Consider the following 115,343-nt stretch of genomic DNA (forward strand, 5'->3'; position numbering starts at 1 on the left):
TAAATTTAGCGAAATTGGTTCGCTCTTGGGCGGTGCAATTTACCGTAATCAGTTGCCGCAACGCGTTCAGGATGATCTGGCAGCAGTAGAAGCCGCAGATGCGCTGATTGTTGGCACTCCTGTGTACCGCGCTTCATTTACCGGCCTGTTCAAGCATTTCTTTGACTTTGTCGAGCAAACGGCGCTGGTGGATGTTCCGGTATTACTGGCGGCTTCTGGTGGCAGTGATCGTCATGCGCTGGTGCTCGAACATCAATTACGTCCATTATTCAGCTTCTTCCAGGCTCAGACTTTACCGATTGGCGTGTATGCGACTGATCGTGATTTCACTCCTGAATATACCATTCACAGTGAATTGCTCCGCGATCGTATTACCCTGGCAGTAGCACGTGCCCTGCCTATTCTGGAATGGGCACCGGCCAAAGGACAACGTGCCGAAGTCGTTAAAGCAAAAACCCAACAGGCCAACCAGAACTTGAGCATCAATAAACAAATCGAACAAGAAGAAGTCTTGCCCTCTGCGGCTGTACCAAGTCTGGATGCAGCAGAATCCCGCTTGCACAGTAAAAAATCAGCGCAAACGCAAGTTGCTTGATCAGCGATTTTCACTTCGAGGGTTGAAATATGTCACAACAGCAAATACAGCAAGACATCAAATTTGCGTATTGGGTTCCGAATGTCAGTGGCGGTTTTGTCGTCAGTACCATCGAACAGCGTACCGACTGGAGCTATGAATATAACGTGCGTCTGGCACAAGCAGCAGAAAAAAGCGGTTTTGAATATGGCCTGACCCAGATTCGTTTTGCGTCAAGCTATGGTGCAGAAAACCAGCATGAATCTGTCAGCTTCAGTCATGCCTTGCTCGCACAAACCAGCAAGATCAAGTTAATTGCAGCAATTTTACCCGGGCCGTGGAAACCTGCGCTTGCGGCAAAACAATTGGCCAGCATTAACCAGCTCAGCAATGGCCGGATTGCGATTAACGTGGTCAGTGGCTGGTTCCGGGGCGAATTTGATGCGATTGGCGAAGCATGGCCAGAGCATGACCAGCGTTATGCCCGTTCAGAAGAGTTTATTCGCAGTTTGCGCGGAATCTGGAATACGGATCACTTTAATTTTGATGGCAAGTTCTATCAATTTAAAGACTATACCTTACGCCCACAACCGCTCCCGGATAAACCGGTCGAGATTTTTCAGGGTGGCAGTTCACGTGCGGCGCGTGATATGGCTTCACGTGTTTCAGACTGGTATTTCACCAATGGCAACACGCCTGAAGAGCTGAAAAAACAGATTGATGATATTCGCGAAAAAGCCCAAGCCAATAATCACACTGTGAAAATTGGGGTCAATGCCTTTATCATCGCACGTGATACTGAAGAACAAGCCAAAGCGGTTTTACAGGAAATTATTGATAAGGCCAATATCAAAGCAGTGAAAAATTTTGCTGAAGCGACACGTGAAGCCGGTGCCTCGACAACTGAAGGCGAAGGCAACTGGGCAAAATCAAGTTTTGAAGATTTAGTCCAGTATAACGACGGTTTCAAGACCAATTTAATTGGCACACCGCAACAAATTGCTGAACGTATTGTGCTGTTAAAAAATATTGGAGTCGATCTGGTGCTTTCCGGTTTCTTGCACTGTGTTGAAGAAGTTGAATATTTTGGAGAAAAGGTGTTGCCATTGGTGCGTGAGCTAGAAACACAACAACAGCAGGTTGTGCAGGCTAAATCCGCTTAAATCTAAGTGGTGCTTATGCCCAAATATTATAATAATGACGGCACATTGCAAATTTTCCCCTCAAGGCTCGGCTTGAGGGATTTTTTATCCGGACAGAAACCAAGCAGTCCAGTAAAGCGCTAGCCGGATTTAGCTTTCCTGCCTACAATGGGATGCAATTGCAAGAATAGACGTTTAACTATGTATACCGGTATTGTCCAAGGCCTGGAACAGGTCATCGAGATTCGCAAAGGCGATGGTTTTATTACTCTGTTGGTCAGTGATCAGCACAGCTTTTTTGCAGATGTGTTTATTGGCGCCAGTGTGGCAGTAAATGGTGTCTGTCTTACGGTGACCACGATTGACCGGGCGCAGAAACAGATTCATTTTGATATTTCCAATGTCACCTTGGCGCTTACCACCTTGAAAGCCTTAAAAATTGGTGATGAAGTGAATATTGAACGCTCTGCCAAAGTCGGTGCAGAAAACGGTGGACATAATCTGTATGGCCATATTGAAGGCAGGGCTAAGGTCATCCAGATTGAAGCTCGCGGTGAAACCCTGCATATCGATTTACAGATTCCAGAGGGCAATATCAAGTACTTCTTCCTAAAAGGCTTTATCGGGCTAAATGGCTGCAGCTTGACCGTGAACCGTGTCGATCGTGCCCACAGTGAAATTTCGATTGACCTGATTCCGGAAACCTTGCGCCTGACCACCTGGAAGCACATCCAGGTGGGCGATACAGTGAATTATGAAATTGACCAGATGACCCGTACTTTGGTGGATACTTTGGAAAATATTTATCAAGCCAAAGCTTAATGGTACAAAGAGACTGGTACGTGCAAAAATCAGTCTCCTATCATATTAATATTTTAATACTATTCCATCGGTAGCAGATTGCCTAAAATGCAGGCTAACTCCCTGATTTAAGAAAGTACCATGCATCTGATCTGGTTTCGCCAAGACCTTCGAATTCAAGACCATGCCGCTTTGTGGCATGCCACTCAACAAGGCCCCTGTGTGGCTTTGGTGGTGCTTTCTCCTGAGCAATGGCAGTTACATCAAGATGCGCCGATCAAAATCGATTTTTATCTGCGACGGCTACAGGTTTTCAAACAGCAACTAGAACAACTGAATATTCCTTTAATTGTGCGAGAAGTCGGCTTGTGGCGTAATCTTGCTGATGAGATGTTAGCACTCTGCCAAAACTTGCAGATTGATAGCGTGCATGCACATATTGAAGTTGGGGTCAATGAACTACAGCGTGATTTCAAGGTTCAGCAACGACTAGAACAGCAGCAGATTCGGGTCGAGCTGTATCATGATCGCACCCTCTTTCCATTGGCGAGTATCCGCAATCAGTCCAATCAACCCTATCAAGTCTATAGTGCCTTTAAGAAAAAATGCTATGAGCGGCTGATTCTCGATGTGCCTTCTGCTTATCCTGTGATTGCGTCTCAGGACTTGCTCGAATTGCCTGCAGAGCTGACACATTTTGATCTGGAAAAGTTTGCGGGTCGCTATTCAATAGAAAATTCTGAAAAACTTTGGCCCGTAGATGAAACTCATGCCCTACAGATGCTGGATGATTTTATCGAAGACCGCTTAAGCAGCTATCAAACAGATCGTGATATTCCAGCGCTTAATGGCACCAGTCAACTCTCGCCTTATTTAAATATCGGCATTCTCTCGATCCGCCAGTGCATTCAGGCGCTGTTTAAACAACATCATGGCTATTTCCAGATCGATGATCTCGGTCAACAAACCTGGCTGGATGAACTGCTGTGGCGTGAGTTTTATCAGCATACCCTGTTCGATTTTCCCCGCGTTTCCAGACATCGCCCGTTTAAAGAAAATACCGATAAAATCCAGTGGCGGCATGCACCTGAAGATTTGGCAGCCTGGCAACAGGGCCAAACCGGGATCCCGATTGTAGATGCCGGGATGCGGCAGCTACTGGCCACCGGCTGGATGCATAATCGGGTGCGCATGATTACCGCAATGTTCCTGTGCAAAAACCTGCTGATCGATTGGCGTTTGGGAGAAAGCTGGTTCATGCAGCAGCTGATTGATGGTGATCTGGCAGCCAATAATGGCGGATGGCAATGGTGTGCTTCGACGGGTATGGATGCGGTGCCTTATTTCCGGATTTTCAATCCGGTCAGCCAGTCACAGAAGTTCGACCCGAATGGGGATTATATCCGTCAGTGGGTGCCTGAACTGGCGCATCTGGATGCCAAAAGCATTCATGAACCCTACGCCAAAAACCCTGACCGTGAACTGGACTATCCAAAACCGCTTGTGGATTTAAAATCTTCCCGTGTCCGGGCAATCGAGGCTTTTAAGCAGCTTTAAAAAAGACCCGTCATCTTAAAAATAATAAAACAGCTTCTCATATAGAGGCTGTTTTATTATTAGGATCAGGAATAAAAACTTGGATCAGGCACTTTTCCGGTCAGCACCCATTCCCCCACTTCCTGATATTTATAATCCACCGGATCATGCAAGGTTTGAGTCCGAACATTACGCCAGAACCGGTCCAGATTCAGTTGCGCAGTCGTTGCCCGTGCACCCATGACCTGAAAAATATTCTGGGTGATATATAAAGAGCTATTGGTCGCGGCAATTTTGGCGGTGGCAATCGCAATCGAGACTTCACCACGCTGCTCGGCAGTCAGATCAGGGCCGATATTCCAAGCTTTCTGCAAGGTCTGAATGGCTTGATCTGCCAATAAACGCACGCTTTCCAGCTGCACATAAAACTCGGCAAAATGCTTTTGGGTAAAAGGATCATTCACTGCATGTTCAGCCAAGGATTTTGACCAGGCTTTTTGGGTTTGTACGGTCTGTTTGGCAACTTCAAAAGCCCCTTCGGCGACACCGAGAAACATATGCACAAATATCAGCTGCGCAATCAATGGACGTAAACTGGAATACGGCGTACTCAGTGGCCCCGGATTGAGCAGCAATTCATCCCGGTGAATGTTGACCTGTTCAAAATGACTGGTGCCGCTGTCAGTCTGGCGCTGGCCCATATTGTTCCAGTCGCCTAGAAAGCTCACACCCTGTCGCTGGGTAGGAATCACGCCAATCAGCAATTTTCCTGCTTCGTTATAACCTGAACACAGCAACATATCCGAATCGATCGAACCAGAACAAAAGCTTTTATCACCATGGAAAATATATTCATGTTCTGAGACTTGAGTTGCCGTGGTACGACGATCCAGCGGATTGAGAGTATTGCCCCAGAACAGATTATTTTGGACAGTCTGTGCAAACCATTTGCCATATTGCTCGGGTTGGGAAAATAGCTGTACGGTGGCAATCAATAAATGATGAAATCCATAAATATGCGCCAGAGAGCTATCGACCTGCGCCAGGGTCTGAATGGTTTTAAAAATTGTCCGCCAGTCTGCTCCCTGTCCACCATAGGCAACAGGAATAGACAAGCCGAGCAGACCACTGTTACGGATCAGGTCTCGTTCATGCTTGGGATTACCGCCCTGCTTGTCTCGCACTGCGGCAGTTTGGGCAAATTGTTCTGCCAGTTTCTGGGCAATATCGACAGGAGATTGATCTAAATATGGTGATCGTACATTCATTATTTTAACTCATGTTCAGCATGTGGGCAGCTTAGCAGATCAAGACGTTGCGCTATATTCGAAAGCATGCAGAGCTTATTCCTGATCTAAAAATACCGGCTGCGTGCAGCCGGTATTTTGCTTATGGACTTTAGCTATTTAACGAGGATTGGCTTGTACTTCTGCAATCAGATGATCCACCACTTGTGGTTCAGCCAATGTCGAGGTATCGCCCAGGCTATCCAGCTCATTGGCTGCAATCTTTCTCAAGATCCGGCGCATGATTTTCCCTGAACGGGTTTTGGGCAAAGCGGGTGCCCAGTACAGTGCATCAGGTGTCGCCACTGGCCCCAAAATCTTGCGCACCCAGCTCACCAGTTCAGCACGCAATTCATCTGAACTGGTCACGTCGGCCTGTAAGGTGACAAAGGCACAAATTCCCTGCCCTTTAATGTCATGCGGCATACCCACCACAGCAGCCTCAGCCACTGCTTCATGGGCCACCAACGCACTTTCAACTTCAGCTGTGCCTAAACGGTGTCCGGACACATTCAGCACATCATCGACCCGGCCAGTAATCCAGTAATAACCGTCTTTATCGCGACGCGCGCCATCTCCGGTAAAATAAGTACCCGGATAAGTCGAGAAATAGGCTTCGATAAAACGTTCCGGATCACCCCAGATGGTTCGCATCTGGCCCGGCCAGGAATCTTTAATCACCAGATTGCCTTCAGCTTCGCCTTCCAGCTCCTTGCCATCTGCATCGACAATCGCAGGTTGTACCCCAAAGAAAGGCCGTGTTGCAGAACCCGGTTTCAAATCAGTCGCGCCTGGCAATGGCGTAATCATAAAACCGCCGGTTTCCGTCTGCCACCAGGTATCAATGACGGGACAGCGACTTTCACCGACCACGGTGTAATACCAGTTCCAGGCTTCAGGATTGATCGGCTCACCCACCGAACCTAAAATTCTCAGGCTGCTGCGGTCACTTTCCCGCACAAAGGCATCGCCTTCACGCATCATGGCGCGGATGGCTGTCGGTGCGGTATAGAGAATGGTGACGTTATGCTTATCGACAATGTGTCCGGTACGCGCCCAGCTCGGATACTGCGGAACACCTTCGAACATAAGAGTCGTGGTGCCATTCGACAGGGGGCCATACAGCACATAGGAATGTCCGGTAATCCAGCCGACATCTGCGGTACACCAAAAGATATCATCCTGTTTGATGTCAAACACTTCACGGAAACTGCAATTCACATAAGTCAGATAGCCGCCCGTGGTATGCATCACGCCCTTGGGCTTGCCGGTCGAACCTGAGGTATACAAGATAAAGAGCGGATCTTCGGCATTCATCTGTTCCGGTGGGCAAATGTCATTCACCGACATGATTTCCATGTGATACCACAGGTCGCGCCCCTCTTGCATTTCAATCGGGTTGCCGGTGCGATGTACCACTATTACATTTTGAATGGAGTCTGTACCAGCCAGTTTCAGGGCTTCATCAACATTGGCTTTCAGCGGAATCGGTTTCCCGCCGCGCATACCGGAATCGGCCGTAATCACCATTTTGGCCTGACAGTCTTCAATCCGGCTGGCCAGAGAATCCGGTGAAAACCCACCAAATACTACGCAATGCACCGCCCCGATGCGCGCGCAGGCCAGCATGGCAATCGCGGCTTCAGAGACCATGGGCATGTACAGCATTACCCGGTCGCCTTTAGCAATGCCATTTTTTTTCAGCACATTGGCGAAACGGCAGGTTTCGTCATGCAACTCGGCAAAAGAAATAATCTTGTGCCGTGAAGGATGATCCCCTTCCCAGATAATGGCCGGCTTATAGGGATGTTCTTTCAGATGACGGTCCAGACAGTTGGCGCTGACATTGAGCTGACCATCAGCAAACCATTCAATTTTAAAATTGTCGGGATCGAAACTGGTATTTTTGACTTGGGTAAAAGGCTTGATCCAGTCCAGACGTTGTGCCTGTTCTGTCCAGAATGCTTCTGGCTGCTCGATGGAATGTTGATAACGTTCGAAATACTGGTCTTCAAGCGTGCGTGCTGTTTTTTTAAAATCTTCGGGTACTGGATAGATCTCTTGCATATGTCACTTCCTTGATTTTGTTCTATCTCATCACGAGAGGTTAATGCTGTGTTGTTGATTGTTTTTTATGCATAATGGCAGTATGGCCTGCTTATTTCGAATCCGGCAATCATGCTTTCGTCGTAGATTATTTATTCAAATTCAAACAAAATAAAGCACAACTTACAGTACAGAATATTCTGCATAACTGTGTATGATCTGTAGCAATGCCCTTTAAAAAATAGAATTTAGCTCTCGCTCTTATTTCGTCTTGTTCAGTTCAGGATCATATTTATGAAATCGCCAGAATCTCCCTATTTCACCCCTCCCGCTTTAGTGGCAACGGATCATCCCTTGTCGATAAAAGGCCGTTTCGGGCGTCTGAGTTTTATTGCGTGGTCAGCATTTCTACATTTCATCTTCCTGTTTAGCAGTATTGCGCTGGGCTTAAGTATTGATATTGTGAATATTGCAGTCCATTCAATGGATTCTAACTGGCTGCTTTCACTACAAGGCTTGGCCGGTATCGGCGTGCTGATCATGATTCTGGTCTATGCCTATTTCGCTTTAGTGGTGACCGTTCGCCGTTTGCATGACATGAACCGCAGTGGCTGGTGGGCGCTGCTGCTGTTGCTGCCCTTGGTGAACATTTTTGTATGGCTTTATATCGTTTTTGGTTCGGGAGATCGCGGCATAAATGACTACGGTCCTGCGCGGATGACCCTGCTCTGGGAAAAGATGCTGGCCTGGCTGATGATTGTCCTGATACTACTGAGCCTATCTGGGTCGCTGGCTTTATTGGGTTATATGAGCGGTGGAGAACAGCCACATATCCCGCCTGAGATCATGCAAAAAACCACACAATATTTTTAACAGCCGTCTGCTTATTTTTAGGAAATATCCATTCCTGGCGGATAGCGCTTCTTAATTTTTTGCTCAACATCAGGCAAAATAGGCAAAATTTAAATGATGGAATTTTTGTGGCAGAGCAAAATAATACCTTAAGCCAGGTCACTGAGGGCACCACGGAGTTGTTGCATCAGGCAACTGAAAAAACCACCCAGACCGTGATTGAACATACTGCCAAGTACAACGATGCCTATAGCACCATTGACAAGATCATGGAAGGTTTCTGGGAGCGTGTGCCTTATTTCTGTATTGCGCTGGTGGTCATTGTCATCTTCTGGCTATTGTCAAAACTGTTTAAGTTTTTTGTGCGCAAAACTTTAGAGAACCGCTCTTATACCCGCCAGAATCTGGTATTGGTCCTGAACCGTGTCGGCAGTACCTTTATTATTTTCTTTGGTGTTTTGATTGGACTGGTCATTGCCGTGCCTGGCTTTACCCCGGGTCAGCTCATGAGTGCCCTCGGGATTGGTTCAGTCGCCATTGGTTTTGCCTTCAAGGATATTTTCCAGAACCTGCTTTCTGGTGTGCTGATTTTACTCGGTGAACCATTCAAGATTGGCGATGATATTATCGTCAATGGCATGGAAGGCACAGTCGAAGATATCCAGATTCGTGCGACTTTTTTGCGTTCACCGGATGGCCGCCGTATCGTGATTCCCAATGCCACGGTCTATACCAGTGCCGTGACGGTAAACACGGCCTATACCCGCCGTCGCTGTGAGTTTGTAGTGGGTATTGGCTATGAAGATGATATCCAGAAAGCCAAAGACCTGATTACCGCCATTTTAGATAAAGACCCGACCATCCTCAGTCAGCCGGGCTTTAGTGTCAATGTCACGGCGCTGGCTGATTTTTCCATTACCTTAAAAGCGCTCTGGTGGGTCGATACCACTGAGACAGGCACAGGAACCTCAATCAGTGCGGTGCAGGAACGCGTGATTCAGGCGTTTGCCGAACATCATATTTCAATTCCTTATCCGGTACAGGAAGTCAAAGTCTATCGCGGCGAAGGCAATGAAGATGCCTCAGCTCGTGCTAAACAGACGACCTAGGACATAGGGAATCACGGTTTCAGTGCGGAGAATACGGTTGCCCAGACTCACAGCCTGACAGCCGTTTTTAACCAGTAAATCTACTTCATACGGAATGAATCCGCCTTCCGGGCCGATGATCATCGTACAAGGATGCGGAATCGCAAAAGGCATGGATTGTTCGGCATAAGGATGTGCCACATAAGCGGGTCGGTCAGCCGTAATCAAGCCTGGCAAAATATCTTCAACAAAAGGTTTAAAACGTTTATACAGCTCGATTTTCGGAGCTATTGTATCCCCGGCCTGTTCCAGTCCCAGCTCGATATAATGATTTAACTGCTGTAAAAATGGGGTTTGCCAGTAGCTTTTATCGACGCGATAACTATGCAGTAAAATGATTTTTTCCACGCCCAAGGTGACACTGTCCATGATCAAACGGCGCAGCACTTTCGGCCGTGGCAAGGCCACAATCAGGGTCACCGGTAATTTTTTTGGAATAGCATCCTCTTGAAGCGGTTTTAGTCGCACTGCTTTTTCAGAAATCTCGACAATCTCGGTGAGATAACGCTGACCTTCCAGCACCCCTACTTTTAAGGTATCTCCAACTTGAATCTGCACATGCTGCTGTAAATGTTCCAGTTGACGTTTCGATGAAATCGTCCAGAGATCCGATTGTGTTTGTCGATGGTCAAGCAGGACAATATTCATAGAAGATTTTATACCGAAGAACTGTTGAATGACCTCTATCCGCTAGAGGGTGGCGACATGGATGTCGCGCGTATCCCTGAGGGATAAGGACATCCCTTCAGTGATACAAAAGATTTTTGCTACTTTTCATCTTTGAAAAGTAGGCTAGATAAGCCAGCTTAGAAATATTGAAAAAACTTCAATCCACACAGCCTAACGACGGCATCCCTGCCGTCTTGGTAAATCCAATATCTGTTACTTATCAATATCAATTAAAGATACCGATCAATCACCTGAATATGCTTGGCAAGCGATCCCGTATTTAACTGCATAATTCTCTGCGCTGCTGTATTTAAACGTTGTGCCTTGATTTGATCTTGCAAAAGTTCCAGCAATACCTCTGCCGCCTGCTGCGCATCCTGCACAACTTCTACTGCATCTGCTTGAACGAATTCATCGACAATGGTCTGAAAATTAAAATAGTTTTTGCCTAAAACAGTCGGTACATTCAAGGCAATCGGCTCCAGAATATTATGCCCACCACCCGGCTCATTCAGCGAGCCACCGACATAACAGGCTTGACTCAAAGCATACCAGAGCCACATTTCCCCCATCGAGTCCGCCAGATAAACCTGGGTATCTGCTTCAATGTTCTGGGCCAAACTACGGCGCTGAGTTATTAAATTTAAACTCTGTGCAGCCTGAAACACCTCATCAAAACGTTCCGGATGACGGGGTACGACGATACATAAAAGTTTTGGGTTGCTATCTAAAGCCGATTTTAAAGCGCTTAGAATTTCTTTTTCTTCAGGCGCATGGGTACTGGCCAGTATCATAATTTTGCGACCTGCCAGTTGCCATGCTTGCTTCAAGTTTGCAGCATGTTCTACAAAACTTTGTGGTGCAGTAATATCAAATTTGATATTGCCCAAAACCTGGGTTTTTTCGGCGGTGATTCCCAACTCGATATAACGCTGCTGGGTGGCAGTATCCTGTGCCAAAAGCTGACTTAACTGCTGTAGCATGCTCCGGGTCAGACCTTTAACCCTGGCATAGCCCTTGGCTGACTTTTCCGAAAGACGCGCATTCAATAATATACTGGGCACATCAAACTCTGGTGCCTGATCCAGCAGATTCGGCCAAAGCTCGGTTTCCATCAGCAATAACAGTTTTGGCTGATACTGCTGATAAAAATCACCAATCAGTACTTTCTGATCAGCAGGTAAATAGACCGCTTGAAATAAATCCAGATAAGGTGCTTTTAAAAAAAGTGATTTGGCCCGTGCCTGACCGGTTTTGGTGGTATTGGTGACCAGCACCGGATGACCCGATTTTAAATAATGTTCGATGAGAGGCTGGGCAGCATTGGTCTCACCGACCGAGACCACATGAAACCAGATGGCATGCAGATTTTTGGGCGGCTGAAATGGGCCGAAACGTTCTGTCAGTTCTTGTTGTAATTGTTCAGGATCGGTCGCACGTTTACGAATACGCGATTGATATAAGGGTTTAATCAGAGCTAACGCTGCGTTATACCAAAATGGAGTAGCCAAATGCGCCTCGAAACAGATTCAATCGACAAAATATAACAGAGCCACATCGACATGTTAATCGATGTGGCTCATTTTTAGATTATTCTACAGTAGTTAAAGCGTCTGCTTCAGCCAATGTCGGATAATCAATATAGCCTTCTGCGACATTGGTTCCGATCATATTTTCCAGCTTTAGTTCATTCAGCGGTGCATCTTCGAGCAGGCGCTCGTATAAATCCGGATTGGCAATATAAGCCTTACCAAAAGCTACCGCATCTGCTTTGCCTGAAGCCAGCAATTCAATCGCATCGTCACGACTTAAACGCATATTGGCCATATACGGCACGCCGTTTGAGCGCTGTTTCATATACTCCGAGATACTGTCTTCCGCCAGATATTCACGGGTAAAGAAGAACGCGATCTGGCGCTTGCCCAACTGTTCCATGACATAACCGAAGGTTTCACGTGGATCATTGTCGCCCATATCGTGTTCATCGCCACGCGGTGCCAAATGAATTCCGACACGGTCTGCACCCCAGACATCAATCAGTGCATCCATGACTTCCAGCAGGAAACGGGCACGGTTTTCGACTGAACCACCGTATTCATCTTCACGCTGGTTGGTCTTGGTTTGCAGGAACTGGTCAATCAGATAACCATTGGCGGCATGCAGTTCAACTCCATCAAAACCGGCAGCTTTGGCGCAAATTGCCGCCTGTTTATATTGTTCGGTAATCGCATGAATTTCAGAAATTTCCAGCGCGCGCGGCAACACATAAGGACGTTTTGGACGTAATAAACTGACATGACCGGCCTGTTGTACACTGCTCGCCGATACTGGCGTTTCACCATTTAACAGTTCTGGATCAGACACACGGCCCACATGCCACAGCTGCGCCACAATCAGGCCACCTTGGTCATGTACCGCTTGAGTCACCTGCTGCCAGCCTGCTACCTGCGCATCAGTAAAGAGACCAGGAGTATTGCGGTAACCATTGGCTTCTTCAGAAATCACCGTGGCTTCAGAAATGATTAAACCGGCACTTGCACGTTGTGCATAGTATTCGGCCATCATTGGCGTTGGTACGCGGTCGTCAGTTGCACGACTACGCGTAAGCGGCGCCATGATGACACGGTTTTTAAGTTCTAACGCGCCAAGCGTTAAAGGAGAATTTAATTCAGCCATCGGTACTCCCACCTGTTGGATTAAAGGTGTTGTTGCATATAGTCGATATATTGCTGAATCAAAGCTTCATTACGCGAGAAATAAGACCATTGTCCGTGCTTGGTCGCGGTGATTAAACCGGCCTGCTGCAAGACAGACAAATGATTGGACATGGTGGACTGAGAGACTTGTCCTAACTTTTCAATCTGCCCTGCACAAACCCCGCGTTGAAAGCCGCCACACTCTTCCACAGACAGATATTGTTCTGGCGATTTCAACCATTCCAGAATCTGCCGACGTATCGGATTGGCTAAGGCTTTAAAAATTAGATCAAGATCCATAGGTACATCACAATCTGTGGCGTAACAAAACTTGTTTCAGCATCTAAACCGATTATATCGCATTTTATCGATTTATATATCGATAAATTTAGATATAAGAGTCACAGTCTGTACTAACTTGGTTACGCCAGCTATTTAAACGATTTCTTACAAGCTTAAACGATTTCTTACAAGCCCTGTTTCAAGCTTGCTTCGATAAATTTATCCAGATCGCCATCCAGAACCGCGCCGGTATTGGAACTTTCGACACTGGTACGTAAGTCTTTAATACGTGAATCATCCAGAACGTATGAACGAATCTGGCTTCCCCAGCCGATATCAGACTTGGTATCTTCCAGCGCTTTTGCAGCATCATTACGAATTTGCATTTCACGTTCATAAAGTTTGGCGCGTAACTGCTTCCAGGCATGGTCGCGGTTGGCATGCTGTGAACGCTGGTTCTGACAGGCCACTACAATCCCGGTCGGTGCATGCGTTAAACGAACCGCAGAATCTGTTTTGTTAATATGCTGACCACCGGCACCCGATGCACGATAGGTATCAGTACGCACATCTGCCGGATTAATTTCGATCTCAATATTGTCATCGACTTCAGGCGAAACAAACACAGCCGAGAATGAGGTATGACGACGGTTGCCCGAGTCAAATGGCGATTTACGCACTAAACGATGCACCCCAGATTCTGTACGTAACCAGCCATAGGCATATTCACCGTCTACACGAATCGTCGCTGATTTAAGCCCTGCAACATCACCGTCCGATTCTTCCATGATTTCTGCTTTAAAGCCATGACGTTCAATCCAGCGCAGGTACATCCGCATGAGCATGGATGCCCAGTCCTGCGCTTCAGTACCACCCGAACCGGCCTGAATTTCTAAATAACAAGGATTAGGATCCATCGGATTGTTGAACATACGACGGAATTCAAGTTTAGCCAGTTCTTCTTCAGCTGTAGTCAGTTCAGCCTGTACATCTTCCAGTAAGCCTTCATCATCCGCTTCCACTGCCAGATCAAGCAAGGCCTGCGCATCTTCAAGCTGTGTGGTCAAACCATCCAGCACATTTAATACGTTCTCAAGTTCGCCTTTTTCTTTGGCCATGGCCTGGGCACGACTCTGGTCATTCCAGATGGTGGGATCTTCTAATTCACGCAGGACTTCTTCTAAACGCTCTTTTTTCAGATCGTAGTCAAAGATACCCCCGTAGTGTTTGACCACGTTCGTTTAAGTCTTTTAATTGGTTTAGATACGGATTAATTTCCACGTGAATTACTCTCAATCAAAATTAGGCACAAATTATTTAGCCCGAGATTATAGCACAGTCTATTTCTGCTATTTTAGTGTGATCTATCCGGTGCAAAGCTCGAATGTCATCACAATTTAGAGTTATGTTTTCGTCAGGAAATTTTTGACAATTGAATCGGTTATTAAATGTCGTTTTGATCTGAAGCTTGATCGGATTTCGCATCTCGCATTCATTATCAAAATATAGTTTTTCATTTAATTTTATCGTCTAAAAATATCTACCAAATTGAATAAAAAATCAGCAAATTCAATACATTCCACAATATCTACACAGTTTTAATAAAACACTACATTATAAATTTAATTTTATTATTCAGTTACTTATTTAGAAAAGATTACATAAGATTACGCTATTCACATTGCTGTAACTTTCCTTTGATTGACGATCTTTGAAATTGCTCTAGACTGAAAGTTGTAACAAAAAGTGTAATGTTTTTAACTAAAGATTTGAGGGGTAGTAACCATGAAAAAATTAGCGATTGCTTCGGCACTACTTTCAGCGATGGCTTTGACTGGTACAGCAGCACATGCCTACCAAACGGAAATCGGTGCATCAGCAGGAGTAGTTGATCAAGATGTCGGCGGAACTAACGGTTCTTTCGGTGTTGATGGTACATATTACTTCAATCCAGTTCAAACACGTAATGCCCCATTAGCAGAAGCAGCATTCCTTGATCGTGCCAGCAATGTAAGTGCTCAATATCAGTATGATGAAGTTGGTAATAATGACCGTCATCGTTACGGCGTAGGTGCTGAATACTTTGTACCAAATTCAGATTTCTACCTAAGCGGTAATATTGGTCGTGATGATTATGAAAACTTTGATGAAACCGTTTATGGCGCTGAAATCGGTTACCTTCCAGCACCGGGCCTATTAATTGCTGCCGGTTTAAAAGGTTATGATAATGACTATGATGACGGCGTAGATCCAACATTACGTGCTAAATATGTGACTACACTTAGTAATGGTAAAGATATCAACCTGGAAGCTGGCGCAGGCTTTGGTGATCTAGATGAATACAATCTGGCAGCAGACTACTTTATCGATAAGACACTCAGTGTTGGTGTAGATTACGCAAGTAAAGATCTTGGCCCTACAGATACCAATGAGTTCGGGATCAGTGCTCGTAAATTCATTAACCAGCAAGTGAGCCTGGAAGGTCGAGTTGGTTTTGGTGAAGTAGGCAACAATGATTACAACAAATTTGGTGTAGCAGCGAAATACCGCTTCTAATCTAAAACCACAGATTAGCCATTTATAAAAAAACCCATCCTCGGATGGGTTTTTTTATTGCACTTTTAATCAGCATTTAGGTATTTTTTGCACATTGACTCGGCGAATATAAACTGTACAATTTGTTACAACTGTTAATAATACAGTCATATTTTTATAACAAAGAGAGAAAATCTAAATGTTTAAGAAACTTGCTCTTGCTACAGCACTTCTTGCTGGCCTGGGAACTGCACATGCTTACCAAACTGAACTTAATGTTGGGTATGAAAACACTGACTTTGAAAATAATCTAGGTGGATTTGAACTTGACTCTGATGGGGATTTATTTTTTGTTAACGGTAAATACTACTTAAATACCGTAAATACTAAAAATGCTCCTCTAGCTGAAGCTGCCTTTTTAAATAAAGCTAGTAATATTGGTTTAGGATACGTTAATGCTCAAAATGAATTGAGCGAAGCTGGTATTAATGCAGAAGAAGAGTTTGAGATTATTGGTGTTAATGGTGAATTCTTTATTCCTAACTCTCAATTTTATATTTCTGGTAGTTTAAACCAAGTGGATTATACAGCTAGCGCACGTGCTCCTGGGTTTACTTATGATGAATCTGATGACACTACTGGCTATTCTTTAGAAGCTGGTTACTTACCAGTTAATGGGTTATTGTTGGCTCTAGGAGTTGCTAAAGAAAGTGTAGATCCTATGCTTGCTTCTAAAATTGGATTTGCTAGCACCCTTGGTTACGGTGTAGCTGTAGGTGAAGACACCGCTGTTTCTTTGCGAGCTAAATATGTGACTCAAATTGGTAATCATTTTACTAATTTCGAGGGAGTAACATATTTCGGTGATGAAACTGCTTATCGTTTAGCTGCTGATCTTTATATTGATCCTACACTTAGCGTTGGTGTTTCTTTTGCTGACTCTACTGCTGATGAATCAGATACTATTTTTAGTGTTCGTACTCAAAAATTCTTTACCCCTGCAATTGCAGCTGGCGTTAACTACACAACTACTGACGGTGCTGACTCGTTTGGTATCAATGGTACTTTCCGCTTCTAATCCCTCCGATTAAAAGCAAAAAAACCGCTCACCCGAGCGGTTTTTTTTATGGCCTATTGTTCCAAATGGATAATCCGCATTTGCAAGCTGACATTACCATTAAAGATATTTTTATCCAGCTCATAAACCAAGCGCGTATCTTTCATCGGATCAAAGTCATATTTATCCGCTGCATTGAAGGCGATTGCATCCACGACCTGCCCATTCTCCAATGCCACACGTAATTTAAGATGCACATCTTTGAGCCAACGATAGTCCATGATTTTGAACACACCATCAAAAATCGGTTGGGGGAATTTTTGCCCCCATGGACTTAAATGTTGCAGGATATCGACTGTTTCGATCTGGAAAGCCGAAGCGGATAGCTCCCCATCCGTCCATAAAGTCGCAGTGAATAAATCCGCGTCCATCGTAGCAATCAGTGCTTCAAAGACCTGCTTAAATTCAGCAAAATTTTCTTTTTTCAGGGTTAAACCCGCTGCCGCTGCATGCCCGCCAAAATGACTGACTAAATGGGGATATTGCTCCGCCACCTGTTCAATCGCATCACGGATATGAATCCCGTCAATCGAACGCGCTGAACCCTTGATATGCATTCCATCTTCATCTGCCGCAAAGACAATACTCGGACGATGAAATTGCTCTTTTAAACGCCCCGCCACAATACCAATGACACCTTGATGCCAATGCTGTTCAAACATGATTAATGCAGCCGGCAATTCAGTTTCGTCCAGCTGGATTTTCTCAAGTTCGTTTAAAGCGTCCTGCTTGATTTTAGCTTCGACCTGACGGCGTTCAACATTCAGTTGATTCAACTGTTCGGCCAGTGGATAGGCGTTTGCCAGATCCGGCGCCAATAGACACTCGATCCCGATGTCCATGGTTTCCATCCGTCCGGCTGCATTAATTCGCGGCCCTAAGACAAAACCGAGATCTTGCGCTTTTAGACCTGCCGGATCACGTTTTGCAATATCCAGTAGCGCACTGATCCCTGCGCGGCACTGCCCTTGCTGAATCCGTTTCAGGCCCGCATCGACCAGAATCCGGTTGTTATAGTCCAGACTCGCGACATCAGCATAAGTGCCGAGTGCCACCAGATCAAGATAATTGGTAATTACAGTAGAGGATTTTCCAAGTTTTTTGCGATGGGTCGACAGATTGGCCAGCACATAAAACGCCACCCCGACCCCGGCCAGTGCTTTGCTTGGAAAGTCGCAACCCAGCTGATTAGGATTGACCACCGCTTCAGCTTCAGGTGTCGGCTTGGTCGTCAGATGATGATCGGTAATGATCACCTGCATGCCGTGATCCTGCGCCTGTTTTACTCCGTCATGGCTGGAAATGCCGTTGTCCACGGTAATCAGTAAATCAGGCGTGAAATTGACGAAAGCCAGATCGGCAATGGCAGCAGTCAGACCATAGCCATACTTAAAACGGTCTGGTACCAGATACTCGACCTTGGCGCCCATATCACGTAGAGCCAGCACCATGAGTGCAGTACTGGTTGCACCATCGGCATCGTAATCGCCGACAATCACGATTTTCTGGCCACGATCAATTGCCTGATCGATCAACTGAATCGCATCCGTCAGGCCTTTCATGGTCGGTGCCAGCAGATGCTTGAGTTTAAGCTCAAGTTCCTGCTCGGACTCCACCCCGCGACGGGCCAGAATTTCAGCCACAAACGCTGGAACACCCTGAAAATTTTCAGGACGGGTCAGAAAGGGGCGCTGTTTGATGTCAAGTTTTGGCATGATTTTTGGCATAATCAAGGCATCAAGCGTTGCAATTGCCATGCACCGTCAATTTTCTCATAGCTTAAACGATCATGCAGACGGTTCGGACGGCCCTGCCAGAATTCATAATAATCGGGTTCGAGACGATAACCGCCCCAAAACTCCGGTTTATCCAGCTGTTGCTGATTCGCCACCTGATTATGCAAATCCCAGAAACGCTGTTGCAGCTCTTCACGGCTGGCAATTACCCCACTTTGCGGGGTGCTGATATGCGCAGCAATCTGGCTGTCACGTGGGCGTTTATGATAGTAATCAGTCGACTCCTGTTCAGAAATCTTGATGACTTTACCACTCACCCGAATCTGACGTTCCTGATCCTGCCAATAGAACAATAATTCAGCATACGGATTTTCGGCCAGATCCAAACCTTTTTGGCTGTCATAATTGGTATAGAAGTCATAGCCGGCTTCAGTCGCCCCGCGCAGTAATACGGTACGCACATGCGGACGACCTTGAGCATCCGCCGTTGCCAATGACATGGCATAGGGTTCATGCAGCTTCGCTTCTAGTGCATGGTTAAACCATTGCAAGAACTGCATATGCGGATTCGGGTTGACCTGCTGTTCTTGCAGCTCGCCTTTCTGATAATTCAGGCGTAGCTCACTCAGATCTTTGATCAGATCACTCATTCTTTCTTCCTCTAAGCGGCATTGGCACGTACAGCATCAGCTAATGAATTTGCCAGTGCAGTCACTTCACTTAAATCTTCGCCTTCCACCATGACACGAATCACCGGTTCAGTGCCTGATTTACGAATCAACAAGCGGCCACGCCCTTTAAGCTGCTGTTCGGCTTTTTCAAATTCAGCGGCCAAGGCCGGTACTGAATAAGGATCAAACATGGCATCTAAACGCACATTGACCAGGACATTTGGCAACAGTTGAAAATCAGCCACCAGCTCATGCAGGGCTTTCTTCTGTTCAACCATGACTGTCAGCACTTGCAAGGCGGCAATAATCGCATCGCCGGTGGTGCTCTTGTCCAAGGTCAGAATATGCCCAGAAGGCTCGCCACCAATCGTCCAGCCGTTTTCTTCCAGACCTTGCAACACATAACGGTCGCCGACTTTGGCACGTAATAATGGCACTTGAGCTTTTTCCAGTGCCAGTTCCAGTGCCATATTGCTCATTAAGGTACCGACGATACCTGCCGGCTTTTTCGAGCTTTGCGTGGCAAGAATATACAGAATATGGTCGCCATCAATCAGCTTTCCAGACTGATCCACCAGAACTACACGGTCGGCATCGCCATCAAAAGCAACACCTAAGTCGGCCTGATGCTGGATCACGGCTTGTTGCAAGCTTTCAGGATGAGTCGAACCACAGTCTTTATTGATATTTAACCCGGTCGGTTCATTATGAATGGCAATCACACGTGCGCCCAGCTCACGGAACACAGCAGGCCCGACGTTATAGGCGGCACCATTGGCACAATCCACCACAATGGTGAGTTCATTCAAGTCCAGATGATAGGGGAAAGTCGATTTACAGAATTCAATATAGCGACCATTGGCATCTTTGACCCGGATACTTTTACCCAGGCTCGCGGTATCTTCAATGATGAAATCTTGTTCGAGTTCCTGATTGATTTCTTCTTGCAAGGCATCCGGTAATTTCTTGCCTTCCGCCGAGAAAAACTTAATACCGTTATCGAAATACGGATTATGCGAAGCAGAAATTACAATTCCCAGGCTGGCATGCAAGGCGCGGGTCAAATGGGCAATCGCCGGTGTTGGCAGTGGGCCTAAAAGATGAACATAGACGCCAGCCGCATTTAAACCTGCCTGCAAGGCGGCTTCCAGGATATAGCCAGACAAACGGGTATCTTTACCCAAAACCACCAAGGGCTTGGCTTTTTTACTATGACGCTTTAAAACCTTACCGGCTGCAAACCCCAATTTCAGGGCAAACTCAGGGGTAATCGGCAATTCGCCAAACTTTCCACGAATACCATCCGTACCAAAATAACTCATCTTTATCTCACTTCTTAGCGGATGATTGATCTCACCCATTTTTTCCCTGTGCCACACTTTACACCAAAATAAAAAAGCCGTCATTTGCATGACGGCTTTTAAAAATTTTAAATCACAGGAGATTAACCCACGCGATAGTTGGGTGCTTCTTTGGTAATGGTCACATCATGCACATGTGATTCCGACATACCGGCAGAAGTGATTTTCACAAACTTGGCATTTTGACGCAGGTCTTCAATCACGGCAGAACCGGTATAACCCATCGAAGAACGTAGGCCGCCCATCATCTGATGCACGATATTGCCCATTGGACCTTTGTACGGTACGCGACCTTCAATGCCTTCAGGAACCAGTTTCTCGGCACCGGCTTTAGAGTCCTGGAAGTAACGGTCAGCCGAACCGGTTGCACCCGCCATGGCACCCAACGAACCCATACCGCGGTAGGCTTTGTAGTAACGGCCCTGGAAGAATTCAACCTCGCCCGGTGCTTCTTCAGTACCGGCCATCAATGAACCGACCATAATGGTACTTGCACCCGCACCAATCGCTTTGGCCATATCGCCAGAGAAACGGATACCACCATCCGCGATCAAAGGAATCTGATCTTTCAGCGCATTGGCCACAGAATCGATTGCAGAAATTTGCGGCATACCAATACCGGCCACAATACGTGTGGTACAGATTGAACCCGGACCAATCCCGACTTTAACCGCATCCGCACCTGCATCAAGTAAGGCCAATGCAGCATCACCAGTTGCGATGTTACCGCCAATCACCTGAACTTGTGGATAGTTGGCTTTCACCCAACGTACGCGCTCGATCACACCCGCAGAATGACCATGTGCTGTATCGACAACAATCGCATCGACTCCAGCTTCAACCAGTGCTTCAACACGGCTTGGGGTTTCTGCACCGGTACCGACTGCAGCACCGACACGTAGACGACCTAAATCATCTTTACAGCTGTTTGGATAAAGTTCAGCTTTACGGAAATCTGTCACCGTAATCAAGCCTTTCAGCTCTTGCTGATCATTCACCACCAATACTTTTTCAATACGGTGCTGCTGTAATAAGGCTTGGATATTTTCTTTCGATTCGCCTTCGCGAACTGTTACCAGACGATCCTGACCAGTCATGATGTTGCTGACTGGCTGCTCAAGATTGGTTTCAAAGCGTGTATCGCGACCGGTGACAATACCGACCACTTTGCCATCTTTCACCACTGGTACACCACTGATATTGTTGGCTTGAGTCAAAGCAATCAATTCACGTACTGTGGTTTCAGGAGTAACTGTAATCGGGTCTTTGACCATACCCGCTTCGAATTTTTTCACACGGCGCACTTCTGCAGCCTGAACAGCGATATCCATGTTCTTGTGCAAAATACCGATACCACCGTTTTGCGCCATTGCAATTGCCATACGGGACTCAGTCACCGTATCCATCGCTGCAGACACAAGAGGAATATTCAGGTTAATGCCACGGGTCAGGCGTGTCTTTAGAGAGACATCTTTTGGGAGAACAGTAGAATAGGCAGGGAGTAATAGGACATCATCGAAGGTTAACGCGTCTTGAACGATGGTCAACATAACAGTCTCACTGGTAATTTCCGTGCACTATTATAAACAAATATCGACTTAAATTTCATTGCAATTGCAAAATTATTTTTGCATTAAAATAGTTTTGAGGGCTGGATTTTTTCCAGTGAATCAATTTGAGAAATACGACATCAGAAAAGAACTGACCACAGTAGCCTGATGCTTGAACTCAATCCCGATACTTTAAAAAGCTAAAAAGCAGAGCCTAAACTCTGCTTTGGGTCGATTTAGCTGACGTATTCAAAACTGTCATCATTGTCAGCTTCATCATTTTCAATCTGAATAAAAGGCAACATATTATGTGCCAAACGGGCTTTATTGCATTGATCATCGGCGATCTGTACTTCTTTACAGGATGAACTGCGCAGCTCATACATACCGCAACTGACCTGCTGGCCGATGGTGCCATCCAGTGCAATACAGCGTGGATTTTTTTGATTGGTTCCAGCCATACATGAATAAACTGCTGTTACAGGTTCCGTATAATGCTCAGGCATATGAATCCCTTCAGCCCAGTAAAACGAAACCCTGAAATAGGCGCAGCACGCCCCGCAGCTTAAACATGCATCTGGTGTTGGAACTTGAGATAACATTTCTTATAAGTTCTCATGATCAAAAAAAAGTTTTTTGGAGAAGAAATATAAAAAATGTTGTTTTTCTACACAAGAAAAATTTTATTTTTCTGTGAACTATTCAGGACAGGTAAAAACAGTTTCGTCCATCAGGTCGGTGCCACATTGCAGCGTTTCAATCCAGTCCAGAAACTGGGTGATCTGCTCTTTACCCATAAAAGGCGTGCCATGCTGCGGCACAATCATCTCGATATCCATGCCCCGCACCATGTTCACCCAAAGACGAATCACCTTGTTATTGCACATATAACGCTGATGAAAGCTTTTCATTTTTGGGATATGCGCCGCAAAGTTTTCCAATGGTTTGGCAGCATCATCGACCATCGATGCGCCCATATCTCCCGAAAACAGGATCTTGGCAATCGGATCATAAAACTGGAAATTGCCGACTGAATGCAGAAAATGCGCTGGTACCGCCACAATATTGGCATTACCCAGAGGAATGATCTGACCATGATCCGGGAGCTCGACCAGCCGATCTAGCCAGTTGCCTTTCATCCGGTCACTCATAAAAGCCGAGTTTAAATGTGGCAAGAAACGCGCCCAGAGCTTGGAAGCCACCACTTTGGCATCGGTATATACCAGCCAGCGTGGCATCGAAGTAATGATGTCAGGATCCTGATGCGAAGCCATGACATAATCCAGATTGGTCAACCGGGTGTATTTATTCAGTTCCATGGTTAGCGGAACATAGGTGAGATCACCACCCGGATCGAGTACCGCCGCCCGCTCGTTATCAATGATTAAAAACTGGTTTGCCTGAACGCCTTCACCTTTGACCAGACTGGTAAAACTGATGCATTTATGTGTCCCGTTATCAAACAGGACCTGCGATGTGGTGCGTTCAAAAACCATGTATATATTCCCCGATTTAAATTTAAAAGTGCTGTTTTATACCCATATAACATATAAGTATTTAGTTGAACTTACAATCAATAAAACTGGCCATATCACACTACTTATCAAAGTTTTAAGCTTATTTTAGGCATAAAAAATCCTGAGTTTTTAGCTCAGGATTCATGCAATTATTACTGCATTTTTAAAATAAATAATATTGAAGCAGAGTGGCGACACCAATCACCAGGAAAATGGCCGCGCCAATTTTATGAATCAGGCTGATCGGCAGCCTGTTCGCCAGTTTATCTCCTAGAAATACCGCAGGTGCATTGGCCAGCATCATCCCCAAAGTGGTACCGAGCATCACCCAGAATATACTATCGAAACGTGCTGCCAGCGCGACTGTGGCAATCTGGGTTTTATCGCCAATTTCTGCCAGAAAGAACAAAATGAAGGTCGCAGCAAATACCCCGAATTTTTGCCATTTATTGATACTGGCATTTTCATCTCCGAGTTCATCCGGAATCAGCATCCAGGCCGCCATCGCAATAAAACCAATCGACACAATCCACAGCAACACTTCCGGCCCAATCACCGTGGTGATCCATTGTCCCAATACCGCAGAAAGGCCATGGTTAATCAGCGTCGCCAATAAAATAGCAACTAAAATAGGAACGGGTTTGCGAAAACGTGCGGCAAGCAGCAAAGCCAGCAGTTGGGTTTTGTCACCCATTTCAGCCAGTGCCACAATTGCGGTCGACAGTAAGAATTCATACATGAGGTCTTTCTCTGGCTAGCATCCAATACCAATGACTCACCGCTCCTGCTAGCCAAAATCTGCAGAGTGGTAAATCAAAGGTCTTGCCAACAAAAGAAAGCTTCGAGAAGCTCATTTGGTTTTTTGCTATGATGACCATGTCCGGTTCAGGACAAATATGTTGACCATCACCCTTCTGCTTTGCGCAAAAGGCGGCTACTCCCCAATGAAGTGCGCCAAGTATAGAATCAAATCCATTATTTTTCAATGTGGCAAAAATAAACCCCGCCGAAGCAGGGTCTATGATTGAAATAATCTGATCAGATTAAATCAATAAAGTACGGATATCTTTGAGCAGCTGGGTCAGCTTGTTGGTGAAACGCGCAGCATCTGCACCATTAATCACACGGTGATCGTATGACAAAGACAACGGTAGCATCAAGCGCGGATCAAAGCCTTCACCATTCCAGACGGGTTGCATGGTGGCAGGTGAAATTCCCAGAATTGCCACTTGCGGCCAGTTCACCAGCGGCGTAAATGCAGTACCACCAATTGAGCCCAGGCTGGTAATGGTAAAGTTCGCCCCTTGCAGATCTTTTGGCGACAATTTCTTGTCACGCGCTTTTTGACCCAAGCTTCCCAGCTCAGTGGCAATCTGTTTAATCGACTTCTGATCGGGATGACGCAATACCGGAACCGTTAAACCATCTGGCGTTGCCACCGCGATCCCCATATGGATCTCGTTACGTAGCAGGACTGACTTGCCATCATCGGCCAAGTGACCAGCAAACTCGCGCTCTTCTTTTAACAAGTGCGCAACTGCTTTGATGATGAAGGCCATAATGGTCAGGCTCAGGCCTTCTTTCTTGAAGTTGCCTTTCAGCTCATTACGCCACGCTTCCAGTTCAGTAATATCGGCTGCATCAAACTGGGTCACTTGCGGAATGAAATTATTCAGCGACAACTGTGGAATAGACACTTGTTGCAAACGCGTCAAGGCTTTTTCTTCCACACCACCAAAAGCACTAAAGTCTGGCAATTTTGGTAGACCCGTGGCTTGAGCAGCAGCGGCTACAGGAGCCGCCTGTGGCGTAGTCAGGCGCGCTTTGACATAAGCCTTCAGATCTTCTTTCATCACCCGGGCATTGGAACCTGAAGCCTGAACTTCTGACAATACTACGCCCAGTTCACGTGCCAGTTTACGTACAGCAGGGCCGGCATAGACTTTCGAGTTGGCGACATTCTGCTCTTTCGTCAGCTTGTCGGCATTGTCAGAGGTCGCCACCGCTGGAGTAGAAGATGCCGCAGGTGCTGCTTTGGTGGTCTCTACTGGTGCAACAGCTGCTTTCGGTGCTTCCGCTTTAGCCGCAACAGGTGCAGCCTCTGCTTGCGCTTCAGCTTGAATTGTTATCAGTGCAATGCCTTCAGAGACATTTTGTCCCAGCTCAACATGAATCGCCTTGATCACCCCAGCAGTTGTGCTTGGCACTTCAACCGTGGCTTTGTCTGATTCCACCACAATGATGCTCTGGTCTTTTTCAACCGTATCACCGACAGAAACCAGAATTTCAGCCACAGCTGCTTTGTCTACACCCAGATCAGGCACCATCACTTCAACATCACCCGCAGGTGCTGCTGCAGCTTGAGCCACTGGCTCCGCTTTAGCATCTTGAACTGGCGCAGCTTCAGCTTTTGGCACTTCTGCTGCAACAGTCGGGATCGATCCTGAAGTTTTCACTTTTAGAATCACCACACCTTCTTTAATCGTGTCGCCTTCTTTAATGTCGATGGATTCCACCGTACCTGCAACCGTACTTGGCACTTCAACAGTCGCCTTGTCCGATTCCACCACCACGATGCTTTGATCCACCTCGATTTCATCACCGACAGAGACCAGAATTTCACCGACAGTGGCTTTCTCTACACCAATATCGGGGACTTGAACATCGACCACTTGTGAACTTGCTTGAGCCTCAGGCGCAGCAGAAACTTTTGGCTGATGTGATGCCAGTTCTTGCATGATTTCCTGATCAGGCAAAGACGTCGGCGTATTTTCTGAGGTTTTTTGTGAGGCATCTGCTTGCTGTGGCTCGACCACATCCGTACTGCCATCTTCAGCTTGCAGTTCAATCAGTACAGTGCCTTCAGCCACTTCATCACCCTGGCTGACCAGAATGCTTTTCACTACCCCTGCTGAAGTGCTGGGCACTTCAACAGAGGCTTTATCAGATTCAAGCAGCACGATGCTGTCATCAATCGCAATCGTATCACCGACTTTGACCAGAATTTCGGCCACGGTTGCCTGATCTACACCAATATCGGGAGTCGTAATTTGCATGCTTAGTTCTCCTCTTTGTAGTCAGCAACAGCATGTACAGATGGGGTGTCTTGCGGTGCCCAAGCCACCGGACGATCGGTATCCAGCTCAAACGTCGAGATCGCGTCTTTCACCAGGCGCGGATCAACTTCACCTTCATCTGCCAGTTTTTTCAGAGTTGCTACCACAATATGGGCAGCATCGACACCGAAGTAGCTACGTAAATTACCACGTGTATCTGAACGGCCATAACCATCTGTACCCAGTGCCACAAATGGGCGGCCATCCGGAAGATAGGCACGAATCTGTTCGCTATAGGCACGCATATGATCGGTTGCAGAAACCACAATACCTTCGGTACCGCGTAGCTGTTTCGATATCCATGCTTCTTTCACATCCTCAGCAAGTGGATGCAGGCGGTTGTATTCTTCACATGCCATACCATCACGTGCCAGTTCATTGAAGCTGGTGACACTGTAGACATTTGAGTGAATTTGATATTCCTCACGCAGAATCTTCGCCGCCTTGATCACTTCACGCAGGATCACACCCGAGCCCAGTAACTGAACCGTGGCTTTTTCATCTTCTTCCAGTAAGTACATACCACGCTTGATGCCTTCTTCAACACCTTTTGGCATTTCCGGATGCTCGTAGTTTTCGTTCATCACGGTCAGGTAATAGAACACACGTTCCTGATTCACATACATACGTTGTAAACCGTCATGCACGATCACTGCCAGTTCATAACCAAAACATGGGTCATAAGAGACACAGTTTGGAATGGTATTGGCCAGAATATGGGAATGACCATCCTGATGCTGCAAGCCTTCGCCGTTTAGTGTAGTACGACCCGCAGTCGCACCGAGCAAGAAACCTTGTGCCTGTGCATCGCCTGCTGCCCATGCAATATCACCGATACGCTGGAAACCGAACATCGAGTAGTACATGTACATCGGGATCATTGGCAGGTTATTGGTTGAATAACTGGTGCCTAACGCGGCCCAGGCACTCATGGCGCCGGCTTCGTTAATTCCTTCTTGCAACATGTGTCCGTCTTTGGCTTCACGATAATGCATCAACTGTTCTTGGTCTTCAGGCGTATATTTCTGACCATGCGCAGCATAGATACCGAGCTGGCGGAACATGCCCTCCAAACCAAAAGTACGTGCTTCATCTGGCACAATCGGAACAACACGGTCTTTAATTGCTTTCTCTTTAAGAAGCGCAGAGATTAAACGTACCATCACCATCGTGGTCGACTGTTCTTTACCATTTGAACCCGCCAAGACCGAATCAAATACCGAAAGTTCAGGAATCGCCAGTTGCTCGCTTTCCTTCCGACGTGCAGGCAGATAACCACCCAATGCTTCACGACGTGCTTTCATGTATTTCAGCTCAGGCGAATTTTCGCTTGGACGATAGAATGGTACTTCTTCCAATTGCTCATCGGTAAATGGCAGGTTGAAGCGGTCACGCACGTATTTCAAAGAGTTGATTTGCATCTTCTTGATTTGGTGTGTTTTGTTGACTGCTTCGATTTCTTCTGACAAGCCATAACCTTTGACGGTTTTCGCCAGAATCACGGTCGGTTGACCTTTGGCAGTACAAGCTTCAGCATAGGCAGCAAAAACTTTGTACGGGTCGTGGCCACCGCGGTTCAGATTATCAATATCTTCATCGCTTAAATCCTTGACCAGCTCTTTGGCTTCTGGGTATTTACCGAAGAACTTTTCACGTGCATAGGCCCCACCTTTGACCTGGTAACGCTGGAAATCACCATCAACCGCTTCTTCCATCACCGCTTTGAGTGCGCCAGATTTATCTTTATCCAGTAATGGGTCCCAATGACGGCCCCACACCACTTTAATCACACGCCAGCCTGCGCCGCGGAATAGTGACTCAAGTTCCTGAATGATCTTGCCATTACCACGTACCGGACCATCCAGACGTTGCAAGTTACAGTTCACCACCCAAATCAGGTTGTCGAGTTTTTCACGACCTGCCAGCGAGATTGCACCGAGGCTTTCTGGCTCGTCCATCTCGCCATCGCCCAAATAAGCCCAGACCTTACGATCTTCTTCTTTGATCAGGCCACGGTTCATCAGGTACTTTTGAATATGCGCCTGATAAATCGACATGATTGGGCCCAAACCCATCGATACCGTTGGGAACTGCCAATAATCCGGCATCAAATAAGGATGCGGATAAGATGGCAAACCTTTGCCACCGACTTCACGACGGAAATTATTCAGATGATCTTCAGTCAAACGGCCTTCTAAAAACGAACGCGCGTAAATACCGGGGGCACAGTGACCTTGATAATAGATCATGTCGCCGCCAAAGCTGTCACTGTTGGCACGGAAAAAATGGTTAAAACCGACATCATATAAAGTTGCGGAAGAGGCAAAGCTGGCCAAGTGACCACCGAGGTCATCACCGGTTTTATTTGCGCGCAATACCATTGCCAAGGCATTCCAGCGAACCAGCGCACGAATCCGGCGTTCCATATCCTGGTCGCCCGGCATTGCCGGTTGTTCTTCAACCGAAATCGTATTTAAGTAGGGAGTATTTAAACGCTGAATAGGAACATGCTTTGCAATTGCGCGTTGATAAAGTTTTTCTAATAAAAATGCTGCACGCTTGGTACCCATGTGTTGCAAAACAGAGTCAAATGCATCTTGCCATTCTTGGGTTTCTTGCGCGTCTGTATCGCCATAAAACGCCATAATCTACAGTTCCTAAAAGCCTAATTTAATGTCTTATATGTACCATATTTGAGACCTCAGCAGGTATGGCTCTGGCTGAATGCGATTTGGCAGTACTATTTAGGAACTAAATGATTGGTGACGTTTAATTACACAACATAACAAAAAATAGTCAATATAGGAGATTTATTATACATTCATTATAATAGTTGGTGATAATATCAGACTTAAAAGCGATTATCTGAAGAACCCTTCAATGTGGGTTGAAGAGCCTTAGCTTAATCGCTTTGAAATGCTTATTGGAGAGATGCTTATGTATAAAGAGCCTAATAGAAATTCAGGTCTATACTTAAGGTAACATAGCCAAATAAGTAGATGGGTTTTTACGTTGACCGTCTTTTACAACTTCATAATGCAAGTGTGGACCGGTACAGCGGCCAGTACAGCCAACGTTGGCAATATGATCACCTGCCTGTACCTGTTCTCCCACACGTGCAATAAGACGTGAAGCATGAGCATAACGTGTTAAATAGCCATTGCCATGATTGATTTCAACATATTGACCATAACCCGTACCCCAACCTGATTTGGTTACAATACCTGGGCCTGTGGCATAAATTGGTGTACCACTTGGCGCTGCAAGATCAAGACCTGAGTGATTTTCAGCACGGCCACCCATGGTACGACCACCGTAATTTGAACTTACGCGAGAATTGGGTAAGGGATGAGCGATCAGCCAGGAATAAGCACTATTTGCAGCAGCTCGATTAGATGAGGTATTTGCATACTTCTGTGCCAGCGTGCGATTGTTAAGCTCAACTGGCTTTTCACGTAGCTGGACATTCAATTTGGTTTGCGCTGGAATATCGATATCATCTGGATGAGTATATGCACCCTGTGCCAGAGTACGCGTCAATTGCTCGATACGATCTGTTGAACCATTTTCTTGATTTAGATTGACTAAATCTGCAAACGCTACCGAAGCAGCTGAAACTGATAAAGAAAATGCCAACAAAATACGTCGCATATGCATAAAAAACCTCTCTAAACTGCTTTAATCGAGTTCCTTGAAGATCTCTATCCTTGATATCCACTAAAAGAAGCGCATAAGATTAAGACATAAACATGTAGGAATTATGTATGTCGGAACCTGTCAACGTTTTTCAACAAACCAGAAAACAGATAAAAACAGGAAACTTTTCGTTTCTCTCATCACAAGTTGCTGCCTGGCAGAAACTTACGAAACTCGTACAACCGCTATTGCCCCAACCGGAACGCTGGCAAGTTGTGTGCTATCAAAATGGTGTGTTAACGATTACCGGTGAAAACCAGGCCATGATCAGTCAATTGGCCTATCTTCAAAAGCAATACATTTCACAACTCTCTCAAATAAATGAATTAACAGATCTTACAAAACTTCAAGTTTGTTTGCGGAATCCTTCACAAACGCAACCTGTTGCAGCAACACCTGAAAGAGCCTTAAATGCAGAAACACAGGAATTACTTCGTGGTGCAGCTGACTTTATAAGCGACCCTAAGCTTAGCCAAGCTTTGCTACGTTTGGCAAGCAATAAAAAGTAACATAGCAATCAAATGTAATAAATTAGAAAAGCAGTATTATGCGACAAATGTCACACTATTGACGCAATAACTAAAACATAAAGACACAAACACAATGACTTATGTCACATTCACATACATGATTGGACAATTGGCCTCGTCATCAAATGTTACAATTTCATAGCAGCTTGGATCACTTTTCACATTGCGCAACAGCTGATTATTCAAAGCATGTCCAGATTTATAACCATCAAATTTGGCAATGATCTGATGTCCAAGCAGATACAAATCCCCGACTGCATCCAAAATTTTATGGCGTACAAATTCATCAGAGAACCTTAGACCCTCTTCATTCACCACTCCGGTTTCATCCACACCAATGGCATTCTCCAAACTGGCTCCCAGTGCCAGATTATTGGCTTTGAGATAATCCAGATCTTTCATAAAACCAAAGGTACGTGCTTCACTAACCTCATAAACAAAAGTTTCAGTCGAGAAATCGATACTGGCGGACTGATGTTCTTTTTTAAAAGCAGGATGATCAAAATCAATGGTGAAATTCAGCTGGAAGCCATGGTGCGGACTAAAAATGGCACGCTTATCATCAATCAGTGCTTCAACCGGTTTAATAATCTTGACGAATTTTTTCGCAGCATCCAGTTCTTGCAGACCACCTTGCATGAGCAAATAGATAAACGGGCCTGCACTGCCATCCATAATCGGCACTTCCGAGGCAGAGACTTCGATAATCAGGTTATCAATTCCTAAACCGGCAATCGCACTCATGACATGTTCAATCGTACCGACTTTGGCATTTTCCTGAACCAGATTCGAGCACATGAAAGCTTCCTGAATCAGCATCGCATCGGCAGGAATGTCGACCGGCGGATTCAGGTCAATACGACGAAACACAATTCCCCCATCGGCATGGTGCGGCACAAAGTTAATCATGACTTTTTGCCCACTGTGAAGACCGATTCCGCTCGCTTTCACGATACGTTTCAGGGTACGTTGTTTCAACATGCTTCTTTCATCTGTTCATCAATAAAACCGCTATACGTTAGCATATTTGGCCATTGAGAAAAAACAAAAAGGTGGCTTAAAAGCCACCTTTCCTGTGTAATCATGGTAAACACATGATGTTACATGTTATTTACGCTGTTGATTCTTAAGATAATCCTGAATACTCATTGGCGTTGGACGCGGGCTCGAAACTGATGCTGCAGCATTCGCTGGCGTAGCGGTTTCATGCTGTTGGCGCTGAATCGCTGGTACATCGTCATCTTCTACCACAGCCTGTGAAGCTGCTGCTGGGCGCGTTGCCTGTACATTGGTACGTTTAGTCGGTTCAACTGAATCCGCTGCATGACGGGTTAAACCCGTTGCAATCACGGTCACACTGATTTCATCACGTGCATCCGGATCAAATACCGTACCGTAGAACACCTGACCTTCATCCAAATCGACAATCTGGTTAACAACATCGGTGATTTCTTCAATTTCACCAAAAGTGACATCATCGCCACCCGTTACGTTAATCAGAATACCTTTGGCATTCATGATGGTTACGTTATCGAGTAATGGGCTACGGATAGCCTGTTCAGCAGCCTGACGGGCACGGTTTTCACCACGACCTAAACCAACACCCATCATGGCATAACCACGAGTACTCATCGCTGTTTTCAAATCGGCGAAGTCAAGGTTGATATGACCCGGACGTACCACCAGATCAAAAATACTGCGTACCGCATTCAGTAGCACATCATCCGCTTTTTTATAGGCATCTTTCATTGAAATATCACGGAAGACTTTCAATAAACGCTGATTTGGAATGATGATCAATGAGTCGACATGCTGCTCAAGCGCTTCAATGCCTTTTTCCGCAGATTGTAAACGGCGCTTGCCCTCAAAGTTGAATGGCGTCGTCACCACACCAACCGTCAGGATACCCATTTCTTTGGCAATTTCAGCAACCACTGGCGCAGCACCCGTTCCGGTACCACCGCCCATACCCGCAGTGACAAAGACCATATCGGTCCCTTCAAGCTGCTGGCGGATCAGTTCACGGCTTTCTTCTGCTGCAGTCTGACCCACTTGCGGATTGGCACCTGCACCCAGACCACGGGTACTTTGCTCACCCAGCTGAATTTTAAATTCGGCTTCCATGCGATCGAGTGCCTGCTTGTCCGTATTGGCACAAACAAACTTTACGCCCTGGATATCGGACTGCAACATGTGTTGTACAGCATTACCACCCGCACCGCCTACACCAAACACAGTGAAACGGGCTTGACCATTGCTATCGCTATGATCGTCTTCGAAAAATTCAAATGAGGCCATGACCTATAAAATTCCTAATTCATAATTGGCAGTCACTAAGCCCGTACACTGCCTTAATCTTAATAAAATTGTTTTTAAGAATGCTGCTCATGCGTTAACTTGTCAAGTACAAGCCCGATTAACTACATCTTCTCAACAATATTCACAATAAAAATCGACTTAAAAGATTGATTTCAAGGTGTCATTAAAGCCAGACCAAGCCCGCTTGACGCGCTGAGTTAACGATAATCGCTCTACATCATCCTGTTCTACAATCGTGTCTTGAGTATCACTCTGACTAAACATCAGCAAACCCGCGACCGTACTATATTGCGAACGGCGTAGCGCCGCCTGATGCTGTTCATCGGCATACACCTGCGTTGGTGGATTACCCAAATGAGCTGACACACCCAAGGTACGGCGTACAAAACTCACCATACCTTCAATATGACTGGCATCACCGGTCAGGACCACACCATGATACAAGCCCTGGATCGCGCCATTTTTCACCAGTTCATCACGCACCAATCCAAGAATCTCGTCATAACGCGCCATGATAATTTCGGTCAGCTCAATCCGGCTGATGGTTTGTGGCCCATCAATCCCCTGGAACTGAATCATATGGTCAGGCTTAACCACTTTCAGGTCTACACAGCCATACAGCAGTTTCAGGCGTTCAGCTTCTTCGGTCGTGGTCTGTAACACCGCCGCAATATCACGGGTCACATGCTCGCCACCACGCTGGAAGGTATGGGTTAAGGCCAGACGACCATCCACATACACCGCCACATTGGTGGTGCCGGCACCGATATCGACCAGACAGACGCCATATTCTTTTTCATCTTTGAGCAGACTGGCCTCAGCAGTTGCCAGACTTGAGACCACCATTTTTTCCACACCAATATTGGCGCCCTTGAGGGCACGGTCAATATTTTGCATGGTGCTAATCGGCAGCATCATCAGATGATAATGACCAGTCATGCTATGTGCAGACATCCGAATCGGATTCAGCACCCACTCTGATGAGTCATCTAGCTCGAAGCCCAAAGGCACAGCACTGACCAGATAATGGTCTGAAGTCAAATGACTGGCTTTGGCCAACTCCAGTGCACGAACCACTTCGCTGGTGGTAATCGCATGTTCGCTATTGTCGATCGAGGTTCGACCTGAAGCATAAAAGCTTTTTAATTCGGCACTTGGAATAGAAACCCAAGCAGAATGCACCCGACACTCCGCCATATCTTCTGCTTCTTGGACGGCATTTTTAATTGCGGTAATAACTTTATCGAGACTGACAATTTTCCCTTTACTCATGCCTCGGTTACGAGCGGTAGCCATACCAATCACTTGGATATTGTCTGGCGCGTGTACCTTGCCAATCAAAACTGAAACTTTGTGTGTCCCAATGTCAATCGCCACAACCGAGGGAACAGCTTCACTCATTATTCACTACTACCATTACATGTTTGTTAGATTTATGGCTTGAATGCCTCTATTTTTTAAAGCCGATCATTATGGCTTTACTGTTACATTATTCTCAACGCCCGTGTCATCAATGGTTACAATAAAATGCCCATTTACAATTTTAGGCGGAATTGAATTTTTCCACTGTATCGACAATCCATTGCGATAACGCAGGTCGATGGCCGAAATTTTAGACCAGACCGGCTTTAAGTCGCTTTGAGACAGATGGCTCAAGCGCTGTAATTTGCTCATGGTCTGATCTTTATCAACAATTATTCTTAAACCCGAATCAAACTGCATAAACCAGGTCATTCGCTCGGTGAGATAGAGTTCTTTTAGACGAATGCCTTGTGGCAAAAATAACTGATTAATTTCATTATAACGACGCATCATGGTTTCTGCATGGCTCGCTGGCCCATGTAGTAACGGTAATGCCTCATAATTCTTGGGTGTGACTTCGGTGAAAATGACACCACTGTCACTCAATAAACGTCCTGTGCCCCAACGTGCAATCGCATGATGTGGCATGATCCGTACCCGAATGCCATTTGGCCAGGCTCGGGAAACCACCACCCGATCCACCCAGGACAGCTCCAGGGTACGATCGCGGATCGCTTCCAGATCCGAAGTAAAATAGTTTTCGGTCACAACCGGTGACACATATTGCATGACCTGACGCTGTTCAGCAGCCGAGCGCGTACCTAACACGCCCAGCTCTGCCACTTCGGTATTGGTCATGACTTTATATAAGCCCAATATTCCAAAGGCCAGCACCAGCACCGCAATACACAACAATAACCAGCCACCAAAATTGGACAGCTTTTCTTTGCGTGTCGGCGGCTTGTCGTGAATTGAGGTAATCGCAGCACGTTTACGGCGCATGGAAACAGGAAGTTGAGCCATATTTAGTGTGCCGACCCGGTCAGGGTCTGTTCCAGAATCGCAACACACAGGTCATCAAAACTATAATCGACTGCAGCTGCCGCTTTTGGCACCAAAGAATGACTAGTCATGCCCGGTACGGTATTTACTTCCAGCAGCCAGAAGTTGCCCTGTTCATCCTGCATGGCATCAATCCGGCCCCAACCGCTGGCACCGACTGCCTGAAATGCACGCAGACTCAGGGCTTTTAACTGTTGCTCTTCAGCTTCGGTCAAACCACATGGAATGCCATATTGCACATCATTACGGTTATATTTGGCTTCATAATCATAGAAAGCAACATCTTGAGGTGGTTCAAGACGAATCACAGGCAGCGCCTGACCATTTAAAACCACAATGGTGAATTCACGGCCGGTAATCCATTGTTCTGCCATCACCACGGCATCATGTTCAGTTGCCTTGGCAATTGCTTCTGCAAAGTCTTCAATTTTTTCGACCTTGCTCATGCCGATACTGGAACCTTCATGTACCGGTTTGATAATCAAAGGCAGGCCTAAAGAATTGACGATATCAGCCGCATCGGAATCTTTGGTAACAATACGGTAAGGCGCTGTCGGCAATTCCGAACCCTGCCAGACCTGCTTGGTCTTGACCTTGTCCATGCCGATTGCAGAGCCTTGTACCCCTGTACCGGTATAGGGCACATTTAGCCATTCCAGTACACCCTGAATCTGACCGTCTTCACCACCACGACCATGCAATACAATGAAAGCACGGTCATAATTTACCAGTTCTGTGACACTACGTTGCTGCGGGTCAAAAGCTTCCGCATTGACCCCTGAACGCACTAATGCCTCAAGTACCGCCGTACCACTGTCTAGAGAAACCTCACGCTCTGCAGATTTACCACCAAGCAACACGGCAACTTTTCCGAATTTTGAAGCATTTGACACGTTTATATCCTTAAACTTTTTTCAATCTGGTCAATTCAATTCAGTCATGCAAGATGACTATTTTATATATAAGTGATTTTGCGCAAGTTCGACTGAGATTGCTCCAACATTACCTGCGCCTTGGGTTAATAACAAGTCATTTGCTTGCAATACTTTTCTCATGATCTGATTCAGATTACCGTCCACCGCATCGACCAGAATTGGCTCAACTTCGCCACGTAAGCGAATGCTGCGGGCTAAAGTACGGCTGTCCGCCCCGACAATCGGTTTTTCACCGGCAGGATAAACATCCAATAACAATAACTGGTCTACAGTAGAAAGTACTTCCACAAAATCATCAAAACAGTCACGGGTACGGCTATAACGGTGTGGCTGGAACATCATCACCAGACGACGATCCGGATGACTCTGACGCGCGGCTTTAATGGTGGCTTCGACTTCTTTTGGATGATGACCATAATCATCCACCAGTTTTACATTACCACCATCAATTTCAAATTCGCCCTGAACTTCGAAGCGACGGCCTACCCCACTGAAACCTTCCAGTGCACGGCAAATAGAAGCATCAGACACACCTTCATCGGTCGCGACACCAATCGCAGCCAAGGCATTCAGGACATTATGTAAGCCTGGCTGATTCACGGTCACACGTAATGGCTCACGCTCTTTACGCAATACGGTAAAGTGCGTTTGCATGCCGTCCTGATCGACATCTATCGCGCGAATGTCATTGTCTTCATTAAAACCATAGGTCAGCACCGGACGTGCAATTCGTGGCATGATTTCACGAATATTGGCATCATCACCACAGACCACGGCCAGGCCATAAAATGGCAGTTTTTGCAGGAACTGGATAAAGGTATCTTTCAGCACATCGAAGCTACCGCCATAAGTGTCCATATGGTCGGCATCGATATTGGTCACTACAGCAGCCATAGGTTCCAAGTGCAGGAAAGAGGCATCCGATTCATCGGCTTCTGCCACGATATAACGGCTGGCACCCAGAGCAGCATTCATACCGGTACGGTTCAGCAAACCGCCGATCACATAGGTTGGATCCATGTTTTCTTCTGCCAGCATACAGGTAAGCAGACTGGTGGTCGTGGTTTTGCCATGAGTACCGGCAACCGCAATACCATGACGGTAACGCATCAGCTCACCCAGCATTTCTGCACGGCGAACCACGGGAATACGACTTTCAATCGCGGTTTTAATTTCCGGGTTTTCCTTGTCAATCGCAGTAGACACCACGATCACATTGGCCCCTTTAATATTATTTGCAGTGTGCCCGATATAAACCTTGATCCCATTTTCTTCCAGCTGCGCCGTGGTATTGGATGCCTTGATATCTGAACCGGAAACTTTATAGCCCTGATTTTTCAATACTTCGGCAATACCACACATGCCTGCACCACCAATGCCCACAAAATGAATGTGTTTGATACGGCGCATTTCCGGCACTTTAATTAATTTTTTCGCTTGTTCAGCTGGGGTTACTGGAGACATAGTTTACTCGAATGATAATTCTTGAATTAAACGGACCACATGTTGAGTCGCATCGGGTTGAGCCTGTCGACGTGCTTTTACCGCCATCTCCATTAATAGCTGGCGATTCAGCATCGGCTCTAATAAGGTTTTTAAACTTTCCGGGGTCATGCTGGCCTGTGGGCAGATTTTTGCTGCATTGATCTTGGCCAGAAAGCCGGCATTGGCAGTCTGGTGATCATCCACCGCACTTGGAAGCGGTACAAAAATCGCAGCCACACCTGCCGTCGCAATTTCAGTCACGGTCAATGCGCCAGCACGACAGATCACCACATCGGCATCACTATAGGCTTTGGCCATATCTTCAATAAAAGGCTGGACTTCGACGTGCAGATTTGCCGGAGCATTGGCATAACGTGCACGCGTCGCCTCAGCATGGTTTTGACCACACTGATGATAGACATTTAAAGGCACATTGAACTGTTTTAAGGCTTCAGGCACCCGTTCATTTAAGGCCTGCGCCCCCAAAGATCCGCCCACGATTAAAATGCGTAAGGGTAATCCTGCTTTTTCACGCTCCTGATAACGCCAGGACGGATTTAAAATGTCACTAATTTCTTGGCGCACCGGATTGCCCGTGGTCACGATTTTATCCTGTGCGGGAAAGGTGTCCGGAAACGCCTGACACACCGTCTTGGCAACACGCGACAATTGGCTATTGGTAAAACCGGCCACCGCATTCTGCTCATGAACCAGCACCGGAATGCCTAGGATACGCGCAGCCAGACCACCCGGCCCTGCCACATAACCACCAAAGCCGGCTACGGCATCGACTTTTAGCTGCTTCATGTATTTCATGGCACTAAAAGTCGCTTTCATAATTTTAAAAGGGGCCAAGGCCTTACGTACAAAACCATTACCACGCACACCCTGAATATCAATTTGATAAACAGGAATATTCTGATTTTTTAATAAACGATTTTCCATGCCTGCAGGCGTAGCCAGCCAAGACACTTCAATCCCTTGTTGTTGTAAATTTTTTGCAACGGCTAACGCTGGAAACACATGTCCACCCGTACCTGCGGCCATCATCATGACATGTTTAGGCTGTTTTTGCTGAGCGTCGGTCACGGTCTAATTCTTCAATTTAAAAAATGGAACAGGAAATCTGATTTAAGTGGTCAATTGTAATCACAATTGTAGGGCCTTGAAAGTTTATTTACTTTATTTCAACAAGGCATTAATTGTTTTTTTCATACGATTTTAAAGTTTAAACTAGTTTTGTTATCAGGCAGGCATTTTTCCTTAGACTTAAGTGACATATAAACACAATTTTAACCCTCTTTCATTTAATCTTTCCCTCACTGTATTTGTTAGATCTATTTGTTTTTCGGGATTTTCTCAGCAATTTCTATTCATTCACCAGTTTAATTGCTCTATTAACTTATGCCTAAATCATATAAATCTTAATAAAATTTTATGTTATCCATATCGCTATATACTTTTTTAGCTGTATTAGCGCATTGATTGAATGGATTAAATCATTATAAATGTCAAAAATATCAATTCGTGACCTATGGATTATTTTGGCCGGCTATTTGGCGGCTATTCATGTCGGGAAACTTTCTGCGGTTATTCCCATTTTACAACAGGATTTAGGTCTCAGCTTTACGCAAGCCGGTTTTTCCCTGTCTCTGGTTCAAGGCGCGGGGATGCTGTTTGCCTTGTGTATTGGTGCATTGTCAGAAAAAGTCGGTTTAAAACGCTGCCTGATCTTGGCGTTGATCATTTTAGGCCTCAGCAGTATGGCAGGCCTCTGGATTCAGCATGTCGCGGCGTTGTATTTCTTCCGTTTTACTGAAGGGATCGGATTTTTAACTATCTCCTTATGTGCCCCTGCCATTCTCAAACGTATCAGCCGAGCTGAAACACTCAATTTTAAAATGGGACTCTGGAGTTCCTATATGGGGGTTGGTGTCAGTCTTGCTGTCTTTACCATTCCCATGTTGCTTGAATACCTGAGCTGGCAAAGCATTTGGGCCATTTTAGGGAGTCTCTGTCTGCTCATTGCAGTGATGATTAAACGGTATTTATATCTTGAAGCGGTCACACCGGTACAGCCGAATCACCCGCAAGCCGGCACAGAAAATACCTCCTTCTGGCAAATTATTAAAGTGACCCTGACTCACCCACCGATTTTGTGTTTGGCCATTATTTTTGCCTGTTATACCAGTCAGTGGATAACCGTGACTGGATTCTTGCCTACCCTGTATGTCGAACATGGGATTGACTTAAAAGTCGCAGGGGCTCTGGTCTCGATGGTGGTGCTTGCCAATTTAGGCGGTACCTTTGGCGCAGGTATGTTGCTGCAAGGTGGCTGGAAACCCAAAACCCTGTTAAGCACAGGATTTATCGCCATGCTGTGCAGCAGCTTGCTGGCTTTTGCGGCAAGCTCTTGGCTGTTATTTGAATTACAGCTTGTGAGTGCCGTACTGTTTTCACTCATTGGCGGGATGATTCCGACCACAATTTTTGCGATTACCCTGCGCTATGCACCGCATGCCAATGCCGCAGCCGCCAGTGTCGGTCTGGTTTTACAGGTTTCAGCCTGTGGGCAATTCTTTGTACCTCCTCTGAGTGCGGCACTGGTATCCACGACACAACAATGGGCCCATATCGCGACAGTCACAGCCTGTCTTTCTATCTTAGGAATATTGATGACGCTGCTTTTATTTAAGCGTTATGCTCAATAAAAAAGAGCCTCAGATGAGTAATGCCAGTCAGTTAAGAAATTGACTAGAATTTTCTTTTTTAAATTCATGATCATATTTGACAAGTAGAAAAGTCATCCGCAACTGTTTGAGGCAGGACTAGATTTAAAAATGATTGTTTCTGCGACAAATTTACTAGTCGATGGAGGCTGACGAGTTTTGCGGTGAGGAGTGTTGCTCCGCAAGATGCCTTCCTTGCGAAGCTTCGCTTCTCATTTGGGCGAAACCAAAGTAACAAATAATTTACAAGAATTTGATTTATAACATTAATACTCCGCATTGAATGACTAAAAAGTTAAAGAGTCTACTTCTAAACTCCTTAACTGATCAGCATTACCTCAGATGAGGCTCTTTTTCTGTCTGGTTTAAACCTGCTGCGAACGGCCTGCCTCTAATACAGCAAACAGATCATCGGCAATTGAGGTTCCAAACTGGTCATCAATTTCACGAATACAGGTTGGGCTGGTTACATTAATTTCAGTGACATAATTACCAATCACATCCAGTCCTACAAAAATCAGACCTTTTTCTCTAAGATAAGGGCCTACTTTTGCCGCAATGGCGCGGTCATTTTCAGTCAGTGGACGTGCTTCTCCCAGACCGCCTGCCGCCAGATTGCCGCGCACTTCACCATTTTGTGGAATACGGGCCAAGCAATATGGTACTGGCTCGCCATTAATCATCAGGATACGTTTATCACCTTCGACAATTTCAGGAATATAACGCTGTGCCATAATCGGCTGGGTACCGTTATTGGTCAGCATTTCAATGGTTGAACCAATATTGATGCCATCCTGATACAGGCGGAAAATTCCAGTACCCCCCATGCCATCCAGCGGTTTCACAATCACATCGACCTGTTCTTTGAGAAACTCACGAATCAGGCTTTGCTGCGAAGTCACCAGTGTCGGAACTTGCAGATGCGGGAACTGGGTCGCAAACAGTTTTTCATTACAGTCACGCAGGCTTTGTGGCTTGTTAATAATCCATGCACCTTCGCGTTCTGCCTGCTCCAGAATATAAGTGGTGTAGACAAAATTCATATCAAAAGGTGGATCTTTACGCATCAACACCACATCATAAGCAGCGATGGATTCTTTCTTTTTTTCACCGAGTTCATAATAGTGATCATAGTCTTCAAACACCTGTAGCGGCGCTATCAAACCAAAAGCTTTGCCCTGCTCAATATATAAATCTTGTTGTAATGCATAACCAAGCTCATGCCCACGGCGTGCTGCTGCCCAAAGCATGGCCATGGTCGAGTCTTTCTTCAGGTTTACATTTTCGATGGGATCCATCACAACAAGTACGCGCATGTGTCTCTGCTCTTTTTCAAAAAATGACTTAGCAAGGAGTATAGCTTGTGTGGATTCTTTTGTTTATGGTGATTTTGCATGACTTGTTCTGTATAGATTTTTAGATAAGTACTGAGGCAGATTGAGCTCAAAAGGAGGTTTGCCATGCAACAGGCAATTATCGGTTTTCATTTGGATGAAGAACAGCATTGGGTTGCAGAGCTGGCCTGCGGACATGGCCAGCATGTACGGCATACCCCGCCGTGGCAAAATCGGCCCTGGGTGATGACCGAGCAAGGGCGCAAAGAAAAGCTTGGCATGCTGCTGGACTGTAAAAAATGTGAAAAGTGCGAAACTGAAACCTGAACCTATAAAAGTGTGATGTAGCTGACTAAAAATAATCTCGCACAGGATTTGCTAATTGCAGTCACTGCGTTTATGCTTTTATTGCTCAAACATGCAGCGTTTTTTTCAGGGTGGACTTTGCTCACACGGCTCGTCAAACAGATCTGGTTGGTGATGCTTATGGTTTTTGCCATAGGCTGGAGCAGTGTGTCTGTTGCTTCTGCAACAACCATGCATTTGGTCATGTCGTCTGAACAGATGAGCAGCCATTGTCTGGACATGGTAAAAGCCTCCACCTCTCATGCTATGCATGAATCTGCGCATAACTCAGATCAAGACCTGACACAGGCTGACTGTTTTCCGGATATGCCACAGCACTCACAAGACTGTCTGGATTGTAGTACGATGGCCTGTCAAAGCCAGATGAGCGGCTTGCAAATTTCGGCCCCTGAACTGACAGTATTCGACCATCATTCTCTAGAAAGAACCCTCCTCCCAACTTATCATGCCAAACACCTTGCCGGTTATTGGCAGGAAATCCTGCGCCCACCCAAAACTTAATCCTGAATATTCAATTTTTTATTAATTAAGGATTAAGTGATGTTAATTAAAATTCCCCAATGCCTATGTCTGGGCATTTGCCTGATGTCATCGTCTGCAGTTTTTGCAGCTGTTAAAGAATATCATCTGGTTATTGATGAAAGTCCGCTCAATCTCACCGGAAAGACGGTCAAACGGATTACCGTAAACGGAAAATTCCCTGCCCCCTTGCTGGAATTCGAAGAAGGTGATGATGCGGTGATTCATGTGCAAAATAACCTGAAGAATCAAGATACCTCGCTGCACTGGCATGGCCTGCTCCTGCCCGGCCTAATGGATGGTGTCCCTGGATTTAATGGTTTTCAGGGTATCAAACCGAAGCAGTCTTTTACTTATCGTTTCAAGGTTCGTCAAAACGGTACCTATTGGTATCATGCGCATTCCAAAGGCCAGGAACAGGACGGCTTATATGGTGCCTTGGTGATTTATCCTAAAGCACAAACACCGATGCCTGAGCATGAAAAAACCGAGCGGGATTATGTGGTGATGCTGTCGGATTTTCATGAACAGGACAGCCAGCAGATTCAGAATAATTTAAAAAAATCGGCTGAATATTATCAGAATCAGCGTGAAACCGTGGGCGATGTACTCCAGCAGGTAAAACGTGACGGTCTCAAGGCCACCTGGTCAGATCGCAAAATGTGGAACCAGATGCGCATGTTGAAAACCGACCTGTCTGATGTCAGCGGTTATACCTTTTTAATCAATGGCAAAACCCCGCAACAGAACTGGAGCGGCCAATTTAAACCGAATGAAAAGGTTCGTCTGCGATTCATTAATGCCTCGGCCATGTCGTTTTTCGATGTACGTATTCCCCAGCTTAAAATGACCGTGGTTAGCGCCGATGGACAAGCTGTACAGCCGGTCGCTGTAGATGAATTCCGTATCGGAACTGCTGAAACGTATGATGTGATTGTGGAACCAACTGCACCTCATTACCAGATTGAAGCCGAATCGATCGACCGTTCAGGCTTTGCCATTGGCAGCTTGCACAATGAGGCTGATCCAGCGACACATCCGATTCAATTACCGACGCCACGTCCACGTGCCTTATTGACCATGGAAGATATGGGACATGGCGAACCGCATGACATGTCTCATACCGCACACAGCAGTCAGACCACGAAATCTGCAACAGATACGCCTAAACATGATGAGCATGCCCAGCACGACATGCACGCAGGTCACAGTGCTATACCCAAGACAAATCCGTCTCATCCACCGGTTGAGGGTTGGGTCAATATGTCTACGCCTGCAGGGCATAAAGCATTGCAATATCAAGACCTCAAAGCCCTGACGCCACAAACCGATACCCGAGCCGCAGAACGTGAACTGGTGATTCGTCTGGGTGGAACCATGGAACGTTATATCTGGACCATCAATGGTAAAAAATTCAGTGATGCCGAACCATTGCAGGTGCAATATGGCGAACGGATCCGTTTGAAATTTATCAATGACAGCATGATGGCGCATCCGATGCATTTACATGGCATGTTTATGCAGTTGGAAAATGGTCAATCTGCTGCACAGATGCCAAATAAACACACCGTGATTGTGCCACCTGGAAAAACGCTCACAACCTTATTAACGGCAGATGAACTGGGAGAATGGGCGATTCACTGCCATCTGCTCTATCACATGAGTGCCGGCATGATGAATAAGCTGATTGTGGCACATGTGAATGACGATCAAGCTTCTCATGCTTCGCCGCAACAAATGCCGTCAAAGCCAGCAGTGGATCAAGGAGAAAGCCATGCACATCACTAAGCTCTTTTTAAAATCGGTATTAAGCAGTGCACTGCTCGTGGCGAGTTTCGGTATATTGGCAGCGGATCATCAGGATCATCAGGATCATCAGGATCATCAGGATCATCAGGATCATCAGGATCATCAGGATCATCAGGATCATCAGGATCATCAGGATCATCATCCTAGCAAAACCGCAGTACATCACAGCGCTCCTATTGCAGTGCCGGATCTACGCTCACATACCCAACAAGCTCGATCTTTATCTGATCAAGAATCTGTAGGGCACGAAAAACCTGTTGGCGCTACTGCGGAGCATGACCATCGGAAAGAACATGGTGCACAGATTTATAGCCAAGTCATTCTGGACCAGAAATGGCAAATCAATTCAGCTGGAAATGGCGCTTTTAAATCAGAGAATGAAGCCAGAATTGGTACTGATGAAAACAAGGTTTTTCTCAAGCTGCAGGCAGATAAATCTGAATCGAGTCAGGCTGACTATGCGGCCGAAATCCTGTATAGCCGTAATATTTCCGATTTCTGGGATGTACAAACCGGTTTGCGCTACCGTCAGGAAAATATAAGCCAGCATACAGCTTCCCTACAAAATGAACGTTTCGATGCAGTGCTTGGACTGCATGGCCTGGCCCCTTATTTTTTTGAAACCAATGCCTATCTCTATGTCGGTGAAGATGATTTTGTCGGATTCAAACTGGAAACAGAACGTGACCTGTTGCTGACTCAGAAACTGATTATGCAGCCCTTTATTGAACTGGATATCATTTTCAATGATCAAGCTGCGAGTGCGAAAAAATCTGGTCTGAGTCATGCGACATTAGGATTGGAAACCCGTTATGAGATCAGTAAAAAAGTCATGCCTTATCTGCAGGTTGGCTATGAATATAGCAAAGGAAACAAACAGGCTGTCTGGCAGCAGGCATCCGGCTCTGACCAGGGCTGGATCTATGCTTTAGGACTTAAAATGATGTTTTAAGGACGGATTATCATTTTTAAGATAAAAGGTAAGACCACGACGAAGTATGAAAAATCCATTCATACTTCGTCGGCTGTTATTAAATTGACTCAAGAGAAGGAGGCTGTGTATTGTCCAGAGAAAGCATTGCTACTGCCTGCTCTCTGTTTCTATTCCTCACTCTGTTTATCATTACTTTTGGCAATCAAGGTGCCTAACATAATCATAAAGGTGATTACCCCACCAATCACCAGACTCATCAGCCCAATTTCAAGCATAAAGTCAAGATTCCCGACTTCCCGGTGACCCCAAAGGAAATGCAGACTCTTTCCAAAGATAAAGTTGATGGCATAGATAATCAAAAAACTCATTATGGTCGAAATCAGTAAAGTGACGATCAGGTTTTTCCAGATTTTACAGCCGACCAGCAGGATAATAATCGTTAGGCCTACAACTGCAATAATGGAGATTAATAAAACACAATTCCAGTAATCCATGAGACTCACTCTTATTCTGGTTTTAAATTAAAATTAAGAAATTCTTATAGTTAATTTTTCCATATGTTTTTAATATAGGGGCCTTTGAATAGCTGAACAATGACCAGAACTATCTTAAACAAGCCAGCTACAAATTTACCCAATGTTATAAAATACATTCACTTAGAAAAATATTGCCGCGTACTGGTTCAGTTTGATTAACATAAAGTAACGTAAGTAAAATGTATGTTTGTTGTTTTGCTTGAGTAAATCTTTTATACAGTCAGTCATACTAAAAAAATTGACCAGCACATATTTAAAAAGAAAGATCCACGTATATTTATAAGAAAAATAAATAATAAATATAAAAAACTTGAATATTTGCTGATTTAGGTTATGCTGTACTCAACTAGAAAAAAGTGTTGTTTAGTTAAACTTCTTTAAGTACCGCAGTGTTATTTTATAATCCTCAGTTTTTTCAGATCTTTATTTCAATTCTTGTTGTTTTTCAAAGTTATCCATAGTCATTTCAATGGCTAAAATTATTAAAAATTTGATAGGTTATATTATGTCTACTACAGTTACCGGTACAGTGAAATGGTTTAACGAAACTAAAGGTTTTGGTTTTATTCAACAAGAATCAGGTCCTGACGTTTTTGCTCATTTTAAAGAAATTAGCAGTTCTGGCTTCAAAACATTGTTTGAAGGCCAACGCGTTTCTTTCAGCGTAGTTGAAGGTCAAAAAGGCCCGAACGCGATCAATATCGTTGCGCTATAATTTAGCCCAGCAATAAAAAAAGCACCTTAAGGTGCTTTTTTTGGCTCTAAAGATTAACAATCTTCAAAAGTGATCGGTTGGTGATACTCTCTAAACCTATTCCAGTCATTTAAACCAGTAAATCATCTTATTTATTCTCCCCGCGTCTAAGCCTGTTACATCTGGGCCTGCATGAATCGCTAAAAATGAAAAACCCCCAGCATCCTGCCGGGGGTTTTTCGTGTTGGTTCGCTGGGTATGACTCCTGTCTTACCTTACTTTCCTTGTATTTATCTCTTGTTATTCTTTTATGGAACATCCTGTTCCTGATGAATTCATTATAGGCAATGCAGCAAAGCTGCGTATAGACGCAAACGGCTTGAACTCATGTAAGCAAATGCGTACAGAATCACTGAATATTATTGTCAATTTCCAGTATTTTAAACTGTATTCATCTACATCAAGACTGAAAGTCTTTAATATTAAAAATCTTTGAATTACAGCACTTTGACTTAGTTTTTTAAGTATTCACCCTGTATTTGCATGCTTAATTTCTACATCAATTGAACTTTAAAACAAAAAAGGAAGCTGTAGCTTCCTTTACGATAAGGATCACCGCTTAGATCCCGTATTTAACTCGATAATCTTCCATTTTAGCTAAAGCTTCTTGATCGCCCTTGGTTTCCAGATAGTCCATCAAATCTTTCATGGTAATTAAGGCATGTACAGGAATCTCGAGCTCTTGCTGCACTTCCTGAATGGCTGATAAATCGCCCTGACCTTTTTCCTGACGGTCAAGTGCAACCAAAACACCTGCGATTTGTGCACCGGCATTTTTCAAGATTGTCACGACTTCACGAATCGCTGTTCCTGCCGTGATCACGTCATCAATGATCCAGACTTTTTTACCTGCTACAGAAGCACCGACTAGCACGCCACCCTCGCCATGATCTTTGGCTTCTTTGCGGTTAAAACCCCAAGGCACACTCACCCCATGATTTTGTGATAGCGCCACAGCGGTCGCTGCCACAAAAGGAATACCTTTATATGCAGGACCAAAAACCACTTCCACATGGTCACATGCCGTTAATTTTGCTGCATAGCCAGAAGCCAGCAATGTTAAGGCTTCACCATCATTCAGCAGACCCGCATTAAAAAAATAGGGACTCACACGTCCCGATTTTAAAGTAAACTCACCAAATTTAAGCACACCGCGTGATAATGCGAGTTCGATAAAAGCTTGCGGGTTAAACTGAGCTGGCGTTGGCATGAGGTGCTCCTAAATCCATTAATTAAGGTAAGACTTGCGCATGATACCAAAGAGTAGCTATCCAGGTGATCAAAAAATTCTTCGTGTCGTTTCAATTAATGTCAACGGTTTACGCTCATCGGTGAGCAAAGGCCTATTGGAATGGATGGAACAGTCGGATGCCGATGTGATCTGTATGCAGGAAAGCCGGATCACCCATGTGCAGTGGAACGATAAATTTAAACCGGAAGGCTGGTATACTCATCTATTCCCTGCCGAACGTCCAGGTTATGCCGGTACCGCGATTTATAGCCGCCTGCCCTTCGTCTCTTTAACCGATGGTCTGGGCTTTGAACTGGCAGATTCGCAAGGCCGTTTTATTGCAGCCGAATTTGATTTAGGCTTGGAGCAAACGGCCCATATCTGTTCATTGTATCTACCTTCCGGCTCATCAGGCGATGAAGCACAAGCGCGTAAAGATCACTTTCTGGAAGAATATGCCAAAATCCTGAAACAATGGCGCGATGAAAATAAATCGGTGATTGTCTGCGGTGATTACAACATCGTGCATAAACGGATTGATATTAAAAACTGGTCCGGCAACCAGAAAGCTTCCGGCTGTTTACCACATGAGCGCGCCTGGCTAGATCATATCTATGATGAACTCGGTTATGTCGATACGTTCCGCGAAGTACGCAAAGAAGCTGAACTGTATTCCTGGTGGTCAAACCGCGGACAAGCCCGAGCCAAGAACGTCGGTTGGCGGATTGATTATCAGGCCTGCTCACCAGACTGGAAAGAGCGTACCGTCAATGCCTGGGTGTATAAGGAACAATGGTTTAGCGATCATGCCCCAGTGATCATCGACTACAAACTATAAAAAGATACCTATCAATTGAGTGCACACCTGTTCACTCAATTAAGGCTTATTGCTTACATGACATGACGTATTTTTTGGGTTTATCTCGATGTCATAACAGAGCATTATAGCCTCACGGCACAGGGACATGTCAGGATGACAATATAAGGACAGGACGCCGTAGGAAGAAAATAAAACAAACTAAAACATTTAGCTTGTTTTTCATGGATGTGACAATGGACGTTGAATTGAGACCCGCATGATCAGGATGATTAAATGCGGGTTTTCTATTTCCACTGCCTAAAATTATTATTTTTTTTATTGTTGTTTTTCTGGTTAATCATTTTAAAGCGCATTGATGTCATTTTGATGACGATTCTGCCTCCCTATTTTAAATTGTTTTCTAATCATTCTATTTTGCATGGTCGACTGCTGCGAATTTGGTTAAGCTAGGCCATGATTTAAGATGTGTTAGATGGCGAATATGTTAAAAATTTACGGGATTAAAAACTGCAATTCGATGAAAAAAGCTTTTGACCTACTGACTGAGCTGGGGTTGAGCTATGAATTTCATGACTATAAGAAACAGGGCATCGATGCTGATACCATTAAAGTCTGGCTGAATGCGCTGGGTCAGGATGTGGTATTAAATAAAAAAGGAACCACATGGCGCAAACTGACTGAAGAACAGCAGCAAACGGCGCTGTCCAGTGAAGATGCTTTAATTGCCGCATTAAGCACTCATACCAGTTTAATTAAACGTCCGATCTTGGCCACGCCCACAGGTTTTATTGCCGGTTTTGATGACGCGGCTTATCGCACCTTAAGTAATTAATTATTATTCTAAATAATCCATACAAAAAAGCCTGACAGCAGTCAGGCTTTTATCTTTCTCTCGAACTGGATTAGTTTGCACGAACCCAAGTCTGGTTACGGCCTAATGCTGCCACACCAATAAAGCCACGAAGCTCAAGTTTCTTGCCACCATCTGCCAGTTGGCCTTTTAGTTTGTAAGTTTTACCAGATTGCGGATCCAGAATTGAACCACTGTCATAGCTGGTACCACCTGAATTCTTAAGACCTTTCACAATGGTCAAGCCTTTGAGTGACTTGTTCTTGTACGGACCTTCACACTTGGTACAGGCATTTTCTTCACCTGGTGTTAACACAGATTGAATACTTGCTGACAACGTACCGTTCTTTTGTTCAGTAAATTTAACCATGGCCTTAGGCTGCTTGGTTTTATCATCAATGGTTTTCCAAACCGTGCCATTTAAAGGATCTGCGGCATTTGCCAGTACAGATAAGCCTAGTAGTCCTAACATAAGCGCTATTTTTTTCATTTTTCTTCATTTCCTTAGTCTGAAAATAGACCTCTGTAGTATTAAAAAGTCACAACAATTTTTCAATTTTTAGCTGTGACTATTTAGTGTAACCTTGTAAATATGGTTGGTAAATAATCTACATGATCAATAAAAGCACAAAAAGATGGAAGGAAAATGAAGATAAGCCCGTTAACAAAACAATTAATTACAGAAAGCATCTTAAAGACAGTCATTCGTGCCCCGAGCAGATTCAATCTTCCACCGAGTTCAATGCGCATTGCACTGGAGCAGATGTGCAAACTCTTTCCACAAGACAAAACCGTACAAATTCGTTCGCTACGTCTGGCGGGTCTGCGCGCAGAGGAAATTAAGCCGCAGCAAGAGTCGACCCAGCTGATTTTTCATATTCATGGCGGGGCATTTTATTTAGGCTCTTTAAATACCCATCGTGCCTTTATGACTCAAATTGCGGCTCGAACCCAGATGCAGGTACTGCATGTAGATTATCCGCTGTCACCGGAATCTGCCTATCCAGAGGCCTTGGAAGCCTTGTTTGATGTGTATAACTTATTGCTCGATCAAGGCGTTCAGGCCAAAGATATCATCCTGTCCGGTGATTCTTGTGGGGCCAATCTGGCGCTGGCCTTGGCGCTCAAATTACAAAAAGAAAACCTCCCACAAGTGAGTGGTTTGATTCTGTTGTCTCCTTTGCTGGATTTGACCCTGACCAGTGAATCGTTGCGCTATAACCAGAAACATGATGCCCTGCTGTCTCTGGAAACAGTTGAAACTGGCATTGAATATTATGTCCCGCGTGCCATCGATCGGGGTGATCCGGAAGTTTCGCCCTTTTTCGCCGATTTAAGCGGCTTGCCCCCAACTCATATTCAGGTCGGTTCCAAGGAAATTCTACTGGATGATGCCAGTCGTTTTAAGGAAAAAGCCGAACAGGCGGGTGTCGATGTGGAATTTAAACTGTATACCGGCATGTGGCATAACTTTCAGATGTTCAGTACCTGGTTTGAGGAAGCCCAACAGGCGCTGAGCGATCTGGCAGCCTTCGCGCACCGTCTGGATCGAGATTAATCACTGTTCACCCATATAAAAAAGGCCAGCATAGGCTGACCTTTTGAGTTGTTTTTGGATATTTAGATGGCTTGAACCTGCTGCAATGCCGTCTCTAAGGCTTGTGCCTTGATCGTTTCGCCCATGTTCACGCCTTCCGCACGAATCACTTCAATATCGGTTACGCCGGTAAAGTTAAACACGGTTTTCAAAAAAGCTTCCTGAAAATCGGCAGGACTTTGCTCCCCATAAACTCCGCCACGGCTGCTGGCAATATATACTTTTTTATTGCCAGCCAGACCGACAGGGCCCTGTTCGGTATATTTAAACGTACGTCCCGCCACACAGATCCGGTCAATCCAGGCTTTTAAGGTCGATGGCAAACCGAAGTTATACATGGCCGCGCCAATCACCACGATATCTGCCTGTAAATACTGCTGCAGGATGTCTTCGCCTAATGCAGTCTGTTCTGCATTCTGACCCATTAAAATTTCAGCCGTGAGATGTGGAATCGGCTGTGCAGCAAGATCGAGATATTCAAGCTCGATGGCCTGAGCATGTTTTTGTTGTAACTGACTCACCAACGCCTGAGTCAGCTGACGCGAAATAGAGGCATCGCCTAAAATACTAGAATCAATCTGTAAAACTTTCATGGCTTCGCTCTCATCTATGGGGCTATCTAACTAATGCAGCCATTTTAAGGCTTAGGTTGCATGAAATAATTAGCACAGATAAAACACATCATTCTGAATTTAGAACAAAACCAGCTTTAATATTAGAAATTCCTATTTTGCAGACGCCTTAAATATTGTGGTTTATCAAGCGTTAAAACTTATGTTATCTTATGTAAATAAAGCTATAAATAGTCAATAAATCTTAAAAAGTTGCCATAATAATTTAAGTCAGACCGACAACATGAAGCGAATATCGCCTGTATTACAAAAAATAATCAAACACAGAATCACGAAATATCTGGTCGAAGATGAAGTCGTGATGAACTGGAGTATTCTCAAAAAGTGCATCCTGATGCTAACTTTGGGCTGCGGCGTACATCTGACCTGGCTCGGTTGGGATATCTTTGTTTTATTCAATCCAGAGTATTGGCAATATGTTCAGTTAGAACGGGTTCATACCCAAGTTATCCTGAACAGCAGCTTTTTAGCGATTTTATTAGCACTGATTTATCCCTGTTATAAATTTCAGAGCAATCCTCTGGTGGAACGTTATTTGCCCTATCTGGCAGTTGGTACTTTTGTGATTTCGCTGTGCCGTGATGCCTATGTCGTGGGGGTGATCAGTCCTGTGGCCACCACATCCTATGTCTGTTTAATTATGGTGGGACTGGTGCTGTTTCATCGCAGGCTGGTTTATAGCATGCTGATTCCAGCCTCGCTCTTTTTAGGCGGTTGCGCTTATTTGAGCTTCAGTCAGCAATTGCCTTATTCTCCTTTATTCAACATTCAGGACAAACATTTTTATAATGCTTTCTGGCTGTTTTCAATGCTGTATTTCATTGTCCCAATTTTAGCTGTATGCATGGTGTTATTTGAAATTTTACTCAGCCAATGGCGTCATCGTGAAGAACTCATCAAGCAGCTCAGTCAGATTGATCCGCTCACCAACCTGTTTAACCGGCGCAGTATCAATCAATGTCTGGATCAGCTCAATGCTACGGCTGTACCCCATTACGCCCTGGTTCTCTTAGATCTGGATCACTTTAAGAAAATTAATGATCTGTATGGTCATCATAAGGGCGATGAAACCTTGATTGAAGTCAGTGCTGTATTAAGCCAACAGTTACGCGAAAGTGATGTAGTGGGCCGCTTTGGCGGTGAAGAGTTCATTTTGGTGCTGAAAAATACCAGTCTGGAAAAAGCCAAACAAGTAGCAGAACGCTGCCGCAGCGCGATTCAGCAATTACAGATGATGAGTGATGAAGGTGAGCCGATTCCGGTGACTGCCAGTTTCGGAATTGCTATTTCCAAAGCCGAGTTACGCCCACAACAGCTACTCAGTCAGGCCGATCAGGCGCTTTATCAGGCCAAAGCCGGTGGACGTAATCGGGTCAAAGCCTATGCTGAACCGGTGACTGCACAGATGCAGGTTTCTTAAACGGGTTCAGCTTTTTCGATGATTATGAATATTATGGAGTTGAGCTTTGAGCCAGACGTTGCAGCTGGGCCAGCAATTCTGCTTCGCTAAAAGCACCGGTCAAACGTAAACCGCGAATTTCCTGCTGCTGCTCATTCAGAAATAAATAGGTTGGTGGTCCCAGAATTTCCCATTGATTTAAAAGCATTTGATGCGAGGCATTGTATTGGCTTAAATCCAGCTTGATCAGGAAATAAGATGCCAGAGCCTGCTGTACCTGTGCAGATTTTAAAATACGATGTTCAATCGGCTGACAAGCGACACACCAGTCGGCATAGACATCAATCACGATCTTTTGCCCTTGCGGTGCTGTATTCAAAATCTGCTGAAATTCTGCTGCGCTGCGTGCCACATGCCACTGGGCTTCTGTACTGGACTGCTCAACAAAAAACCGCTGACTATGCTGATATTGGCTATAGCTGATATAAGGCAGCGCTATCACCAGACACAGGATATATAACCACCTCAAGCCGGTACGATGCCAGAAAATCCGGAACAGTACATAGGTCACAAAGGCCATGCCCAAGCCTAAGGATAACCACTGTAAAGTCGCTTCTGAAATCAGTGGGCGAATAAAATACAGTGCCAGCGCCAGCATGATAAAGGCAAAGAGCACTTTGATCTGATTCATCCAGTGCCCGGCTTTAGGTAGTACTCGTGCACCCAAAATACTGGCCAACAGTAAAGGTGTGCCCATGCCAAAACCGAGGGTAAATAGCAGCAAGGCACCCTGCCACTGGCTTTGGGTCTGGGAAATAAACAAGAGTGCACCCGCCAACGGTGCGGTCATGCATGGCCCGACCAGCAGCGCCGAGATCATGCCCATGACTCCAGCACTGACCAAACTACCGCCCTGCTGCATGGCCTGAGCCCGATCCAGACGCTGAACCAGACGTTGTGGCAGTTTGATTTCAAACAGTCCAAACAGATTCAGGGCAAACAGGACAAACAATACACTAAACGCAATCAGGGTACCGGGTTGCTGCAACCAACGCTGGAAATTCAGGCCGGCCGAAGACGCAATTAAACCCAGCACCGCATAGACCGCGGCCATACTGCTGACAAAAGTCAGGGCGATCATCCAGGCTTTGACACCTTTGCTATCCCGTACAATCAGCGAGGTCAGGATCGGCAGCATCGGCAAGGAACATGGGGTAAAAGCCAGCAAGATTCCTAAGCCAAAGAACAGTAACAGTCCATAACCCAAAGAGCGTTCAAGCAATTGAGCTGACCATTTTTGGTCTTGTGCCGCACCGACTGCGGGTTGCCCGCTAGGGGATGCAGAAAATGCATCTGCTGTAGATTCTGAGGAATCCGCTGTATTAAACAGGGTATTGTGTTGCAGTGATGACCCGTTTAGATCAAGTAAGCGCTTGCTTCCTGGGCCGGCAGCTTCAAATTGCACCAGACCTGACAGATCTGTCTTGAACTGAATACTTTGCGGCGGATAACAGATTCGGTCTTTGGCACAGCCCTGCCAGCTCACCTGATAGGACTGGTTGGCCTGCGTCGGAATCTGAAACTTTAACTGCTGATAATACACCTGGGTATGCCCATAGTTGTCATCATACAGATCTTTAGCAGGCGGTAATTCAAGCAATACAGGCTGATTGCCCTGCCGCACTTCAATTTTATGCTGATACAGATAATAGTTATCCGGAATCTGCCAGCTCAGTTCAGCCTGTTGCTGACTGGTAGAAATCACATGAACAGGAAAAGCCTGCTCGGCAGACAAGAGCGCTGTTTCGGCCTGAACCGGACTGCTAAACACGAAGCTTCCCAAGATGACCGGGGCAAGTATTTTGCCCCAGCTCTGAAATTGCGGGTTTCTGATCATCACGAAACTGGAGTGTCCTAGAATAAGAAGGATACGCCTAAACCTGAAAAGTAGCTTCGCTCTGCACCGTCCAGATCAACTCCCACACTGGCATCCAGCTGAACCCGGTCATTAAGTGCATACATTACCCCAGTGCCAAGCGCGTATTCATTATCGATGCTTTCAGCTTTACGGTAAATCAGTTCCGAATAGCCTGACCAGCGATCGGTGATCTGGTAGCCGATCGATGGAATCGCAGCTATGGCCCAATTGCTGTCCTGCCATTCATAACGCATAGTCAATGCGGTACTGACCAAGTCATTATATTGGTACGATACGACAGAACCCAGGCTGTAAATATCTTCTTCATTACTGAAACCGGCATTGCCTGTCGCAATAACTGCTTCGGCCAGCAAGGCCAGACTCAGTTTGTCATCATCCAGATCAATGGCTTTTTTCAGACCAATACTGACATCGCCCAGACCATCATTTTCATTCGTCTGACCGTTGGATTTGACTTGTGACCAGACAGGGCCTTCCCAGCCCAGACGCAACTCCAGACCATCACTAAGTCCGGTACGTAACAACATATCTGCATTCAGTGTCGTTACCGTTTTCTCGCCCGACTTGCTGTAGCGGGCTGTGGGCAAACCTTGCTCCCAGGCAACATTTCCGACCGGGGTAATGCCTGTACTCAGACCTTCACCTAGTCGATCAAATTCAAAATCTGCTGCGAAAAGTGATGCACTGCAACCAGTCAGTGCAATTAAACCCAAAGTTTTTAATATTGTCATCTTGGTGCTCTTTATTAAAATTTAACCCAGTTCTTTGCTCATTTTTGCGCCATGACTACGCAGGAGTTCTAGCGTCTGTTTTTCTTCATCCAAGGCTTCTGACCAGTTAATTTCATCAAAATCACAATCGAAGAACAGGTCACTGATCGAAGATAAAATGGTCATGCCATCTTCATCTTTGCTATTTGGATCAACTTTTTCATCGAGTAAACGCTGCACGGCAGGTGCACATGCGGCACTTGCAGCATCCCATAATGGGCCATAAATTTCTTCTGCATCCCAGAGATGCAAATTCACTTTGGCCTGGATCAATTCTTCCAGAATTTGTAAATGTACAGCCAATCGTGCCTGTTTTTCTTCAGCTGAAAGTGGTGTGCCGGCTTCATATAACTCGCATACCTCTTCCCACCATTTAAATAAACCATCTGACCAGACCGAAATTACCGGGCCTTTGTCATGATCAATAAAATTTGGATTGAGTCCATCTGCCAAAAGCTGCTTTACCTGATCCAGATTTAATTCTTCGAGTGCTTGCACAAAAAGTTGTTGTTGCGCAGTTAACATGATGGAGCTCACTTTCATTCGTTTTCGACTATTATGCCGAATAACGTGCGGCTTTGTTGCGCTTCTCACTATTATATTTTTGTTTCATACAAAAAAAGCCCCGCAGGGCTTTTTAAAATCGGTCAGCATTACTCGTCAATCTCTGCTGCAGTATCTGTATCTGCCAGTGCTAAGGCACCAGGACGAACATTGTCTTTTTTCTCAATCACATGTTCCAGACTGCGTTTTAGCCGGTCAATCGCACCACGAATGGCAGTATCCACATTGTGAGCGCGATGATTGACGACCACGGGTTTTAACCCTGCAGGACGCGCTTCTATCATGCAGCGAATATCATCATCACCGCCTTTGGCGCCATTTTCATCACTGAGATGGACTGAAAAATGAGTAATACGCTCGCTATGGCGCTGGAATTCTTGATTTAATTCTTCACGTACATAATCAATTAAACGCTCACTATTCTGAATGTGTTTATCTGTACGAAGTTCAATATTCATAAATTACCATCCTCAATCTTTGTAACTTTTTGAGTGCAAAAATTTTTATCTTGGCACGTTTGTAGCTTGCTGTTTCGCATCGCATTTCACTTCTTCAAATGATTGGAATTACACCCTCCACTTTGAATGATGAACACATTTTTGAGTCTGCAGAACCGTGTCCTTATATCTCGAATATCAGCCCTATCTTGAAAATATGCAAGTCCTATTTTGGCTTTTTAGCAAAAGAATAATGGATTGTGACAACTGTTTACTCAGCTTAAAATAGGGTTATTGACCTCTCTCAATTACATTATCATTCATATGATTTCATCAAAAATTAATAGCGAAATATTCTTATAAAAAAGTACAAATAACATCCAAACCACTCTATTCATGAGCTGAAATAATGGCAAAATCTGAAGAGTTTATCTGAAAATCTCAGAAGCAATAATCAAGTAGATTTTCTGGGAAATATAAGCGTGACAAGCCTTACAATGATCCTTCCCTCTGCTAGGCTGGTGATTGTTTTCTACTCTTCTTAAAGATTTTCAAAAATTCTTATATCTTCCCCTAAACACAATGTTCTTATGGCTTTTTGTATGCAGGAAATGACCGGTCAGGATGATTTCTCCACAAGCCAAACAGTTTAATAAATAAACAAAAAACTTTGATTAAAGCTTGAATTTATTACACAAAATGAACAGGAATTTAAAGATTCTGGCAGCTATAGTCGCTTAAATACCGGCCAAATAGCTTCATCGAGCCAAACATTTTCATGCTTTTTAGCAAAATATTCGCCCTAAAAATACATCGCTATTGTGCTTTCTCTTTTTGATGAATGATGAGATGGCAATCTTGCAAACTCAAAACACTTAAAAAACAGTGAGATTTAAATTCGATTAAAGAGAGTTTCAGCTTTATTATTTCAATAAAGCTTTCTTGGTTTTTATACTGCCTGATTTAAATTTTTTTTAATAATAATGACTTAAAAACTCATCTCTTATTTTCGGAAATGTCTATCGATGAGATCAAATATTTCCTCATGCTGAAGACTTGGAGATATTTAGGTCAACGATCAATTTTAACTTTATTTTTACGCATTAATCTGTATGCTTACTCTGCTTTCTTGGGGGAGAGATTTAAATGAAATTGACACAACTCGCGGCACTTTGTGCATTGGCTACCACTGCAACATTTACCCAGGCAAAACCAATCTGGCAAGACTTTAGCCTGACCGGCCTTTATGGTGAAAACTATAAAGTACCATTTCCAACTCAAGATGAAAAAATTGAGCAAAGCACAGTTACTGCTGAATATGCCGCTGGTTTTAAATATGGCGATTTCTTTGCCTTTGCGGATCGTACCAACAATGATCCAAATGGTAACGAAACCTATTTTGAAGTTGCACCACGTTTAAGCCTTGGCGCGGTAACTGGCCAGAAACTTGAACTAGGCCCTATCACAGACATATTGATTGCAACGACTTGGGAAGGCAACAGTGCCAAGGGTAGTGATTTTAACAACTACCTATATGGTGTTGGTTTTAATTTAGCGATCCCTTATACCAACTATGCAACCATCAACTTCTATAAAGCCGACAATGATCTGCAAAAAGATGATTATCAAATGACGATCACTTATGCGGTACCATTTAAAATTGGCAGTGAAGAATTCCTGGCAGATGCTTTCCTGGATTGGTCAACTGCTGAAGGCCCCGATCATAAAAGTGAACTCAACTGGACCAGTCAATATAAATGGAATGTGGGTAAACACATTTCTCCCGAGACTAAACTTTATCTAGGTATCGAGCATTCGGTCTGGAATAACAAGTTCGGTACAAATATCGACCAACATGATGTCAGTGCACTGGTGAAGTATCACTTCTAATTGAGGTATGATCAAAGGCAGAACTTCGGTTCTGCTTTTTTCATCCCTTATTCAAGCCAAACTAGAACAAAAATATGCATCATTTTCAAATTCGACATGCCACCGAGCATGATCTTGAAACCATCCTCGAGATTTATAATCAAGAAGTGCTACATGGCACTGCGACCTGGAACAGAACAGCCTTTGATTTGAACTATTTTAAAATCTGGTTTAAGCAGTTGAAGAATCAAAATTTCCCGGTTTTTGTGGTTGAAGATAGACAAGATCAGCGTGTTGCTGGCTATGCCTGCTATGACCAGTTTCGTAGTATTCAAGGCTTTCAACACACGGTAGAACATTCAGTTTTTCTAAATCCGGATTATGCAGGACAAGGTCTAGGTTCTAGCTTATTAAAGCATTTAATTGAAGAGGCTCAAGCACAGCAATTGCATATCATGGTCGCAGCGATTGATTCAGAAAATATCTCGTCGATTCGCCTGCATGAAAAACTGGGCTTTGTGCAAAGTGCTTATATGCCGCAAGTTGGACAAAAGTTTGGTCAATGGCGCGATCTGGTGCTATTACAACTGAATTTGGAGCAGGCCGAAGTAACGGCTCTTTAAATCTCCTGTTATTTAGACCGGCTTCTCTTTTATTAAACTGGTATCGAAACAGACACTCTATTTACTTCCAAAGCTGGCTATGTTTTATTCAGATCAAAGCCGTCCAGAGTAAAACAATGTATAAATCTCTATGTTGTATTGGTATTTTAACTTTAAGTACACTAACTTTTGCCGATTCAGATTTTGAAAAAGAACTTCGTACAAGCTGCAGCAAAGTGAAGAGCTACGCCAATAATGGCAAAAAATTCTATGATCAAAAACACTATCAACAGGCCATAGCACAATTTAAGCAACAAGCTGCCTGGTCATCTTTTTGTGAAATGAACCGGGATGAAGCTAAAACCTCTTTCTCTGAACAAGCCATTACAACAGCATTTAATAATGTGGGTTTAAGCTATAGCAAACTTGGCAAGCCTCAATGGGCACGTGCCTGGTTCTCCGTTTACCCCGATGCTAAAAGTAGTCAATTTAATTTAAAACAGCTTCCTCCACCTAAAAAGGACACTGAACTTGCAGGTACTTATGTACAGCATGCCGGTTTTGGTGCCTGGAGTACGCTGAAAATTGTCAAACAGCAGCAACATTATGCGATCGAATATGAAGGTCTCTATATGGGCTTACGCAGTTTGATTTATGGACCAAATCTAGGTGGATTTAATACCACGATGCCACTGAATAAAACACAGGCACAATATCGCTCTGGAGACTGCAAAATCGATATCTCTTTCGGCTTTGATGCCAAACTCGGAAGTCGTGCAGTGCTTAAGCAAAATAGTGGTGATTCAGGTTGTGGCTTTGGGCATAATGTTTCAGCGGCAGGAGTTTTCTTAAAAGTAGAGAATTAATCGGTTTCAGATATAAAAATGTCAGTGCTCAGATCGAAAAAATAGGACTTAGATTCAAGCCAGCAAAAAGCCCGCAGTTGCGGGCTCTTGATCTAAAAAAGAGTGCTATTACACGATAATATCCGCCAGATTGCCTTTTTGCTCTAACCATTCCTTACGGTCACTGGCACGTTTTTTCGCAAGTAACTTGTCCAGTAAACCTGCGGTAAAATGACTATCATCCAAATCCAGCTGCACCAAACGGCGTGTATTTGGATCTAAGGTCGTTTCACGTAACTGGCTGGCATTCATCTCGCCCAGACCTTTGAATCGGGTAATTTGCGGATTTTTGCTTTTGCATTTTTTCAAAATACCATTGAGCTCGTCATCATCCAGGGCATAGTGCACGTCTTTGTTGTCATCAATCCGATACAAGGGCGGCATGGCAACGAATAAATGCCCTTCTTCCACCAAGGTCGGGAAATGCTTGACGAACAGGGCACAGAGCAAAGTTGCAATATGCAGACCGTCGGAATCGGCATCGGCCAGAATACAGATTTTGCCATAACGTAGTTCTGACAGGTCATCTGAACCCGGATCGACCCCGATCGCAATCGCGATGTTATGCACTTCTTGCGATGCCAAAACTTCATCCGAAGAGACTTCCCAAGTGTTTAGAATTTTACCGCGAATGGGCATAATCGCCTGGAAGTTTTTATCACGCGCCTGTTTGGCAGAACCACCCGCAGAATCGCCTTCCACAATAAACAGTTCCGACTGATCCAGATCATGTCCAACACAGTCGGATAATTTACCCGGCAAGGTTGGACCGGCCACAATTTTTTTACGTTCTACTTTTTTCGCGGCTTTTAAACGGCGACCCGCTTTGGAAATGGCCATTTCAGCCAGTTGCATCGCGATATCAGAATTCTGGTTCAGCCAGAGTGCAAATGCATCTTTGGCAATATTCTGCACCGTACCTGAGGCTTCACGACTCGACAGACGCTCTTTGGTTTGTCCCGAGAACTGCGGCTCCTGGAATTTCAGCGACAGAATATAGTTGACACCATCCCAGACATCTTCCGCAGAGAGTTTCATATTACGCGGCAACAGATTACGCAGCTCACAGAATTCACGCATGGCATCGGTCACGCCTGAACGTAAACCATTGACATGGGTACCGCCCTGCGCGGTCGGAATCAGGTTGACATAGGACTCCTGAATGCTATCGCCGCCTTCTACATTCCAGCAAATCGCAAACTCGGCACTGGCACGCTCAGCGTCACCTGTTGCAACAAAAGCCGGTGCAGGAATGATTTCACGATCCTCAAGCTCATCCATCAAATAGTCGACCAGACCATTTTCAAACTGCCAGCTGATCTTTTCGTCATTGATCTGGTCAACATAATTGATCTGTAAGCCCGCAGCCAAAACCGCTTTGGCTTTGAGATTATGCTTTAAAGCTTTTAAGGCAAATTTGGGTGAATCGAAGTATTTGGTTTCAGGCCAGAAATGTACCGTAGTTCCCGAGGCGCGTTTAGGCGCCTTGCCTGCCAGCACTTCAAGTGGAGCCGTCGGCTCACCATTTTCAAAGGCCATTTTATACAGGTTGCCCTGACGCTGAACTTCGACTTCTACACGGGTCGAAAGCGCATTGACGACTGAAATCCCCACGCCATGCAAACCACCGGAAAACTGGTAGTTATCGGTGCTGAACTTACCACCGGCATGCAGTTTGGTCATGATGATTTCAATACCACTTTGACCATATTCGGGATGAATATCGACTGGCATACCACGACCGTTATCTTCGACAGATAATGAACCATCTTTACAGACCGTGACGGTAATCTTGTTGGCATGTCCGGCCAAAGCCTCATCGACAGCATTATCAATCACTTCCTGCGCCAGATGGTTCGGACGAGAGGTATCGGTATACATGCCCGGACGACGACGTACCGGATCCAGACCAGATAAAACTTCAAGAGATTGAGCCGTATATTGAGACACGTTATTCGGTTTCCTTTTTTATGCAGTCCAACAAAAACTGTAAAAGCAGCGGAATTTTCTCCGCAAAATCATCCATCCCGTGACTGCCATTTGCTTCGGTCATCAGCATTGCAGGGGGACGCGCAGCACTATAATAACGATGTGCTTCACGATAATCCAAAACTTCATCGCCTTGTTGCAGCAGAACCAGCATTTTGTCTGCATCTTGTGCAACTGGCAGGGCCAATTGTTGCAGTTGCAGCAGATCTGCATCATCCAGACACCAGTTCGGATGCACCTGCAAAGGCAGTTGCTCGTCAAACAGTTCACGAAACAGTTGCCATGGTCGTATTGCCGGATTAATCAGTACAGCAGGCACAGCATGCTGTGCGACCAGATATGTCGCATAGAATCCGCCGAGACTGCTGCCCACCAGCGCCACATCTTGCATTGACTGAATCTGCTCGGAAAGCTGCTGAATCGCAGCCAGTGGCGACATATTTAAATCAGGCAAATGCACCTGAACCCCGGGGTATTTTGCACAGTAGTGTTGCAGCAATGTCCCCTTGATCGAGTGGGCATTACTTTTAAAGCCATGCAAATAAATAATATTCATGAACTACCAACAAAAAACCCATTCATTATCAAAATTTAATTTAAAAAATGTGAAGTACACTACAATATCAGACCCGTTAATTACTTAAATTGTCTGACAAAAAAGCCAGAAGTATTCTGTAATTCTCGCTATTTTAGAATGAGGCCCTCAATATCTGGAAACTCGACAAGAAAAAGAATTTATACCGCGAAGTTCTTTAAAAAGAAAGATGACAAATCATGCGGCTCATTGAAAGGACAGCATCAGATGCCAAGTTTGACACCGTTACATGAAACCTATTGTCGCTGGGACCGAACCCCACCGAGTCAGGCCGATGTACTGGAAGGTCTGGCGCAGCTGGTGACGACGCGCTTTAACGACGTTATTCAGGAACTGATCAAGAGTATTCAGCGTGAAATTTTAATGAGTATTTTTGGTTTAAGTGAGAATAATTCACAAAAAATTCAGAATATTCCGTCGATTGCCCGGCTCTATCAAATGTCCTATGACATGCTGTTTCATTATGGCAATACCCTGATTGCACCCGGTCTACGCCAGATTATTGAACGTTTTCCCAAACTGCATAATAAGCCGCTGACGCCTTCCTTGCATTTTCTGGTCAGTGCCTTAAATGGCATTATTGGGGATTATCTGCTGAAATATCAAAACCCTTTGGCCTTGCCCATGGTGATCTATGATCATTATGGCTCATTGCAAAATGGTGAGCTGAGCGGACGGATTACCCTGTTTGTACATGGCTTATGCATGAACCATTTAGACTGGTCAAATCGAAAATATGAAGGGATTGGAGAAAAATTACTGGCCCAGCGCGACCGCAATACCATGCTGTATCTGAATTACAATACTGGTCGGCGAATTTCAGCCAATGGCCGCAGTCTGGCCAATACCTTGCAGGATCTGGTCGCTCGCAATCCGAGAATTACCAGTATTGACCTGATCGGGCATAGCATGGGGGGTCTGGTCTCTCGTAGTGCGCTGTTTTATGGCAAGCAGAATATGTATGGCTGGATCAATATGGTGGAGAATCTGGTCTGTCTCGGTTCACCGCATCATGGTGCTGTTCTGGAACGTTTTGGGTTTAGCTTGCAGGACAAACTTGGACATTTCCCGCTGATCCGGCTGATTGGTCATCTGGTCAATATTCGCAGTAACGGAATTCTGGATTTACGCCATGGCAGTGTCCGTGATGATGACTGGGAGCATAATGCGCTTCGGATCGGCTTTATGGATGACAACCGTAAACCTGCCCCGATCCCGTCGCATATCGACACCTATCTGGTTGCAGGTACGATCGAATTTGAAAACCGCAAAAACAAGACCCTGCACGTGATTGGCGACTATCTGGTCAGTATCAAAAGCGCTTTGGGCGAGCATCCCAATCCGCGTTTCCAGCTCAAAGTTCCGGATGCCCACAAGGCTATTTTCTATGGCTTGAACCATTTCGAGATTCAATATCATCCGCTGGTCGCCGAACAGGTGGCACGCTGGTTCTATCCAAGTGTAGAAGATGAAGCCTTTGATCAAATTCGTGAATATACAATTGATCTGGAAAGTCTGGAAGGTATTGCCCTGACTTAACTTTCAGCGCATTAACAAGCCCTCAATTGAGGGCTTGTTAATGCGAACTTATTAATATTTATCTCTGAGCCGTTTAACCGGTGCAGTTTTATATTTGCGCAGCAGTTGCCATAGACTGACCAGCAATAAAATACTAAAGAAGATCAGAGACCAGACCGGCAAAGATTGCCCCAAGAAAATCCAGTCAATGGTGGCACACTCGCCAGAACCATTGAGTACCTGTTGCAATACCGACTGCATTGGCAAGGTTTCCAGCCAGTATTCCAGGCCAGGACCACAGCTCGGCACCTGATCCGGTGGCAGATTCTGTAACCAGACATGCCGGGCAGCGACGCCCACAGACCATAAAATACTCAGCGAACCTAGCAAGGCATAGAGCCGCTTCATGATATTGGATTTAGGGTTATGCAGACATGCGATGAGTGAGATGATCCCCAGTCCAATTAATCCCACACGCTGAAACACACACAGTGGACAAGGCGCCAGGCCTTGTACATGCTCAAGATATAAGGCAAATGCCATTCCAATGACAGCAGCCAAAAATAACATACCACTCACGAAGCGATAACCCCATTGCATGGTGAATCCTCTTATTTTTTATCGATATTGGGCTAAATAATCAGCAAAACTGACGCTGCTATCTTGCTCGAGTTGCTGTTGTTGCTGCAATGACTTTTGTGACATTTCTTCAAAATAAGCCAGAGTTTCCGAGCTGAGCTGGTGTGCTTCATAAACACTGCTATGTTGCTGAGCCAGATGCTGGCCAAAGTGCCACATACTGCCTTGAGTGCGTGTATCGCCCACCACCAGGGCAGATAAAGTCGCATCAACTTCATCGACCCGGATCTGCATCATTTTCATGGCATTGCTATACAGATCGGTTGCATAGGTCTGATTGAGCAGCTCGGCCAGAGGCTGCATGCGTTGCAGATGTATGGCACACCAGTCTTCAATCGGATAGCATTGACCATCTGCCAGAATTGCAGCATTCGGCGCACGGCCACGATTTACCACTTCGGTCTGATTCTGCTCAATGATCTCCTGCTCCTCACTGAAAAGTGCTGGACTGTCCTGCAATAAACAATACAAGGCCACCACCTCCAGGAAGCCGGCGGTGTCTTCATTGATGCCAATCGGGCTATATGGATTGACATCGACTGCACGCAGCTCGACATAGGCAATCCCGCGATTTTCCAGTGCTTGAGATGGGGTTTCACCCTCTTGTGGCACCTGCTTCGGACGTACCAGACTGTAATATTCATTTTCGATTTGCAGCACATGATCATTGATCTGAGTCGGCTGGCCATCTGCTGCATTCAGTCCAAGACGACTAAAGGGTTTATACGGCGTTTTGACTGCTTTTTGCAGTCCTTCTAGATAGTCTTGCAAGTTATTATAGTGAATGCCGAGCTGTTTCTGGGCTGAGTTCTGGTAGCCAAATCGTCCCATACGCAATGCTGTCGCATAAGGGGTATACAGGGTGCCTTTTACCAAGGGCAATAGATGATGATCACGACCGGTCATAAAGCACTGGCAGACTGCCGGACTGGCACCGACCAGGAACATCACCAGTGGGGTCAGACGAATAAAGTTACGGATCAGCCCCATATAGCGGTGGCTGCGATAATCCTGCAGGCTTAAGTCCTTGAGTGCTTCATCCTGCTCCTGCTGCTGTAAGGCTTCGAACAGATGATCCGGGAAAGACAGGTTATAATGCACCCCTGAAATGGTCTGCATACGGCGACCATAACGCACCCCCAAGCCATGACGATACAAGGTTTTAAATAAGCCGATATTCGAGCTGCCATACTGCGCCAACGGAATACTTTCATCGCGGCTATCCAGCATGCAGGGCATCGACATCGGCCAGAGTTTTTCCTCATTTTCCAGATGACGATGCACAATCGCGTGAATATCAGTGAGATAGTCCAAGGCTTTTTTGATCGTGTCCTGCGGCGGCGTAATAAACTCCATTAAGGCTTCAGAATAGTCTGTGGTGATATGTGGATGAGTCAAGGCTGAACCCAAGGCACGCGGATGCCCTGCCTGTGACAGGAAACCATCACTCTGCATACGTAAGCTTTCACGCTCAATACCACGCAGCATGCCTTTGATGAGTGACGACTCTACCCAGGTCGGTAACACATTTTGGGAAGTCGGTTCAGGTTGACTCATTACAATCTCGCTTAAAGGGGCTAAACTATTAAATTAAAATCATCAGTTTAATCAGTATAACGTGATTTCTGGCCGGCACATGATAGGCTGTCTAGTTTTCAGGCAAACCATTGATTTTTAATTTGGCAATTTTTTAACACAAAGTTCCTCTATAAGACATGTGAAATTTGTGATTTTATGAATAAATAAATGCTAATGAATTGTAAATGTTATGAATTATCAAGATATTTTAGACTTCTGGTTTCATGCTGACAGCCAGCCGTTGTGGTTTAGCCAGAGTCATGAATTCGACCAAAGTATCGCGCGGCAGTTCATGAGCACGCATCAGCAGGCCGCCCAGGCTGAACTCTGGTCCTGGCGTAAAACCGCCGAAGGCCGTCTGGCTGAAGTTATCGTTCTAGACCAATTTTCACGAAATTTATTCCGTGATTCGCCGCAAGCTTTTGCTCAGGACAGTCTGGCACTGGCCTTGGCGCAAGAAGCTATTAGCCTGGATCTGGATCAACAGCTCAGCCCGGAACAACGCGCTTTTTTATATATGCCTTTCATGCACAGTGAGTCTAAACTGATCCATGAATTCGCATTAAAGCTGTTCCAGCGTCTGGGCAATCCGACCAATCTGGAGTTCGAGAAAAAGCACAAGGTGATTATCGACCGCTTTGGGCGCTACCCCCATCGCAACCAGACCCTGGGTCGTGACTCGACCGATGAAGAGTTAACCTTCCTGACCCAGCCCGACAGCAGTTTTTAAAGCCTGTTTTTGTGACTGGATCATTGCATCAGGAGATCGAACATGAAAAATATGCTACTGGGATTGAGTGTGATCGCTGCCATCAACCTGAGTGGTTGTGCCACGACGCCTTCAAAACCATTAACGTTTGATCAGTTGGGCCGCTACAGTACCACGCCACTCAACAACAACACTTATCGGATTGGGTTTCAGGCCCGGCCCAATATGAGCTTTGGCACGGCTGAGGAAATTGCCCTGGTCAAAGCCGCGCAGACCACTGTGCAAAATGGCTTTCAGTTCTTTAGAGTGCTGAATGATCCAAGTAATCGTACCCAGCAACCGCCACGTCAGGCAATCGTCTATCCGGCACCGAGCTATTATCCATATGGTTATTACCGTCGCTATCCGGGGTTCTGGCCAGACCCGTTCTATGACCGTCCTTATACTGTCACCCTGGATCCTGCTCAGGTGGCCTATACCATTGAATGCTTTAAAGCCGGTCAGGCACCTAGCGATGCTTTCGATGCGCGCTTGATTTTACAGTCACTTGGGACTAAATATGGTCTAAGTCCATCCGGCGCAGTGCTGCAACCGCAACCGGCCAATCCCTCTTGACAGGATGATCTATGCAGACAGAGAGTATCTCACCGAACTTACAACGCAGTAAACGTTTTGCGACCATCGCGCTGGTGGTCGCGGTACTGATCTGGTTGGCACTCATGCTTGCTGCCAAGCTGCTGCCCGAATATGTCTGGCTGATTCATATCCTGATGCTCTCTGCAGAAGCCGGTGTGGTCGGTGGTCTGGCTGACTGGTATGCGATTACCGTACTGTTCCGTAATCCTTTTGGCCGCTTGCCGATCCCGAAATTTTTACGTGACCATACCGAAATCATTCCCCGCAACAAGGCCCGTATTGCAGAGTCGATGGGCCGTTTTGTGCAGGAAAATTTTCTCTCTCCGCAAATTGTACAGCGCAGTCTGGCCAGTACCGACCTGAGTCTGGCCGCGGGGCGCTGGCTGGCCAATCCACAGAATAATGCCCAGGTCACCCAGGTGATCCAGCAAACCGTGCCTAAAGTTTTTGAATTTGTCGGGCAGGAACAGATTGCCGGATTTATCCAGAATAATAGCGTGCAATGGGTCAAGAACACCCAGATCAATACCCTGGCCAGCGAGATGCTGCGCGCCGTACTCGAAAATGATTTCCATCAGGATGTACTGCAACGCGGCCTAGACGTGGTACATGCCTGGATGAGCTCACATCCTGAAGAAACCCGGGAACTGACCCGTAACCTGTTCAAGGAAATGGGAGTCTGGAAACTGGCCAAAGGCGCGAGCTGGATCGGGATTGATGTGCAGCAACGCAGCATTGATTCTGTCATTCAGAGGGTTGAAGCGATGCTGGCCGATCCGGATCATCCTTGGCGGCTTAAAATTGAGGAAACTGGACATCACTGGATGTTGCAACTGGCCGACAACCACAGTGAAGCCAGCCAGCGTCTGAATGAAACCAAGGATGCCTTGCTCGATAGCCCGCAGGTGCTGAATTTTATCAGTGGTGCCGTGGTGATTTTATGTGATGCCATTAAAGAGGATTTGCAAAAACCGTATTCCGGTATTGCCGAGAATCTCAGAATTGCGATTCAGCAGGTGGGGGAAAATATTATCTCGAATGCTTTAGTACGTGAGCTGCTGAATAAACGTCTTAGCGGGATCGCGGTGGATCTGAGTGATCAGTACAGTGAAAAAGTGATTCGTTTCATTAGCGAGCGCATTCACGAATGGGATTCGACCGAGATGATCGACAAGATTGAAAATGAAGTCGGTGGCGACCTGCATATGATCCGGGTTAATGGTGTCGTGGTCGGTGCCTGTATCGGTCTGGTGCTCGGGATTATCCGGGCGGCGGTGGAGCATCTGATTTAAAAACCATTTTCTCTTTGATACAGCTTGGCTCTTTAACAGATTCAGGCTGTTTGGGGACAGAATAAAATCAGCCCAACCTTAAAAATAAAACCTGCCTGCCCTATTTTTCACATCGGCATTTTTAAAAGGCTGAAACCCTTACTATTGTCAGAGTTGTTTTAATCAATCACTTCGGTGCTTGAGGGCCGGACATATCCACCAATAGTCCGGTAAATTTGCGGACAAAAGGTAATAAGGTCACCACGACTGGAAAGGCAATTGCCCAGGAAATCATCCAGTTGTGAAACCAAAGTGGCATGAATCCATCAATCCAGCCTAAATTGCGCAGCATATTGATCATGGAAATGATACCACTCATCAGACCAGACAAGATAAACGGCACAATAATCAGTGCCCATTTCGCCGGAAGTTTAGGAATATTGCCAATAATGGTCGGATGTTGTTGCGAATCCACGGACTGCTCTTTTTCTATATTTTAAGATCACTAATATAAGCCAAATTTTATACTTCTGAAGGTGCATTTTTATTAAAATTGATGTTATTTTCACCCGATTGATCACATTCTCCCAAAGACCAGATTGTAAAAAATCTGTGGGGTGATCGTATAAATTTTATTCCCTAGAAATGCTTTTACCTAAACAGCCTGAAATTTGCTATATTTGCTGTTTTTCTGCGATCTCTATTTTCGACTGATTATGAATACGGCAATACAAGCAGCTCTCGATCATGCAGTGCACACTTTACAGGCACAAGGCGTACTCCCATCTGACTGGAAAAACAGCAGTAGTTTGACGCGTACCAAAGACCGAACACACGGTGATTTCGCCTCAAATATCGCGATGATTGCCTCTAAAGCTGCGGGTATGAAGCCGCGTGATTTAGCAGAAAAAATGCTTGCTGTTCTTCCTGAAGTGGCGGATATCAGCAAAGCGGAAATCGCAGGTCCTGGTTTTATTAACTTCTTCCTCAATGCAGACCAGCGCTTTGTGGTACTCGATCAAATTCAAGCACAACAAGATGCTTATGGTCGCACCCAGGTCAATGCGGACAAACGCATTCAGGTTGAATTTGTCTCTGCCAATCCGACCTCTAGCCTGCACGTGGGTCATGGTCGTGGTGCCGCGTATGGCATGACCGTTGCCAATCTTTTAGAGGCAACTGGTGCCAAAGTAGATCGCGAATACTATGTCAATGATGCTGGCCGTCAAATGGACATTCTGGCCACTTCAACTTACCTGCGTTACTTAGAATTAACCGGTCAGGAACTGATGTTCCCGAAAAATGCCTACCAGGGCGACTACGTAAAAGAAATCGCACAAAGCATTATTGATCAGGATGGCGATGCGTATGTACGTCCTGTGGCTGACGTGTATAAAGACGTGCCTGAAGATGTACAGTTTGCAGCTGAATTAGATGCAGATGGCAATAAAGTCGTATTGTCTGGCGATAAAGAAAAACACATCGATGGTTTGATCTTTAATTCACAAGCGTTAATTGGCAAAGGCTACCGCGTATTCTTGCAAGCCGCGCTTAAAGCAATCCTAGATGATATTAAAGATGACCTGGGCGAGTTCGGTGTAACCTTCAATCAATGGTTCAGCGAAGAATCATTGACAGACAAAATTGAAGAAGCCTTACAGACCTTAGATCAGCGTGGTTTCCTGTATGAACTGGATGGCAACATCTGGTTTAAATCGACTGCATTCGGTGATGAAAAAGACCGTGTCGTGAAACGTCGTAATGGTCAGACCACTTACTTCGCGTCTGACATCGCTTACCACCTGAACAAGTTACAACGTGGCTATACCGATATTATTGATATCTGGGGTTCAGATCACCACGGTTATATCGCACGTGTAAAAGCAGCGATTGATGCGCTGGGCTATGACTCGAAAAAATTAACGGTTCTTCTGGTTCAGTTCGTGAGCCTATGGCGTGGCGGCGAGATGGTACAAATGTCATCCCGTTCAGGCCAGTTTGTGACCTTGCGTGATCTGCGTAAAGAAGTCGGTAATGATGCCGCTCGTTTCTACTACGTAATGCGTAAGTCTGAACAGCACATCGACTTTGATCTGGATCTTGCTGTGTCACAAAGCAAGGACAACGCAGTGTATTACATCCAGTATGCACATGCCCGTATCTGTCGTATGTTAGAAAAAGCAGCTTCTACCAACGTTAACTTTGATGCTACAGCGGCACGTAATTTGGCGGCTAAGCTGGAGCTTGATGCTGAAACTGAAATCCTGGCCAAACTAGCGGCCTATCCAGAAATTCTGGTCCGTGCAGCAAACAGCTATGAGCCACATCAAATTGGTAACTACCTGAAAGAGCTGGCAGCATTGTTCCACGGCTGGTACAACGACAATAAAGTACTCGGTGATGATGCTGAATTGACTCAAGCGCGCTTATTGTTATCAGTGAACGTACGTCAGGTACTGCGTAACGGTCTGGAACTGCTTGGTGTATCTGCTCCTGAAAGCATGTAAGCAAAACACTGTTTTGCATGCTCGCAAGGCGAGAGCTAGGCTCGAAGTGAGCATATAAGCAAAACCTTGCCGTTTATCTGCTAAGCAGATATTTTGTAACTTTAGCTACGTGCTTGAAGATACAGGTAAATTAAAATTCTGTGTGATTTGTGATCTAGAGGATGACTTTTATATCCTGATCACATAGGATGAAGTAATAGTAAGGGCATAACTGCTGTTATGCCTTTTCTATATGTCCCGATTAATAAGAGGAAAATCCCAAGTGTTTGGAAAAACGCAGCGCGGTGTATCTGAAAGACCGAATAAGCCTAAAAAGCCACTTATTCCAACCTGGCTTGGCACACTCGTGATCATTTTAATCGTGTTAAGTTTTTTGATGGCACTGATGCTCTGGAAGCCATGGGAACCGGTTAAACCGAAAACTCAAACAAGTGCTGAATCTGTCCAAGAAGAAGATACCAATAAAGATTACCGTTTTTATGATCTGTTGCCGCAGCAACAAGTAACGCCGATTCCTGAACAGGCCGTTCCTGAAAACAAAAATCAGGATACGGTAGTGATTGTAGAAGCACCTCGACCTGAAGTGGCTACACCTGAGGCGACTACAACTGAGCCTGGCTTAGAAGCCAGCGAAGCGCCTGTTGCCGCTCCGGCCAGTTATATTTTGCAAGTGCGCAGCTTTGATGATCCGGATCAAGCCGATGCCCGCCGTGCCGAAATTATTCTCAATGGTTTATCTGCCGATGTAGTACGCAGTGTAGAAAATGGCAAAGTCTGGTATCGCGTGGTTTCAGGGCCTTACGATTCTGCAGAAGCCGCGATTATGGCACAGCAAACCTTACAAAATAGCGGAATCGATTCCATCGTCGTGAAACGATAAATTTCTAGAAATAAAAAAAGCGCCTGATGGCGCTTTTTTATTTGGATCTCTCTCTAACCTTCTCCTGAATAGGAGAGGAAATCCCCCTTTGTCAAAAGGGGGACTGAGGGGGATTTTTATTTATTCTAAACGAGAAAATATTTAATCCCTCCAACCTCCCTTTAATAAAGGGAGGCTAAAATCTTTAAACCGTATGTCCCAGCGCTTCACCCATATTCACCAAAGAGTTGGCCTTGAATGCGGCATCCCACTGCATTTTATTTTCTTCAAATAAAATCACTGCAGTTGAACCGAGGTAGAAACGACCCAGTTCTGCCCCTTTTTCCAGGAACAGATCATGCTGATTAAGTTCGATCCGGCCTGAAGGCTTCACTTTGCCGGTTGCCACGGTTTCAATACCCGCCACAATCATCGCACCGACCAATACCACCGCCATACGGCCGATTTCAGTATCAAACAGACAGACCATACGTTCATTGCGTGCAAACAGGCCCGGAATATTTTCTGCGGTCACCTGGTTTACCGAGAACAGCTCACCTGGAACATACAGCGTTTCAGTCAGGGTGCCGGCAAATGGCATATGCACCCGATGATAATCCCGCGGCGATAAATATACGGTAGCGAACTCACCATTTTTGAATGGCTCGGCTAACTGCGGATCGGCAATCAGGGCTTCAACGGTAAATTTCTGGCCTTTAGCCTGAAACACATCGCCATTTTCAATTTTACCCAGCTGGGAAATCGCACCATCTGCAGGCGAAACAATGCTCGTAGCATCTGGATCAACCGCACGGATACCTTCTTTTAGGGCGCGGGTAAAAAATTCATTAAATGACTTGAATTTAAGGGCATTGGCCTGTTCAGCAATCGACATATCAATGCCATACTGCGCCTTAAAGGCAGTAATTGCAGCAGTTTTGATAATCGGGTTTTCGCTGGCGGCAATTTTACCCACCACCCGAGACAAGCGATGTTGCGGTACTAACCGTTGAGCTTTAATAAAAAATTGTTGTTTTAAACGTGACGTGATGCTCAAGATGGCAGCTCCCCTGTAGCGATTGGACTATCGAGGCGGTTGCCCCATTCACTCCACGCACCATCATAGGCTCGAATTTTCCAGCCCAGTAAACGACCCAGAATATAGGCCAAACCTGAGCGGTGATGGGACTGGCAGTACACCACAACGGGTTGATTCAAATCAAAGCCCTGTTGTTCCAGACGCTGCTGAGTACGTGGTAAAGGCTGTAATTTTAAATGATTTTCACGATTAAGGGCAGTACTCCATTCAAAATGACGTGCTCCCGGAATGTGACCGCCGCGTCGAGCCGCTAGACGTAAACCGGTATATTCATCTTGCGTACGGCAATCCCAAATTTGAACCTGTTGATTTTCAACCTGTTGGCGCAGTTCATCATAGCCAATCTGAAAATTCGCCTGATGCTCGAGATTGACCTGCAATACATCCTTCACTGGTGCAAACTGTTCCTGATTAGAAGAAGTCGGCAAACCGGCACCGAGCCAGGCATGAATCCCGCCATTCAATAGGCTGGTATTTTTAAAACCCAGACAATGCAGATTCCAGAGTAAACGCCCGGCCCATGCCCCGCCCTCATCATCATAGGCCACCACATGATGCTCAGGCGAGATATTCAGATAAGCAATGAGGGCCTGCAAGCCTTCTGTATCCGGCAATAGCCCCATCGTATGCTCTTCCTGACGAACCAGCAGCTTGGGTTGTAAATGCAGGGCATGTGGAATATGCAACTGCTCATACACAGAAGCCCGGCTGAGGTCGACAATACGAAGTTTTTCATGGCCCAAATAGGGAACTAAATCTTCTGCCTCGATCAGCAGACCAAAATTAAAAGCTGAAGCTGTCATCGTTATCATGGCTATGATGGGTCAAATTGTTTTGATCTTAGCACAGCTCATTTTTACACTTATGCGGTTTCTTTTAAGATGATTAGCAGGATTTTAGATAAGTCATGCTAAAAATCCATCTCGTATAAAAAAACCGCCCCTGTAGCGAAGCGGTTTTTAAAATTACTCATGTCTAAAATGTGCTTAAGCAGGTTCAGTGATCTCGAAAACCTGACGCAAATAAGCCAGGAAAGTATCATTATCGGTCATGGTTTTGCCTGGACTGTCCGAAATTTTTGCCACCGACTGACGGTTACATTCCACCAGTTTCAATACGATATTTAAGGGGGTTTGGCCCATGTCGTTGGTCAGGTTGGTGCCAATCCCGAAACTGACCTGAAAACGGTCTTTAAAGTATTGATGCAGTTTCCAGGCTTTTTCCAGATTCAGACCATCACTGAAGGTCAGCATTTTGGTTTTGCTGTCAATTTTCAGTTTTTTATAATGTGCATAGGCCTTGTCGCCCCAAACATAGGGATCGCCACTGTCATGACGCAGGCCATCAAACAGTTTGGCAAAATACAGGTCGAAATCACGCAGGAAAGCATCCATACCGACCACATCGGTCAGGGCAATACCTAAATCACCACGATATTCCTGTACCCAGGTTTCCAGCGCAGATTTCTGGAAATTACGCAGACGCACGTCAAGCGCCTGGAAAGCTTGCAGGAATTCATGCGCCATGGTGCCAATCGGGGTAATTCCCAATTCTTTCGCCAATAACACATTACTGGTACCACGGAAGACATGTGGTGCAGCCTTGTTGAATTCTTCTACCACATGCTTTTGCCATTCGAAACTATAACGGCGACGTGTCCCAAAATCCGACACTAAAAATGGCGGATCATGTGGATGTTGTGATGCATCGTATTCTTTTAATAATTGTATTTTTGCCTGTAAACGGCGCTCACCTTCAGCCAGCACTTCAGGACTACGGATCCGGCTAAAATACAGTTCATTGACAATTGCCAGTACGAAGATTTCAAACATCATCGCCTGAACCATCGGGCCTTCAACTTTAATGTCTAAACGACCTTCGCTATCGATACTGGCCTGAATAAAACGGCGTTTCAGTTGAAACAGTTCCAGATAATCGACGAAATCGCTCTTGATAAAACGCAGACTTCTTAAATATTGCAACTCGTCTTCTTTGAAGTTGAGCTGACACAACAGATCAAGTTGATGATTGAGATCATCCAGAATATCCGTCAGTGGATAGACTGTATCTTCCAGATTACGACAACGGAAATGGTAGACACTATGCGTTTGCGGAAACTTGTGTAATACCACTTGTAACATGGTGAATTTGTACAAGTCAGTATCTAACAGGGAACGGATAATTGGAGCCATAACTAAGGAAATATCGCTGTGCTTATCTCAACATTAAAGCATAAAATTTTATGTAATATTGCAGGATTTACGTACAGCTAGCTGAATTCGCGACAAAAGTATCAGAGTATAATGGGTTTTATTTTGACAACTGGCCTTGGGTTTTCCCCTGTTCCTGAATGATTTTCTGCAGCTGTTTTTCCTGACCAATCACCTTGGCAAATTCGGCTGTGGTCTTTTGCCCGGTCTGCTTGGCTTGGGCATCACAGTCGACCTGACGCAGCTGTTTGGCAATGGCAAATTCCATTTTAAACAGTGCCCCCATCAATGCGGTATTACCTTTATTGTCGCGGGCGCAGCGATCAGCACCATGATTGAGCAAGGTCGTCACAATAGTTTGATGGCCATAATAGGTCGCCATCATCAGGGGGGTAAAACCGGCACTATTGCGTACATCAACCGGAAAACCATACTTTAGAAATTCATGAATCACTTCGTGATTGCCGGTTTTGGCTGCGGCAAAAAACAATGCAACTAATTCCTGTTGTGAGCTCATCTGAACATTTTCCACAGTTTTAGCGGGGGAGGAGATCTCCTTGGCGGTGGCCACGTTTGCGAACATGGAACCTATCGCGAGAATACTGGCTAAAACTGCATGCTGCATAGCTTTCATGATGAACTCCAACAGAAATCAAATAGAGACATGAATCGAAAATGATTCTATTCAGATTAGATAAGATGAGTAAAACGGAGTGCCTGTAGAACTCCCCCTAGGGTGCAGGAAAGGTTTGGAGTTCTACAGGACTTTGCGGAGGTGAATTCTTAAACCCTAGTCACCAATCCTGATCGACCAATCGAAATCAGTCTTTGAGTTGTGCTGCTTTGGCTTTGACCGTTGCGATGTTGCCCTTCACCGCTTTGGTCATACGTGTACCGTAGTCGGCATCTGCCTTGTAGAAATAAGACAACATGATGTGCTTGGTTTCTGAATCTTTTACTGCACCTAAGTCCGCAGCCAGGTTCATAATCAGGTCATCTTTCTCTTTGGCAGTATACGAGCGGTACAGCTCACCTGCCTGCTTGAAGTTCTGCTCTTTCACACCGATTTGCTGTACATGACCCGATAATGGTGTTTGTACCGCACGTGCTTTTGCAGTTGCAGCTTTTGGCTCTTTGCGGCTTGGCTCATAGTTCACATCCGAGTCACGCTCAGATACGTTCATATAACCTTCCTGGTTGTTGTTATTTACAGCAACCACTGGACGGTTCACCGGAAGTTGCTGGTGATTCACACCCAGACGATACATTTGCGTATCTGAGTAAGAGAAGATACGGCCTTGTAGCAGACGGTCTTCCGATGGCTCAATACCCGGAACCAGATTACCTGGTGCAAATGCCGACTGTTCAGTCTCATTGAAGAAATTCTTTGGCATGCGGTTCAGGGTCAATGTCCCCACTTTCACTTCTGGAACTAAGTCAGTTGGCCAGATCTTGGTGGGATCAAGTGGATCAAAATCAAACTTGCCGAGATCTTTTGGATCCAGTACCTGGATATGCAGATCCCATTTCGGGAAGTTGCCGGCATAAATGTTGTTATAAAGATCATTGGTCAAGTGATTGAAGTCTTTGCCCTGTTGCACGGCAGCTTCTTTCACATTCAAACCCTTCACGCCTTGCTGCGAGCGGAAGTTGAATTTCACATATTTGTATTCGCCCTTGTCGTTATATAGCTTGTAAGCATGTACCCCGAAACCGTCCTGTTCGCGGTAGCTGGTGGGCACACCTTGTTTGCCGTACACATAAGTCAGCATGTTGGTAGCCCATGGCTGGCTCGACAGGAAGTCAAACACACGGTTGGCATCTTGTACGTTTGTCACCGGGCTTGGCTTCATTGCATGAATGAAGTCCGGGAATTTGATCGCATCACGGATGAAGAATACCGGTGTCTGGTTACCGACCAGATCCCAATTCCCTTCTTGAGTATAGAACTTGATCGCGAAACCGTGTGGGTCACGCAGGGTTTCCGGTGAACCTTTACCATGAATTACCGTAGACATACGTACAAAAACTGGAGTTTTAGTACCGGTCTTGAATAGAGAAGCAATTGTTAAGTCAGACAGGTCTTTAGTTGCAACGAATTCACCATACGCCCCTGTACCACGCGCATGTACCACACGCTCCGGAATACGCTCACGACCAAAACGTTGTAGTTTTTGTACCAATTGAACGTCTTGAAGCAAGACTGAACCATTTGGGCCTGCTGTGATTGAGTTCTGGTTATCACCGACTGGCGCACCATTGTCTTTAGTTAGAGGAGCAGCTTGTGTGGCTGTGACAGTTGCAAGCATTGCAACCAGTAATGAACGCTTAAACATTTCTAAATCTCTCAATTTATTACCTTTCCTGCAGGTGCTAAGATATATAAAAACTAAAAATTGTTAAAACAGATTATTTTTATTACTTCAATCGTTTTAATGAATTTATGAAAATTAATCAATTGATTTTCAAATATTTAAAACTCATAAAAATCAGTCTCTGATACTGCTTCAGGTTTTATTCTTGTTACAATCACGCCCATCTATCGTTATCAGTCAATATGTAAAATGCGTGCCTTATTACAAAGAGTTTTAGAAGCTAAAGTCATGGTCGAGGGTGAAACCACGGGCGAAATAAATAAAGGAATTCTGGTTTTTCTGGGCCTGGGCAAGGACGACAATCTGGAAAAAGGTAAAAAGCTGATTGATAAGATATTGAAATACCGATTCTTTGATGATGAACAAGGCAAAATGGGCTGGAATGTCGGTCAGGCCGGAGGTGGTTTACTGCTGGTTTCGCAATTTACCCTGATGGCGCAAACCCAAAAAGGTTTACGTCCAGATTTTGGCCCTGCCATGCCACCTGCTGCTGCAAAAGAGCTGTATGAGCAACTGGTTGACTATGCAAAGTCACAATTTGAACATGTACAAACTGGTATTTTTGCAGCGGATATGAAAGTACATTTGGTCAATGATGGGCCGGTGACCTTTAATTTAGAAGTTGAATAGCGACATTATTTTCCACATTAAAAAGCCCTCAGATTCAGTAATCGAGATCAGGCAGGAAACTGTCTGGTTTTTTATTATTGTTATTCATAATGATATGGGGTAGCTGGAAACCTCATCCCCAACGGTCTGGGGCATCAGGTGTATTGTACCGCAAGATTAGAAAATAATTGTTTCTGCAAAAGATTTAAAAAATTAAGGAGCTTAGATCTAAACTCCCTAACTGACTGGCATTACCCAGATTGAAACTGGCTGAATCCTGCCCTCAGCCCTCCTTGAAAAAGGAGAGGAAGTCAGGAGCAGAGTTTTATTTACCCGTTTTTTCTTTAATAAACGCCCGGGCAAATTTAATTTTTTCTTTGACCGGTTTGGGCAATTTGGGTGGAATCATCTTCGCCACCTGGTTAAACCAGACCAGCAGGCCAAAGTCACCTTCCATTTTGATGGTGCCATTTTGCATACCGGTCATGAATGCTGTCGGGTCACCTTTGACCAAGGTCTTTACACCCTGTTCACTATCAGCAAACTGCAATACAAAATCTGCTTTCTCTGCATCACCTGAAACCGTATCAATCTGGCCATTATTGACAATGATCTGACGTGCCATACCTTCATCTGTGCCAATCTGGATCCGGAATTGACGCTCATGTACCAGTTCAATAAATTTTGGGCTGGTACGTGCCAATTGCTTCATACGTAAAGCCAGACCCGCGACCAACAAGTCCAGTGGATCTGTACTCATATCAATAAGAGGAAGTTTTAACACAGGAATGGACGACAGTTTCATGGAGGATGCCTATTCTAATTGTACGAAAATTGACAAATATCCTAGCATAATTCTTGGCTAGGTTGATTAAGCAGTTTGTATCATATTTCTAAGCTAAAAAATGCACCCGTGGGTGCATTTTTTCTTTGCGATTTGTAGACTTAACGGCTCGAAAGCTGCTGCTGATCATCTTCATAGACTGGCGTATGTTCGATACAACGGCGTTTTGCCAAGGCACGCTCTGCACGACGGTCTTCACGCAATAATAAGAAAGTGACCACCATCATGACTGCTGTCAATGCACTCAGATAGCTATAGGTCATTGGCAGATCAAACCAGGCTTGTGTGCCTACACGAATCATCTCAATCAAGCCCCAGACCAACATCCCGGCTGCCATAAAACTTAACCAGCGACGATAAGGCGAGAAGAACACAGCAACTACAGCTGCAGCGACTAAACTGAAGCCCACGATCGTTGCTAAATTCGCTGTTACCATATAAACCCCTCCATCCAAATAGATAGTTTGCCTGTTTGATATTGCAACGGTTCTATCTATTGAATTTCGTTCAATCAATAAAATGGAATCTGTTGATTTGTATCTCTATGCCTGCATTATGCTGAGTTTTTTGCATAAAAAAAGTCCTGTGATCTGGTCTCACGACATACTTTGTCGCGATATTATATTGTCATTACATTTTTTGCTTTTGGCATTTTTGTGGATCAATGACTGCGTCAATGTTGGCGTGTCATTACAAAATTATCAGGGCTGTTATTGACTGAAAAAATTATTTTTTCGTTTAAGATGATCGATGTTTTTATAGTCAACCTTCTCTGCTGGCTTGGTCACCCTGGTTCAAAGACAATCAAAAAACGCGACCCTGAGGTCGCGTTTATTCTATCAAAAAGAGTGTTTATGCCTGATTCAGGTCTTTATCGTGTACCCCGAGCAGATACAGTACCCCGTCCAGTCCCACACTGGAAATCGCCTGAGTGGCATTTTGACGCACCAGTGGCTTGGCACGGAAAGCCACACCGAGTCCTGCAATCGATAACATTGGCAAGTCATTGGCACCATCACCGACTGCAATGGTCTGTTCCAGTGAAATTCCCATCTCTTTGGCAATTTCGCCAAGCAATAAAGCTTTGCGCGCGCCATCGACAATATGACCTTTGACTTCACCCGTGACTACACCATCCTGAACATCAAGCGCATTGGCATGCACTTCATCAATATCCAGTTTGCCTTGCAGATATTCGGCAAAGTACTGAAAACCACCCGACAGAATTGCAGTACGGTAACCCAATGCTTTCAAAGTCGAAATCAGGCGTTCAGCACCCTCGGTAATGGTCAGGCGCTCGGCAATTTTCGGCAGTACCGATGCATCCATGCCTCTCAATAAAGCCACACGGGCACGGAAACTGGCCTGAAAATCAAGTTCACCTTGCATGGCGCGTTCGGTGATTTCAGCAACCTGCGCACCGACTCCTGCTTCAATCGCCAGTTCATCAATCACTTCCTGTTCGATCAGGGTCGAGTCCATATCAAAGCAGACCAGACGGCGGTTACGGCGATAGGCATTGTCTTCCTGAACCGCAACATCGACATTCAGTTCACTGGATAAACGCAAACAGGCAGCACGCATGGCTGCGGCATCCAGCATTTGTCCTTTTAAACCAAATTCGATACAGGCACGTTTCGGACCGGTACTGCTGCCATCCAGGGCCGGACGGCCAGACAGACGGGTTACGGTTTCAATATTAAAACCCTGAGCCGAGACAATCTGGGTCACGGCCTGCAAATGAGAGGCATTTAATTCAGGGGCCAATGCCGTTACGATATAACGTGTGCGCCCACCCTCTTTGACCCACTGATCATATTCAGTCGCAGAGATCGGTTTAAAGCGCACAGTTAACCCGATATCATGTGCTAGAATCAGGATTTCCTTCATGGCTAATGCTGTCGCCGTCTGGTCATCAGACGCTACAACAATACCTAAGGTTAACTGATTATGAATAACCGCTTGCCCCACATCTAAAATCTGTAGGGAATGGGCGGACAAAACCTGCATTAATCGTGTAAATTGATTAGGCTGGTCAGGTCCTAAAAATGATATAAGAATGATTTCTCGCATGAATTGACTCGGGTCTGAGCTACAACTATTGTTAGAATCATAATCGAAATTGAACAGAATTGCCTTGGAAGTTTACGTTGAATGCGCCTAGACAAGGGCTATTTGCTAGCCTATTGATTGTAAGTTTTGCTCTGCATACCTTTTTACTGGTATTGGCAACCACTCACCAACTGAATGAAAACCGCACCAGTCAGGGGCAGCTGATCACCAGTCAACTGGTGACAGACAGCCTGTCCGAGCTGGAACCGGCCAATCGTGTTTCCCTGGCTTTGCTGGCAAATCGTTATGCGACCAACCCGAGTGTGGCTTCGATTCGAATTCTGGATGCGAAAGGTCAGGTTTTAGCCACCGGTGGACTGACCAAAACTCGTGATGGTGAAGTTTTTGTCCGTGATGCACTGCAAAACGAGAAAAAAGTTGGTCTGATTGAAATCACCCTGATTGAGCCAAGTATGGGTGAAATTCTGCGGACGCAATGGCTGGCGATTCTGTTCTCTTTCATTATTCATGCTTTGATTTGGGTGGCATACCGCGCGATCGCGCGTCCTAGCCGAACCGAATATCTGGCACGCATTAACAACGAATCCCGTTTGAAATTCGAGATTCAGACCCTGACCCAAGCTCTGGAACAGGAAAAGCACAATGCTGCACTGGCCATTGCCCAAGCCCAGCAGGCAGTAAAAAATAAAGCCAAAGAAAAAGAACATAAGCCAGCTGTACTAGAAAGCGATAGCCTGAGCTTGAATATCCAGTTCTATGATCCAAAACAGTTACTCGATAGCGTGAATAAAACCGTATCGGTGCCTTATTTCAACCTGTGTCAGATTTTCCTGAATAAAGCCACTGAACTCTGTGTGCAGCGCTACAAACTGAATGGCAGTGATATTAGTACTGTGCATAAATTTGATGAAAAAGGTGCCACTATCAGCATTGCGGCAGACAAGCCAAATGCCTTGGCCTGCCTGACCATGATCAGTGCGGTATTCCAGTTACTCTCGGAAGTACTGTATAAACGCTATCGTGAAGAAAAACGTTTTGTACTACAAACCCGTAGTGCAATTGCGTCTAAAGTCGAGGAGATGCAGCTCAGCTCGGTGCAGGCCTCTGAGCGTCTTAGCCAGCACCTGGTCGCAAAAGAAAGTGCCTTACATGTCCCGAATAGCTTGCTGAAAGATGTGAGCGAACATTTCCAGCTGGTGAGCATGCCGAATCCAACCAATGTCCTGACCCGTCATGCCTTTGTAGTGAATGGCATGGATGCAGAAACGGCTGAACTGGCACAGACTTTTAGAACCGAGATTTTAAAATCCAAACAGTCCAAAGCCTCATAAAGGTTGTACAGTACAAAGCCCGACTTTAAATCGGGCTTTTTTATGCGCAGAATTTTCAAGCTGTTACTGGTCAAGTTTTATTATTCAGCGCCTTGCAGCAATTAAAATCACTGCCGCATTTTAAAACTCTAGCTGTCTGTATCCAGATTTTGCTTTGGCTCTAATGTCGTTGCCCTGCTTTTGGCTGCCCAATAGGTGGCCAGAGCTGGCCCTGAAATATTGTGCCATAAGCTAAAGATCGCACTGGGCAAAGCCGTAAGTGGAGAAGCTGCAAAATGGGTCGCAGCCAAAGCCACACCCAGACCCGAATTCTGCATTCCCACCTCAATCGATACCGCACGACAGTCTATTTCCGCCAGCTTAAAGATACGACTGGCCCAATAACCCAGCAAATAACCGAGACCATTATGCAAGGCCACAACTCCCAAGATCAATAATCCGGATTGCAAAATCTGAGCTTTGCTGCCGGCAATAATCGCTGCCACAATCGCGACAATGGCAATCACAGAAATCAGCGGCATCACCTGAATATAGGCATTTACTTTTTGCTTGAGCAGGCCCCGTACAATCAAGCCCAGAAGAATTGGAAATAGCACCACTTGTAGAATCGACACCAGCATGGATAAGGCATTGATCTCGATCCATTGGCTGGCCAAGAGATAAAAAATCGCAGGGGTCAGAATCGGAGCCAATAAGGTTGAGACGGAAGTACAGGCCACAGACAGAGCAGTATTGCCTTTGGCCATATAGGTAATGACATTGGAGGCAGTGCCACCCGGACAGCAACCGACCAGTATCACCCCGATCGCAATTTCCGGCGGCAACTGGAACAATTGACACAAGAGAAAAGCCAGACCCGGCATCACTACAAACTGGGCCACGACCCCAATCCCGACAGCTTTCGGACTTTGTAGCACACTTTTAAAATCGCCTACGGTCATGGTCATGCCCATACCAAACATGATGATGCCCAGCATCCATGGAATATAAGCGCGTAACCAGACAAAGCCCTCGGGCAGCATTAAGGCAATGCCGGAAAACAGCAGCACCCATAAAGCAAAGGTTTTTTGGACAAATTGGCTAAACTGGAGCAAGGCTGACATGGGGTTCATCCAGGGGTACAAAGGGAGAATAATAACAAGATAAAACAGGCATCTCTCAATACCAGAAATCTGAAGATTTAAATGCGCCGAAGATCAAATAAATATCCGAAGCGCATCATGATAAAATTTTAAACCGGCTGAACGATATCTTTGATATAGATGCGTTTTACCCCATGCGCCAGCATATCTTGCCAAGCATGTTGCAAGGAACCATTGAGATCAATGCCCTTGCTGGCATCGGCAATGACAAAGGTCTTAAAGCCCAGTTTGCAGGCATCGATGGCGGTCCAAGCCACACAGAAATCGGTAGCAATCCCAACCACAAATACCGTATCAATACCACGTTCACGCAGATAGCCGGCCAAACCTGTTGTGGTTTTCTGATCTGCTTCCATAAAGGCGGAATAACTGTCAATCCGGGAATCAAAACCCTTGCGAATAATCAGTTGCGCTTGCGGTAAATTTAAATCCGGATGCAACTCGGCATCTACTGTCCCCTGCACACAATGCTTTGGCCATAAAACCTGAGTGCCATAATCCAGCTGAATGCTGTCATAAGCCGCTTTAGCGGGGTGATTGTCTGCAAAAGAAATATGGTTTTCTGGATGCCAGTCCTGCGTCAGGATAATATTTTGAAAATACTGCCCCAATAAATTGATATTGGGGATAATCTGGTCAGCATTGGCCACTGCCAGATTACCCCCTGGGGTAAATCCTCTTTGTACATCTACGACCAGCAAAGCGATATTATTTTGCATGTATTTTCATCCATTGAAATCTCGATTTATGTCCAAGCATAGCGCAAATTGTTATCGGATTTTTAGAGCGACTGCTAAAAACCCTGTGACTGCATATTCTGATTCTGCCTGTTTTTAACCGCACTGCGGATCTGATTCCTTGAATTTTAAACACAAAAAAGCCTGCAAAAGCAGGCTTTTTCAAATCTTGGCTTATTACACTTTGGTACGGTTCACCAGGAATAGCATACACAGTGCAGAGATGATGATACATGGGATTGCGGCTGTAATTACCCCTGCGGCACCAAAACCTGCCACCAGGAGCTGACCTGCGATGACTGGGCCTAGCATGGCACCAATACGACCGACTGCAGAAGCAACACCGACACCGGTACCGCGCACTTCTGTTGGATACACGATACTACCGAAGGCATAAAGTACACCCTGACAGCCAATTACGAAGGCACCTGCCAATGCTGCTGCCATATACATCTGGTTCAGTGAGCTTGCACCATTTAGTGCCAATAGACCTGCAAGAATACCGCCGTACATCAACAGGATCACATACGCTTTTTTCCAGCGATCGGTCAGCATACCCAGGATAATTGTACCAATCGTCGCCGTAACCATGAAGTAGAACTGTGCGGTTGAACCGTCCTTACGGGTAAAGCCAAGTTCCATAAACAATGAGGGTAACCAGCTCAGCATGATGTAAACCACCATCAGCGTGAAGAAGTAGCTGATCCAGATGCACATGGTACGTAACAGGTTGTCCGAATTAAACAGGTCCTTAAATGAACCTTGTGGTGCAACGGCAAGTTCTGCTGCAGTTTTGTTCTGTGTTTTCAGGTATTCCTTCGATTCAGGCAAAAATAGCATCATCAATGGAATTGCAAAAATCGGTAACAAGCCGCCCAGATAGAAAACATTTTTCCAGTTGGCACCAAATTCAGTCGCAGCAATTAAAGATAAAATCGCAGCACCCACAGGCATACCGCAATACATCAAGCCGACTGCACGACCACGATTTTGCGGCGATACCGCTTCAGAAGCGAGTGTGATGAGAATCGGCATCGCACCGCCCAGACCTGCTCCGGCCAGAAAACGTACTGCCAGCAGACTGTTAAAGCTATTGACCCAAACTGTACATAAAGTGAATATGGCAAATGTTGCTGTCGACCAGATCAACACTTTCTTACGGCCGATACGGTCTGCAAATCGACCGCCGATCAGTGCACCGGGTAATAAACCCAGAATCCCTGCACTAAAAAACACACCCAACTGGGAACTATCGAGACCGAAGTGTTCACGCACACCGGCTGCAGCAATACCAGCAGCCTGAATATCCAAGCCTTCAATCACCGCTATCAGAAAACAGATGGCGACCGTGACGATAGCATGCTTATTGTCTGATTTTTCCATTGGATTATCCTTGTTCAATCAGCGTTACAAAAGAAAGACCATCATCTATGAGCCTGAGCGCAGAAATAACTATCAATAAGTTGAACGTTTTACTTGGATATCCCCACAGCAGCTGAAGCAGCTCCATGCAATAGACCTTGAGATAAAGTCGCAAAAGCAATTAATCCAAAAGTTTTAAAATTCACAATTTATGCTTTAAGACTTATACATCAAGTTAAAAAACCAACCGATTAGAAAAATATTATGCAATTCATTGATATTAAAAAAAGATTAATAGATTCAATTTTTCAACCTGTTTACATCAGCTTAGCCTCCAGACAAAGATGTTTTACATATAGATTCATCCAATAAAAATATTAATTCAGCAGCTAAAACAACGAAATTCACGACTTGGCCGAGATTTTTACTCAAATCGAGCTAATTTTGCAGACAAAATTCCATAATATCTTGCTGAGCCGGGACTTAAGTCGCAGTTTGACCACAGTATTTCGCCGGATAAATCATCTAATTTATTACTTGATTGTTTTCAAAAGGCTTTGTATAAAGAATTGAGTGGCTTTGACTAAAGCATATTGTTCTTATGCGTTTGATCAGTCATAATTTGCATAAGCAATCTTCAATTCAGCGCAAGTCCATTGAATTTGCTATAAATCAAAATACAAATCCATCCCAATTTATGTTTTCTCATTCCTTTCGGATGGACAAATAGGATAGTTTTTTAAAATGACTCAGCAAGCACAGACCATTCAAGGTTCCATAGTCGCAATCGTCACCCCTATGTTTGAAGATGGCAGCGTAGATTGGAAGGGTCTCGAGAAGCTGGTTGAATGGCATATTGCAGAGGGCACCAACAGTATTGTTGCCGTTGGAACGACAGGCGAAGCCTCGACCCTGAGCATGAGTGAACACACCCAGGTGATCAAAGAAATCATTCGTGTGGCCAACAAACGTATTCCTATTATTGCCGGCACAGGCGCAAACTCGACCCGTGAAGCCATCCAACTTACCCGTGAAGCCAAAGAGCTCGGCGCCGATGCTGCTCTTCTGGTGACGCCTTATTATAACAAACCGACCCAGGAAGGCTTGTACCAGCATTATAAAGCTGTGGCTGAAGCGGTCGATCTTCCGCAGATTCTGTATAATGTCCCTGGCCGTACCGGTGTCGACATGCTGAATGAAACCGTGATTCGTCTGGCCGATATTCCACAAATCGTCGGGATTAAAGATGCGACGGGTGATGTACCGCGTGGTGCTGAACTCTTGCAAGGTCTGAAAGACAAAGACATGGTGGTCTACTCAGGTGATGATGCAACGGCATATCAGCTGATGGGTCATGGCGCCAAAGGCAATATCTCGGTCACAGCGAATGTGGCTCCGAAAGCCATGAGTGAAGTGTGTGCCGCTGCCATTACAGGTAATGCTACAGACGCTGAACAGTTAAATGCTCAGGTTGCAAATTTACACAATATTTTATTTTGCGAATCAAACCCAATTCCTGTGAAATGGGCACTCCATGACATGGGCTTAATTGGTACTGGCATTCGCCTTCCATTAACACCACTTGCAGAACAATATCGCGCTCCGCTTCATGAAGCACTGGTCGAAGCGGGCGTTATTAAATAAAAGAGCACAAGATTATGCAATTACGTTTAGGACTTAGCCTTACACTTTCAGTATTCAGTTTGGCAGGTTGTAGTTCAATGGCCTTTAATAACGGCACTTTAGACTATAAAGAAACTACAACTCTGGACGCTTTACAATATCCTGAAGGCGCCATGGTACGTCCTGCAACGCCATTGTATCCTGCTCCAACAGTCGATCCGCTTGCAATTGAAAATGCACCGAAGCTTGAAAACCAGCGTGGCAACCGTTTTGCCTTGCCACGCCCTCAGGCCCAGACTGAGAACACCGCTCAAGCTGAGCTGACTGAAAGCAATGCTGTTGGTAAACCACAGTTGGTCACAGACGGAAATCTTAATCCGCTGCTTAAAATTGACGGAAATTCTGCTACAATTTGGCAATATACGCTTGCCACCCTCAGCAGCCTGAATCATAGCATCGTTGCGCAGAATAAAAACCGTTACGAAGTCACGATTCGGGTCGACCAGCAAACCTATGTATTAAGATTATCTTCTGTCGGTTCAAGTAATAACCTCGCTGTGTTCAATGCCGATAACAGTTTTGCCGACCGTGAAAAAGCCGCAGAACTGCTCAACCAGATTTACCAAAATTGGCCAGCCTAGACATTTCTAGGCATTTTTTTTTGTAAAAGGTTCCCTCATGTTAAAACAAACCTTGCTCTATACTGGTAAAGCGAAATCTGTCTACACCACAGACAGTTCAGACCATCTGATTTTAGTCTTTCGAGATGATGCCTCTGCATTCAATGGCGAAAAAATCGAGCAACTAGATCGTAAAGGCAAGGTGAACAACCGTTTTAACGCCTTCATCATGGAAAAGCTGGCAGAAGCGGGTATTGAAACTCACTTTGAAAAGCTGCTGACTCCAAATGAAGTGCTGGTGAAAAAACTGGATATGATCCCGGTTGAATGTGTGATTCGTAACTATGCAGCAGGTTCTTTATGCCGCCGTTTAGGTGTTGAAGAAGGTAAAGAACTGACTCCATCTACATTCGAATTGTTCTTTAAAGACGATGCGCTTGGCGATCCAATGGTCAATGAATCGCAAGCGATTGCTTTAGGTTGGGCGACTGCTGAGCAACTGGAAAAAATGAAAGAATTGACTTACCAAGTCAATGATGTGCTAAAAGCATTGTTTGATGCCGGCAACATGATTCTGGTCGACTTCAAACTTGAATTCGGTGTATTCCATGACCGTATCGTTTTGGGTGATGAATTCTCTCCAGACGGTTGCCGTCTATGGGACAAAGACACCAAGAAAAAACTGGACAAAGATCGTTTCCGTCAAGGTTTAGGCGGTGTGGTTGAAGCCTATGAGGAAGTTGCGGGCCGTTTAGGTATTAACCTCGACAATATCTAATGGCATAGTCCATTGCTTCAAAAAAACCGAGCTCAACAGCTCGGTTTTTTTATCCCTGATTTTTTGTGGCTGGGCCAGATTGACCTTTTAAGCTTTAATCGAAAAAACAAATATTACAGATGAAAATGATCGTTTTTACATTGGAAAGCCTATGGCTTAATATCATCACATACCAGGCAAATCAGTGAGCTGATTGATTTAACTCAAGGTTTGCCGACCAGATTGATCGCCTACCCTCTAGGATGTTCTCTCCCTTGAAAAAACATCCTAATTTATGCCCAATTCGCCTTGAATTGGGCTTTTTTTGCCTGAGTTTAATCTATTTGTGTACTGATATTATTGCTGCTGTTGCTGTTGTTGCCAACGGCGTTGCTGTAAGCGCTCTCCTTCAACTTCACGTTTATTGCGTGCCGACTCATACAGTTTGGTATCTTTCAGTTCTGGCGGCATATAGTCTTGCAGCACAAAATGCTCAGGATAATGATGCGGATACAGATAATCCACCCCGTAGCCCTGTTCTTTCATCAGCTTGGTCGGTGCATTTCTCAAATGCAAAGGCACCGGCAAATTCGAGGTTTTATCTGCAAGCTCCATCGCCTTGTTAATTGCCAGATAGGTGCTGTTACTTTTGGCACTGGTGGCTAAATACACCGCACATTGTCCTAAAATAATCCGGCATTCCGGCATGCCGACGGCCTGCACCGAACGGAAACATTCACCCGCCAGCAATAAGGCATTCGGATTGGAATTACCGATATCTTCAGAAGCTGCAATCAGCATACGGCGGGCAATAAATACCGGATCTTCACCGCCTTTGAGCATGCGTGCCATCCAGTACAGCGCTGCATCGGGATCACTGCCGCGAATTGATTTTATAAAAGCCGAGACCAGATCATAATGCTGTTCACCGGACTTGTCATAACGGGCAATATTTTGCTGTGCCACTTTCACCACCCCTGCATTGGTGATGATATTTTCCATATCCGGTTCAAAAGTACTGGCAATCAGATCAAGTAAATTCAATGCTTTACGGGCATCACCTGCTGCGAACTGCACCAAGGCATCAAATTCTTCAATCAGGATATGTCGTTCCTGCAAAAAACGGTCATTTTGCAAGGCTTGTGTGAGCAAAGTCTGAATCGATTCCGCACTCAACGCATTCAGGCTATACACCTGACAACGTGACAATAAGGCACTATTCACTTCAAAAGACGGGTTTTCGGTAGTGGCACCAATTAAGGTAATTTTCCCTTTTTCGACCGCATTTAACAGTGCATCCTGCTGGGATTTATTAAAGCGGTGAATTTCATCAATAAACACCACTGGCGTCAGCAGATCACCACCATCGGCAATCACTTCACGCAGCTCTTTCACTCCGGTATTCAGGGCAGACAGACTGATAAAAGGCCGATCTACCGCTTGTGCCAACAGTAAGGCAATGGTGGTTTTTCCAACGCCGGGTGGTCCCCAGAAAATAATCGACGGTAGATGACCCTGATCAATCATCTGGCGTAAGGGCGCCTGTTCCCCCAGTAAATGTTCCTGCCCGATAATCTCTGCAAGGTCACGTGGTCTTAAGCGTTCTGGAAGCGGGATATGACTATCTGACATGTTATTATTGGCTCAAACTAAATTCTGATCTCATTCTAACACCAGCAGTTTTGATTCCAAGATTGCAAACATAAAGCATAAAAAATTAATTTATGTAGAAATCCTCTATTTTTTTAATTCTGAATGAATTAATCTTCATAAAAGCAAGTAATTTGAACATGATTAATTGTGAATTAATTACAGTGTAATTTTCATATTGTTTATTCTAATTAAAAGAAACTTATGTCGCCCTTTGGGTATTTTTTGGGTTGTATTGGTGAATGCATGAAGCATGATAAATTTGAACAGGGAGCTGTGAGCCAGTCGGAACCTCTGCTGGCAACATCACTGAGTTCAACCCCTGTTCATCTGTCTGAATTAATTCAGCTTCAAAAACTGATTGATGCCTTACCCCAACCTCTCTGGGTCAGTAGCAAAACACATCTGCACTATTTTAACGCCGCCATGACCGATTATCTTGGTGTGAACCTGAATGAACCGGGCAATATATCGTGGCAGAGTTTCATTCATACCGAGGACTTACAGCTGTTTTCGAAGCTGTGGCATGCGGCACTGGATCAGCATCAGAATTTTGAAACCCAATGCCGGATTAAACGCAGCGATACTCATTATCGCATGTGTACGCTGGCGGTAAAATTTCATCATGATCCGGAAGATGTGTTGCAGTGGGCGGTTTCACTGACCGATGTACATGATTATTTTGAAATCCAGCAACAACTGTCTCAAATCGTTTCAACCCAGGAAAATATGCTGGATGCCAGCGCAGACTGCATCCATATTATCAGTCCTGAAGGTCAGATTCGGCATAGTAACCAGTCTGACGGTCTGACACCAGAAAGCGAAACAACAGCGCAAGATCAGGACAGTTCTTTGTCCTGGCTGAACCGTTTAGCACCTGAAGCCCGAAAATCTGCGCAACGTGCACTGAAACAGGCAGTCCTAGGCTTAAATAGCCGTTTTTCTAGCAAAACTCAGAGCAAAGACCAGCCAATCCAATATTGGGATCATCTGCTGACCCCGATTCTGGATCAGCACAATATTACCCAAAGCATCCTCTGTGTCTCACGCAATATCAGTCAGCAAAAAATTGCAGAAACCCGCTTAAAAGAAGCCATTAAACGAGATGAACTGACTGGTCTGTATAATCGCAGTACCTTCTATAAAACCTTTAAACAGGTGCTATTAAAAGCGCAACAACAGCAGACCAAGGCGGGTCTACTGCTGATTGATCTGGATTATTTCCGGCACATCAATGACACCTTGGGCCATATTGCTGGCGATCATCTACTCCATGTTCTGGGTCAGCGTTTCCAGGCCTGTTTCGGCCCGAATACCATTGTGGCCCGTTTGGGTGGAGATGAATTTGCTGTTCTGGTGAAAAATCTGGAAAGTGAAGAACAGCTGCTGGCCACGGCGCAACTGGCCTATAGCCAGCTGGATCAACCGATCAATTATATTGGCGACAGTATCAGCAGTGCTATGAGTATTGGCTGTGCCATCTATCCACGTGATGCCCTGAACACCTCGAATCTGTTGAAGTGTGCCGACATTGCCTTAAATGATCTGAAAAATAGTGGTCGTGGCGGCATCCGCATGTTTAATCAGGACATGTGTGGTTCGCTGGAAAATATGACCAAGCAGCTGACTTTGGCCCGCAAGATTATTCTGGCCGATCAGATCATTCCCTACTATCAACCCAAAGTCCGTCTGTCTGATGGTGTGGTGATTGGTTTTGAAGCACTGTTACGCTGGCAAGATCAGGATCAGCAGGTGCAACTGCCTTCCGAGATTTTTGGTGCCTTTCAGGACTATGAGCTGGCCTCACGTATCAGTGAAACCATGCAACTGAAAGTCTTTGCCGATATGAGTCGCTGGCAGGCCCAAGGACTGGATCTGTTACCGATTTCAATCAATGCTGCACCGGTTGAATTTTTGCGCGATGACTATGCTGAAAAAATGTTGGCCCGCCTGTCCAATTTTGATATTCCTGCGCATAAGGTGGAACTGGAAATTACTGAACAAAGCCTGTCCGAGCATGGTGCCAATTATGTGATCCGGGCCCTGAACCTACTGAAACAGGCCGGAATCCAGATCTCACTGGATGATTTCGGCACCGGACATTCTTCACTAACCCGTTTACAAGACTATCCGGTGGATTGCATCAAAATTGACCGCAACTTCGTCGAGCGTATGAACAGTGACCCGTCCGCCTTGGCGATTGTCAAAGCCATTACCCAGATTGGTTCCAGTATTGCTTTGGATGTTCTGGTCGAAGGCATCGAAAATACCGAACAACTCGATACCCTGATCCATTGTGACTGTCAGATTGGACAAGGCTTTTATTTCTATCGTCCGATGGCCGGTGCTTCGGCTCAGGCCCTACTGCAGCCGGCAAATCAATAGCTACTTATCGCGGCAAATTAACGCACCCAACGCACGATATAGTCTTCGATGTCGTCTTCAGGAATGTCGGCTTCACTCAGGCAGCGCCCTGCTGCCGACTTGCGTGCCTGAATCACACTTTCCCGTGAACCGCTGATCAGATAATGCCAGGATGGCAGGCTTTTGCCCTGCTCGACCCGGCGATAAGCACAGCTTGAAGGCAACCAGTGAATCGTTTCCAATTTTTCTGGCGTGAGCTGAATACAGTCTGGCACATAGTGCAAACGCTCTGGATAATTGGAGCAACGCGCAGTCGTACAATCCAGCAGTTTGCAGGCCACTTTGGTATAAGCGACTTCCTGGGTATCTTCATCTTCCAGTTTAATCAGGCAACAGAGTCCGCAACCATCACACAAGGCTTCCCACTCGGCTTGCGTGAGTTCGGCAAGGCCATAGTTTTTCCAAAATTCGGGACGTAAAGTATCGGTCATGATCAGGTCGGCGCACTCAAAAATCAGCTGATTATAGCAGCCCAAACCGCGCAGACCTACCGCTCAAATTCTTATTACCATCACGTAAACTATTGTTAAATCATAGACAGTTCGTCAACAAAACACTAACAGTCGCTGGAATCGTTTATTTCTATACTAAATTTGAAAATAAAAACACATGGAGAATATATATGTTTCGCTGGGCTATTATTTTTGCTGTTATTGCATTAATTGCGAGTCTACTTGGTTTCGGTGGAGTAGCAGGCTTATCTAAGGATTTTGCAATTATCTTGTTAGTAATTGCGGTGATTCTTGCGATCGTTGGATTTCTTTCCCGCGGTAAGGTCTAGATTCAGTTTAGATTGAGTCGAAGCAAGTATGATCCTTCGAAAAAAACAAGAGCCTTCTGGCTCTTGTTTTTTTATGGCTTTATTAAGCGAATATTAAGTTCAATATTCACTTAAGGTTTTAAATGACGCGGTCTAAAACCTGCCGCCAGCAAGGCCGCCAGATAGGCCACCACACCAATGACACATAAGATGAGTACTTCTGCGACACGCATCCATTGCGACACATCGGCATTGTACCAACTTAAGGCATAAGCCAAAGCTGCGATCATCACCACATTGGCAAACATGAATTGCAGGAAGATTTTTTTCCAGTGCGGGCCGAAGCGGAAAATATGACGCTTATGCAGATAATAATAAAGCAGGCCGGCATTCACCATGGCTGAACCGGTCGATGCCAGCGCCAGTGCCATATGTTCTGCTTCCCAGTCAATCAGCTTGAAGATACCGATAAAAATCACGTTCAGGATTGCATTGGCAGCCACAGCCATCAGACCGACACGCACCGGTGTTTTGGTATCCTGCTGTGCATAGAAACCCGGGGCAAAGACTTTAATCAACATAAAGGCAATCACACCACCGCTCATACATTGCAGCGCCAGAGCCGTCATTTGGGTATCTTCAAAGCTGAACTGACCACGTTCAAACAGGGCCTGAATGATCGGGGTCGACAGCATAAACAAGGCAATACTGGCCGGTAAACCTGCCATTACAATCACTTTAGCGGCCCAGTCCATCATGCCGCGGAATTTTTCCGGATTCTGCTCGGTATGTCGTGCCGATAAAGATGGCAAAATGACAGTACCAATCGCTACACCAATCAGGCCAAGCGGCAACTCGGTCATGCGCTCGGCACTATACAGCCAGGACACCGAACCATCCTGCATAAATGAAGCCCAGATGGTATTCAGCAGCAGGTTAATCTGCGTGACGGATACACCAAATAAAGCCGGCAGCATCAACTTCATGATGCGATCCACGCCTTCATGCTTGAAGTCAATTTTAGGTGGGATCAGCAGGTTTTTACGCCACAGTTCAGGAATCTGAATCGCCAGCTGTAAAATACCGGCAATGATGACTGCCCAGCCCAGTGCCATAATCGGCTCTGCCATATGCGGAGTTAGCCAGAGCGCACCAGCAATCATGGCGACATTGAGTAAGACCGGTGCAAAGGCCGGTGTACTAAAAGAACCATAACTGTTCAGAATACTGCTGGCAAAAGCCGTCAGTGACATGAACAGTAAATAAGGAATGGTCAGGCGGAACATGTCAGTCGCCAAAGCAAATTTTTCAGGATCGCTATGGAAACCGGGCGCATAGATATACATGATCAACGGTGCAGCAATCACTGCGAACATGGTCAGCAGACTCATTACCGTTGCCAGACAGCCAAATACCCGGCTAATCAGAATCTGCACTTCAGCATGGGTACGACTGGTTTTGTATTCGGTCAAAACCGGAATAAAGGCCTGTGAAAATGCCCCTTCAGCAAATAAGCGCCTGAAAAAGTTTGGAATACGAAATGCGACCACGAAGGTATCGAAGTCCTTACCCGCACCAAAGACATTCAGTAAAACAATATCTCGAACCAATCCCAGTACACGTGACAACATGGTCATCGCACTGACAATGACGGTCGAACGCCAAAGCGCCATCCTATTCACCTAATGTATAAATTTGTGGCTATTGTAATGAAACCTCTGTCAGAAGTTCATTGCTTAATTGCATCCCTCAAGCGAGGTTGAGGTATTTTTATAATGCTGTAACTGGCGACGAAAATCAGCCCAGTTAAAATACGGTCCCGGATCGGTCTTACGGCCTGAGGCAATATCCGAATGTCCGGCAATATGCTGCTGAATTTTAGGATAATAATCTTGCAAACAGGCAGTGACTTTGATCAAGGCGGCATACTGTACCGGTTCAAAAGGCAAGTCGTCACTGCCTTCCAGCTCGATGCCAATCGAATAATCATTACATTCTTTTTTACCCAAATAGGTCGAACGTCCAGCATGCCAGGCACGGTCATTAAAATTGACGAATTGCAGTACCTCACCAGAACGTAAAATCAGTAGATGGGTCGAAACCTGCATCCCTTCAATGCTTTGAAAATAGGGATGGACTGACCAATCCAGTTGATTTTGAAAAAACTGTTCAATATAACCGCCGCCAAACTGTGAGGGTGGCAGACTGATGTTATGCACCACAATGAGCTGAATCTCGGTATTGTCCGGACGCTGGTTAAAATTGGGAGAGGGAATGTGACGTGCACCGATCAGTTGTCCATTCTTAACCTGAAACTCGGCTGCCTGTTGCATAAAACCATTCTCTCCAAAAATAAAATCTGCACGATCAGGGTTGCAGCCGGCTTCATGCTAAAACTTTCAGGCACAAATCTCAATTCATCCCGGCAGACTGTAGGAAAAATCGCTCATTTTTTATGTAACAGTGCTAAGATAAGGCGCAATTTTCACGGCTTAAAAGATACGGAAATACTCATGCGCATATCTCAAGCGTTGCTAGACCAGTCGATTCAGATCAATATCCAACAGGCACTTTCAGAAGATATTGGTGACGGTGATATTACTGCCCTGCTGACCCCTGAAGATGAACAGGCCACTGCCACGATCATTAGCCGTGAAGACATGGTCTTGGCCGGGCAGCCTTGGGTAAATACTTTGATTCAGGCCTATGATCCAAGTATTGAAGTGATCTGGCTGAAAAATGATGGGGATCATGTTCAAGCCAATCAAGCCTTTTTAAAACTGGCTGGATCTGCGCGCAGCTTACTCACTGTGGAACGCCCTGCGCTAAACTTTGTCCAGACGCTGTCTGCGGTTGCGACTAAAACCGCCCACTATGTCAAAGAGCTGCAAGGTTTAAACACCAAATTGTTAGATACTCGTAAAACGCTTCCAGGCCTTCGTATCGCACAAAAATATGCCGTAGCCATTGGCGGTGGTCAGAACCATCGTCTGGGCCTGTTTGATGCCTTCTTGATTAAAGAAAATCATATTATGGCCGCTGGCGGAATTGTTCAGGCGATTGCCAAGGCACACCAGATTGCGCCGGGCAAACCGGTCGAAGTGGAAGTCGAAACCTGGGATGAACTGAATCAGGCCTTAGAGGCCAATGCGGATATCGTGATGCTGGATAATTTCAGCCAGCAGCAAATGATTGAGGCAGTACAGCATGTGGCCGGCCGCTGCAAACTGGAAGCATCTGGCAATATCACGATCGAAAATTTACGTGAAGTTGCCAGTAGCGGTGTCGATTATATTTCGATGGGTGTCTTGACCAAAGATGTCAAAGCTGTGGATTTATCGATGCGATTTAATGCTGAAGCCTAAATTCGATAGATGACCATTGAGGGTGCGAAGCACCCTTTTTTGATTTTTAGAAATTTTTTTGCATATATTTTGCTCAATTTTCTATTTTAGACCTTAATCATCATCGTCGTCCCGATTACCTCGACGATCGCGGTCATCATCGTCACCATCACGGTCGTTATATCTCCCATTATCCTCATCACGATCCTGATTTAACACCGAACGCTCGTCATCCTCCCGCTGATTGCCCCAGTCACAGGCGCTTAGTCCAAACATTCCCAGCAAAAACATTGCACAAATCCACTGTTTCATCTCGCATTCCTCATGGTGATCTCGCCTGATCCAATATCGATGCAAAACCGGTGCAGATATAGCCGATTCATGTCGGAATTTTGTCAGGAAGTTTTGTGCTGCATTTTCTATGGAGCTGTATTCTGAAATTTCCGGCATAAAAAAACGCATCCTGAGATGCGTTTTATATTTGGCAGCAATGAATTACCAACCTAAAGCTTGTTGCTGCTTTTTCACCAGCTCCTGAATGCCTTTCTCGGCCATTTCCAGCATGGCATCCGATTGGGCACGGGTAAATGGTTTGTCTTCCGCAGTGCCCTGAATTTCAATAAATTCACCGGCCTGTGTCATCACCACGTTCAAATCGGTTTGACAGTTCGAATCTTCTTCATAGCAAAGATCCAGTAATACTTCATCTTTGAAAATACCAACAGAAACCGCAGCCACCAGACCTTTTAATGGATCATGTTTAATTTTCTTTCTTTCCAGCAAAACATTCATGGCATCGACCAGCGCCACCGCAGCACCGGTAATCGCTGCAGTACGGGTACCGCCATCAGCCTGAATCACATCACAGTCAATGGTAATGGTATTTTCACCCAGCTTTTTCAGGTCAACCATTGAGCGCAGGCTACGACCGATCAGACGCTGGATTTCCTGGGTACGGCCACTCTGTTTGCCACGTGCTGCTTCACGGTCACTACGGGTATGGGTTGAACGTGGCAACATGCCATATTCAGCCGTCACCCAGCCCTGGCCCTGACCTTTCAGGAAACGTGGAACAGAACTCTCTACACTGGCAGTGCACAGTACTTTGGTATGACCAAACTCAACCAATACCGAGCCTTCCGCATAACGTGTATAGTTACGGGTAATTTTCACTTCACGTAATTGATCTAATGCTCGTTGGTCGATACGCATGATAAGTCCTGTATAGGCTAAAAATAATTGCGGCTCAGTATAACAGAAGCCTTTGCCAAGATTGGTCAGCCGGATGATTGATTTACAAAATCGATGCATCAGAGTGCGGTTAAATATCGAAATTCTGCCGATCTATGACACTAGGATTTGCCTTAATTTTTGCTAGACTAAATCTCCCCTTGAGGAAACCCATTTATGTCCTTACGTGAAGATCGCAAGCAGCAAAGCCATCAGGCGCTACTGGATGCCACACTGGCCTTGAGCAGTCAGGGTCGCGCTTTTAGCACCATCAGTCTGCGTGAAGTCGCGCATGCCGTTGGACTGGTGCCCACGGCATTTTATCGGCATTTTCAGGATATGGAGCAGTTGGGACTAGAGCTGCTGGATCAGGTCGCGATTCATCTCAAGGGAGTGCTGAATCAACTGGGACAGGCCTATCTGTATCAGCCCAACACCCGGACTAAAACCGGAATTGAGCTATTTTTTCAGGCAGTCGAATATCACCCTGAACCCTGGATTTTTTTTGTTGCAGAACGCTGGGGTGGCTCGGCAGTGTTACGTGCCGGAATAGAACGGGAAATTCGTTTTTTGACTGAAGATGTCATGCATGAACTGGAAAAAATGCAAGCCGCCCAGCATATCCAGTCTTCGCAAGATTTGCAGGCACTGGCACAGATGCTGATTGATCTGTCGCTGAACTGGGCCATGGGCTGGATTCATCTGCAACATCAGGCTGATCCAGAGCTACGCCGCACCCTATCCAATGTCTTTAAAACCCAAAGCGTGCTACAGATGCAGCTTTTATTGCGAGGGATTTTGCACTGGCATCGAATTCCGACAAAAACAGCAGATCCGTCAATCAATACAGAAACAAGTACTCCCCCCATCTGAATAAAAAAACCTGCATTATTGATGCAGGTTTTTTACGGATACTCGGTTATTTCTTATTTGGCTTTACGCTCTTTTTCAATCAGGTAATTCACCACCTGAATTACTTTGGCATCATTGCCCTGCACAATATATTTACCATTGACAGTCACCGCCGGTACGCCGCTTAACTGATATTGAGCAGCCAGATTTTTGGCCTGGGCAATTTTTGACGAAATCGGGAATGATTTATAAGTCGTGTTAAATTTTGCTTCAGAAATACCATAACGGGTATAGAACTTGGCCAGTTGTGCCTGTTCTAAAATTGGACGCTGCTTGTCATGAATATCATGGAATAACTGCAAATGGGCTTTTTGGCGCACACCCAAAGCTTCAGACACATAATAAGCACGTGCCGCCTGTTCCCAGAGTGGATTCATCGCAGCAGGTGTACGTACAAAACGAACATCTTTAGGTAATTTTTTCAACCAGCCCTGCATATGTGGTTCCAGCATGAAACAGTGACCACAGCCATACCAGAAGAATTCACGTACTTCAATTTTGCCCGGTTTTTCGACTTTGACTGGTTTTGCGACCACCTGATAGTCCTGACCTGCCACAAAATTGGCCATCGCACTGCCAGAAAAGGCCAAAACAGATGCGGCAACAGCGCCTAAAAGGAATTTTTTCATTGGGATTATCGTCCTCTAAATCATTATGTTTAGTGTATGGGTTCACTATAAATCAATTATGCCGATTTCGTTTTCATTCTGTGAACTTTTTTGCTGCTTTTATCGCTTTTTCTGCCAGAAACGCTACACTAAAGCATCGGACTGATTTTCAAGGTTAAATCAGTTTCTCTGGCCATTTGGCCTCTATATTTTTAGCTAATCACAACTGATTGAGGTGACCACGATGTCGCAATTGAATGTTGATCCACAAGAAATTGCCAAGTTTGAAGCATTTGCAGCTATATGGTGGGATCAGCATTCCGAGTTCCGCCCCTTGCACATGATTAATCCACTACGTTTAAACTGGATTGATGAACATGCGGGTGGCCTGAGCGGCAAGAAAATCCTCGATGTTGGTTGTGGCGGTGGCATTCTGGCCGAAAGCATGGCGCGTCGCGGTGCCGATGTACTGGGGATTGATATGGGTGCTGCGCCGCTGAATGTGGCGCGGATTCATGCCGAACAGGAAGGCGTGACCAATATCGAATATCGTCAGATCCCGGTTGAACAACTGGCCGATGAACAGGCTGGCCAATACGACATCGTGACCTGTATGGAAATGCTGGAACACGTACCCGATCCGGCCTCGATTATTCAGGCCTGTCACAAGCTGGTCAAGCCAGGTGGCCATGTGTTCTTCTCGACCATTAACCGTAATCCGAAATCGTATTTATTTGCCATTATTGGTGCAGAATATGTGCTGCGTATGCTGGCCAAAGGCACCCATGATTACAGCAAATTTATCAAACCGTCCGAGCTGGCGCACGATATTCGCAATGCCGGCTTAAAACTCAAAGACATGACCGGTCTGCATTATAATCCCTTGACTAAACGCTACTGGTTGGCACCGAATGTCGATGTCAACTATATGGTCTATACAATCAAAGAAAGCCAGAACGAGACCAGCGCATGAAAGCCGTTTTATTTGACCTCGATGGCACCCTGATTGATACCGCGGCCGATTTTATCCGGATTATCCAGCAGATGTGCCGTGAAGAAGGCCGCGCGCTGGTCGAACCCGAACTGATCCGGACTCAGGTCTCCGAAGGCGCACGCGCCATGGTGAAACTGGTCTATCCGGAAATGCAGCTGGAAGATCCGGTATTTCTGCAACATCGTCAGCGCTTTCTGGACAGGTACGGCGCAGATATTGCAGTCGATACTGATCTGTTTGACGGCATGTATCCTTTACTGGAACAACTGGAAGCACAGGATATTCCCTGGGGTATCGTCACCAATAAACCACGCTGGCTCAGTGAGGCTTTACTGAAAGCACTGAATTTAAGTGAACGCTGTGCCGTGCTGGTCTGTCCGGAAGATGTCACCCGAACCAAGCCTGATCCTGAACCGATGTATCTGGCTGCCAAGCAACTGAATCTTGCGGCTGAAGACTGTATTTATATCGGCGATCATCCGCGCGATATTGATGCGGGGCGTCATGCCAAGATGCCAACCGTTCTGGCAGCTTATGGTTATTTACCACTGCAATACAAAGATGACTTAACAGCCTGGCAAGCCGACTATATAGTGGATACTGTTGCAGAATTACATCAGCTGATTCAGACCTTGCTACTCAAACAGCCGACTGCGGTATCTTAAAAGCTTAAAACTGAACAATAAGAAATGAGGAGGTAGATAATGAAATATTCAGCATATCAACCTCGCCCCGATCTGCTCAAGGATCGTATTATCCTGATCACAGGTGCGGGCGATGGCATTGGACGTGCGGCAGCAATCAGTTATGCCTTGCATGGTGCAACCGTGGTGCTGCATGGACGTACCCTGAATAAACTGGAAGTCATCTATGATGAAATTGAAAGTTTAGGTGCACCGCAACCTGCCATCTTGCCGCTACAGCTCTCCAGTGCTTCGGAACAGGATTATGAGCTTCTGCTCGACACCCTGGACCGTCAGTTTGGCCGTCTGGATGGGATCTTGCACAATGCCGGCATCCTTGGTGAGCGTACAGAACTGGCGCATTATTCGCCTGAGGTCTGGGATGATGTCATGGCAGTCAATCTGCGGGCGCCTTTTGTCATGACCCAGGCGCTATTACCGCTCTTATCCAAATCTGAACATGCTTCGGTGGTATTTGCCAGCTCGGGTGTAGGCCGCGAAGCCCGGGAACGCTGGGGTGCATATTCGGTATCTAAAATCGCGATTGAAGCCGTAAACCAGTTATTTGCCAAGGAACAGGTACATCCGAATATCCGCTATAACTGCATCAATCCCGGGGCAACACGGACTGCCATGCGTGCCAGGGCCTATCCCAATGAAGATCCCAAGACCCTGCCAACACCAGATTCGATTATGCCGGCTTATCTATATTTGATGGGTAATGACAGCCTGCATATGAATGGTCAGAGTATTGATGCACAGGATTAAAATCATCTTGGTTTAATATCAGCAAGTGCCTGCTGTTGCTGTCCCACAATTGCATTGAGTTGATTTTGGATACGCGAGTGTGACAGGAATGTCACACCTTAGCCATCACGACAAGGATGTTGGGTATGGCGAACAAAAGACTTTTGCCTACTTTGGGGCTGTCAAAAGTAGGATTTCGCCGACACAAGCCATTTAAATATTTGAAGAAAAGATGATGAGACAGCAGTGCAGTAATCGCTGCCTTTTCATTTCCGTTTGAGCTTCGCACAGTGAATAAATCTTCCGCAGCCTGATACAGCCAGCCTTGAGTTCCCCTCAAATTACCGCATACTAAGCCCCAACAAATTTCACTCGAGTGCATCATGACTGAATTAAACAATATTACGGTGACCAACTTAGACGATGGCATGGTGTCACTGCTGATCGATCAGCAGCCGATTTCAGAAAAATATGACACCAAGTTTGAAGCCAGTATTGTGGATGACATCAAGGCACTCGAAAATGGTCAGAAACTGAAATTATTCGATCAGTTTGTTTTTTCACATAGTGATCTGAATTTTGAACATGCGTATTATTATGTGACCGGAATTGAAAAATTAGACGATCGCTATCGTCTGGCCAAGCATTTTGTTTATCGCATTAAAATTGAAGGTCAACCCGAAATTGAGCATGTGATCAGCAATCAGGGGAAAGCCATGACTGCCGAAGATGTCCGTAGCTTTATTCAGGCACATGTACAAAAATCACTTAACGATTATACCGATCTGAATTACGCGTATTAAAAGCCACGCAATTTATATCTACGAGGGCACTTCCTAAAAGTGCCTTTTTTTAGCCTGTGTTTTATCAGCCTGACAATCAATCGATTTTTTATATCAAATTTATAAAATTATTCGGTTTTTCAAATAAATTGTTCTGAGCTATGCTTTTCTGATCCCGTATAGCTTAAATCAGAACACAGCATGGCTGACCAAAAACGTAAAATTGACACCATTCGCCGCATCGAACATTTGCAGTTATCCGAGGCTCTAATTGTAGCACTCGATGATGCAGTTCAAGCTGAATCGGTGGCTGCAGCGATTCAGTCCTTGCAAGGTTTGACCGAGCAATGGAATTAATATCCAGAAAGTTTTTAGAATTTTCTGTGTTTTAAGCCGATCATAAATCGTTTCGGTGTGACTTCAATGCTGTTTTTTTGAGCTAAATCATCGATTTTAGCTTGCATGTTTGCCCTCACTTTGATGTGATAAGAACCAGGCTCAGCCTGTCGGGTCATCGGACAAATGCGCAGCCTAAGCTCATGTAAAATCATGACATAATCATAATATCTCTGCATTTGTTATAAAACTGGTGCCTGTTCTTCACAGTTTCTCTGTAATCTTTCCGTATATTAGACACAGTAGAACATGAACAATTTAATGAGGGTTCAACATGAAAAAGGTTTTGGTGGCATTAGCGATCTCCTGCAGTACATTCATGCTGAGTCATGTTGCAATAGCCTCCCCTCATTTCAATGCTGAATTACAAATGGATAGCCGTCATGGGCATGGCAAGAAAGGCCGTGAATTCCGTGAAAATGATCAAGGGCAACATGATAAACGCCGTATGCGTGAAGAACGCGGGGTCAAACGCCTGCAACAGCTCAGATGGCAGCCTGGCTATGTCATGCCGCAGCATTATCGTGGCAATGGCTATAAAGTCGAATATAAAGAGCATAACCTGCCTCGACCAGATCGCAAACAGCAGTGGTATAAAATTAACAATGACTACATTCTGGTCAATTCTGAAAATAACAGCATTATCCGGATTGTGGGGGATTAATTCACTATCCTGTTCAAGCTCCGATCCTCGTATCGACTCAACCATGTTTGGGTCTTTTTTTATTTTCAGCAATTGAAAATTTTTGAACTAAAACTCCTGCTGATTTTCACACTTTTGGTTCAAGTGATTTATCTTCTAAATTTCTTCATGAATTTAACAATTTAACTAAATAGCCCTCACGCTTTCTATGTACTTATTCGCTAATTTAATCTCATCGAAATCAGATCTACATTTTAGGTGAGAGCCATGAAAAAAGTCCTAACTACAATTGCGTTATCCCTAAGTGCTTTGTTCGCTACTTCTGCAATGGCAGCACCACAGCATGACTCGCGTTATGACCATAATCCGCATAAACCGGCACCACACTGGAATGCCAAAGATAGCAAGAAATGGAATGATGACCGCCGTCATAACAACCGTATAGTCAATCCAAGCCGTGACTGGCGCGTAGGACAAACTTTACCACGTCAATATGACAACAACCGTTTTGAAGTGAGTGATCGCGAAGCACGCCGTTTACCAAATACCGGCCGTTTCCAGCAATGGTACAAAGTCAACAATGACTACGTTCTGGTCAATGATCGTACCAATAAAATTGTACGCATCATGAACTAAGCTTTCTCCATTACTGCTCGTCTCGCAGACACCTGAAGTCCCCTTCAGGTGTTTTTTTATATCTGCACTTCCACTTGCGTTTTTTTTCATTAGAATCAAAGCTGGATCTCCAATCATTGAAATAGGCACAGCATGACTTCAGCAGAAACCTCACAAAGCACAACCTTGCAATATGTGCACTGGTTTCGCCATTCTGCGCCTTATATCAATGCGCACCGCAACAAAACCTTTGTCATCATGTTTGATGGTGAAGCCGTATTAAATGACAACTTTCAGCATATTATTCACGATATCGCCTTATTGCATTCTTTGGGCATTCGGCTGATTCTGGTACATGGTGCACGTCCGCAAATTAACCAGAATCTGGCTCAAAGCCAGATTACGACGCCTTTTTACCAGCAGCGCCGGGTGACCACACGTGAATCTTTAAGCTGTGTGATGAATGCCGTCGGCTCAATCCGCCTGCAAATTGAAGCACTGCTGTCTATGGGACTGGCCAACTCGCCGATGTATGGTGCCAGGATTGATACCGTTTCAGGGAATTTTATCACTGCAAAACCTTATGGCATTCGTGATGGGGTTGATTTTCAGCTCACCGGCGAAGTCCGTGCGGTCGATACTGACGCCATTCAGCGCCATCTGGACAGTCATAATATTGTGGTGCTTGGTCCGACCGGTTATTCCACTACCGGAGAAGTCTTTAATCTGCTGGCTGAAGAAGTCGCGACCAAAACTGCGATTCGCCTCAAGGCAGATAAACTGATTTTCCTGGGCAAGCAGCATGGTCTGATGGACAGTAACGGTCAGCTCAAACGCGAAGTCACCCCGCAACAGCTGGATGACTATATTCCGGCAGAACAAGATGGGCTTGAAAGAGGCTTGCAACTTAAGGCAGCACAAGAGGCCTCCATGAACGGCGTACATCGGGTGCACCTGATTTCCTATGCCTATGATGGTGCGCTACTTGAAGAGCTGTTTACCCGTGATGGTTCTGGCACCTTGGTCACTGACGCGCATTATGAAGAAGTGCGAATGGCAGATATTCAGGATGTCGGTGGCCTGATCGGTTTGCTGCGACCGCTAGAGGAAGAAGGGATTCTGGTCTATCGCTCCCGTGAACGTCTGGAAAATGAAATTAACCAGTTTGCCGTGATTGAACGGGACGGTATGATTCTGGCCTGTGCCGCGCTTTATCCGATCCCCACCACGGGCAATGAATTACGTTCCGCAGAAATTGCCTGTGTCGCAGTACATCCAAGTTATCGCCAGTCCAATCGGGGTAGCCAGATCCTGCATTATCTGGAAGAAAAAGCCAAAAGCATGCAGATTCAGCAGCTGTTTATCTTGACCACGCGTACCGCACACTGGTTTCTGGAACAGGGCTTTGAACCGGCTTCGGTGGATGACTTACCTGATGCCCGTCAGGCCTTTTATAATTATCAGCGTAACTCAATCGTATGTAAAAAGTCACTTTAAAGTGGCTTTTTTTTGGATGTTTTAGCTTAATTTTAGATAAATATATCTTTAAATACCGAATTAAATTCAAGAAATACATTGCTGCTTTGCAGCTAAGCATATCACTATATCTTATTTAAAATATTTATTTTATATTTCATTAGTTTAAGTAATTTTAATAATAAAGTTTCACTATTCTGCACATCACTTTTTTGCATAAGTTTTGCACTTTTTTATTTATCTTTTTTCTTCATTAGAAATTCCTGAATAGTTATTTTTTTAGAAAAACAAAAACGATTAGCGTATGCCTAAGTTTTTCATTATCTATCTATTCTGTCGGGAGTTTTGATTCATGCGCCAATCTACTGTCCAATTTTTAGCAAAGACTGCAGTACTGAGTACTGCAATTGCTGGCGTCATGATGCTTTCTGGCTGTTCAAAACAACAAGAAACGCTCACCCTGAATATTGGTTTCCAAAAATACGGCGTATTACCGATTCTGAAAGAACGCGGCACGCTAGAAACTTCATTAAAACAACAAGGCGTGAATGTGAAATGGGTAGAATTTCCGGCCGGGCCACAGTTACTGGAAGGCCTGAATGTTGGCAGCGTATCTTTTGGTGAAGCAGGTGAAGCACCCCCAATTTTTGCCCAGGCTGCAAACTCCAATCTGGTCTATGTCGCGAACCAGCCACAAGCACCGAAAGCGGAAGCCTTAATTGTACCGAAAGACTCGCCGATTCAATCCATTCAGCAGCTGAAAGGTAAGCGTATTGCCCTGAACAAAGGCTCAAACGTGCATTACTTACTGTTGAAAATTCTTGAAGCCAACAATCTGAAACTCAGCGATATTGAAGTGATTTACCTGCCGCCTTCTGATGCACGTGCTGCCTTTGAACGCGGTGCAGTCGATGCCTGGGTGATCTGGGATCCGTTCTTTGCTGCTGCTGAACACCAAATTGGCGCGCGTGTGATTGCCACAGGTGAGAACATCGTCAGCAATCACCAGTTCTATCTGGCAGATCGCAAGTTTGCAGAAAGCCATCCTCAGGTCGTGGAAGCGGTGGTGAATGAACTTAACTTGACCACAGAGTGGGTAGCACAAAATCAGGATGAAGCAGCCAAACTTCTGGAAAAACCGACAGGTCTGGCTTTTGATGTCCTGAAAACTTCGATTTCCCGTATGGGCTTTGGAGTCAAACCTTTATCTAACGATGTCATCCAAAAACAACAACAGGTGGCAGATGCTTTTTATGGTCAGCAACTGATTCCACAGAAGCTGAATATTGATGCAGCGATTATTAAATAACGCCAGAATAATTCGAGAATAAAGATGAGTAATTTAAAAACGGTTTCCTCTATCAGTTTAGCGTTATTGGGCTTTGCTTTGATCGGTTGCCAAAAACAGGAGCCACAGCAAAACACTGCTGCAGAAACTGCAGTACCACCACAGATTCAAACTATTGCCATTGGTTTTCAAAAATCGGCTTTAAATCTGCTGGTTGCGCGTGATGAAAAACTGATGGAACAGCAGTTTCCAAATACCAAAATTGAATGGAAGGAATTTCCTGCCGGTCCGCAAATGCTGGAAGCTCTAGCAGTGGGTGCGGTCGATTATGGTTATGTCGGCAATACCCCACCCATCTTTGCTCAAGCGGCAGATAAATCCCTGAACTACGTGGCATTTGAAAAAGTGGCTGGCAACTCCTCAGCTGTGATCTTACCCCATGACAGTGATATTCAGACCATCCAGCAGTTGAAAGGTAAACGCATTGCCGTTCAGAAAGGTTCAAGTGCACATGAACTTCTGGCAAAAACTTTAGAAAAAGCCGGATTAAGCTGGTCAGAGATTCAAGCGGTCTGGTTACCACCTGCAGATGCTCGTGCTGCTTTTGATAAAAAAGCTATTGATGCCTGGGCGATTTGGGATCCGTTTCTGGGTGCAGCTGAAGTCGACAGCAACGTAAAAGTGCTGATTGAATCCAGTGTCTTTCCACAGACTTATGCCTTTTATATTGGCAATCCAGAATTTATTCAGAAGCATCCAGACAGCCCGGAAAAGTTTATTCAGGCTTTAAATGCATCAGATCAATGGATTATTAAAAATCAGTCCTTAGCTTTAGATGTTTATCAGAAAAGTACCGGTCTCAAACCAGAAGTGGCAAAGATTGCCTTTGAACGTCGCCTTAAACCCTCCCCTGTACTGCCATTAACTGCAGAAGTGGTCGAAGCGCAACAGCATATTGCTGATCTGTTCCAGCAGGTTCAACTGATTCCCAACAAAATAAGTGTCCAGCAACACATTTGGACGCCAACAGCTACACATTGATTACCGAGCACAATTACTTAATTTAAGGAATTTCACATGAAAATTTTCTGGTTTATCCCGACACATGGCGACAGCCGTTACCTAGGTACCAGCAAAGGTGCGCGCCAGGTCGATCATGCCTACATGAAACAGATTGCAGTTGCGGTCGATAACTTAGGTTATGAAGGTGTCCTGATTCCCACAGGCCGTTCATGTGAAGATCCTTGGTTAACAGCTGCCAGCCTGATTGATGCAACGAAAAAACTAAAATTCCTGGTGGCACTGCGTCCCGGGGTAACCACGCCTGCTTTGGCAGCACGTATGGCTGCAACCTTTGACCGTTTATCCAATGGCCGGGTGCTGCTAAATCTAGTTACTGGTGGTGATGAGCAGGAGCTAAAAGGTGATGGCGTCTATGAAGATCACAAAACCCGCTATAAAACGGCCACTGAATACACCACCATCTGGCGTGAAATTCTGAAGCGTTCCCATACTGGTGAAAGCTTCACTTTCCACGGCGAACGCTTAAGTGTCGATGATGCCAAACTCCTCTATCCACCTGTACAACAGCCACATCCGCCGCTCTGGTTCGGTGGCTCTTCGGATGATGCGGTTGAGCTGGCCACCGATCAGGTGGACACTTACCTGACCTGGGGTGAACCACCTGCTGCCGTCAAAGAAAAAATTGAAAATGTGCGTGCCAAGGCAGCCGCTAAAGGTCGTGAACTGAGCTACGGTATCCGCCTGCATGTGATTGTGCGTGAAACCAATGAACAGGCTTGGGCGGCAGCGGAAGAACTGATTCAATATGTCGATGATGCCACCATCGCTGCGGCCCAAGCCAAGTTCAAATCTATGGATTCGGTCGGTCAGCGTCGTATGGCTGAATTGCACAACGGCGACCGTAGCAAGCTGGAAGTATCGCCAAACCTCTGGGCCGGTGTAGGACTGGTGCGTGGTGGCGCAGGGACTGCATTGGTCGGTGACCCGGAAACTGTCGCAGCACGTATTCAGGAATATGCGGACTTAGGAATTGATACTTTCATTTTTTCTGGTTACCCGCATCTGGAAGAATCCATCCGTTTTGCCGAACTGGTGTTCCCATTCCTTCCACTGGAAACCCAGAAAAAATTGGCTCAACCAAACTTGACGGGTCCATTCGGTGAAATCGTAGCGAATAACTACACACCGGATGAGAACAAGCAGGCTGAGAAAATTCAGGAGTCTGTTTAATGTCGAAAGTCGTTTCCGTTGAAACCCTCTCAAAAAAGCAGGTTTCACGTGGAACAATTCTGGGGCGGCATTTGCTGCCCTGGCTGGTTCCAGTTGTATTGATTGCCATTTGGCAAATTGCTTCCAGCACAGGTCTACTGGAAAGCCGGATTTTGCCTGCACCCACTGCAGTAATTTTGGCCTTCTGGAATTTATTGCTCAGCGGCGAACTCCAGACTCATGTACAAGTCAGCGCAGGACGTGCCATCAGCGGCTTATTGGTCGGTGGTGGTTTAGGTCTGTTATTGGGTCTGTTAAATGGTTCATCCAAAATCGCCTCTACCCTGCTCGATACCACTTTGCAGATGATCCGCAACATTCCGGCGCTCGCGCTGATTCCATTGGTGATTCTCTGGTTCGGCATTGATGAATCCGCCAAACTGTTTTTAGTCGCGATCGGGGTATTTTTCCCGATTTATATCAATACCTATCACGGAATTCGCTCAGTCGATCCACAATTGATCGAGATGGGTAAAAGCTATGGCCTCACGCGTTGGCAGCTGTATAAAGAGATTATTCTCCCGGGAGCAATGCCTTCCATTTTAGTCGGGCTACGCTTTTCTCTAGGGCTGGTCTGGGTGCTTTTGATTGTTGCCGAAACGATTTCTGCCCAGTCCGGTATTGGCTATATGACCATGAATGCACGCGAATTCCTGCAAACGGATATCGTCCTGGTCGGTATTTTACTCTATGCCCTGCTCGGTAAACTGGCCGATGTGCTGGCAGTCGCCTTAGAACGATTCCTGCTGCGCTGGCATGCCGGCTATCAAAAATAAATTGAAATGAGGAGCATGTAATGACTGATCTGAGTTTAGGGCGTCATGTCAATGACCCGATTGCACCACCCGAGCAACCTGCGAAAGATATCAATCCGAATGCAGCCCTTGGTGCCGAAATCATTATTGAACAATTGCACAAATTTTATGGTTCAGTCAAAGTTCTGGAAGATCTGGATCTGCATATTCAACCGGGCGAATTTCTAGCGATTGTCGGTCGTAGTGGTTGTGGTAAAAGTACCCTTTTGCGCCTGATTGCTGATCTGGAAAAACAGAGTTATGGCGAAATCAAGTTTAAATCCGCACGGCATATCCGTGAAGGAATTACTGCAGATGATATTCGGGTGATGTTTCAAGACCCGCGCCTGCTGCCATGGCGTAGCATCGAACAGAATGTACAATTAGGCCTCGGCAAAGAGCAACATGCCAAAGCTTCACACATGCTGGAAAAAGTGGGCTTAAAAGAAAAAGCCGGGCTGTGGCCATCACAGTTGTCTGGCGGTCAACGTCAACGGACTGCCCTAGCACGTGCATTATCGCATCAGCCCCGTATTCTGCTGCTGGATGAACCACTCGGCGCCCTGGATGCCCTGACACGTCTGGAGATGCAAAACCTGATCGAACGCTTATGGACCGAGCAAGGCTTTACCGCGATTCTGGTGACTCATGATGTCAGTGAGGCAGTGCAACTGGCAGACCGGATTATCCTGCTGGATAAGGGTCATATTGCCAAAGAGTTTCGGGTTGGCTTGCCACGTCCACGGCAAAAAAGTCTGAAATTTGCAGAACTGGAACAGCAAGTCTTACAGGCAGTTTTGGCCACCTAAATATCTGATGAAGCCCAGAATAGGGGAGTTTTGGGTTTCATCTTCAAGCCAAGTCCTGAGCTGAATTTAAAACTGCAGGCTAATCTGGGTCATAAAAGCATTCATTTTCTGACTCTATTTCAAAATAAAAATATTTCAATAATTTAAGTATTTTCATAAACTTGCATTTTTTGCTCTGGCTTGATGCATTTAAGCCATTTTAAATATTGATCTAGAGAATAAATCATCATTATTCAAAAAATTAGCCATGGACTGTGTGCACAAATCTGATGATTTGCCGTACAATTGAGGATTCCCATTTTTTCATTGTTTTTTATATTTGCTAATGGAACAAAAAAAGAGTACTCAAAAACGCAACCAGCTGCTGAATGCTGCACTAGATGTATTTTCCCTGTACGGTTTTAATGGGGCAAGTCTAGATGAAATTGCACAGATTGCAGAAATGCATAAGTCGAATATTTTCTATTATTATGAAAATAAAGAAGCCCTCTATGTAGAGGTATTGACCACCGTTCTACAAAAATGGCTGGCACCTTTACAAACCCTTGAGGCCGAACTTGAGCCTGAAGAAGCGATTACCAACTATTTAATGCAAAAAATTGAAGTATCGCGTACCCAGCCTAAAGCATCTCGTTTGTTTGCTTTAGAGGTGATCCAAGGCGCACCGCATATACTGGAAATTTTAAAAGGCCCGCTAAAGAAACTGGTGAAGCGTAAAGCCAAAGTCATTTCTAACTGGCAGGAACAGGGCAAGATTTCAGCAGATATCGATCCTGAATTGCTGATTCTGAATATTTGGGCCCTTACCCAGAACTATGCAGATTTTTCGACCCAGATGGAAATGGTGACAGGGAAAACCTTGCGTAACCGCAGTATGCAGCAACGCATTATCCAGCATACGGTCAATATGATGTTATACGGCGTGATTCCACGTACGGATAAATAAGCAAGCGCTTCTGATTGGCATACGACCATAGCTGCTATGGTCGCCGAGCAAACTTACCCTTCTCTCTTATTTTACCATTCGATATAAATCTAATAACTTTTTCGCACCCAGTAACAGGTTTTCCTCCCAGTCCAGATGCGCAGTCTCATTGGCCCCATCCGTAATATACTTGACTGAAATCAGGCGAACACCGAGCTTCTTACACACTTTTGCCAGGGCATAACCTTCCATATCGACCAGATGACATGGCACTTTCGCACTACCGGTTTCAAAACTGTCGCCTGTCCCGCAAATTCCTTTGGGTAAATGTTCAAAGAAAGCCTCCAGTTCAATCGCGGCAGGATAATCCTGATCCATGGGTGTTACACCGACTTCAAAACCAAGTGGTGAAACATCCATATCACGCTGTACAAACTGACTGACTTCAATCAGTTCATGGGCATTAAAATGCGAGCTGCCAGCTGTACCCAAATTCAGCAAGGTTGTGCAGCCCGTTTTTTGAATCACCTCGAAGGCTTTAAAGGCTGCATTCACTTTACCAATTCCGCTGTAATGTACATTTATGCCTTGAGCTTCAAACAAGCCTTTTGATTCATTGGGTAGCGCCATGATGAGTGCCAGATTGGACATTTGAAATACCTGATACAAAGAAAAATACAAAGAAAAGCGCTGACATTAGAAAGCAAAATTCGCTGAATGAAAAGCAGGAATGCGCTGATCGGATCCATTTGAAGCGTCGAAAAACAATCTGATTTGGTATTCAGGAAAATGAATTTTCAAGAAAAATATTGCATAAAAACACAACAACAAGACGAAACGGCGAGATTATGGCAATATATAGCCTCTCGATATTTCAAAGCACTTGATTTGCCCATGCAGCTGCTCCGTCTAAATGCTTTAGCATCTCATTCTGAACTACCCAAAACGGCCTTGACGATCGGCAATTTTGACGGCGTGCATTTAGGTCATCAGGCGATGATCCGTCAGCTGCAACAGGTGGCTGAAGCACAGGGTTTAAAATCTGTTGTAATGATTTTTGAGCCGCAACCGCTTGAATACTTTAAGGGTTATGAAGCCCCACCGCGGATTTCTTCCTTACGTGAAAAAGTCGAATACCTGACTGAACTCGGTGTGGACTATATTGCGGTGGCGAAATTCGATCATACTTTTCGCAGCCTGACTGCAGAAGCCTTTGCCGATATTTTAAAAGAAAAACTCAATGCACAGCATCTGGTTTTAGGTGATGACTTTCACTTCGGTAAAAACCGTCAGGGCAATAGCGAATTCCTGCGCAATTATGGTTTCCAAGTCACCAATTTAAGCACCATTGCTTTAGAGGGTGAACGGGTCAGTTCAACCCGGATTCGTCAAACTTTACAAGCAGGCGATTTAGCCCTTGCTGCCAGATTACTCGGCCGACCCTATAGCATTACCGGACGGGTGCAATACGGCGATCAGATTGGCCGAACCATTGATTTCCCAACCATTAATGTACGACTAAACCGGCATAAGCCCTGTCTGAATGGCATTTATGGGGTTGAAGTCATCTGTGAAACTGAATCCCTCAGGGATAAAGTAAAACATGATCATGCTACTAAAACAGGCATTGCGGGTTATGACCCCACTGCCCTGTTTGGTGCGGGTCATGTGGGAACACGCCCAGCCATCAAACAAGCCCATCCAGAATGGCGATTAGAAGTACATTTTCCAGATGTTTCTGCTAATCTGTATGGCCTGTTAATGCGGGTGACGTTCTTAAACTATTTACATGGCGAAAAGGACTATCCTTCGCTTGAAGCGCTAAAAGCCGGAATTGATGATGATGTCGAGAAACTGCTGGAGTTTCGTCGAAATCATCCTACATTTCCCTTTTAATATCCCATATTTTTATTGTAAAACGTGTCAGTAACATAACTGATTAGATTGGAAGACGACTTGCATGAGCGATAAGCAAACTCCTGAAAATGCAGTGGACTATAAAGCCACGCTAAACCTCCCAGGTACTGAATTTGCAATGAAAGCAAATTTGGCAGTACGTGAAGCGAAATGGTTAGAAGAGTGGTATGCCGACAACATTTATCAGCAGATTCGTGCGTCGCGTATTGGCAAGAAAAAATATGTACTTCATGACGGCCCTCCCTATGCAAATGGTCAAATCCATTTGGGTCATGCGGTCAATAAAGTATTAAAAGACATCATCATCAAAAGCCGCGTGATGGATGGTTTTGATGCACCCTATGTACCGGGCTGGGACTGTCACGGTCTGCCCATCGAACTCAAAGTTGAAGAAAAAGTCGGTAAAGTCGG

110 protein-coding genes and 1 riboswitch (2 of these 111 cut by a window edge) are annotated in these 115,343 nt (G+C 45.3%); of the genes, 53 read left to right on the top strand and 57 right to left on the bottom strand.

The annotated features are described in order from the left end of the window. From msuE to KT990_RS07485, 4 genes are all read left to right on the top strand, one after another. A protein-coding gene (msuE, locus tag KT990_RS07470) for an FMN reductase (RefSeq protein ID WP_218208567.1) crosses the window boundary here: on the top strand, positions 1-595 show its 3' portion. It extends 140 nt beyond the left edge of the window; the window shows 595 of its 735 coding nt (coding positions 141-735); its start codon lies beyond the left edge, outside the window; it ends in the stop codon at positions 593-595. A 29-nt stretch (positions 596-624) separates the two neighbouring features. Then, positions 625-1,737, top strand: a complete 1,113-nt coding sequence (sfnG, locus tag KT990_RS07475; RefSeq protein WP_218208568.1) for a dimethylsulfone monooxygenase SfnG — start codon at positions 625-627, stop codon at positions 1,735-1,737. A gap of 180 nt (positions 1,738-1,917) precedes the next feature. Then, the gene (locus KT990_RS07480) at positions 1,918-2,538 is read left to right on the top strand and encodes a riboflavin synthase (protein WP_005095084.1); all 621 of its coding nucleotides are present in this window, start codon (positions 1,918-1,920) and stop codon (positions 2,536-2,538) included. A gap of 120 nt (positions 2,539-2,658) precedes the next feature. Then, complete coding sequence (locus tag KT990_RS07485) at positions 2,659-4,074, top strand: cryptochrome/photolyase family protein (protein ID WP_100534522.1); 1,416 nt, start codon at positions 2,659-2,661, stop codon at positions 4,072-4,074. Between the two features lie 65 nt (positions 4,075-4,139). Here KT990_RS07485 and KT990_RS07490 read toward each other — a convergent pair whose 3' ends face one another. Continuing rightward, positions 4,140-5,321 (bottom strand): acyl-CoA dehydrogenase family protein, encoded by a 1,182-nt coding sequence (locus KT990_RS07490; protein ID WP_005095080.1) that lies wholly within the window; start codon positions 5,319-5,321, stop codon positions 4,140-4,142. A gap of 138 nt (positions 5,322-5,459) precedes the next feature. Beyond that, a complete protein-coding gene (gene acs, locus KT990_RS07495; protein WP_218208569.1) occupies positions 5,460-7,406 on the bottom strand; it encodes an acetate--CoA ligase in 1,947 nt (648 codons plus the stop codon). 273 nt (positions 7,407-7,679) lie between these two features. Here acs and KT990_RS07500 point away from each other — a divergent pair, with 273 nt between their 5' ends. Both KT990_RS07500 and KT990_RS07505 read left to right on the top strand, forming a co-directional pair. Further along, positions 7,680-8,258 carry a DUF805 domain-containing protein gene (locus KT990_RS07500; protein WP_159516479.1) on the top strand — a complete coding sequence of 193 codons (579 nt, stop codon included), beginning with the start codon at positions 7,680-7,682 and terminating at the stop codon, positions 8,256-8,258. Positions 8,259-8,365: 107 nt separating this feature from the next. Beyond that, positions 8,366-9,346 (top strand): mechanosensitive ion channel family protein, encoded by a 981-nt coding sequence (locus KT990_RS07505; protein WP_100329503.1) that lies wholly within the window; start codon positions 8,366-8,368, stop codon positions 9,344-9,346. On the opposite strand, the gene KT990_RS07510 is transcribed toward KT990_RS07505, so the two are convergent. From KT990_RS07510 to prfB, 5 genes are all read right to left on the bottom strand, one after another. Further along, entirely contained in the window at positions 9,320-10,033 is a 714-nt protein-coding gene (locus KT990_RS07510) for a 16S rRNA (uracil(1498)-N(3))-methyltransferase (RefSeq protein ID WP_100534525.1), read from the bottom strand. The genes KT990_RS07505 and KT990_RS07510 overlap by 27 nt on opposite strands. Positions 10,034-10,284: 251 nt before the next feature. Next, positions 10,285-11,565: a 3-deoxy-D-manno-octulosonic acid transferase gene (locus KT990_RS07515; RefSeq protein ID WP_100329505.1), complete on the bottom strand. Its 1,281-nt coding sequence runs from the start codon at positions 11,563-11,565 to the stop codon at positions 10,285-10,287. A 79-nt stretch (positions 11,566-11,644) separates the two neighbouring features. Continuing rightward, entirely contained in the window at positions 11,645-12,730 is a 1,086-nt protein-coding gene (locus KT990_RS07520) for an alkene reductase (RefSeq protein WP_218208570.1), read from the bottom strand. A gap of 20 nt (positions 12,731-12,750) precedes the next feature. Next, positions 12,751-13,050: an ArsR/SmtB family transcription factor gene (locus tag KT990_RS07525; protein ID WP_005173210.1), complete on the bottom strand. Its 300-nt coding sequence runs from the start codon at positions 13,048-13,050 to the stop codon at positions 12,751-12,753. Positions 13,051-13,217: 167 nt separating this feature from the next. Beyond that, a protein-coding gene (gene prfB, locus KT990_RS07530; protein WP_100329506.1) for a peptide chain release factor 2 occupies positions 13,218-14,313 on the bottom strand; the annotation gives its coding sequence in 2 pieces (ribosomal slippage) (positions 13,218-14,240 and positions 14,242-14,313; 1,095 coding nt in all). A 504-nt stretch (positions 14,314-14,817) separates the two neighbouring features. On the opposite strand from prfB, the gene KT990_RS07535 reads away from it, so the two are divergent. Both KT990_RS07535 and KT990_RS07540 read left to right on the top strand, forming a co-directional pair. Then, a complete protein-coding gene (locus tag KT990_RS07535; RefSeq protein ID WP_074383870.1) occupies positions 14,818-15,588 on the top strand; it encodes a putative porin in 771 nt (256 codons plus the stop codon). Positions 15,589-15,766: 178 nt separating this feature from the next. Further along, the gene (locus KT990_RS07540; RefSeq protein WP_218208571.1) at positions 15,767-16,645 is read left to right on the top strand and encodes a putative porin; all 879 of its coding nucleotides are present in this window, start codon (positions 15,767-15,769) and stop codon (positions 16,643-16,645) included. A gap of 53 nt (positions 16,646-16,698) precedes the next feature. On the opposite strand, the gene recJ is transcribed toward KT990_RS07540, so the two are convergent. From recJ to KT990_RS07590, 10 genes are all read right to left on the bottom strand, one after another. Further along, complete coding sequence (gene recJ / locus KT990_RS07545; RefSeq protein WP_218209377.1) at positions 16,699-18,399, bottom strand: single-stranded-DNA-specific exonuclease RecJ; 1,701 nt, start codon at positions 18,397-18,399, stop codon at positions 16,699-16,701. Between the two features lie 14 nt (positions 18,400-18,413). Next, positions 18,414-19,070: a pyridoxamine 5'-phosphate oxidase gene (gene pdxH / locus KT990_RS07550; RefSeq protein WP_005173224.1), complete on the bottom strand. Its 657-nt coding sequence runs from the start codon at positions 19,068-19,070 to the stop codon at positions 18,414-18,416. Positions 19,071-19,081: 11 nt separating this feature from the next. Then, entirely contained in the window at positions 19,082-20,413 is a 1,332-nt protein-coding gene (gene glmM / locus KT990_RS07555) for a phosphoglucosamine mutase (RefSeq protein WP_074383868.1), read from the bottom strand. Between the two features lie 122 nt (positions 20,414-20,535). Next, entirely contained in the window at positions 20,536-22,002 is a 1,467-nt protein-coding gene (gene guaB, locus KT990_RS07560) for an IMP dehydrogenase (RefSeq protein ID WP_005095051.1), read from the bottom strand. A 236-nt stretch (positions 22,003-22,238) separates the two neighbouring features. Next, positions 22,239-22,604: a YkgJ family cysteine cluster protein gene (locus tag KT990_RS07565; RefSeq protein WP_074383866.1), complete on the bottom strand. Its 366-nt coding sequence runs from the start codon at positions 22,602-22,604 to the stop codon at positions 22,239-22,241. Between the two features lie 96 nt (positions 22,605-22,700). Beyond that, positions 22,701-23,498, bottom strand: coding sequence for an MBL fold metallo-hydrolase (locus KT990_RS07570; RefSeq protein WP_074383865.1), 798 nt, complete (start codon positions 23,496-23,498; stop codon positions 22,701-22,703). A 184-nt stretch (positions 23,499-23,682) separates the two neighbouring features. Continuing rightward, positions 23,683-24,258: a TMEM165/GDT1 family protein gene (locus tag KT990_RS07575; RefSeq protein WP_005173234.1), complete on the bottom strand. Its 576-nt coding sequence runs from the start codon at positions 24,256-24,258 to the stop codon at positions 23,683-23,685. A gap of 88 nt (positions 24,259-24,346) precedes the next feature. Continuing rightward, positions 24,347-24,474: riboswitch (yybP-ykoY riboswitch) on the bottom strand. A gap of 88 nt (positions 24,475-24,562) precedes the next feature. Beyond that, positions 24,563-26,575, bottom strand: coding sequence for a 2-oxo acid dehydrogenase subunit E2 (locus tag KT990_RS07580; RefSeq protein WP_159138385.1), 2,013 nt, complete (start codon positions 26,573-26,575; stop codon positions 24,563-24,565). A 2-nt stretch (positions 26,576-26,577) separates the two neighbouring features. Continuing rightward, a complete protein-coding gene (gene aceE / locus KT990_RS07585) occupies positions 26,578-29,280 on the bottom strand; it encodes a pyruvate dehydrogenase (acetyl-transferring), homodimeric type (protein WP_218208572.1) in 2,703 nt (900 codons plus the stop codon). A gap of 328 nt (positions 29,281-29,608) precedes the next feature. Beyond that, positions 29,609-30,292 (bottom strand): M23 family metallopeptidase, encoded by a 684-nt coding sequence (locus tag KT990_RS07590; protein WP_005173245.1) that lies wholly within the window; start codon positions 30,290-30,292, stop codon positions 29,609-29,611. A 107-nt stretch (positions 30,293-30,399) separates the two neighbouring features. Between KT990_RS07590 and KT990_RS07595 the strand changes: the two genes are divergently transcribed. Beyond that, positions 30,400-30,840 carry a DciA family protein gene (locus KT990_RS07595; RefSeq protein WP_005095034.1) on the top strand — a complete coding sequence of 147 codons (441 nt, stop codon included), beginning with the start codon at positions 30,400-30,402 and terminating at the stop codon, positions 30,838-30,840. Between the two features lie 99 nt (positions 30,841-30,939). Here KT990_RS07595 and lpxC read toward each other — a convergent pair whose 3' ends face one another. From lpxC to murG, 7 genes are all read right to left on the bottom strand, one after another. Further along, positions 30,940-31,842: a UDP-3-O-acyl-N-acetylglucosamine deacetylase gene (lpxC, locus tag KT990_RS07600; RefSeq protein WP_005095032.1), complete on the bottom strand. Its 903-nt coding sequence runs from the start codon at positions 31,840-31,842 to the stop codon at positions 30,940-30,942. A gap of 126 nt (positions 31,843-31,968) precedes the next feature. Further along, a complete protein-coding gene (gene ftsZ / locus KT990_RS07605) occupies positions 31,969-33,159 on the bottom strand; it encodes a cell division protein FtsZ (RefSeq protein ID WP_005095029.1) in 1,191 nt (396 codons plus the stop codon). Between the two features lie 159 nt (positions 33,160-33,318). Further along, a complete protein-coding gene (gene ftsA / locus KT990_RS07610) occupies positions 33,319-34,581 on the bottom strand; it encodes a cell division protein FtsA (RefSeq protein WP_005173256.1) in 1,263 nt (420 codons plus the stop codon). 69 nt (positions 34,582-34,650) lie between these two features. Then, positions 34,651-35,505, bottom strand: a complete 855-nt coding sequence (locus KT990_RS07615) for a cell division protein FtsQ/DivIB (protein WP_100329511.1) — start codon at positions 35,503-35,505, stop codon at positions 34,651-34,653. A gap of 2 nt (positions 35,506-35,507) precedes the next feature. Further along, on the bottom strand, positions 35,508-36,437 hold the full coding sequence (locus KT990_RS07620) for a D-alanine--D-alanine ligase (RefSeq protein WP_159138386.1): 930 nt from the start codon (positions 36,435-36,437) through the stop codon (positions 35,508-35,510). Positions 36,438-36,494: 57 nt separating this feature from the next. Then, positions 36,495-37,943 (bottom strand): UDP-N-acetylmuramate--L-alanine ligase, encoded by a 1,449-nt coding sequence (gene murC, locus KT990_RS07625; RefSeq protein WP_005173263.1) that lies wholly within the window; start codon positions 37,941-37,943, stop codon positions 36,495-36,497. 3 nt (positions 37,944-37,946) lie between these two features. Next, positions 37,947-39,053 carry an undecaprenyldiphospho-muramoylpentapeptide beta-N-acetylglucosaminyltransferase gene (murG, locus tag KT990_RS07630; RefSeq protein ID WP_180085531.1) on the bottom strand — a complete coding sequence of 369 codons (1,107 nt, stop codon included), beginning with the start codon at positions 39,051-39,053 and terminating at the stop codon, positions 37,947-37,949. A 419-nt stretch (positions 39,054-39,472) separates the two neighbouring features. Here murG and KT990_RS07635 point away from each other — a divergent pair, with 419 nt between their 5' ends. After that, positions 39,473-40,675 carry a CynX/NimT family MFS transporter gene (locus tag KT990_RS07635; protein WP_005095012.1) on the top strand — a complete coding sequence of 401 codons (1,203 nt, stop codon included), beginning with the start codon at positions 39,473-39,475 and terminating at the stop codon, positions 40,673-40,675. A gap of 383 nt (positions 40,676-41,058) precedes the next feature. Here the strand turns inward: KT990_RS07635 and gshB are convergent, their stop codons facing one another. Continuing rightward, positions 41,059-42,009, bottom strand: a complete 951-nt coding sequence (gene gshB, locus KT990_RS07640) for a glutathione synthase (protein WP_180072406.1) — start codon at positions 42,007-42,009, stop codon at positions 41,059-41,061. 144 nt (positions 42,010-42,153) lie between these two features. Between gshB and KT990_RS07645 the strand changes: the two genes are divergently transcribed. From KT990_RS07645 to KT990_RS07660, 4 genes are all read left to right on the top strand, one after another. Continuing rightward, positions 42,154-42,354, top strand: coding sequence for a DUF3565 domain-containing protein (locus KT990_RS07645; protein WP_004281307.1), 201 nt, complete (start codon positions 42,154-42,156; stop codon positions 42,352-42,354). A 159-nt stretch (positions 42,355-42,513) separates the two neighbouring features. Continuing rightward, positions 42,514-42,894: a hypothetical protein gene (locus KT990_RS07650; protein ID WP_227523614.1), complete on the top strand. Its 381-nt coding sequence runs from the start codon at positions 42,514-42,516 to the stop codon at positions 42,892-42,894. A gap of 39 nt (positions 42,895-42,933) precedes the next feature. Continuing rightward, the gene (locus tag KT990_RS07655) at positions 42,934-44,700 is read left to right on the top strand and encodes a copper resistance system multicopper oxidase (RefSeq protein WP_100356986.1); all 1,767 of its coding nucleotides are present in this window, start codon (positions 42,934-42,936) and stop codon (positions 44,698-44,700) included. Next, positions 44,687-45,673, top strand: coding sequence for a copper resistance protein B (locus KT990_RS07660; RefSeq protein ID WP_218208573.1), 987 nt, complete (start codon positions 44,687-44,689; stop codon positions 45,671-45,673). The genes KT990_RS07655 and KT990_RS07660 overlap by 14 nt, the downstream gene beginning before the upstream one ends. Positions 45,674-45,822: 149 nt before the next feature. Here the strand turns inward: KT990_RS07660 and KT990_RS07665 are convergent, their stop codons facing one another. After that, positions 45,823-46,149, bottom strand: a complete 327-nt coding sequence (locus KT990_RS07665; protein ID WP_005095001.1) for a hypothetical protein — start codon at positions 46,147-46,149, stop codon at positions 45,823-45,825. A 547-nt stretch (positions 46,150-46,696) separates the two neighbouring features. Here KT990_RS07665 and KT990_RS07670 point away from each other — a divergent pair. Continuing rightward, positions 46,697-46,906, top strand: coding sequence for a cold-shock protein (locus KT990_RS07670; RefSeq protein WP_005094999.1), 210 nt, complete (start codon positions 46,697-46,699; stop codon positions 46,904-46,906). A 598-nt stretch (positions 46,907-47,504) separates the two neighbouring features. Here KT990_RS07670 and pyrE read toward each other — a convergent pair. Next, complete coding sequence (gene pyrE, locus KT990_RS07675; protein WP_005094997.1) at positions 47,505-48,155, bottom strand: orotate phosphoribosyltransferase; 651 nt, start codon at positions 48,153-48,155, stop codon at positions 47,505-47,507. Positions 48,156-48,195: 40 nt separating this feature from the next. Between pyrE and KT990_RS07680 the strand changes: the two genes are divergently transcribed. Next, positions 48,196-49,014, top strand: a complete 819-nt coding sequence (locus KT990_RS07680) for an exodeoxyribonuclease III (RefSeq protein WP_218208574.1) — start codon at positions 48,196-48,198, stop codon at positions 49,012-49,014. Between the two features lie 463 nt (positions 49,015-49,477). Further along, complete coding sequence (locus tag KT990_RS07685) at positions 49,478-49,828, top strand: Spx/MgsR family RNA polymerase-binding regulatory protein (protein ID WP_034609159.1); 351 nt, start codon at positions 49,478-49,480, stop codon at positions 49,826-49,828. Between the two features lie 70 nt (positions 49,829-49,898). On the opposite strand, the gene KT990_RS07690 is transcribed toward KT990_RS07685, so the two are convergent. Further along, on the bottom strand, positions 49,899-50,336 hold the full coding sequence (locus tag KT990_RS07690) for a DUF2147 domain-containing protein (RefSeq protein WP_005173279.1): 438 nt from the start codon (positions 50,334-50,336) through the stop codon (positions 49,899-49,901). Positions 50,337-50,492: 156 nt separating this feature from the next. On the opposite strand from KT990_RS07690, the gene KT990_RS07695 reads away from it, so the two are divergent. Beyond that, on the top strand, positions 50,493-51,404 hold the full coding sequence (locus tag KT990_RS07695; RefSeq protein ID WP_218208575.1) for an alpha/beta hydrolase: 912 nt from the start codon (positions 50,493-50,495) through the stop codon (positions 51,402-51,404). A gap of 62 nt (positions 51,405-51,466) precedes the next feature. On the opposite strand, the gene KT990_RS07700 is transcribed toward KT990_RS07695, so the two are convergent. Then, a complete protein-coding gene (locus KT990_RS07700) occupies positions 51,467-52,036 on the bottom strand; it encodes an FMN-dependent NADH-azoreductase (protein WP_005094985.1) in 570 nt (189 codons plus the stop codon). A 262-nt stretch (positions 52,037-52,298) separates the two neighbouring features. On the opposite strand from KT990_RS07700, the gene KT990_RS07705 reads away from it, so the two are divergent. Further along, positions 52,299-53,495, top strand: coding sequence for a GGDEF domain-containing protein (locus KT990_RS07705; RefSeq protein ID WP_005094983.1), 1,197 nt, complete (start codon positions 52,299-52,301; stop codon positions 53,493-53,495). Positions 53,496-53,526: 31 nt separating this feature from the next. On the opposite strand, the gene dsbD is transcribed toward KT990_RS07705, so the two are convergent. The 4 genes from dsbD to KT990_RS07725 all read right to left on the bottom strand — a co-directional run bounded on the left by dsbD (position 53,527) and on the right by KT990_RS07725 (position 57,205). After that, on the bottom strand, positions 53,527-55,371 hold the full coding sequence (gene dsbD, locus KT990_RS07710) for a protein-disulfide reductase DsbD (RefSeq protein WP_416378415.1): 1,845 nt from the start codon (positions 55,369-55,371) through the stop codon (positions 53,527-53,529). Between the two features lie 17 nt (positions 55,372-55,388). Further along, positions 55,389-56,144: a transporter gene (locus KT990_RS07715; RefSeq protein ID WP_218208576.1), complete on the bottom strand. Its 756-nt coding sequence runs from the start codon at positions 56,142-56,144 to the stop codon at positions 55,389-55,391. A gap of 21 nt (positions 56,145-56,165) precedes the next feature. Beyond that, a complete protein-coding gene (locus KT990_RS07720; protein ID WP_005094976.1) occupies positions 56,166-56,708 on the bottom strand; it encodes a hypothetical protein in 543 nt (180 codons plus the stop codon). Between the two features lie 128 nt (positions 56,709-56,836). After that, positions 56,837-57,205, bottom strand: a complete 369-nt coding sequence (locus KT990_RS07725; protein ID WP_005094974.1) for an HPF/RaiA family ribosome-associated protein — start codon at positions 57,203-57,205, stop codon at positions 56,837-56,839. 1,125 nt (positions 57,206-58,330) lie between these two features. Between KT990_RS07725 and KT990_RS07730 the strand changes: the two genes are divergently transcribed. The 3 genes from KT990_RS07730 to KT990_RS07740 all read left to right on the top strand — a co-directional run bounded on the left by KT990_RS07730 (position 58,331) and on the right by KT990_RS07740 (position 60,521). Then, positions 58,331-59,074: an outer membrane protein OmpK gene (locus KT990_RS07730; protein ID WP_180074935.1), complete on the top strand. Its 744-nt coding sequence runs from the start codon at positions 58,331-58,333 to the stop codon at positions 59,072-59,074. A 74-nt stretch (positions 59,075-59,148) separates the two neighbouring features. Continuing rightward, positions 59,149-59,676 carry a GNAT family N-acetyltransferase gene (locus tag KT990_RS07735; RefSeq protein WP_005173289.1) on the top strand — a complete coding sequence of 176 codons (528 nt, stop codon included), beginning with the start codon at positions 59,149-59,151 and terminating at the stop codon, positions 59,674-59,676. Positions 59,677-59,792: 116 nt separating this feature from the next. Further along, positions 59,793-60,521, top strand: a complete 729-nt coding sequence (locus KT990_RS07740; protein ID WP_218208577.1) for a hypothetical protein — start codon at positions 59,793-59,795, stop codon at positions 60,519-60,521. A gap of 108 nt (positions 60,522-60,629) precedes the next feature. Here the strand turns inward: KT990_RS07740 and parE are convergent, their stop codons facing one another. Together parE and KT990_RS07750 are read right to left on the bottom strand one after the other, a co-directional pair. Continuing rightward, complete coding sequence (parE, locus tag KT990_RS07745) at positions 60,630-62,510, bottom strand: DNA topoisomerase IV subunit B (protein WP_100534542.1); 1,881 nt, start codon at positions 62,508-62,510, stop codon at positions 60,630-60,632. Between the two features lies 1 nt (position 62,511). Next, positions 62,512-63,105 (bottom strand): YqiA/YcfP family alpha/beta fold hydrolase, encoded by a 594-nt coding sequence (locus KT990_RS07750; protein WP_218208578.1) that lies wholly within the window; start codon positions 63,103-63,105, stop codon positions 62,512-62,514. 246 nt (positions 63,106-63,351) lie between these two features. Here KT990_RS07750 and KT990_RS07755 point away from each other — a divergent pair, with 246 nt between their 5' ends. Further along, positions 63,352-64,683, top strand: coding sequence for a hypothetical protein (locus KT990_RS07755; protein WP_005173301.1), 1,332 nt, complete (start codon positions 63,352-63,354; stop codon positions 64,681-64,683). Between the two features lie 51 nt (positions 64,684-64,734). Here KT990_RS07755 and KT990_RS07760 read toward each other — a convergent pair whose 3' ends face one another. Beyond that, the gene (locus KT990_RS07760) at positions 64,735-65,262 is read right to left on the bottom strand and encodes a disulfide bond formation protein B (RefSeq protein WP_159138399.1); all 528 of its coding nucleotides are present in this window, start codon (positions 65,260-65,262) and stop codon (positions 64,735-64,737) included. An 18-nt stretch (positions 65,263-65,280) separates the two neighbouring features. Further along, positions 65,281-66,858, bottom strand: coding sequence for a glutamate--cysteine ligase (gshA, locus tag KT990_RS07765; protein ID WP_218208579.1), 1,578 nt, complete (start codon positions 66,856-66,858; stop codon positions 65,281-65,283). A 211-nt stretch (positions 66,859-67,069) separates the two neighbouring features. Here gshA and KT990_RS07770 point away from each other — a divergent pair, with 211 nt between their 5' ends. The 3 genes from KT990_RS07770 to KT990_RS07780 are packed head-to-tail and all read left to right on the top strand — an operon-like array spanning position 67,070 to position 69,516. Continuing rightward, the gene (locus KT990_RS07770; RefSeq protein WP_005173312.1) at positions 67,070-67,609 is read left to right on the top strand and encodes a DUF924 family protein; all 540 of its coding nucleotides are present in this window, start codon (positions 67,070-67,072) and stop codon (positions 67,607-67,609) included. Positions 67,610-67,651: 42 nt separating this feature from the next. Beyond that, entirely contained in the window at positions 67,652-68,203 is a 552-nt protein-coding gene (locus tag KT990_RS07775) for a CC0125/CC1285 family lipoprotein (RefSeq protein ID WP_100356997.1), read from the top strand. An 11-nt stretch (positions 68,204-68,214) separates the two neighbouring features. Continuing rightward, the gene (locus KT990_RS07780; protein WP_218208580.1) at positions 68,215-69,516 is read left to right on the top strand and encodes a DUF445 domain-containing protein; all 1,302 of its coding nucleotides are present in this window, start codon (positions 68,215-68,217) and stop codon (positions 69,514-69,516) included. Positions 69,517-69,682: 166 nt separating this feature from the next. Here KT990_RS07780 and KT990_RS07785 read toward each other — a convergent pair whose 3' ends face one another. Then, positions 69,683-69,970, bottom strand: coding sequence for a DUF2798 domain-containing protein (locus tag KT990_RS07785; protein WP_005173318.1), 288 nt, complete (start codon positions 69,968-69,970; stop codon positions 69,683-69,685). Positions 69,971-70,211: 241 nt separating this feature from the next. Here KT990_RS07785 and argS point away from each other — a divergent pair, with 241 nt between their 5' ends. Further along, on the top strand, positions 70,212-72,002 hold the full coding sequence (argS, locus tag KT990_RS07790; RefSeq protein WP_218208581.1) for an arginine--tRNA ligase: 1,791 nt from the start codon (positions 70,212-70,214) through the stop codon (positions 72,000-72,002). A 262-nt stretch (positions 72,003-72,264) separates the two neighbouring features. Next, positions 72,265-72,882 (top strand): SPOR domain-containing protein, encoded by a 618-nt coding sequence (locus KT990_RS07795; protein WP_218208582.1) that lies wholly within the window; start codon positions 72,265-72,267, stop codon positions 72,880-72,882. A gap of 184 nt (positions 72,883-73,066) precedes the next feature. On the opposite strand, the gene asd is transcribed toward KT990_RS07795, so the two are convergent. The 5 genes from asd to KT990_RS07820 all read right to left on the bottom strand — a co-directional run bounded on the left by asd (position 73,067) and on the right by KT990_RS07820 (position 78,506). Then, positions 73,067-73,918, bottom strand: coding sequence for an archaetidylserine decarboxylase (asd, locus tag KT990_RS07800; protein WP_004729088.1), 852 nt, complete (start codon positions 73,916-73,918; stop codon positions 73,067-73,069). Beyond that, complete coding sequence (locus tag KT990_RS07805) at positions 73,915-74,763, bottom strand: sulfurtransferase (protein ID WP_218208583.1); 849 nt, start codon at positions 74,761-74,763, stop codon at positions 73,915-73,917. The genes asd and KT990_RS07805 overlap by 4 nt, the downstream gene beginning before the upstream one ends. Positions 74,764-74,946: 183 nt before the next feature. Further along, positions 74,947-76,152: a nicotinate phosphoribosyltransferase gene (gene pncB, locus KT990_RS07810; protein WP_074383833.1), complete on the bottom strand. Its 1,206-nt coding sequence runs from the start codon at positions 76,150-76,152 to the stop codon at positions 74,947-74,949. A gap of 118 nt (positions 76,153-76,270) precedes the next feature. Further along, positions 76,271-76,804 (bottom strand): ankyrin repeat domain-containing protein, encoded by a 534-nt coding sequence (locus KT990_RS07815; RefSeq protein ID WP_218208584.1) that lies wholly within the window; start codon positions 76,802-76,804, stop codon positions 76,271-76,273. Positions 76,805-76,991: 187 nt separating this feature from the next. Further along, positions 76,992-78,506, bottom strand: coding sequence for a catalase (locus KT990_RS07820; RefSeq protein ID WP_180076180.1), 1,515 nt, complete (start codon positions 78,504-78,506; stop codon positions 76,992-76,994). Between the two features lie 228 nt (positions 78,507-78,734). On the opposite strand from KT990_RS07820, the gene dtd reads away from it, so the two are divergent. Beyond that, positions 78,735-79,175 carry a D-aminoacyl-tRNA deacylase gene (dtd, locus tag KT990_RS07825; protein WP_005173326.1) on the top strand — a complete coding sequence of 147 codons (441 nt, stop codon included), beginning with the start codon at positions 78,735-78,737 and terminating at the stop codon, positions 79,173-79,175. 304 nt (positions 79,176-79,479) lie between these two features. On the opposite strand, the gene KT990_RS07830 is transcribed toward dtd, so the two are convergent. The 3 genes from KT990_RS07830 to serB form a co-directional block, all read right to left on the bottom strand. Then, the gene (locus KT990_RS07830; RefSeq protein ID WP_218208585.1) at positions 79,480-79,959 is read right to left on the bottom strand and encodes an SCP2 sterol-binding domain-containing protein; all 480 of its coding nucleotides are present in this window, start codon (positions 79,957-79,959) and stop codon (positions 79,480-79,482) included. Between the two features lie 140 nt (positions 79,960-80,099). Continuing rightward, positions 80,100-80,435: a ciprofloxacin tolerance protein AciT gene (gene aciT / locus KT990_RS07835; RefSeq protein ID WP_074383829.1), complete on the bottom strand. Its 336-nt coding sequence runs from the start codon at positions 80,433-80,435 to the stop codon at positions 80,100-80,102. Between the two features lie 415 nt (positions 80,436-80,850). Further along, complete coding sequence (gene serB, locus KT990_RS07840; RefSeq protein ID WP_005173334.1) at positions 80,851-82,071, bottom strand: phosphoserine phosphatase SerB; 1,221 nt, start codon at positions 82,069-82,071, stop codon at positions 80,851-80,853. A 77-nt stretch (positions 82,072-82,148) separates the two neighbouring features. On the opposite strand from serB, the gene KT990_RS07845 reads away from it, so the two are divergent. Then, complete coding sequence (locus KT990_RS07845; RefSeq protein WP_005173336.1) at positions 82,149-83,402, top strand: hypothetical protein; 1,254 nt, start codon at positions 82,149-82,151, stop codon at positions 83,400-83,402. Between the two features lie 128 nt (positions 83,403-83,530). Here the strand turns inward: KT990_RS07845 and KT990_RS07850 are convergent, their stop codons facing one another. The 3 genes from KT990_RS07850 to mhpT form a co-directional block, all read right to left on the bottom strand. Further along, positions 83,531-84,505 carry a bile acid:sodium symporter family protein gene (locus KT990_RS07850; protein WP_180001042.1) on the bottom strand — a complete coding sequence of 325 codons (975 nt, stop codon included), beginning with the start codon at positions 84,503-84,505 and terminating at the stop codon, positions 83,531-83,533. A gap of 128 nt (positions 84,506-84,633) precedes the next feature. Continuing rightward, the gene (pncA, locus tag KT990_RS07855; protein WP_218208586.1) at positions 84,634-85,263 is read right to left on the bottom strand and encodes a bifunctional nicotinamidase/pyrazinamidase; all 630 of its coding nucleotides are present in this window, start codon (positions 85,261-85,263) and stop codon (positions 84,634-84,636) included. 195 nt (positions 85,264-85,458) lie between these two features. Further along, positions 85,459-86,664 carry a 3-(3-hydroxy-phenyl)propionate transporter MhpT gene (gene mhpT, locus KT990_RS07860; protein WP_100329541.1) on the bottom strand — a complete coding sequence of 402 codons (1,206 nt, stop codon included), beginning with the start codon at positions 86,662-86,664 and terminating at the stop codon, positions 85,459-85,461. Between the two features lie 723 nt (positions 86,665-87,387). Here mhpT and dapA point away from each other — a divergent pair. From dapA to purC, 3 genes are read left to right on the top strand one after another with little or no spacing between them, the layout of a single operon-like run. Further along, on the top strand, positions 87,388-88,287 hold the full coding sequence (gene dapA, locus KT990_RS07865; RefSeq protein WP_005173340.1) for a 4-hydroxy-tetrahydrodipicolinate synthase: 900 nt from the start codon (positions 87,388-87,390) through the stop codon (positions 88,285-88,287). A gap of 14 nt (positions 88,288-88,301) precedes the next feature. Continuing rightward, a complete protein-coding gene (locus KT990_RS07870) occupies positions 88,302-88,907 on the top strand; it encodes a lipoprotein-34 precursor (NlpB) (protein WP_100329542.1) in 606 nt (201 codons plus the stop codon). Between the two features lie 37 nt (positions 88,908-88,944). Next, complete coding sequence (gene purC, locus KT990_RS07875) at positions 88,945-89,664, top strand: phosphoribosylaminoimidazolesuccinocarboxamide synthase (protein WP_005173343.1); 720 nt, start codon at positions 88,945-88,947, stop codon at positions 89,662-89,664. 336 nt (positions 89,665-90,000) lie between these two features. Here the strand turns inward: purC and KT990_RS07880 are convergent, their stop codons facing one another. Further along, on the bottom strand, positions 90,001-91,275 hold the full coding sequence (locus KT990_RS07880; protein ID WP_005173345.1) for a replication-associated recombination protein A: 1,275 nt from the start codon (positions 91,273-91,275) through the stop codon (positions 90,001-90,003). Between the two features lie 264 nt (positions 91,276-91,539). Here KT990_RS07880 and KT990_RS07885 point away from each other — a divergent pair, with 264 nt between their 5' ends. Next, a complete protein-coding gene (locus KT990_RS07885; RefSeq protein ID WP_074383824.1) occupies positions 91,540-93,678 on the top strand; it encodes a bifunctional diguanylate cyclase/phosphodiesterase in 2,139 nt (712 codons plus the stop codon). Positions 93,679-93,695: 17 nt separating this feature from the next. On the opposite strand, the gene KT990_RS07890 is transcribed toward KT990_RS07885, so the two are convergent. Further along, the gene (locus KT990_RS07890; protein ID WP_171063370.1) at positions 93,696-94,151 is read right to left on the bottom strand and encodes a YcgN family cysteine cluster protein; all 456 of its coding nucleotides are present in this window, start codon (positions 94,149-94,151) and stop codon (positions 93,696-93,698) included. 188 nt (positions 94,152-94,339) lie between these two features. Here KT990_RS07890 and KT990_RS07895 point away from each other — a divergent pair, with 188 nt between their 5' ends. Continuing rightward, the gene (locus KT990_RS07895; RefSeq protein WP_004647174.1) at positions 94,340-94,498 is read left to right on the top strand and encodes a DUF1328 domain-containing protein; all 159 of its coding nucleotides are present in this window, start codon (positions 94,340-94,342) and stop codon (positions 94,496-94,498) included. Between the two features lie 110 nt (positions 94,499-94,608). Here KT990_RS07895 and murJ read toward each other — a convergent pair whose 3' ends face one another. Next, on the bottom strand, positions 94,609-96,159 hold the full coding sequence (gene murJ, locus KT990_RS07900; RefSeq protein ID WP_171255753.1) for a murein biosynthesis integral membrane protein MurJ: 1,551 nt from the start codon (positions 96,157-96,159) through the stop codon (positions 94,609-94,611). Positions 96,160-96,213: 54 nt separating this feature from the next. Beyond that, a complete protein-coding gene (gene ampD, locus KT990_RS07905) occupies positions 96,214-96,810 on the bottom strand; it encodes a 1,6-anhydro-N-acetylmuramyl-L-alanine amidase AmpD (RefSeq protein ID WP_218208587.1) in 597 nt (198 codons plus the stop codon). A 180-nt stretch (positions 96,811-96,990) separates the two neighbouring features. On the opposite strand from ampD, the gene nadC reads away from it, so the two are divergent. After that, positions 96,991-97,842, top strand: coding sequence for a carboxylating nicotinate-nucleotide diphosphorylase (gene nadC, locus KT990_RS07910; protein ID WP_218208588.1), 852 nt, complete (start codon positions 96,991-96,993; stop codon positions 97,840-97,842). 93 nt (positions 97,843-97,935) lie between these two features. Here nadC and KT990_RS07915 read toward each other — a convergent pair whose 3' ends face one another. Further along, the gene (locus tag KT990_RS07915; protein WP_157797499.1) at positions 97,936-98,271 is read right to left on the bottom strand and encodes a hypothetical protein; all 336 of its coding nucleotides are present in this window, start codon (positions 98,269-98,271) and stop codon (positions 97,936-97,938) included. A 45-nt stretch (positions 98,272-98,316) separates the two neighbouring features. After that, on the bottom strand, positions 98,317-99,033 hold the full coding sequence (gene rph, locus KT990_RS07920) for a ribonuclease PH (RefSeq protein WP_005173362.1): 717 nt from the start codon (positions 99,031-99,033) through the stop codon (positions 98,317-98,319). A gap of 195 nt (positions 99,034-99,228) precedes the next feature. On the opposite strand from rph, the gene KT990_RS07925 reads away from it, so the two are divergent. Further along, entirely contained in the window at positions 99,229-99,924 is a 696-nt protein-coding gene (locus KT990_RS07925; RefSeq protein ID WP_005173365.1) for a TetR family transcriptional regulator, read from the top strand. A gap of 53 nt (positions 99,925-99,977) precedes the next feature. Here KT990_RS07925 and KT990_RS07930 read toward each other — a convergent pair whose 3' ends face one another. Further along, on the bottom strand, positions 99,978-100,592 hold the full coding sequence (locus tag KT990_RS07930) for a thiol:disulfide interchange protein DsbA/DsbL (RefSeq protein WP_218208589.1): 615 nt from the start codon (positions 100,590-100,592) through the stop codon (positions 99,978-99,980). 223 nt (positions 100,593-100,815) lie between these two features. Between KT990_RS07930 and ubiG the strand changes: the two genes are divergently transcribed. The 14 genes from ubiG to KT990_RS08000 all read left to right on the top strand — a co-directional run bounded on the left by ubiG (position 100,816) and on the right by KT990_RS08000 (position 113,036). Then, complete coding sequence (ubiG, locus tag KT990_RS07935; protein WP_218208590.1) at positions 100,816-101,544, top strand: bifunctional 2-polyprenyl-6-hydroxyphenol methylase/3-demethylubiquinol 3-O-methyltransferase UbiG; 729 nt, start codon at positions 100,816-100,818, stop codon at positions 101,542-101,544. Beyond that, the gene (locus KT990_RS07940) at positions 101,541-102,230 is read left to right on the top strand and encodes an HAD family hydrolase (protein ID WP_159516510.1); all 690 of its coding nucleotides are present in this window, start codon (positions 101,541-101,543) and stop codon (positions 102,228-102,230) included. The genes ubiG and KT990_RS07940 overlap by 4 nt, the downstream gene beginning before the upstream one ends. A gap of 39 nt (positions 102,231-102,269) precedes the next feature. Then, a complete protein-coding gene (locus tag KT990_RS07945) occupies positions 102,270-103,016 on the top strand; it encodes a YciK family oxidoreductase (protein ID WP_100329549.1) in 747 nt (248 codons plus the stop codon). A 362-nt stretch (positions 103,017-103,378) separates the two neighbouring features. Next, complete coding sequence (locus KT990_RS07950) at positions 103,379-103,798, top strand: hypothetical protein (RefSeq protein ID WP_218208591.1); 420 nt, start codon at positions 103,379-103,381, stop codon at positions 103,796-103,798. 180 nt (positions 103,799-103,978) lie between these two features. Next, the gene (locus tag KT990_RS07955) at positions 103,979-104,134 is read left to right on the top strand and encodes a hypothetical protein (protein ID WP_005173373.1); all 156 of its coding nucleotides are present in this window, start codon (positions 103,979-103,981) and stop codon (positions 104,132-104,134) included. Positions 104,135-104,447: 313 nt separating this feature from the next. Continuing rightward, positions 104,448-104,837, top strand: coding sequence for an RcnB family protein (locus KT990_RS07960; protein ID WP_218208592.1), 390 nt, complete (start codon positions 104,448-104,450; stop codon positions 104,835-104,837). Positions 104,838-105,083: 246 nt separating this feature from the next. Beyond that, positions 105,084-105,452, top strand: coding sequence for an RcnB family protein (locus KT990_RS07965; RefSeq protein ID WP_218208593.1), 369 nt, complete (start codon positions 105,084-105,086; stop codon positions 105,450-105,452). Positions 105,453-105,584: 132 nt separating this feature from the next. Then, positions 105,585-106,928 carry an amino-acid N-acetyltransferase gene (gene argA, locus KT990_RS07970; RefSeq protein ID WP_218208594.1) on the top strand — a complete coding sequence of 448 codons (1,344 nt, stop codon included), beginning with the start codon at positions 105,585-105,587 and terminating at the stop codon, positions 106,926-106,928. A gap of 331 nt (positions 106,929-107,259) precedes the next feature. Continuing rightward, complete coding sequence (locus KT990_RS07975) at positions 107,260-108,216, top strand: sulfonate ABC transporter substrate-binding protein (protein ID WP_218208595.1); 957 nt, start codon at positions 107,260-107,262, stop codon at positions 108,214-108,216. Between the two features lie 24 nt (positions 108,217-108,240). Further along, positions 108,241-109,236: an aliphatic sulfonate ABC transporter substrate-binding protein gene (locus KT990_RS07980; RefSeq protein ID WP_218208596.1), complete on the top strand. Its 996-nt coding sequence runs from the start codon at positions 108,241-108,243 to the stop codon at positions 109,234-109,236. 36 nt (positions 109,237-109,272) lie between these two features. Beyond that, the gene (gene ssuD / locus KT990_RS07985; protein ID WP_180077915.1) at positions 109,273-110,448 is read left to right on the top strand and encodes an FMNH2-dependent alkanesulfonate monooxygenase; all 1,176 of its coding nucleotides are present in this window, start codon (positions 109,273-109,275) and stop codon (positions 110,446-110,448) included. Beyond that, entirely contained in the window at positions 110,448-111,263 is an 816-nt protein-coding gene (ssuC, locus tag KT990_RS07990; protein WP_005173397.1) for an aliphatic sulfonate ABC transporter permease SsuC, read from the top strand. The genes ssuD and ssuC overlap by 1 nt, the downstream gene beginning before the upstream one ends. Positions 111,264-111,283: 20 nt before the next feature. Then, complete coding sequence (locus tag KT990_RS07995; protein ID WP_100329557.1) at positions 111,284-112,090, top strand: ABC transporter ATP-binding protein; 807 nt, start codon at positions 111,284-111,286, stop codon at positions 112,088-112,090. A gap of 325 nt (positions 112,091-112,415) precedes the next feature. Further along, positions 112,416-113,036: a TetR family transcriptional regulator C-terminal domain-containing protein gene (locus KT990_RS08000; RefSeq protein ID WP_005173402.1), complete on the top strand. Its 621-nt coding sequence runs from the start codon at positions 112,416-112,418 to the stop codon at positions 113,034-113,036. Between the two features lie 66 nt (positions 113,037-113,102). Here the strand turns inward: KT990_RS08000 and KT990_RS08005 are convergent, their stop codons facing one another. Next, positions 113,103-113,666, bottom strand: coding sequence for a 5'-nucleosidase (locus tag KT990_RS08005; protein WP_100357021.1), 564 nt, complete (start codon positions 113,664-113,666; stop codon positions 113,103-113,105). 243 nt (positions 113,667-113,909) lie between these two features. On the opposite strand from KT990_RS08005, the gene ribF reads away from it, so the two are divergent. Together ribF and ileS are read left to right on the top strand one after the other, a co-directional pair. Beyond that, positions 113,910-114,911: a bifunctional riboflavin kinase/FAD synthetase gene (ribF, locus tag KT990_RS08010; RefSeq protein WP_100329558.1), complete on the top strand. Its 1,002-nt coding sequence runs from the start codon at positions 113,910-113,912 to the stop codon at positions 114,909-114,911. Positions 114,912-114,975: 64 nt separating this feature from the next. Beyond that, positions 114,976-115,343, top strand: the 5' end (the start) of a protein-coding gene (gene ileS, locus KT990_RS08015) for an isoleucine--tRNA ligase (protein WP_100534571.1). The gene runs 2,479 nt beyond the window's last position; 368 of the gene's 2,847 nt are visible here — the first part of the coding sequence; it begins with the start codon at positions 114,976-114,978; its stop codon lies off the right edge, out of view.

Origin of the sequence: Acinetobacter sp. F9, assembly GCF_019195275.1 — a bacterium.
GTDB lineage: Bacteria > Pseudomonadota > Gammaproteobacteria > Pseudomonadales > Moraxellaceae > Acinetobacter > Acinetobacter pseudolwoffii.

Coding starts and splice junctions, on each gene's coding strand:
- sfnG (WP_218208568.1), top strand. CDS start 625: ATGTCACAACAGCAAATACAGCAAGACATCAAATTTGCGTATTGGGTT.
- KT990_RS07480 (WP_005095084.1), top strand. CDS start 1,918: ATGTATACCGGTATTGTCCAAGGCCTGGAACAGGTCATCGAGATTCGC.
- KT990_RS07485 (WP_100534522.1), top strand. CDS start 2,659: ATGCATCTGATCTGGTTTCGCCAAGACCTTCGAATTCAAGACCATGCC.
- KT990_RS07490 (WP_005095080.1), bottom strand. CDS start 5,321: ATGAATGTACGATCACCATATTTAGATCAATCTCCTGTCGATATTGCC.
- acs (WP_218208569.1), bottom strand. CDS start 7,406: ATGCAAGAGATCTATCCAGTACCCGAAGATTTTAAAAAAACAGCACGC.
- KT990_RS07500 (WP_159516479.1), top strand. CDS start 7,680: ATGAAATCGCCAGAATCTCCCTATTTCACCCCTCCCGCTTTAGTGGCA.
- KT990_RS07510 (WP_100534525.1), bottom strand. CDS start 10,033: ATGAATATTGTCCTGCTTGACCATCGACAAACACAATCGGATCTCTGG.
- KT990_RS07520 (WP_218208570.1), bottom strand. CDS start 12,730: ATGGCTGAATTAAATTCTCCTTTAACGCTTGGCGCGTTAGAACTTAAA.
- KT990_RS07525 (WP_005173210.1), bottom strand. CDS start 13,050: ATGGATCTTGATCTAATTTTTAAAGCCTTAGCCAATCCGATACGTCGG.
- KT990_RS07535 (WP_074383870.1), top strand. CDS start 14,818: ATGAAAAAATTAGCGATTGCTTCGGCACTACTTTCAGCGATGGCTTTG.
- KT990_RS07540 (WP_218208571.1), top strand. CDS start 15,767: ATGTTTAAGAAACTTGCTCTTGCTACAGCACTTCTTGCTGGCCTGGGA.
- recJ (WP_218209377.1), bottom strand. CDS start 18,399: ATGCCAAAACTTGACATCAAACAGCGCCCCTTTCTGACCCGTCCTGAA.
- pdxH (WP_005173224.1), bottom strand. CDS start 19,070: ATGAGTGATCTGATCAAAGATCTGAGTGAGCTACGCCTGAATTATCAG.
- glmM (WP_074383868.1), bottom strand. CDS start 20,413: ATGAGTTATTTTGGTACGGATGGTATTCGTGGAAAGTTTGGCGAATTG.
- guaB (WP_005095051.1), bottom strand. CDS start 22,002: ATGTTGACCATCGTTCAAGACGCGTTAACCTTCGATGATGTCCTATTA.
- KT990_RS07565 (WP_074383866.1), bottom strand. CDS start 22,604: ATGTTATCTCAAGTTCCAACACCAGATGCATGTTTAAGCTGCGGGGCG.
- KT990_RS07570 (WP_074383865.1), bottom strand. CDS start 23,498: ATGGTTTTTGAACGCACCACATCGCAGGTCCTGTTTGATAACGGGACA.
- KT990_RS07575 (WP_005173234.1), bottom strand. CDS start 24,258: ATGTATGAATTCTTACTGTCGACCGCAATTGTGGCACTGGCTGAAATG.
- KT990_RS07580 (WP_159138385.1), bottom strand. CDS start 26,575: ATGCAAATTACGACTCCCGATATTGGTGTAGATCAGGCAACCGTGGCC.
- aceE (WP_218208572.1), bottom strand. CDS start 29,280: ATGGCGTTTTATGGCGATACAGACGCGCAAGAAACCCAAGAATGGCAA.
- KT990_RS07590 (WP_005173245.1), bottom strand. CDS start 30,292: ATGCATATGCGACGTATTTTGTTGGCATTTTCTTTATCAGTTTCAGCT.
- KT990_RS07595 (WP_005095034.1), top strand. CDS start 30,400: ATGTCGGAACCTGTCAACGTTTTTCAACAAACCAGAAAACAGATAAAA.
- lpxC (WP_005095032.1), bottom strand. CDS start 31,842: ATGTTGAAACAACGTACCCTGAAACGTATCGTGAAAGCGAGCGGAATC.
- ftsZ (WP_005095029.1), bottom strand. CDS start 33,159: ATGGCCTCATTTGAATTTTTCGAAGACGATCATAGCGATAGCAATGGT.
- ftsA (WP_005173256.1), bottom strand. CDS start 34,581: ATGAGTGAAGCTGTTCCCTCGGTTGTGGCGATTGACATTGGGACACAC.
- KT990_RS07615 (WP_100329511.1), bottom strand. CDS start 35,505: ATGGCTCAACTTCCTGTTTCCATGCGCCGTAAACGTGCTGCGATTACC.
- murC (WP_005173263.1), bottom strand. CDS start 37,943: ATGTCTCCAGTAACCCCAGCTGAACAAGCGAAAAAATTAATTAAAGTG.
- KT990_RS07635 (WP_005095012.1), top strand. CDS start 39,473: ATGTCAAAAATATCAATTCGTGACCTATGGATTATTTTGGCCGGCTAT.
- gshB (WP_180072406.1), bottom strand. CDS start 42,009: ATGCGCGTACTTGTTGTGATGGATCCCATCGAAAATGTAAACCTGAAG.
- KT990_RS07645 (WP_004281307.1), top strand. CDS start 42,154: ATGCAACAGGCAATTATCGGTTTTCATTTGGATGAAGAACAGCATTGG.
- KT990_RS07650 (WP_227523614.1), top strand. CDS start 42,514: ATGGTTTTTGCCATAGGCTGGAGCAGTGTGTCTGTTGCTTCTGCAACA.
- KT990_RS07655 (WP_100356986.1), top strand. CDS start 42,934: ATGTTAATTAAAATTCCCCAATGCCTATGTCTGGGCATTTGCCTGATG.
- KT990_RS07660 (WP_218208573.1), top strand. CDS start 44,687: ATGCACATCACTAAGCTCTTTTTAAAATCGGTATTAAGCAGTGCACTG.
- KT990_RS07665 (WP_005095001.1), bottom strand. CDS start 46,149: ATGGATTACTGGAATTGTGTTTTATTAATCTCCATTATTGCAGTTGTA.
- KT990_RS07670 (WP_005094999.1), top strand. CDS start 46,697: ATGTCTACTACAGTTACCGGTACAGTGAAATGGTTTAACGAAACTAAA.
- pyrE (WP_005094997.1), bottom strand. CDS start 48,155: ATGCCAACGCCAGCTCAGTTTAACCCGCAAGCTTTTATCGAACTCGCA.
- KT990_RS07680 (WP_218208574.1), top strand. CDS start 48,196: ATGATACCAAAGAGTAGCTATCCAGGTGATCAAAAAATTCTTCGTGTC.
- KT990_RS07685 (WP_034609159.1), top strand. CDS start 49,478: ATGTTAAAAATTTACGGGATTAAAAACTGCAATTCGATGAAAAAAGCT.
- KT990_RS07690 (WP_005173279.1), bottom strand. CDS start 50,336: ATGAAAAAAATAGCGCTTATGTTAGGACTACTAGGCTTATCTGTACTG.
- KT990_RS07695 (WP_218208575.1), top strand. CDS start 50,493: ATGAAGATAAGCCCGTTAACAAAACAATTAATTACAGAAAGCATCTTA.
- KT990_RS07700 (WP_005094985.1), bottom strand. CDS start 52,036: ATGAAAGTTTTACAGATTGATTCTAGTATTTTAGGCGATGCCTCTATT.
- KT990_RS07705 (WP_005094983.1), top strand. CDS start 52,299: ATGAAGCGAATATCGCCTGTATTACAAAAAATAATCAAACACAGAATC.
- dsbD (WP_416378415.1), bottom strand. CDS start 55,371: ATGATCAGAAACCCGCAATTTCAGAGCTGGGGCAAAATACTTGCCCCG.
- KT990_RS07715 (WP_218208576.1), bottom strand. CDS start 56,144: ATGACAATATTAAAAACTTTGGGTTTAATTGCACTGACTGGTTGCAGT.
- KT990_RS07720 (WP_005094976.1), bottom strand. CDS start 56,708: ATGTTAACTGCGCAACAACAACTTTTTGTGCAAGCACTCGAAGAATTA.
- KT990_RS07725 (WP_005094974.1), bottom strand. CDS start 57,205: ATGAATATTGAACTTCGTACAGATAAACACATTCAGAATAGTGAGCGT.
- KT990_RS07730 (WP_180074935.1), top strand. CDS start 58,331: ATGAAATTGACACAACTCGCGGCACTTTGTGCATTGGCTACCACTGCA.
- KT990_RS07735 (WP_005173289.1), top strand. CDS start 59,149: ATGCATCATTTTCAAATTCGACATGCCACCGAGCATGATCTTGAAACC.
- KT990_RS07740 (WP_218208577.1), top strand. CDS start 59,793: ATGTATAAATCTCTATGTTGTATTGGTATTTTAACTTTAAGTACACTA.
- KT990_RS07750 (WP_218208578.1), bottom strand. CDS start 63,105: ATGAATATTATTTATTTGCATGGCTTTAAAAGTAATGCCCACTCGATC.
- KT990_RS07755 (WP_005173301.1), top strand. CDS start 63,352: ATGCCAAGTTTGACACCGTTACATGAAACCTATTGTCGCTGGGACCGA.
- KT990_RS07760 (WP_159138399.1), bottom strand. CDS start 65,262: ATGCAATGGGGTTATCGCTTCGTGAGTGGTATGTTATTTTTGGCTGCT.
- gshA (WP_218208579.1), bottom strand. CDS start 66,858: ATGAGTCAACCTGAACCGACTTCCCAAAATGTGTTACCGACCTGGGTA.
- KT990_RS07770 (WP_005173312.1), top strand. CDS start 67,070: ATGAATTATCAAGATATTTTAGACTTCTGGTTTCATGCTGACAGCCAG.
- KT990_RS07775 (WP_100356997.1), top strand. CDS start 67,652: ATGAAAAATATGCTACTGGGATTGAGTGTGATCGCTGCCATCAACCTG.
- KT990_RS07780 (WP_218208580.1), top strand. CDS start 68,215: ATGCAGACAGAGAGTATCTCACCGAACTTACAACGCAGTAAACGTTTT.
- argS (WP_218208581.1), top strand. CDS start 70,212: ATGAATACGGCAATACAAGCAGCTCTCGATCATGCAGTGCACACTTTA.
- KT990_RS07805 (WP_218208583.1), bottom strand. CDS start 74,763: ATGACAGCTTCAGCTTTTAATTTTGGTCTGCTGATCGAGGCAGAAGAT.
- pncB (WP_074383833.1), bottom strand. CDS start 76,152: ATGGCTCCAATTATCCGTTCCCTGTTAGATACTGACTTGTACAAATTC.
- KT990_RS07815 (WP_218208584.1), bottom strand. CDS start 76,804: ATGAAAGCTATGCAGCATGCAGTTTTAGCCAGTATTCTCGCGATAGGT.
- KT990_RS07820 (WP_180076180.1), bottom strand. CDS start 78,506: ATGTTTAAGCGTTCATTACTGGTTGCAATGCTTGCAACTGTCACAGCC.
- dtd (WP_005173326.1), top strand. CDS start 78,735: ATGCGTGCCTTATTACAAAGAGTTTTAGAAGCTAAAGTCATGGTCGAG.
- KT990_RS07830 (WP_218208585.1), bottom strand. CDS start 79,959: ATGAAACTGTCGTCCATTCCTGTGTTAAAACTTCCTCTTATTGATATG.
- aciT (WP_074383829.1), bottom strand. CDS start 80,435: ATGGTAACAGCGAATTTAGCAACGATCGTGGGCTTCAGTTTAGTCGCT.
- serB (WP_005173334.1), bottom strand. CDS start 82,071: ATGCGAGAAATCATTCTTATATCATTTTTAGGACCTGACCAGCCTAAT.
- KT990_RS07850 (WP_180001042.1), bottom strand. CDS start 84,505: ATGTCAGCCTTGCTCCAGTTTAGCCAATTTGTCCAAAAAACCTTTGCT.
- pncA (WP_218208586.1), bottom strand. CDS start 85,263: ATGCAAAATAATATCGCTTTGCTGGTCGTAGATGTACAAAGAGGATTT.
- mhpT (WP_100329541.1), bottom strand. CDS start 86,664: ATGGAAAAATCAGACAATAAGCATGCTATCGTCACGGTCGCCATCTGT.
- dapA (WP_005173340.1), top strand. CDS start 87,388: ATGACTCAGCAAGCACAGACCATTCAAGGTTCCATAGTCGCAATCGTC.
- KT990_RS07870 (WP_100329542.1), top strand. CDS start 88,302: ATGCAATTACGTTTAGGACTTAGCCTTACACTTTCAGTATTCAGTTTG.
- purC (WP_005173343.1), top strand. CDS start 88,945: ATGTTAAAACAAACCTTGCTCTATACTGGTAAAGCGAAATCTGTCTAC.
- KT990_RS07880 (WP_005173345.1), bottom strand. CDS start 91,275: ATGTCAGATAGTCATATCCCGCTTCCAGAACGCTTAAGACCACGTGAC.
- KT990_RS07885 (WP_074383824.1), top strand. CDS start 91,540: ATGAAGCATGATAAATTTGAACAGGGAGCTGTGAGCCAGTCGGAACCT.
- KT990_RS07895 (WP_004647174.1), top strand. CDS start 94,340: ATGTTTCGCTGGGCTATTATTTTTGCTGTTATTGCATTAATTGCGAGT.
- ampD (WP_218208587.1), bottom strand. CDS start 96,810: ATGCAACAGGCAGCCGAGTTTCAGGTTAAGAATGGACAACTGATCGGT.
- nadC (WP_218208588.1), top strand. CDS start 96,991: ATGCGCATATCTCAAGCGTTGCTAGACCAGTCGATTCAGATCAATATC.
- KT990_RS07915 (WP_157797499.1), bottom strand. CDS start 98,271: ATGCCGGAAATTTCAGAATACAGCTCCATAGAAAATGCAGCACAAAAC.
- rph (WP_005173362.1), bottom strand. CDS start 99,033: ATGCGTATCGACCAACGAGCATTAGATCAATTACGTGAAGTGAAAATT.
- KT990_RS07925 (WP_005173365.1), top strand. CDS start 99,229: ATGTCCTTACGTGAAGATCGCAAGCAGCAAAGCCATCAGGCGCTACTG.
- KT990_RS07930 (WP_218208589.1), bottom strand. CDS start 100,592: ATGAAAAAATTCCTTTTAGGCGCTGTTGCCGCATCTGTTTTGGCCTTT.
- ubiG (WP_218208590.1), top strand. CDS start 100,816: ATGTCGCAATTGAATGTTGATCCACAAGAAATTGCCAAGTTTGAAGCA.
- KT990_RS07940 (WP_159516510.1), top strand. CDS start 101,541: ATGAAAGCCGTTTTATTTGACCTCGATGGCACCCTGATTGATACCGCG.
- KT990_RS07945 (WP_100329549.1), top strand. CDS start 102,270: ATGAAATATTCAGCATATCAACCTCGCCCCGATCTGCTCAAGGATCGT.
- KT990_RS07950 (WP_218208591.1), top strand. CDS start 103,379: ATGACTGAATTAAACAATATTACGGTGACCAACTTAGACGATGGCATG.
- KT990_RS07955 (WP_005173373.1), top strand. CDS start 103,979: ATGGCTGACCAAAAACGTAAAATTGACACCATTCGCCGCATCGAACAT.
- KT990_RS07960 (WP_218208592.1), top strand. CDS start 104,448: ATGAAAAAGGTTTTGGTGGCATTAGCGATCTCCTGCAGTACATTCATG.
- KT990_RS07965 (WP_218208593.1), top strand. CDS start 105,084: ATGAAAAAAGTCCTAACTACAATTGCGTTATCCCTAAGTGCTTTGTTC.
- argA (WP_218208594.1), top strand. CDS start 105,585: ATGACTTCAGCAGAAACCTCACAAAGCACAACCTTGCAATATGTGCAC.
- KT990_RS07975 (WP_218208595.1), top strand. CDS start 107,260: ATGCGCCAATCTACTGTCCAATTTTTAGCAAAGACTGCAGTACTGAGT.
- KT990_RS07980 (WP_218208596.1), top strand. CDS start 108,241: ATGAGTAATTTAAAAACGGTTTCCTCTATCAGTTTAGCGTTATTGGGC.
- ssuD (WP_180077915.1), top strand. CDS start 109,273: ATGAAAATTTTCTGGTTTATCCCGACACATGGCGACAGCCGTTACCTA.
- ssuC (WP_005173397.1), top strand. CDS start 110,448: ATGTCGAAAGTCGTTTCCGTTGAAACCCTCTCAAAAAAGCAGGTTTCA.
- KT990_RS07995 (WP_100329557.1), top strand. CDS start 111,284: ATGACTGATCTGAGTTTAGGGCGTCATGTCAATGACCCGATTGCACCA.
- KT990_RS08000 (WP_005173402.1), top strand. CDS start 112,416: ATGGAACAAAAAAAGAGTACTCAAAAACGCAACCAGCTGCTGAATGCT.
- KT990_RS08005 (WP_100357021.1), bottom strand. CDS start 113,666: ATGTCCAATCTGGCACTCATCATGGCGCTACCCAATGAATCAAAAGGC.
- ribF (WP_100329558.1), top strand. CDS start 113,910: ATGCAGCTGCTCCGTCTAAATGCTTTAGCATCTCATTCTGAACTACCC.